The organism is Williamsia muralis (assembly GCF_002735905.1).
GTDB classification, from domain to species: Bacteria; Actinomycetota; Actinomycetes; order Mycobacteriales; family Mycobacteriaceae; genus Williamsia; species Williamsia muralis_A.
On sequence record NZ_PEBD01000012.1, the window covers coordinates 115,344 to 230,686 of the forward strand.

Here is a 115,343-nt window from a genome sequence, read left to right on the forward strand (position 1 = left end):
ATGTCGTCAAACCCGGTATGGCCCAGCGCTTCGAGCAACTCCGGGCGATGGGGATACGGACGGTCATGGTCACCGGTGACAACCCGTTGACCGCACGGGCCATCGCCGACGAGGCAGGTGTGGACGATTTTGTGGCCGAGGCGACCCCGGAAGACAAACTCGCACTGATCCGTCGCGAGCAGGCGGGTGGCCGACTGGTCGCGATGACCGGTGATGGCACGAATGACGCACCGGCACTTGCCCAGGCGGATGTCGGTCTTGCCATGAACACCGGGACGTCTGCGGCGAAGGAGGCAGGCAACATGGTGGATCTGGACTCCGATCCCACCAAGCTGATCGACGTCGTGGCCATCGGCAAGCAGTTGCTCATCACCCGCGGAGCGTTGACCACGTTCTCGCTGGCCAACGATCTCGCCAAGTACTTTGCGATCCTGCCCGCGATGTTCAGTGGCATATACCCGCAGCTCGACACCCTCAACGTGATGGGATTGCACTCGGCCCAGTCGGCCATCACATCCGCCGTGATCTTCAATGCGCTGATCATCGTCGCGCTGATCCCCCTCTCGCTCAAAGGGGTTCGGTACCGGCCCTCGTCGGCCTCCTCTTTGTTGGGCCGCAATCTGCTGGTCTACGGGCTCGGCGGTGTCATCACACCGTTCGTCGGCATCTGGCTGATCGATCTGGTCGTCCGTTTTCTCCCGGGAATGGGGTAGTTGTCATGAAGCTCGGTACGACATGGATCAGACAGAGCGTGGTTGCAGTGTCTGTACTGGTGATGATGACGGTGATACTCGGTGTGGTGTACCCGGCAGTGGTGTGGGGAGTCTCGCGTATCGACCGGTCGAGCGCCGAGGGTTCGGTGGTCACCGACAGCGCCGGCTGCAGGGTCGGCTCCGCCCTGATCGGGATCGATCCGCAGGCTGAACCCGGGCGGACCGACGGTTACCTGCATGCGCGGGTGCTGGGGGCGGCTGACGATCCGATGGCCCCGGGCGACCCTGCTGCGTCTGCGGCGAGCAACCAGGGGCCCTCCAGCGTCACATTGGCGGGGTGGATCGAGTCACGGCGAGCGATCATCGCCGAACGCGAGGACGTGCGCCCCGATAAGGTGCCGGTCGACGCCGTGACCGGTTCCGGTTCGAGCCTGGACCCGCACATCAGCCCGGCCTATGCCGACATCCAGGTGCCCCGCCTGGCGCGCGTGCACGGAATGCCCCCCGAACAGGTGCGCGAGGTGATCGACAGTCACACCGAGGGCAGGCAGCTCGGTGTCCTCGGGGAACCGCGGGTCAACGTGCTGGAGGTCAACCTCGCGCTGGGGCTGAGCGCACCGAACTGCGGCTAGGGTCGAACGATGGCGTCGACCAGTCGTAGAGGAACCCTGGAGGTGTTCCTGGGATGCGCCCCCGGCGTGGGCAAGACGTACGAGATGCTGGCACAGGCGCACACGCTCGCGGACGAGGGCGTCGATGTGGTTGTGGCAGTTGTCGAATCGCACGGCCGGACCGCAACGGAAGCGATGGTCGACGGTCTCGAGGTGATCGCGCGCACGGAGTACGAATACCGCCAGACCACGTTGTCCGAGATGGATCTGTCCGCGGTCCTCCAGCGCAGGCCCCAGGTGGTGCTCGTCGACGAGCTCGCACACACCAACGCGCCGGGGTCGGTCAACCGCAAACGTTGGCAGGACATCGAGGCTCTGCGGGATGCGGGGATCGATGTGCTCTCCACCATCAACATCCAGCATCTGGAGAGTCTGAACGATGTGGTCGCACAGATCACCGGCGTCGTCCAGCGTGAGACCGTACCCGACGACGTGGTTCGCGGCGCCGACCAGATCGAACTGGTGGACATATCGCCACAGGCTCTGCGACAACGACTTTCGGCCGGCAAGGTGTACCCCAGCGATCGTGCCGGTGGTGCGCTGGCCAGCTACTTCCGCCAGGGGAACCTGACGGCGCTGCGTGAACTCGCGTTGCTGTGGCTGGCCGACCAGGTCGACGACTCACTGGCCGCCTACCGGTCTGCGCACGCGATCACCGACACCTGGGAGGCCCGCGAGCGGGTCGTGGTGGCCATCACGGGCGGCCCCGAATCGGCGACCCTGCTTCGCCGGGCCAGTCGGATCGCGTCGCGGTCCAGTGCCGAACTGCTCGTCGTGCATGTGGTGCGCGGCGACGGGCTGGCTGATCCGGCGTCGGTTGACCTGGCCGGGCTGACCGACCTGGCGAAGGGGTTCGGCGCGCAGGTGCACACCGTTGTCGGAGACGATGTACCGGAAACGCTGCTCGAGTTCGCCCGCGGTGTCAACGCAACCCAGCTGGTCTTGGGTACCTCTCGGAGATCCCGGTGGCAGCGCTTGCTCGACGAGGGCGTCGGCAACACTGTCGTCCGCGAGTCGGGCAAGATCGACGTGCACATGGTGACCCATGAGGTGGCAGGCACTCGCAATTGGCTCGACATCCGCCAGTCCCGCTTCCACCACCCGCTGAGCTGGGTCGCCGCCGTGGTGGTTCCGGCGATGGCTGCCGGGGTGCTCGCGCTGCTCGACCGGTGGTTGGGACTGGCGAGTGATTCGGCGCTGTTCTTCGTGGTGGTGCTGGCAGTCTCGATGCTGGGGGGAATCGGCCCGGCAGCGCTGTCGGCCATCGTCTGCGGCTTGCTGCTGAACTTCCTGTTCACCAGCCCCCGATACAGCTTCACGATCAACGAGACGGACAACCTCATCACCATCGTCGTCATGTTGGTGATCGCGGTTGCCGTTGCCGCTCTTGTCGATTCGTCCACCGTCCGGCGTGCCCAAGCCCGCCGCGCAGGGCGCGAGGCGGAGTTGCTCGCCACCTTCGCCGGTGCGGTGCTCAGCGGCGAAGAGCCAGATGGACTCCTCGAACGCGTCCGCGAGACCTACGACCAGCGGGCCGTCAGTGTGGTCCGAACAGATGGCCGCGGGCCAGGTGTGGTGGAGGCCGCAGTGGGCGACGACCCACCGGCGCACCCCGACGAGGCCGATACCGTCTGCGCTGTGCCCGGGGGAGAGTTCGCCTTGCTCCTACGAGGCCCCACCCTCGGTGGTGGGGACCGTCGGGTACTCGCTGCGGTCGCCATCCAGGCGGCGGGTGTGGTCAGGCAACGCGCGCTGGCCACCGAAGCGGCTGCAGCCAAGGCTCTCTCGGCCACCGACCAGCTCCGGCGTGCGCTCCTGTCGGCAGTCAGCCACGACCTGCGCACACCGCTCGCCGCCGTGAAGGCATCGGCGTCGAGTCTCCGGAGCACCGATGTGGCGTTCAGTGCTGACGACACAGCGGAGCTACTGGCGACCATCGAAGAGTCGACCGACCAGCTCACCGACGTGGTCGACAACCTCCTCGATTCCTCACGGCTGGCGGCAGGTGTGGTCAGCCCCGACATGCGGACGGTGTACGTGACCGAGGCCGTCGAACGTGCGATCGCCGGTATCGCGCGGTCGGATCGGGTGGGTGCCGAGCGGATCACGTTCAGCGACAACGAACTCTCGGCCTACGCCGATCCGGGATTGCTCGAACGAGTACTCGTGAACGTGGTGGACAATGCCTTACGCCACAGTGGGCCCACAGCTCCCGTGTCCATCGAGGCTGCGCTGACGGGAGATGATCCGGCGCGGTGCGAGATCTCTGTGATCGACCACGGGGTGGGCGTCGCTGCGCACGACAGGGAGAAGATGTTCACCGCGTTCGGGCGCCTCGGCGACCGGACCACCGGCGGTGGAGTCGGACTGGGGCTCTCGGTTGCACAGGGATTCGTCCAGGCCATGGACGGGACGATCGAAGCCGTCGACACCCCTGGTGGGGGACTCACGATGGTGATCGGTCTGCAGACCGGACCGCCCGGACAGGTGCGGTCATGAGTGACAAGATCCGGGTGCTCGTGGTCGACGACGAGCCGCAGATATTGCGCGCACTGCGCATCAACCTCAAGGCGAGGGGGTTCGACGTGACCACCGCCGCAAGCGGTACGGGTGCGTTGACCGCTGCGGCACAGACCAATCCGCAGGTGGTGATCCTCGACCTGGGTCTACCGGACATCGACGGTTTCGAGGTGCTCGCCGGCCTACGTGGATGGACCGACGTCCCCGTCATCGTGTTGTCGGCGCGTAGCGATTCCTCCGAGAAGGTGCAGGCATTGGACGCCGGGGCCGACGACTATGTGACCAAACCCTTTGGGATGGAGGAGTTCCTGGCCAGGCTGCGGGCCGCGGTACGCCGAGGCACGTCGCCGGCGCGAGAAGCCGAGCCCCCTGTGGTGGAAGCGGCATCGTTCACGGTGGACCTGCGTACCAAGCAGGTGACCCGCGCAGGGCAGGCCGTACACCTGACCCCGACCGAATGGGGAATCCTGGAAATGCTGGTGCGCAACGAGGGAAAACTCGTCGGACAGCCCGAGATTCTCAACGAGGTGTGGGGCCCGGCATACCGAGGCCAGACCCACTACCTGCGGGTGTATCTGGCGGGGTTGAGGAGAAAACTCGAGCCTGATCCCACCCGTCCACGCCACCTGCTCACCGAAGCGGGGATGGGTTACCGCTTCGTTCGCTGAGCGGGCCTGATCGGTGGGCGGAATTGCACGCGAGCGCTCCGTGTTTAATTCGTACATGACCGTCACCGAACCAGTCACCACGGACCAGCAGACCACCGAGTTGTGGGTGGAGCGCACCGGAACGCGCCGCTACACAGGGCGCAGCAGTCGCGGGGCCGAGGTCTTGATCGGCTCCGCTGATGTCGATGGCGTCTTCACCCCCGGCGAATTGCTCAAGATCGCTCTGGCCGCGTGTACCGGGATGAGCTCGGACAAACCACTGTCCCGCCGCCTCGGCGACGACTACGACGCGACCGTTCGCGTTTCCGGGGACGCCGATCGTGACAACGAGGTGTATCCCCGCCTCGAGGAGGTCCTCGAAGTGGACCTGTCCGAACTGGAACCCGAGGCCGCGGAGCGACTTCTTGTTGTGGTGCGACGCGCGGTCGATGCGGTGTGCACGGTGGGGCGCACCCTCAAGACCGGCGCCGAGGTCGAGCTGCGCATCGATACGGAGTAGCCGATGGCCTCCGATTCACCCGGCGACACCGCCGACACCATCAGGCTCACCGCGTGGGTCCACGGGCACGTCCAGGGTGTCGGATTTCGTTGGTGGACCCGGGCCCGCGCTCTCGAACTGGGGCTGGTGGGTTCGGCGACCAATCACTCCGACGGCCGGGTGCTCATCGTCGCCGAAGGCCCAGAGGCTGCCTGCAGGCAGTTGATCGACCTCATCGAGGCAGGTCAGAGTCCTGGTCGCGTCGACACCGTCGTGGTGGATCGGAGCGCGCCGCGCGGTGGGTTGTCCGGATTCGTCGAACGGTGAACCGGCTCGCGGTCGGGCCTGGACCAGTTGTCGCCGGGTACTGGGTACGCTGAAGCGCTGTGCACCTCAAGAGCCTGACCCTGAAGGGCTTCAAGTCCTTTGCGTCGGCGACCACTCTGCGTTTCGAACCGGGGATCACCTGCGTGGTCGGTCCCAACGGTTCGGGCAAGTCGAACGTCGTCGATGCGCTCACGTGGGTGATGGGGGAACAGGGCGCGAAGGCGCTGCGCGGCGGCAAGATGGAGGACGTCATCTTCGCCGGCACTTCCGGTCGCGCCCCACTCGGGCGGGCCGAGGTGACCCTCACCATCGACAACTCCGATGGTGCACTGCCCATCGACTACTCCGAGGTGTCGGTGACCCGCCGGATGTTCCGCGACGGGGCCGGTGAGTACGAGATCAATGGCAGCTCGTGCCGACTGATGGACGTGCAGGAGCTCCTCAGCGACTCCGGCATCGGCCGCGAGATGCACGTGATCGTGGGGCAGGGACGCCTCGCCGCAATCCTGGAGTCGCGACCGGAGGAACGCCGGGCGTTCATCGAAGAAGCTGCCGGCGTTCTCAAACACCGCAAACGCAAAGAAAAGGCCGTCCGCAAGCTCGACGCGATGCAGGCCAACCTGGCACGGCTCGGTGACCTGACCGCGGAATTGCGCCGCCAACTCAAGCCGCTCGGTCGCCAGGCCGAGGTCGCCCGCCGTGCCCAGACAGTCCAGGCAGACCTGCGCGACGCCCAATTGCGGCTTGCGGCAGACGATCTCGTGACCCGACGCTCCGAACTCGCCGAGCAGAGCACCAGCGAAGCCGAACTGCGCCGTCAGCAGGACGAGTACGCGCACCAACTCGATGAACTGAACGCTCAGGTGAGTGAGAACGAGGAACACCTGGCTCAGATCGTGCCGGCGGCGAACGAGGCAGGTCAGGCGTGGTTTGCTCTGTCGGCGTTGACCGAACGCGTCGGCGCCACATGCCGGATCGCCGACGAGCGCCGCCGGTACCTCAGTGAACCCGTGCAGGCCGACTCCGGTCGCGACCCCGATGAACTCGAGCGCCAGGCAGCTGTCGCAGCGGAAGAAGAGACGGCACTGGCCGACGCGGTCGACGACGCGGCGCTGGTACTCGACGAAGCCAAAGAGACTCTCACCGACCGGGAACAGGCCGCGGCCGCTGCGACGCAGGCCCATCTCGCCGCGGTGCGGGCAGTCGCCGACCGACGCGAAGGGCTGGCCCGACTGGAGGGCCAGGTCGACAATCTGCGCACAAAGGTCGAGTCGATCGATGCCGAGACCACACGCCTCGGTGCGGCTATCGACAACGCGGCCGCCAGAGCCGAAGCGGCACAACAGGAATTCGAGGCCACCCAGGCCACCATCGCCGAACTCGACGCATCCGAACTCGGGCTCGACGAACATCATGAGCGCAGCGTCGCCGCGCTGAACCAGGCCAACGAGCGGGTGGCCGAACTCCAGGCCGCAGAGCGGGCAGCAGAACAGCAGGTCACCTCCCTCAAGGCGCGCATCGATGCCCTTGCCGTGGGACTCGAACGCAAAGACGGCGGAGCCTGGCTACTGGAGAACCGGGGCGGGTCGTTACTCGGCCCCATGTCGTCGCTCCTCAAGGTCGCCGTCGGCTACGAAGCTGCGGTCGCCGCGGCGATGGGTCCGGCCGCCGACGCGGTAGCGACCGCCGACCTGCCGGCTGCCCGCACCGCGTTGTCAGCGTTGCGAGAGAACGAAGGTGGCCGAGCCGCGGTGCTCATCGGCGGGCTGGAGCCGGCAGGCCGGGGAACCGGACCGCTGCCGCCAGGTGCCACATGGGCGCTCGATGTGGTCTCGGCACCCGCCGAACTGCGCGGCGCACTGGAACTGCTCCTCGGATACACAGTCATCGCCGACACCATCGACACCGCTGAGCTCGTGCTCGACGCTGCCAAACCCGCTGTGCCACATCTTGGTTCACTCCGGGTGGTCACCGCCGACGGTGACCTCATCGGCGCCGGCTGGCGCAGTGGCGGCACCGGCGATCGGCCGTCGACCATCGAGGTGCAGTCGGCGATCGATTCTGCCGCCGCCGAACTGCAAAGCGCCCAGCGGCGCAGCGAGGAACTGGTGGCGGCACTGGCCGGCGCCCTGACGCAGCAGACCGACCGTCGTGAAACGGCTGAACAGGCGTTGGCAGCCCTGCATGAATCCGATGCCCAGCTCGGTGCGGTCTACGAGCAACTCGCCCGGCTCGGTCAGACCGCGCGGGCAGCCCAGGAAGAGACGACCCGCCTCGTCGGTCAACGTGCCAAGGCAGAACAGGGCCGAGCCGAGGCCATGGCCAAGCTCGCCGAGTCGGAGGAGAGGCTGAGGCTCGCGCGCGACGACAGTGCTGTCGGCGACGAGGGCGACGACCTCCCTGACAGCGACCGAGACACCACTGCGGCTGCGGTCGCGGCGGCCCGCTCGGTCGAGATGGAGGCTCGACTGGCACTGCGCAGTGCCGAGGAGCGACTGTCGTCGGTGCGAGGCAAAGCAGAGTCGCTGCGCCGCGCCGCCCGAGCCGAACGGGAGGCGCGGGCCAGGGCCGAACGCCAGAATCGTGCCCGGCGCCATGCTGCAGACGTGGCCGAGGTGGTTCTCGAACAGGGGAAACTGATCGCCGCGCGGCTCGACATCGCTGTGGCGCAAGCTCAGTCCCATCGCGACCGGCTGGAAGCCGAACGAGCCTCGCGAACGCAGGCTCTCGATGTCGCCAAGAAGGCTGCGGCAGAGGTCGGGACCCAGCTGGCCGCACTGCGGGACGCGGTGCACCGCGACGAGGTGGCCAAGGCCCAGGTGTCGATGCGAATCGAACAGCTCGAAGAGCAGATCATGTCCGACTTCGCCATCAGTCCCGACGACCTGGTCGCCGAGTACGGTCCCGATGTCGCCCTGCCGCCGACCGATCTCGAGATCGCCGAGTACGAACAGGCCAAGGAACGCGGAGAGATCGTCGTGGCCCCGGCGCCCCTCCCGTACGACCGCGCCACCCAGCAGGCCCGTGCCAAAAAAGCGCAACGGGACCTGAACACGCTGGGCAAGGTCAATCCGCTGGCACTCGAGGAGTTCGCTGCGCTCGAAGAGCGCTACAACTTCCTATCGACCCAACTCGAGGACGTCAAGAAGGCCCGCCAGGATCTGCTAGATGTGGTGCAGGACGTCGACAACCGCATCTTGCAGGTGTTCAGCGAGGCCTACGCCGATGTCGAGCGGGAGTTCGTCGAAGTCTTCAAAACCCTGTTTCCTGGCGGCGACGGGCGACTCGTGCTGACCGATCCGTCCAACATGCTGACCACCGGGATCGAGGTGGAGGCACGTCCACCGGGAAAGAAGGTGAAGCGTCTGTCATTGCTGTCCGGTGGGGAGAAGTCGCTGACGGCGGTGGCGATGCTGGTGGCGATCTTCCGGGCCCGACCGTCGCCCTTCTACGTGATGGACGAAGTCGAAGCCGCACTGGACGACACAAATCTGCGCCGGTTGATCACGCTGTTCGAGCAGCTACGCGAGAAGTCCCAGCTCATCGTGATCACACACCAGAAGCCCACGATGGAAGTCGCTGATGCCCTCTATGGCGTGAGTATGCAGGGAGACGGCATCACGACCGTGATCTCGCAACGCATGCGTGGGCAAGATGTGGGTGCCCCGGCCGGCTGACTTGCGATTGGGGCGGGGTCACCCGACCCTGGCCAGCATCACCGAGAAGTCGCCCGCATGGTCGGTCCAGGTGTGAGTGTGCTCGAGTCCTTGTCTCGCCATCTCCTGGTGCAGCACATCGAGGTCGAACTTGGTGCTGATCTCGGTGAGGATCTCGGCCCCTGCCGGTAACTCCCACGTTCGTTCGATGGCGCCGAAATGGGCCACGACATTCCGACGGGCACGCAACCACATCTCGATGCGATGTTCGGGGGGATTCCACCGGGCGATGTGCTCGAAGTCGTCCGCGTACAGCCCCTGGGCGTCCAACCCGGTGCGCAACACCTCGATGACGTTGCGATTGAAGTCGGCGGTCACCCCGGCCCGGTCGTTGTAGGCGGCGATGAGCCGACCGGTGTCCTTGATGAGGTCGGCGCCCAGGAGGAAGTAGTCACCGGGTTTCAGGGACCGCGCGATCCGACCGAAGAAGCTCGCCCGTTGGGTCTCGTCGAGATTGCCGATGGTCCCGCCGAGGAATATGGCCATTCGCGGCCCGGGGTAGTCGGACAGAGTCAGGTCGGGGTCGTTGAAGTCGCCGTGCAGTGGCTGCACCGAGATGGAGGGGAACTCGGCGGCGATCTGCTGTGCCGACGACGTGAGCATCTCGACGCTGACATCGAGCGGCACGTAGGTGAAACCGTCGTCGGCAGACGCGGCGTCATGCGCACCGGCGAATGATTGCAGAAGTAGCCGCGTCTTCTCGGACGTCCCCGATCCCAGTTCGATCATCGTGCGGGCGCCGGTTGTCGAGACGATCTCCGATCGATGCCGATCGAGGATCTCGGTTTCTCGGCGCGTCGGGTAGTACTCGGGCAGGCGAGTGATCTCGTCGAACAGTTCGCTGCCCCGTTTGTCGTACAACCAGCGCGCAGGCAGCACGGGTGGCTGCTGCCACAGGCCTGCTACGGCATCTTCGACAAGCCGCGGATTGATGGCCTCGCGTGAATCGGACACTGTCATCTCGCCAACCGCAGTCCGCTGAAGGCCCACCGAGACGCGGCCGGGAAGAAGTTTCGGTATGTGGCTCGCTGATGGCCCACGGGTGTAACAGCGCTTGCTCCGCGCAGCACGTGCTGGTCGCTCATGAACTTCCCGTTGTATTCGCCTACGGCCCCGTTCGCCGGAACGAAACCGGGATAGGGGAGATACGCGCTCGCTGTCCATTCCCAGACATCGCCGATCATCGTGGCGCCTGCGGCGCGTGGATGACACCGACCGGCGTCCAACAGCGTGCCCTGCGGGGGAGCCAGCGTCAACGCGGCTGCCTCCCACTCGAACTCGGTGGGCAGGCGTGCTCCTGCCCACCGCGCAAACGCGTCTGCCTCGTAGAAGGAGACGTGCAGAACCGGTTCGGCATCGACCACCGGCCTACGCCCCGACAATGTGAACGTGGTCCACGTGCCGTCGTCGAGACTCCAGTAACCGGGTGCATTCTGTCCGGTGGCCTGGACGTTGGCCCATCCGTCCGACAGCCACAGCTCCGAACGCCGGTAGCCGTCGTCGGCCATGAACTCGCGCCATTCGGCGTTGGTGACAAGCCGGTTGGCGATCTGGAAGTCCTGGAGGAACACGGTGTGTCGTGGACCTTCGTTGTCGTAGGAGAAGCCGGATCCCGAGGCGCCGACGTCGGTGAGACCCCCGGACACCGAATGCCACTGCAGAGCAGTTGCTTCAGCGGGCTGCCCGTCGGGTGCGCGCTCGACGTAGGGCGGCGCGAACGGATGGGTCGAGAACAGATGTTTGATGTCCATCAGCAGGAGTTCCTGATGCTGCTGTTCATGGTTGCAGCCGAGTTCCACCAGGCGGAGGGCTTCCTGATCCAGTCGGCCATCCCTCATCGCCGACACGACTGCGGCGTCGACGTATTCCCGGTATCTGGTCACTTCCTCCACACCGGGGCGGGTCACCAGACCCCGGTGGGGGCGAGGGTGCCGCGCCCCGACGGCCTCGTAGTAGCTGTTGAACAGATATCGGAACGTCTCGTCGTACACCGTGTAGTCCGGGTCGGTTCGCAGAATGAACTCTTCGAAGAACCAGGTGACGTGCGCCCGATGCCATTTCGCCGGACTCGCGTCGGTCATCGACTGCGGTACCTGGTCTTCCGGGGACAACGGATCGGTCAACGCATCGGTGAGGCCTCTGACGTCGAGAAAGTGGGAGGTGAGGGCGGATTGGTCGACCGTGATGCTCATGTTCGTCTCCTGGGAAGGGTCAGGGCGCAATGAGTATGGAGTAGGTGTCTGACAATCACGGTACGCGGTGACCGTGTCGTGCCCGTCGCAATTTCGCCCAGAGACGAAGCGGAGCGGAGCTCGACTCTTGGGCAGAGACGAAGCGGAGCGGAGCTCGACTCTTGGGCAGAGACGAAGCGGAGCGGAGCCGGGTTCTGTGGCAGAGGGGATGTGAGACAACGCGGCCCGTATTGGGGGGTGCTGGTCGAACCACTCGGCGCGGTGGCCTGGCAGACTGAGCGCGTGAACACCACCGCCGTTATCGCGATCGTCGTTGTCGTAGTCGTGCTGCTGCTCGCCTTGGTGGCGACCGGTTTGGTGTTGTCTCGGCGACGGCGAATCTCGCTGCGCGACAGTGCCGATCGCACCCCGTCGGATGGGTCGCGGCAGGTCGACAAGTCCGGTGGGTACAAGGCCGGGGGAGGTTTCTCCTTCACGCAGGGCGGAGCGACCGCGCTGGCCGAACCGCCGAAGGCCGGTGACACGCCGACCATCGAGCGCACCGACACCGACGGTCAGCCCGGTGTCGGCGACGATGCCGCGATTCCCCGTGACGCGCCCAAGCGGGGTTACACCAACGTCCCTCTTCCCGAGCCGAAGGTCGACGAACCTCAGTCGCCGGTCGTCGATGAACAGCCCGCGACAGAGGTGGGGGGCGCAGAACCGACCGTCGTCGAGCCTGACATCGTCGACCCGGCGATCGTCGAACCGGAGGTCGTGGAACCGGCAATCGTCGAGGATTCGGTAGCCGAGACGCCTCTGCGCAAGCCGCTCTCGCCCGCGGAGCCGATCTCGGACACGACCGTCGAACCCGCCCCGCCCGGCCGGGTGCTCGACGACATCGCCCCCACCGCCGGTCGTCTGGGTCACCTGCGGGGCCGGCTCTCACGGTCTCAGAACGCGTTCGGCAAGAGCATGCTGGGCCTGCTCGGTGCGGGCGACCTCGACGAGGACTCCTGGGAGGAGATCGAGGACACGCTGCTACTCGCGGACATCGGGACGTCGGTGACCATGGCCGTCGTAGACGAGCTCAGAACTGCATTGGCCGCCAACCCCGTCCACAACGCTGCCGAGGTCCGTGCGTTGCTCCGCCGAGTGCTGATCGGACAGATCGAGCCCGACCTCGACCGGTCCATCCGTGCGCTTCCCCATGCGGGCACCCCGTCGGTGCTGCTGGTCGTCGGCGTCAACGGCACCGGTAAGACCACCACAACCGGCAAACTCGCGCGGGTTCTCGTCGCAGATGGCCGCCGGGTGCTGCTGGGGGCAGCGGATACGTTCCGCGCCGCCGCGGCCGACCAGCTGCAGACCTGGGCCGAACGAGTCGGCGCCGAGGTCGTCAGAGGTAAAGAAGGAGCGGATCCGGCGGCGGTGGCATTCGATGCCGTTGCCAAGGGCGTGGCCGAGGGCGTCGACGTGGTCATGATCGACACTGCCGGCCGACTGCACACCAAGACCGGCTTGATGGATGAGCTCGGCAAGGTCAAACGGGTCGTGGAGAAAAAGGCCGCCGTCGACGAGGTCTTGCTGGTCCTCGATGCCACCACAGGTCAGAACGGTCTGGCCCAGGCAAAGGTGTTCGCCGACGTCGTGTCCATCACCGGCGTGGTCCTCACGAAGCTGGACGGCACCGCCAAGGGTGGCATCGTCTTCCACGTACAGCGCGAACTGGGTGTCCCGGTCAAGCTCGTCGGACTCGGAGAGGGCGCAGACGATCTCGCGCCGTTCGAGCCTGAAGCGTTCGTGGACGCCCTGCTGGGCTGATTGCCGAATGGTTCCTGCTTCTTAGACGTCGACACAGGGTTACCCGACTTCTCCGGTTTGCGTAGATTGTGGTCGCATCCTTCGGAGAGCCACCTGCGACGACATCTGGACGAAACACGGCTCCCAGCTCCGTTAACACAGCGGCAACGCGGTATCGCCACCACGGAAACATGGAGCAAGCAACCTTCTCGACAGGTCAACGGTGCGGCAAGAATGCCGCGGCGGGAACAGCTCGAGGAGGACTGAAGGTGGCGGATTATCCCGTTATGGATTTGCCGGATACCGGCGATACGGCATGGATGTTGGCGAGCTCCGCGCTCGTATTGCTGATGACGCCTGGTTTGGCGTTCTTCTACGGTGGCATGGTCCGTGCGAAGAGCGTTCTCAACATGCTCATGATGAGCGTGATCTCGATGGGCATCGTCACGGTGCTCTGGTCGTTGTACGGCTTCTCCGTCGCATTCGGCGAGGACAAGGGTAATTTCATCGGCGATCCGACGCAGTACTTCGGACTCGATGGGGTGATCAGCGGAAACGCGGCAGAGGAAGTGCTGGCCGACCCGGCAACCGGCACCGAAGCCGCTGACGCCGTGAACATCCCGATCTTCGGAACCATCCCGCTGGCACTGTTTGTCGCGTTCCAGTTGATGTTCGCCATCCTCACTGTGGCGCTGGTGTCCGGCGCGGTCGCCGACCGCATGAAGTTCAGCGCCTGGGCCGCCTTCACCGCGCTGTGGTCGACCTTCGTCTACTTCCCGGTGGCTCACTGGGTGTTCGCGTTCGACGGATACACCGGTGAGACCGGTGGCTGGATCGCCAACAAGCTCAAGGTGATCGACTTCGCCGGTGGCACCGCGGTCCACATCAACGCCGGCATCGCCGGTCTGGTTCTCGCGGTCATCCTCGGCAGGCGTCAAGGCTGGCCGGGTACCCCGATGCGCCCGCACAACCTACCGTTCGTGATGCTCGGCGCCGGCCTGCTCTGGTTCGGCTGGTACGGATTCAACGCCGGTTCAGCGGTGTCCGCCAACGGAACTGCGGCGAGCACCTTCTTGACCACGACCATCGCCACGGCAGCGGCAATGCTCTGCTGGTTGCTCGTGGAGCGGATCCGTGACGGTCACGCCACCACACTCGGCGCGGCGTCGGGCATCGTCGCCGGCCTCGTCGCCATCACCCCGGCCTGTAGCGCCGTGAACACCTGGGGCGCGTTGATCATCGGCGCGGTCGCCGGCATCCTCTGTGCGCTGGCCGTCGGCCTCAAGTACAAGCTCGGCTACGACGACTCGCTCGACGTCGTCGGTGTCCACCTCGTCGGTGGCCTTGTCGGCACCATCCTGATCGGGTTCGTCGCGGTCGCCGACACCTACTCCGGTGTCGACGGTCTGTTCTTCGGCGGCGGCGTCGACCAGCTCTGGCGTCAGGTCGTCGGTGCGCTCGCAGTGCTCGCCTACTCGGCAGTTGTCACCGCGATCATCGCGCTCATCTTGAAGTTCACCATCGGTCTCAAACTCGACCCCGAAGCCGAGTCCGAGGGTGCCGACGAATCCGAACATGCTGAATCCGCGTACGATTTTGCATCACTGGGCGGGTCCAGCACGCAATTTGGTCACAGCGTTCCAGTGGCCGCAACGGCCAAGGAGGGATGATCTAAGTGAAGCTCATTACCGCAATCGTGAAGCCATTCACGCTTGAAGACGTCAAGGCGGGACTGGAACAAGCCGGTGTCGTAGGAATGACGGTCAGCGAAGTCCAGGGTTATGGACGCCAGAAAGGCCACACCGAGGTGTATCGCGGTGCGGAGTACTCGGTGGACTTCGTCCCCAAGGTTCGCGTGGAGGTCGTCGTCGACGACGCCGCCGTGGACAAGGTGGTCGACGTGATCGTGGAAGCGGCCCGAACCGGCAAGATCGGTGACGGCAAGGTGTGGGTGTCGCCGGTGGAAGCGGTTGTCCGGGTTCGTACCGGAGAACGCGGCGGCGACGCGCTGTAAGAGACAGTGCCATTCGTACGTGGCGGTCGCGGTCCTGCCTCCGAGGATCCCTCGGGTGCAGGACCGCAGTCGTCTCATCTGACACCTGCTGCGGCGACCGATCTGGTGACGGCCCGCAAGCAACTGCTCAGCCGGGTGGACGGGCACAAACGCGTCGACGCCCCGGCTATGCGCCGGGTCCTGGTGGACCTCCACGACTTCTGGCTCGCCACGAAGGCGGCCGAGATCGGGATCAAACCGGGCAGCGGCTTCGCCATCGTCGCGGTCGGGGGACTGGGCAGACAAGAGCTACTCCCGCACTCGGACCTGGATCTGATCCTGCTCCACGACGAGATGGATCCGGCGCTGGTCGCCGAGACCGCGGATCAGATCTGGTATCCGCTCTGGGACGCCCACATCAAGCTCGATCACAGTGTGCGCACCGTCCCGCAGGCATTACAGGTGGCTGCGAGTGACATGACCGCGGCCCTGGGCCTCCTGGAGGCCCGGCACATCGCCGGCGACGAGGAGCTCTCGAAGCTGTTGATCGGCGGGGTGCGGCAGCAGTGGCGCACCGACATCCGCTCGCGATTTCCTGCGCTGGTCGACCAGGCGCGGGAACGGTGGCGGCGCAGTGGCGACATCGCGCACCGCGCCGAGCCCGACCTCAAGTACGGCCGCGGCGGTCTACGTGATGTGCACATGCTCGACGCATTGGCGATTGCCCAGCTCACCGACGGTATGGCGACGTTGCGCCCGGACTCGCCCGGTGGAGGGCTGCGACAGGCGTACACCCGATTGCTCGACGTGCGCACCGAACTCCACCGGATCACGGGGCGACCCCGTGAACAGCTCCGTGCCCAAGATGCCGACGAGATCGGTGCCGCGCTGCGCATCGGGGACCGGTTCGATCTCGCCCGAACCATCAGCGACAGTGCGCGCACGATCAGTTACGCCGTGGACGTCGGCTTGCGCACGTCTTCGAACTCACTTCCGCGCAAAGGGCTCTCGAAACTCCGCCGATCTCCGATCCGCCGTCCGCTGGACGAGGGGGTGGTCGAGCACAACGGCGAGGTGGTCCTCGCGCGCAGCGCACTGCCCAGCAAGGACCCTGGCCTGATCTTGCGGGTTGCCGCAGCATCCGCTCGGACCGGGCTGCCGATGGCTGCGTCCACGCTCGCCCGGCTTGCTGATTTCGCGCCCGAGCTGCGGGAACCGTGGCCCGCCGATGCCCTCTCGGACCTGCTCGTCCTGCTCGGCACGGGGCCGCACATGATCGCTCCCATCGAAGCGCTCGACCGAACGGGCCTGTGGGGCAGACTGATTCCCGAATGGGGAGCAGTGAGAGATCTTCCGCCTCGCGACCCCATCCACACCTGGACAGTGGATCGGCATCTCGTCGAGACCGCCGCCAACGCGGGTTCCATGACGACGCGGGTGTCGCGGCCTGATCTGCTTGTCCTCGGCGCGCTCATCCACGACCTCGGCAAGGGACGCGGTGCCGACCACAGCGTTGTCGGCGCCGAGTTGGCGAACCAGGTGGGCAACCGTATCGGCCTGTGGCCCGACGACGTCATGATCCTGTCGAAGATGGTCCGGTATCACCTGTTGCTGCCGGAGGTGGCCACCCGTCGAGACCTTGATGACCCGGCGACGGTGCAGGGTGTGGTCGACACCCTCGGCGGGTCGAAGGTGCTGCTGGAACTGCTCGCCGCCCTCGCCGAGGCCGATTCGCTGGCCACCGGACCCGGCGTCTGGGGTGACTGGAAGTCCTCGCTCATCGGGGAACTCGTGCGCCGATGCCTGCGCCTGCTCGACCGTGGAGAGCTGCCGGCTCCCGAACCGCTCACCGCCGAGTTGACCGAGCTCGCCGAGTCAGGCGGCGTCAGTGTCGAACTGGTGTCCACCGACAATCCGCACACGTTCTCGGTCACGATGATCGCACCCGAGCAGCCGGGATTGCTGTCGCGGATGTCCGGCGTGCTGGCGTTGCGGGGTCTTCGTCTGCTCAGTGCCTCGGTCCAGACCCATGCAGGCAGTGCCGTCAACACCTTCCTGGTGTCGCCGTTGTTCGGTGAGCCTCCCGAGGTCGGTCTGCTGCGACAGCAACTCATTCAGGCGGTCGACGGTGGCATCGACGTGATCGCCCGGCTCGATGTGCGTGAGCGTGAGACACCCGTACCGACCCCACCCGAGCAGGTGGGCGGGTCCGATGACGCATCCGTTCCAGCGGTGCCCGCGCTCTTCGCCCAAGCTCCTCCGAAGGTGCTCTGGTTCGACGGGTACGACGACAACACCGTGATCCTGGAACTGCGGGCCAGCGACCGGCTCGGTCTGCTGGCACGGGTGAGCGCGGTGCTCGAACACCACGGTGCGAACATCACCTGGGCCAAGGTCGCCACCCTCGGCGGTTCGGTGGTCGATTCGTTCTGCATACGTCTGCCCGGCGACGGACCCTCCACACGGGATCGCCTCGAAGAGTCGATCTTGGCGGTGGTACCGCCGCCGGCGCCGCCACGCGAACCAGAGGAGGACTCCGGTAAATCCGGGGTGCCGATAGGCTAGGGGGATGTTCGACTCCCTCTCCGGCCGGTTGGCCGATGTACTGACCGATCTGCGCGGCAAGGGCAAGCTGTCCGACGCGGACATCGACCGTACTTGTCGCGAGATCCGTCTCGCCCTGCTCGAAGCAGACGTCTCGCTCCCTGTTGTCCGCGGGTTCATCAGCCGCATCAAGGAACGCGCGAAGGGCGCCGAGGTGTCGGGTGCTCTGAACCCGGCCCAGCAGGTCGTCAAGATCGTCAACGAGGAACTCGTCACCATCCTGGGCGGCGAGACCCGTCGGATCCGGTTCGCGAAGACACCGCCGACGGTGATCATGTTGGCAGGTCTGCAGGGTGCCGGTAAGACGACGCTCGCGGGCAAACTGGCGTCCTGGCTCAAAAAGCAAGGGCACACGCCCATGCTCGTGGCCTGCGACCTGCAACGTCCTGGCGCCGTCACCCAGCTGCAGATCGTCGGTGAACGGGCCGGGGTACCGGTGTTCGCGCCCCACCCCGGCACGAGTGTCGGCGGCACCGGCGAGCTGGGTGTGTCTTCGGGCGACACCTTGTCCGAGCCGGTCGAGGTGGCCCGCGCGGGCGTTGCCGAGGCCAAGACCAAACTTCACGACATCGTGATCGTCGACACCGCGGGCCGGCTCGGTATCGACGAAGAGTTGATGCGTCAGGCCAAAGGCATCCGGGACGCCGTGCAGCCCGACGAGGTGCTATTCGTCCTCGACGCGATGATCGGTCAGGACGCGGTGGCGACCGCAGAGGCGTTTGCCGAAGGTGTCGACTTCACCGGCGTGGTGCTGACCAAACTCGACGGTGATGCGCGCGGCGGTGCCGCGCTGTCGGTCCGGGAGATGACCGGCCGTCCCATCATGTTCGCGTCGTCCGGCGAGAAACTCGAGGACTTCGACGTCTTCCATCCCGACCGCATGTCCAGTCGGATCCTCGGCATGGGCGACGTGCTCAGTCTCATCGAACAGGCCGAAGAGCACTGGGATGCGCAGCAGGCCGAGGCCGCGGCCACCAAGATCACGCAGGGCGAGCTCACCCTCGAGGACTTCCTCGAGCAGATGCTGATGATCCGGAAGATGGGGCCGATCGGCAACCTGCTCGGCATGTTGCCCGGCGCCGGTCAGATGAAAGACGTGCTATCGCAGGTCGATGACAAACAGCTCGACAAGGTGCAGGCCATCATCCGGGGCATGACGCCCGCCGAGCGCGAGAACCCCAAGATCATCAACGGCTCCCGGCGCGCCCGGATCGCCAACGGTTCGGGTGTCACCGTCAGTGACGTGAACCAACTGGTCGACCGTTTCTTCGATGCGCGAAAGATGATGTCGCAGATGGCGGGCCGGATGGGCGGGATGCCCGGCGGGAACCGGAAGGTCAACCGGAAGAAGGGCAAGAAAGGCAAGAAGGGCGGACGGGGCCCGACACCTCCCAAGGTGCGCGGCGGTATGCCCGGGATGGGAGGCATGCCGGGCATGCCGGCCGGGTTCCCGGACCTGTCGAACATGCCCGCCGGTCTTGATCAGTTGCCGCCAGGACTCGAGGGGATCGACGTCAGCCAGTTCCAGCGGCCGAAGAAGAAGTAGCGGTAGCGGGCGCGATGTCGTTGCCGCAGTTACACTTTCGCGGACGTAGCGTCGGCTCGGGCGAACCCGTCGAGTTCTGGGTCGATGGCGGGGTCATCACGAGGACTCCCGTCGCCGGGGCCACCACGGTCACCGATGGCGGCTGGATCATGCCGGGACTTGTGGACGCGCACAACCACGTGGGGATCGCGCCCGGTCTCGGCGTCACCATCGAACAGGCGCGGTCATTTGCTCATCAGGATCTGCGGGCGGGAGCAACGCTGATCCGGGAGGTCGGCTCACCGCTCGACACCCATCCACTCGATGACGACCCGACCTGCCCTCGATTCATCCGCGCCGGGAAGCACATCGCGCGACCGAAACGGTATCTGCGCGACTACGGCGTCGACCTCGATGACGTGACAGACCTGCCGGCGGAGGTCGCTCGTCAGGCCCGCGCCGGCGATGGGTGGGTCAAACTCGTCGGCGATTGGATCGACCGGGACCTCGGCGACCTCGCGCCGCTGTGGCCCGATGAAGTGCTTGTCGAAGCCGTCTCGGTTGCTCACGACCTCGGCGCAAAGGTCACCGCCCACGTCTTCGGCGCACAGGCGTTGCACGGTCTGGTCGATGCCGGGATCGACTGCATCGAACACGGCACAGGACTCGACGACGACCTCATCGCACGCATGGCCGAACGCAAGATCGCCTTGGTGCCGACCATGATCCAGGTGGAGAACTTCCCGGCCATCGCCGACGGGGCAGATCGTTTCCCCGCCTATCAGAAGCACATGCGAAAGCTGTATGCCGACGCCCCGGCGACCTTCGCCAAGGCCATCGAGGCCGGGGTTGCCGTGTACGCCGGCACCGATGCGGGCGGGTTCGTCGAACACGGCCGCATCGTCGACGAGATCGTGGCTCTGTCGAGGGTGGGCCTGAGCCCGGCGCAGGCCGTCGACGCTGCGTGCTCGGCGGCGCGCACCTGGCTCGATGCCGGCACACTCGCCGATGGCGATTGCGCAGATGTCCTTGTGCTAGAAGCGGATCCGCTCGACGATCTCGCCGCGCTGCGTGCGCCTGCGGCCATCGTCTGCGGTGGGCACGTGGTCTGATCTGAAGGCTTGCGAACGGGTCACGACGTGGCGCGAACGTGCGCTCGCTCGCCTTGTGTGCCGAAGAGGCACAGCATCTCGGCCGCCTCGGTCCCGGCGGCTCCCATCCAGTGCGGAACGTGGGTGTCGAACTCGGCTGCCTCACCGGCCTTGAGCTCGAGGTCCTGCTCTCCCAGGATCAGCCGGACCCGTCCGGACAGTACATAGAGCCACTCGTAACCCTCATGCGTTTGCGGAGTGGGGACCTGAGGGCCGTGCGTGGGCGGGATGATCTGTTTGAAGGCCTGGATACCGCCGGCCCGCCGGGTCAGCGGAATGAAGGTGCGGCCATGCCGCTTGATCGGCCGCAGATGGATGCGGGGATCACCGGTCGCCGGCGCCCCGACGAGTTCGTCCAGGGGGATGCCGTGCACTTTCGCCAACGGAAGCAACAATTCGAGTGTGGGCTTGCGGCCGCCGGATTCGAGCCGTGACAGGGTGCTCTCCGAGATGCCGGTGGCCTCGGACAGATCGGCGAGGGTGATGTCACGTTCCTTGCGCAGTGCTCGCAACCGTGGGCCGACCGTCGTGAGGGCTTGTTGGAGTTCGTCTTCCATGCCTCGACATCGTCGTCCTCGTTTGCCGATTCGGCAAGGATTATTGCCGGGCGATTCGGGGTAGTCACGGAGCATGAGTACTGGAGAGCAGCTTCTCGACGAATACGAGGTTGTCGTCGTGGGCGGCGGAGCGGCCGGACTGAGTGCTGCCCTGGTGCTGGGTCGGTCCCGGCGGTCGGTCCTTGTCCTCGACTCGGGCCAACCCAGGAATGCTCCCGCTGCCGGGGTGCACGGGTTGCTGACCCGAGACGGGATCTCGCCGGAAGAATATGTGGCGATCGGGCGTGAAGAGGTCCAGAGCTACGGCGGACACGTCGTGGACGCGGAGGCACGGGCCGTCAGAGGCGACGTCGATCAAGGCTTCGTGGTCGTTCTGGGCGACGGTCGAGAGGTACGAGCCCGTCGGGTGCTCGTCACCACGGGCCTCACCGACGAACTGCCCAACATTCCCGGTGTGTCCGAACAATGGGGGCGAGGCGTTCTGCACTGTCCCTACTGCCACGGCTGGGAGGTTCGTGACCAGGCGATCGGCGTGCTGGCAGTCACCGAGCAGGCAGCGCACCAAGCGTTGTTGTTCCGGCAGTGGAGTGCCGACGTCATCCTGTTCGTCAACGACTCCGTGCGAGCCACCGATGAGGAATCGGCGCAGCTCGCGGCGCGGGGCGTCCAGGTCGTCGAGGGCCGAGTTGCGGCAGTCGAGTCGTCTGACGGGCGGTTGACCGGGGTGCGGATGGCGGACGGGACGGTCTGGGAGCGGGAGGTCATCGTGGTGATGCCCCGGTTCATCGCACGGGCCGACTTTCTCGTCGATCTGGGTCTGACTCTGACCGACCACCCCAAGGGGGCAGGGCAATTCATCGAGGCGGATGAGACCGGTCTGACCAACGTCCCCGGGGTGTATGTCGCGGGCAACGTGGCGAACCTGATGGCTCAGGTCGGTGGTGCGGCGGCCGACGGTGCGGTTGCGGCGTCCGCGATCAACATGGAACTGGTCACCGAGGACGCTCGCGCAGCCGTCGCGGCTGCGGGCTGATAAAGACCCATCGTCGGGTCGTGCCCCTACTCGTTGTCAGCGTGGTGTGCCCGACGGATTTCTTTTCGGGACCATACCTCTGGCAGAATGGGACGCTGGTTCGCCGGACCCGGCTAGACACCGACCGGCGGTCACACCACCGAACAGCAAAACCGGGCGCCCCAACGATGGGACGTCGCCGAATTGCACTGTGACCACAGAAGGAAGTAACTCGTGTCTGTCAAGATCAAGCTCACCCGCCTCGGCAAGATCCGCAATCCCCAGTACCGCATCGTCGTCGCCGACGCCCGCACCCGTCGCAACGGCCGGGCGATCGAGACCATCGGTCGTTACCACCCGAAGGAAGAGCCGAGCCTGATCGAGGTCGACTCCGAGCGTGCGCAGTACTGGCTGGGAGTCGGCGCACAGCCGACCGAGCCCGTTGCAGCACTGCTCAAGATCACCGGTGACTGGCAGAAGCACAAGGGACTGCCGGGCGCCGAGGGCACGCTGCGTGTTGCCGAGCCCAAGCCCAGCAAGCAGGACCTGTTCAACGCCGCACTCGCCGCCGCTGACAACGGACCATCCGCCGAGGCCACCACACCGAAGAAGAAGGCTGCCAAGAAGGCCGACGATTCTTCGAAGGCCGACGCCCCCAAGGCGGAGGCAGCCGCTGCCGACGAGGCCCCAGCCGAGGCCGCTGACAAGTGAGTGTTGTCGTCGCCGACGCCGTCGAACACCTCGTTCGCGGCATCGTTGCCAACCCTGACGACGTCCGCGTCGAACTGGTCACCGGACGGCGAGGACGTTTTGTCGAGGTTCACGTGAACCCCGAGGACCTCGGTAAGGTCATCGGTCGCAATGGCCGCACGGCCACTGCACTGCGTACTCTGGTCACCGGAATCGGTGGCCGGGGCGTTCGTGTCGACATCGTCGACACCGATCGCTGACGCAGGCACCGAAAAGCGACGACGATGGACCTGGTAATCGGCCGCGTCACCAAAACGCACGGCGTGCGCGGTGAACTGGTGGTCGACGTCCGCACCGACGACCCGGAAGAGCGCTTTGCCATCGGGCAAAAGCTGCGAGGCCGTCTGTCCACCGGTAAGAACACCTTCGTCGAGAGCAGCTACACGGTGACAGCCGCCCGGAACCACTCCGGGCGGCTGTTGCTGTCTGTTGCCGAGGTCGGGGACCGCGACTCGGCCATGGCGCTACGCGGATTGCTGTTCTTGATCGACGCCGACGAGGTTTCGTCCGGCGACGATCCGGACGAGTTCTATGACCATGAACTGCAAGGGGTTCCGGTTCGCACGGTCGATGGCGACGACGTCGGTGTGGTCGCCGACGTGGTGCATCTGCCCGCCGGTGATCTGTTGTCGGTGACCACTGACGAAGGCCGCGAGATCCTGATCCCGTTTGTCACGGCGATCGTGCCGACGGTGAGCCGGAGCCTGATTGAAATCGACCCACCCGACGGTCTGCTGGATCCGGAATGACCGACGAGGCGGGGCCTGCCATCCGTATCGGGGTGGTCTCGATCTTCCCCGACTATCTCGAGCCCATGCGAATGGCATTGCTGGGCAGGGCGATCGACAAGGGGATCGTCGCACTCGACACCTACGATCTGCGCGACTGGACGCACGACGTGCACCGCGCCGTCGACGATTCCCCCTATGGGGGCGGGCCTGGAATGGTGATGAAGCCCACGGTGTGGGGGCCCTGTCTCGACGATGTGTGTCCAGACGACGCGCTTCTCGTGGTGCCCACGCCCGCGGGCGTCCCTTTCACGCAGGCGACCGCCCAGGCGTGGAGCCGCGAGAAGCACATCGTCTTCGCCTGTGGCCGGTACGAGGGGATAGATCAGCGGGTGATCGATGACGCCGCCAAACGCGTTCGTGTGCAGGAGGTCTCGATCGGCGACTTCGTCCTCATCGGGGGTGAGGTGGCTGTCATGGCGATGGTGGAGGCCACCGTTCGCCTGATCGATGGCGTACTGGGAAACGCGTCCTCGCATCAGCAGGATTCGTTCTCCGACGGCCTCCTGGAAGGGCCAAGTTACACCAGGCCGCCGGTGTGGCGCGGGCTCGAGGTCCCCGAGGTCCTCCGCGGCGGTGACCACGCGAAACAGCAGCAGTGGCGCCGCGAACAATCCCTCGCCCGGACAAGGGAGCGTCGCCCCGAGCTCCTACCACCTGAGCAGTAGGACCACACGGCGCTGCCGTCGATCGAGCGTGGGCCACCGACTCGGGTTAACATCTGCGACGCGAGGGGGGACGTTGATGGGGATCGAGCCCGGGCAGGTGGATATCGGCAACAGCGCGTTGGCGGCTGTGCTGATCGAGGTGGATGAGCAGCGCGACCGTCTGCGTGCGCTGGCCGAGGAGATGCGCGAGGCAACCGTCGAGGCAACATCGAAAGACCGCCTCATCACGGTGGTGATCAACGCGCGGGGCTTGCTGACCGGCCTGTCGATCGACCCTCTGGCGATGCGACGTTACCGCGCTGGTCAGCTCGCCGATGAGATCGCTCTCCTGGTGCGGCGCGCTGACGACGAGCTCACCGAACGAAGGAACCGGTTGGTCGGGGAACTCGTCCAAAACCAAGGCCCGGGGTATTCGGACCTTTACTGACGACGGCTGGGTTGAGGCGGCAGCGGGGGAGCAGGCCAATGTACGGAACCGAATCCTTTCGGCTCGATGACGCAGCTGCGCGTGCCGGTGCTGATGAGTTCGCTTCGCTGATCGGCGAGATCGACTCCATCCGCGAGGAAATTGCTGCCGTCGACGCCGAGCTGAGCGCATGCTGCTCGTCCCACGTCGGTGGCGCCATCTTCATGGTCGGCGCAGCGCACCTCTTACACGCGACCGCATCGCTTCTGGATCAGCTCCGATTGTCCCTGGCGGACCACGTCGACGACATCGGCCGCGCATGCACCGACCTGCAGTCCGCCGATATCGGCGTGCCCCTTCCTGCTCCTGGAGCCGAGCGGTGCTGACCACGCCGGGCGAGCAGGGTGAACGACTCCTGCGAGATGCCTGGCCGGCGATCGACCCAGACATGATCGGTCGGTCGGTTGAACGGTATCGTGTTGTGGCGCAACGACTTCTCGCCCTGCAGTCCGACATCGAGGTGGCCACCGCAGAGGTCGCCGCCGCACTGGGCGGCCGGACAGGCAGCGCCTTGGCGGCGAAGGCGACAGCTCTGGCGGACCACGCGGCCACGGCAGCGCGTCTGGTCGATGCCGAATCAAACCTCGCAGCCCGATTCTGTGACTTGGTGGTACTGACTCACGAGCGACTCACCGTGGCCGCGGCGATGGCGGATCGAGACCTGCAGGCGGCGCAGGTGGTCAATGTGACGACGGGCGACATCACCGCGGCCGTGGGCGCCGAACATGCCGCTGCCACCGTGTTGGCCGCCGTCGCCGGGGATTTCGAATCCGGTAGTCGCGAACTCGCTGACACCGCTGCGGCCCACGCCGCTGAGGAGGGTGACAGCGAATACGGCCAGCCAACGGGCAACGCCGTCGGCGCACCGATGATGCCCGGCGCCATGATGGGGGCAGGCTCGGCAATGGCCGCGGCAGCCGGGAAGATGCGCGGCGGCGAGCTGCCCTCTGCCACGGATGTCTCGGCCGCAGACGTCTCGATGTTGCAGACCCGGGCCGCGCATCTGTCCGCGATGCAGCCACCCGAGGTGGCGCCATGGATTCGAATTGCCGTAGGACTCGGGCAAGACCACGATGGACGCCGCATCGTTGTAGTGGGTACCAGTGAACCCGGCGGCTACCTTCGGCCGGGAACGGTGCCCGAACCGAACGAGGTCGTCGTCGGTGACGGCAGGTCCCCTGAACTGGTGATTGTCGACTATCTCGCCGCCCGGGACCTCGTCCCGTTGGCGGTCTGCGCCACCACACGTCCCACTCCCGAGGTCCGGTCGCAGCTGGCAGATGCCGGTGTCACCACATCGTCGGGCGACGAGGGGACGGGCCAGGGGGACGGACAATGAGTGCTCACCGCATCGATGTCCTGGCGTCGGGGGTTGCCGGACTCGTCGATCGGGTGAACCCCCGGCACATCAGCCGAACCGGCCTGCTCGCTGCGGTGATGGCCCTTGACGCTGCGTCGGTACGTACCGAGGGTCCGGTCACCGACGCGCTGAGCTGCTGGAGAAACGGCAGACCATTGAGCCCGGCACAGAAGCTGGCCATCGCATCCCTTCGAGGGCGCTCCGATGCGGCAGCCTTCGCAGCGTCTCATGCAGGCCGGTCAGCCGAGTATCGGACAGAGTTCGCACGAGCGCGAGCGCTCGCAGCGGTGGAGTTCGGAACCGCGGGCACGGGGCGGGAAGGGCTCCGCGATGTGGTGTGTGAGGCGGTCGCAGCGATGGGGTCGACGTCTTTGGTCGCAAACCTCCTGCGCGACCACGTCGGCGACTAATCTCAGCGGATGGGCCATTGGTTCCAAGAATCGATCATCGACAACGGCCGATTACCGCTTTTCATGGCGTACATCGGCTTCATCCTCGGGTTCCTCGGCATCCGGATCAGCGTCCGACTGATCCGTGCCGAGGTCAGCTGGTGGTTCAACAACGTCACCCCCGGTGGCATGCACATCCACCACGTCGTCTTCGGGACCGTGTTGACGATGCTGTCGGGGCTCGGGCTGATAGCGCTCGCCATCAACGGGTCACAGACCACCCTGTCCATCTTCGCCGCGCTGTTCGGTGTCGGTGCCGCGCTTGTGCTCGATGAGTTCGCGCTCATCTTCTATCTGCGGGATGTCTACTGGGCCGAAGAGGGCCGCGCGTCGATCGACGCTGTCTTCGTGGCGGTTGCGGTGATGGGACTGGTTCTCCTCGGGTTCCACCCGCTCGACTGGGCGGGTGTCGACACTGCGGACGTGGTGTCGATCGTGGTGGCCGTCGTCTACTCCGCGTTTGTGCTCCTGCTCGCAGGGGTTGTGCTGCTCAAGGGCAAGATCTGGACAGGGCTGATCGGACTGTTCATCTTCCCGCTTCTTCTGGTGGCGTCGATTCGACTCGCACGCCCGACGTCGCCGTGGGCACGTTGGCGTTACACAAAACGCCCGAAAAAGATGAACGCCGCGGTGAAACGCGAGCGGCGGGTGCGCAGGCCCTTGATCCGCGCGAAGATCTTTCTCCAGGACCTCATGGCAGGCAAACCCGACGTTGCGCACGCGAAGTCCGGCGCCGAGGCGGAACTGGACGCCACCGTGCACGCGGCACCCGCCCCGGGCGAATCGGGGGAGCTGGTGCTCGCCGCCGCGATTTCGTCCGTCGGGGGTGGTTCTGGCACAATTGACCAGTTGCCGTTTGACGGTCAGACGCCGGGTTCGCCCGAGTCGGCTGATCCGTCGCGGAGACCACACGAATCGGAGCACGAACCGGTCGAGCCGCACACCTGAATTGTCCAGGACGAAAGCCGCCAGGTTCCTCTACTCACGCCAACAGCAAGATTGGAACCGACATCATGAACACTCTAGATTTCTTGGACAACAAGTCCTTGCGCGACGATATCCCCGACTTCCGCGCCGGAGACACCCTCAACGTCCACGTCAAGGTCATCGAGGGCTCCAAAGAACGTGTTCAGGTGTTCAAGGGCGTTGTGATCCGTCGTCAAGGCGGCGGCGTTCGTGAGACCTTCACCGTTCGCAAGGTGTCGTTCGGTGTCGGCGTGGAGCGCACCTTCCCCGTGCACAGCCCGAACATTGCCAAGGTCGAGGTCGTCACCCGTGGCGATGTCCGCCGGGCGAAGCTGTACTACCTGCGTGACCTCCGCGGCAAGGCAGCCAAGATCAAAGAAAAGCGCTGACCCACTAGGCTTGCGGCGTGGTAAACACCCCCCGCAATCCTGAGGGTTCAGACCCTTACAGCGACGAGCCGTACGACAGCCGGCCTGCAGACCCGGACCGTGCGGCCGACCCCGATCGGCAAGCACGTCCGTGGCGCCGGATAGACGGCACCGGTGATGTCGCACCGAAGAAGAAGGCGTCGCTGCTACGCGAGACCGCGATCATCTTGATCTGTGTGCTCGCGCTCACGTGGGTTCTCCAGACGTTCATCGGGCGGCAGTACGTGATCCCGTCGGAGTCGATGGAGAACACGCTGCACGGCTGCACCGGTTGCACCAATGACCGGATCGTCATCGACAAGTTGGTATATCGGTGGAGCGACCCCGAGGCCGGCGACGTCGTCGTGTTCAAAGCACCCACGTCATCGTGGGATCAGGGCTGGAAGTCGCCGCGGTCGTCCAACACGGTCATCCGCGGCGCCCAGAACGCCATGTCGTGGTTCGGGTTCGCCCCGCCGGACGAGAACAACCTCGTCAAGCGGATCATCGCCACGGGCGGTCAGCGGGTGGAGTGCCGCAACGCAGATCGCACCGGAGTCAAGGTGAACGGTCAGCCCCTCGATGAGCCGTACATCGACCTGAAGCTCCAGGAAGAGAACGCTCAGATGCGTCCCGGCGATCTCAAAGACGATACGGGGCAGCTCAATTCGTGCTTCGGCGCAGACTTCGGCCCGATCGACGTTCCCGAGGGGTTCGTCTGGGTGATGGGCGACAACCGCGGTAATTCGGCCGACTCCCGGTACCACCAGGACGACGAATTGCGGGGCATGGTGCCCGTCGACGACATACGCGGCAAAGTTCGCTACATCATCTACCCGTTCTCGCGCATCGGCGGTGTCGGCTCCGTCGACCCCCAGAAGTAGGCAACCGGTGGCGACCACCTGGCCACCTCGTGTGGTGATACGGCGAGCCGCCGGCTTGCGTACCCTTGAAGCAGCGCTGTACCGCAGCGGGCTCGGGCCAGTCGCCGGCGTGGACGAGGCAGGGCGTGGAGCGTGTGCCGGACCACTGGTGGTTGCTGCGTGCATCCTCAAGCCGACGCAGCTGATCTCTCTCGCCGATCTCGACGACTCGAAGAAGCTGACGGCGCGGACCCGCGACAAGTTGTACAAGTCCGTGACCCGGCACGCTGTTGCCTGGAGTGCAGTGGTCATCGACGCAAACGAAGTCGACCGGCTGGGTATCCATGTCGTCAACATCGAGGGAATGCGGCGAGCCGTCGCCGGGCTCGGTGTCCAACCGGGCTATGTGCTGTCGGATGGTTTCCGGGTTCCAGGGCTCACCGCGCCCTCCCTGCCGGTGATCGGAGGCGACGGCGCAGCCGCGTGTATCGCCGCCGCCAGCATCATCGCCAAGGTCACCAGAGACAGGATCATGGTCGACATGGACACGTCGTTGCCCGGATATGGGTTTGCCGTCCACAAGGGCTACAGCACCGAGATGCACATGCAGTGTCTCGACGAGCTCGGCCCGTCCCCACAACACAGGATGTCGTATCGCAATGTGCGGCTACGGGTGCGCGTGGGCGAGACCGCAGGACGTTAGGCTGAGGGAATGAGCGCCGAAGATCTCGAGAAGTACGAAACCGAGATGGAACTGTCCCTGTACCGCGAGTACAAGGACATCGTCGGTCAATTCACCTACGTGGTCGAGACGGAACGTCGGTTCTATCTGGCGAACGCGGTCGAGATGGTGCCCCGAAATGCGGACGGCGAGGTCTACTTCGAGGTCCGGATGAGTGACGCCTGGGTCTGGGACATGTATCGCCCCGCTCGATTCGTGAAACAGGTACGGGTGATCACGTTCAAGGACGTCAACATCGAGGAACTGGAAAAACAGGACCTGCGTCTACCCGAAGACGGTGTGCTCGGCGACTAGCGGGGCACGGCTTGGGTTCGTCGCAGCAGGAGGCTGATCATCGCGAGAACAAGAGCCGTTGCTGCGATCGCCCACAAGATGATCGACAGTGCAGCGAGAAATGAATGCGCGGCGGCTTCCCGTGCGGCGGTCTTGAGTTCCGGTGCGGCAGCAGCGGCCACCGTTGCTCGAACATCGCCCGGTGTCGCCGGCTTCTGAGCCTCGGTTGCACCGCACCCAGGCGGGGTCTGTTCCGGATGGGCCGACGACAGCTGCAGATTCGCGCACCGAGAGAACTCATCGACGACCACTGGCCGGAACGGGGGAGCCACCGAGGTGGTCTCCAAGCCCCGCGACAGTGAGGAGGCGGCCTGATCCACCGCCGACGGCGATTGTGCGGCAACCTGATTGAAGAACGCGATGCTGATCACGGCGAGCCCGATCGAGCACCCGATCTGCTGGATGGTGGGAATGGAACCGGATGCCGAGCCCACATTGGATTCGGTGGTCCCGGACAAGATGGTCGCCTGCAGTGGCGCGACGAACAAACCGGTGCCCACGCCGCCGATCAACAGGGGCGTCACGAGCACCGCGATGTCCAGTGAGCCGCCGGCAGGATCGATGATCATGGCGGTCCAGCCGAGACACACGGCGAACGCGACCATTCCCAGCGCGAGGGTGCGGGCACCGATGCGGCCGACCAAGATGGGGGAGATCAACGAACCCATAGCGGCGCCGACCGCGAAAGGGAAGGTCAATACGCCTGTTCGAAGCGCCGAGTAGCCGAGACCGAATTGGGCTGCGATGGACACGGTGAAAAAGAATGCGGCGAAGACGCTGAAGAACGCCAGCGACAACACGGCGCCGACCGTGAAGTTCCGGTTCTGGAACAGATCGAGTCGCAGCAGGGGACTGCCGCCGCGGCGCTGGAGTCGGCGCTCGTAGAACACGAATACCGTCAGGAGCACGATCGAGACGACAAGCATCACGAGAAGCCATATCGGCCAGTCTTTCTCGCGCCCGAGCGCCAAGGGGTAGATGAGCAGGAAGAGTCCCGCGCTAGAGAGCACCATCCCCGCCACGTCCAACGGCTCCCGTTCGCCGGGTTTGACGTCCGGCAGATAGCGAAAGGCGAGGACGCAGGCAATCATCCCGAGCGGGAGGTTGACGAGGAAGATCGTCCGCCAGCCCAGGTCGAAGATGTCGGCGGCGATGAGACCGCCCCCGAGCATCGGGCCCAGCATCGCTGCGACCCCCGCGGTGGCGCCGTACATCCCGAACACCACGCCGTGTTTGACCCGCGGGAACAACACGGAGATGATCGCGATCGTCTGCGCTGACGCCGCCGCGGCGCTGACGCCTTGTGCGCCGCGTAGCGCAATCAACTCGGTTGCCCCGGTGGCTGTTCCGCACAGTACCGACGTCACGGTGAAGCCGGCGAGTGCAATCAGGAACACCCGGCGCCTGCCGAACATCTCACCCAGACGTGAACTCGTCATCAGGGTGCAGGCGAACGCAAGCGTGTACACCGTGGCGACGAGGAGCTGCGCCGAATAGGACGCGTCGAGGTCGGTGGCCAGACTCGGCAGTGCGATGTTGACGATGGTGGTGTCCACCATCTGCATGAACACCGCGATCAGGCAGGCTGCAAATGCCAGCCAGGCCCGCCGCGGGGCGATCTCGGGCTGTTGTGGCTGTAGCGCAACAGATTCCGGTAGCGACACTGCTATGTCGCCAGGGCCGCCACCGACGGGCTGTAGTCGCCGTGCGCAGCAATGGTGGTGAAGATCTCCGACAGCCGGTCGACGTACAACTTGATCGAAGCGTGTGCCTCATCGGTGTCCGGGAAGAGCAGACTGATCGTCGTCTCATCGTTGAAGCGGTTGATCCAGAGGAAGACTTCTTCTGAGCTTCCCCGGTTGCCGAACAGCCCGGTGTTGATGGCGTCGAACAGATCGACGCCCGGCAGCTTGCGGACGTCGATGTACGAGACCATCGGCACCGACCATCCAGGGTCGACATTGACCCCGTGGTCTGGTCCGGCGAGTTGCAGCACACGGTGAAACGAGACGTCGGTGAGTTCTTTGCCCGAGTCGTACGAGGCTTGAGCGGCTCCGACGACGGACGTGAAGGTCGAGGATTCGTCCACGGTGACCGGCACGGGGATGAGACTGGTGAACCAGCCGATCGAGCTGAACTCGGCGGGGGTGGAGCGAGTGCTCTTGGGGGTCAGGCCGAAGTAGTTCGACGCTCCGGTGAACTCATAGCTGGCCAGTGCGGCAACCGCGAGCACTCCGGGGGTGAATGCGGCGCCGTGGTCACGGCACACCGTGGCGAACTTTTCGGCATCGGCTTCGCTGAACAACGTCGTCGACAGGTGGGCGGTGCGCGCATAGCTGGCGCTGGCGACGCCCAGGTCGAGAGGGAAGGTCGGGAGCCGACCCGCGTTCGAGTGGACCAGATCGATCCAGCGCTGGACGTGAGGCGACTCCAACGTCAACGAGGCAGAGCCCGCGCGTTCTCTGGCGCAATATTCGACATAACTGCCGACGTCGGCCAGACCGCTCGGTGTTCCCTGGCTCTCACTCGAATACAGCTGCAGGAGTTCGACAACGGTCAGTGCGGACGAGATTCCGTCGGTCACCAAGTGGTCGAAAGCCGCGTACAAAGTGAAACCGGTCTCGTGTTCGATGGTGCCGAATGTGAAGCAATCCCAGTTGAACGGCCCGGGAGTCTCGGTCTCGACGTGCGCGCGAATTGCGTCGGGGGAGTCGAACTCGCCGTGTGGGGTGGGTCGGAAGTCGATGACGCTGGGGTCCACCACATGCCGAACTATTGATCCGTCGGTTTCGCGGGAGAACCAGCTGTGGAAGGTGTCGTGGCGCCCGAGGAACGTGTTGATCGTCCGGGTCATGGCATCGACGTCGAGCGGAGTCTGAAAGTCGAACGCCACCAGGCACAATCGAGAGAACCGGAAACCGACTGTCTCGTTCCGGGCGGCGGTCAGCAGATACTCTTCTTGCTGATGTGAGGCGGGGGTGGGATGCACCGGAGCGCCCTTCGCCTCATCCAGCGAGGCCGGGGACGCAACCCAGCTCGTGAGCCGGCCCGTGGCTGGTTCCCACTCGTTGATCAGACCGAAATTGACCATGTTCAGCTCCTGTCGAAGTAGCGCAAAAGCGCACTGGTGGCCGGGGCGAATGGTGAAACGCTGCACTGACTGCGAGCAGGCGGCTTTCTGTGTTCGGCAATTCGCAACACAAAATGCCAAATGCATTTCAAGTAATTTGTTCGACATCCGCGCTACGACGTCTGAAAGACGCCTCGGCCCGACCCTTTGTCGCGTTGTCGTGCACCCGTGAAACTACAGCGAAGATTAGCGGATGACAACAGCTGTTGAGAAATAAAGATCTAACACAACAAAAAATCTTCCTTAAGATCTGGGCGGGTTGTACCGTCTGCGTCCCGTGGTGCAGTGGCGCCGTGGTTGGATGTGCCAAAGTCGTGGCGGCGCCATGGGTTCTGACGTGCCCAACTGTCGGGTGAACCCTGTGGTGCCGCACCAGAGAGGATTCTCGTGAAGTGGCGCATCGGTGGTACACCTCGTCTCACAAATCGAAATGTAGAAACGACTGTTGTCACATTTGTGGCGACCGTATTGGTCCTGACAGTATTCGGCTCGGGATCGGCAATTGCCGATCCTGACACGCAACCAATTGTCGGTTCCGCGACCGCGGCCGACGGTTCTCGGGTGGTGAACACGGTCGAACAGGTCGACGGGGTCGTGGACGTGACCGTGAGGTCGGCCGAGATGGGCGCGGACCTGATGGTCAAGGTGCTGCCGGCACAGGACCGGTCGAGTCCTGCGCCCACGATGTACCTGCTCAACGGAGCAGCTGGTGGCGACGGTGGAAGCAGCTGGTTCGATCAGACCGACATCGCATCCTTCTTCAAGGGCCGCAACGTGAATGTGGTGGTACCGATGGGTGGGGCGGCGAGTTACTTCGCGGACTGGCGCAATGACGACCCGAAACTCGGTCGCCAGAAGTGGGCCACCTATTTGACCGAGGAGTTGCCGCCGCTGATGGATGCGCTCCTGAACGGCAACGGGCGCAACGCGATCGCGGGCATCTCGATGGCCGGGACCTCGGTGTTCCAGCTGGCCCTGAAGTCCCCTGATCTGTACCGCGCCGTCGGATCGTACAGCGGTTGCGCGATGACCAGCGACCCCGAAGGCCAGGCCTACGTCCGACTGACCGTCGAGATCCGTGGCGGCGGGAACACGGTGAACATGTGGGGCCCACCGACCGATCCCGAGTGGGTCCGCAACGACCCGTATGTGAATGCCGAGAAGTTGCGCGGCAAAGCCATCTACATCTCGAACGGTACGGGTCTGCCCGGCCAGTACGACGTGATCGACGGGCCCGGCATCGACGGAAACGGATCCAAGCTCGCCGAGCAGATCGCGGTCGGCGCGGTCATCGAGACGGCTACCAACCGCTGCACACTCAAGATGCGTGACCGATTGCAGCAGTTGGGGATTCCCGCCACAGTCGATCTGCGATCAACCGGCACTCACAGCTGGGGTTACTGGCAGGACGATCTTCACAAGTCCTGGCCCATGATCAACGCGGCCCTGACCCGATAGCCGGGACTGACTGTGCGGCCGACTGACGGTCGATCTGACGTCGTCCGTGGTTGCGCAGAGCAAGGGTCACACCGGCGAGTGCCGTCGAGATCGCTGCCAGGGTCCACAGAACCGCCGTGAAGGCCGCCAGGAACGTGCGTGAGGCGGCTTGGCGGGCCGCTGCGGTGACGTCCGGTTCGGCTTGGGCTGCGACGGCGGAACGAGGCCCGTCCGCGTACGGCTTGATGGCATCGTCTGCGCCGGGACACCCTGGTCCGGGGGTGTCCGGGTGTGCTGAACCCAACTGGGCAGTGGCGCAGCGACCGAACTCGCGAACGACAAACGGCCGCGCGAGGGGGGCAACCTCGGAAGTGCCGAGACTGTGCGACAGACTGGTCTGCGCTTCCTGCACAGCCTGTTTCGATTGCGCGACAACAGCTGCGAAGAAAAGCAGGCTGATCACGGCCGTCCCCACGGATGCTCCGATCTGCTGGACGGTGGGGATGGTCCCCGAGGCGGAACCGACAGTCCGCTCTGAGGTGTCCGAGAGCATCGTCGCCTGCAACGGCGCGACGAACAGTCCCATGGCCACGCCGCCGACGGCCAACGGAAGGATGATCGACGACACCTCGATACCGGCGGCGGGGTCGATGATCACGGCCGTGTAGACGAGTGACCCGCTGAACAAGACAACTCCCGTCGTCAACGTCAGTGCCCCGATCCTTCTGACGAGCAGCGCCGAGACAACCGAACCGACCGCGGCGCCGATGGCAAAAGGGAGGGTGAGCAGGCCGGTTCGCAACGGTGAGAATCCAAGGCCGAATTGTGCGGTCACCGAGACGGTGAAGAAGAATGCGGCAAACACGCCGAAGAACAGCAGCGACAGGACTGATCCGACGGCGAACGACCTACTGGTGAACAGTTGGAGGTCCAGCAGGGGATAGCCGCCCCGTCTGCCGAGGCGGTGCTGGTGAACGATGAAGAGGCACAGCACCACCACCGACCCCACCAGCATCCACAACTGCCAGGTCGGCCAGCCCCTCTCGCGCCCGGTGGCCAGTGGGAGAACGAGCAGGAACAACCCGGCGGTCGACAGCGCGACTCCCGGAAGATCGAGGCCCGGACGGGTGGTGGCATGAAGGGCCGGAAGACATCGATGGCCCACGACGCAGGCGATCATGCCGAGGGGAAGGTTGACGAGGAAGATCATGCGCCAGCCAAGACCCCACAGGTCTGCTGAGATGAGGAGGCCCCCGAGCGTCGGTCCGAGCATGGCGGCGACTCCGGCCGTCGCGCCATAGATGCCGAACACCGCTGGATGCCGGGACTTGGGGAACGAGGCCGAGATGATGGCGATGGTCTGGGCCGATGCCAGTGCCGCGCAAGCGCCCTGAACAGCTCTCAACACGATGAGTTCTGTTGAGCCGGTGGCGGTCCCGCACAGCACGGATACCACCGTGAACCCCGCGAGAGCGCCGATGAACAATCGTCGACGGCCCCACCGTTCGCCCAGGCGAGAAGCGGTCAGAAGAAAGCACGCGAAAGTCAGTGTGTACGCGGTGAGTACAAGCAATTGCTCGCCAGACGAGGCGTGGAGTCCGGACCCGAGGCTGGGCAGGGCAATGTTCACGATCGTCATGTCGACCATCTGCATGGACACTGCGATGAGACAACAGGCCAGAGCCGGCCACGATGCTCTCCGCGAAGGCGCCCCCTGTGAATCTTTCGTGCAACAAGGAGTGGTGACGGGAGCAGGAAGCGGAGCTCGTGGTCTCAACCTGTCACCTGACGAACACCTGGGCTGGGTGCGTAGTCGCCCTCGGAGATGATCGTCTTGAAGATCTGCCGTACCCGGTCCACATAGATGTCCACCGATGCGCGGGCCTGCGCGGTGTCAGGGAACAGCAGGCTCATGGATGTCTCATCGGCGAATCGATTGACCCACGTGTACACCTCGTCCGATGTACCGCGGTTGCCGTAGAACCTCGCGTTGATGGACTCGAACTCGGAGACGCCCGGTAGTCGACGCGCGTCCATGATCGAGACCATCGGCACCGACCATCCGGGTTCGGTCCTGATGCCGAGGTCGGGTTCATCGGAGACGAGTTCGAGCACTCGGTGGAACGAGACGTCAGACAGTTTGCGTCCGGCAAGGTAGGCGACCTGCGCTTGGCGAACCAGAGTTTTGAACGTCGACGAATCGTCGATGTCGATCGGTACGGGAATCAGACTGGTGAACCAGCCGACCGCGCTGAACTCCGCGGGAGTCGTCCGCGTGCTCTTGGGCGTGATGGCCAGATAACGACGATCGCCTGTGAACTCGTGCGCAGCGAGGCCGGCGACGGTGAGTACCGCCGCGATGAACCCTGCCCGACCGTCCCGGCAGATCCGGACCAGTGTCTTCGCGTCCTGTTCGTCGAACAATGTGACCGTCAGGTGTGCGCTCCGCGCGTTTTCTGTACTTTCGTGGCCGAGGTCCAGCGGAAAGGTCGGGAGGCGGCCACCATTGGCCTGGACGAGTTCGATCCATCGCTGCACAGGCGGGGAGTCCAGCGACAGCTGAGCCGATGCTGTTCGTTCCCGATGGCAATAATCGATGTAGCTGCCGGGCGGAGCGAGATCGTTGTCGCGGCCGAGCCGCGCATTGTCATAGAGAGCAATCGCGTCGACAAGTGAGATCGCCTGTGAAATCGGGTCGGAGTGCAGGTGGTCGATGGCGGCATACATGGTGAACCCGCAGTCGTGTTCGATGGTGCCGAATGTGAAGCAATCCCACTCGAAGGGGCCCGGCGTCTCAAGTTGTACCAGTTCCCTTATCTCGTCAGGGTCCGCGATGACATCGTGGTGATGCGGAATGAAATCGATTGTCGTGGGATCGATGACCCGACGGGCGACGGAGTCATCGGGTTCGATGGAGAACCAACTGAGGTGAGTGTCGTGCCGCCGGAGGAAGGCGTTGACGGCGGTGGTCATGGCGGCGTGATCAAGCGTGTGATCTTGATCGAAGGTGCCGACATACAGCCGCGACGACCTGATCTGCGAGTTCTGCCGACAAGCTGCAGTCCGCAGATACTCTTCCTGTTGGTGTGAGGGTGGCGTGGGGTGGATGGGCGCTTGCTGTGCCTGTGTGATCGATGCCAGTGACGCCGACCAAATGGTCACTCTGCCAGTGGGTGGCTTCCAATCATCGATGAGACCGAAATTGACCATGTCATCTCCTGGACGTCCTGGGCCGAAAACGCGGAGGCAATCAAAATGCGCCGACAAATCTTGCCGACTGTAGTGCTGCGTTTTGGCTCGAGACGTCGTATTGTCCGTAATGTCTACGCCCCCGAAGACAATTCGATGTCATTGTGCTCAGAGTGCCGAACAACGATGCGGCTCTCGTCGATGACGGTACAGATTCCCTGGTGGTCGGGCAACCGGAATGCCAGAAACTATTGCGTGTGAACGATCCTTTTCATAGGGATGCACTTTCTAAAGTGCCGATCTGTTCGCAATTGAACGCGTTGGGATGTCGGGTGCGCCGCCATTCGGTCGGTATTCACGATGCGTAATTGCCTATTTCATTCATGGTTTATCCACAGTGTGTGGTTTGTGCACAGGGTGGTGGTGGTCGGCGGGTTGTGGGGTCTGTGGGTGGGTGTCGGTTTGGGATGTTTTCGGTATGGATCAGTCAGGTGGGGGTGTGCGTCGTTCGCGGCGTGAGGTGGGTCAGTTGGGGGAGGACGCCGCGGCGGAGTATCTCGTGGGGTTGGGGTGGGCCCTGGTGCAGCGGAATTGGCGGTGCCGTTATGGGGAGTTGGATGTGATCGCGGTCGATGGTGATGCGTTGGTGGTGGTGGAGGTCAAGACGCGGACCGGGTCGTTGTACGGCGATGTGGCGGAGGCGGTGACGGTGGCCAAGTATCAGCGGATGCGCCGGCTGGCTGGGGTGTGGCTGCGTGAGCAGGGGCGGCGTTGGCCGGTGGTGCGCTTCGATGTGGTTGCCGTGCAACTCGATTCAAAGGACTGTGTGTCGATTTCGCATTTGCGTGGGGTGTTCTGAGGTGAAGTTGGGGCGGGTGCGGTCGGTGGCGATCAATGGTGTCGAGGGTGTGGTGGTGGAGATCGAGGCGTCGATTGGTCAGGGTCTGCCGGGTGTGCATTTGGTGGGGCTGGGGGATGCGGCGTTGAAGGAGGCGAAAGATCGCGTGCGTGCGGCGATCACCAACACTGCCGCGGTGAGTAAGGGTGCTGACGGGGGCGAGGGCGCTGTTGCGAAGTGGCCGGAGGGTCGTATCACGTTGGCGTTGTCGCCTGCGACGTTGCCCAAGTCGGGGTCGATGTACGACTTGGCACAAAGTCAAGTACTACAGTGTTAAACATGCAGGCAGTGATCTATGCGCGAATTTCCAAAGACCGGACGGGTGCCGGGCTAGGTGTGAATCGCCAGGTCGAAGACTGCGAGCGTCTTGCCGCAACGCTCGGCTGGAATGTGGTCGAAACATACTCCGATAACGATGTGTCGGCCTACTCCGGGCGACGCAGACCGAGCTACGACCGGATGCTCAAGGACTTAGCTTCCGGTAGAGCGTCTGCCATCCTGGCTTGGCATGCAGACCGACTGCACCGTCGACCAGTTGAACTAGAAGACTTCATCACGTTCTGCGAGGAACACCGGATAGAGATCCGCACTGTCAACGCGGGTGACTTCGATCTGTCGACGGCATCGGGCAAGATGGTCGCGCGGATGTTGGGAGCTGCCGCCCGCCACGAGGTCGAGCACTCGATCGAGCGGCAGAAACGCGCGAAGGCCGAAGCAGCTGAACACGGGAAGTACCGCGGGGGCCGTCGACCCTTCGGCTGGGACAGTGACGGAATGACACTGAATCATGTTGAAGCACAATCTATTCAGCGTGCAGCAAATGAACTGCTTGCAGGTCGTTCCTTGCGGTCAATCGTCAAGGAATGGAACGAGTCCGGGTTGCGAACATCGTTCGGCAACAAGGAATTCAACACACTCACGGCGAAGAAGATTCTACTACGGCCGCGTAACGCGGGTTACGCGCTGCACGAAGGTCGCCGGATTCACTCCGGACAGTGGGAACACATCCTTGATGTAGACACCTTCACCGCGCTCGAAGCCTTGATCACCGATCCAGCTCGCGGGAGGTCGATAGCTTTCGAGCGCCGTTGGCAGGGCTCAGGTGTGTACGTGTGTGGTCGGTGCTCTGACACCATGCTTGTGTCACAAACCAAAGGCGTTCACTACTATCGCTGTGCATCTGGGCCGCATCTGACACGTGTCGCTGACCAGCTAGACGCCCTGGTGTCCAGCCTTGCCGTTGAACGGTTGGCAGACGCCAACTTGACCTCCGGAGCAGACGACGGTGTGGACGTCGATGGTCTTCGGACACGGCGCGAAGCCCTCCAGATTCGATTGGACGAACTTGCAACCATGTTCGCGGACGGCACGGTGTCGGGGCAGCAGCTACAAGTGGGTAGTAAGCGGCTTCGCGCCGATCTGGCCGCGGTCGAGGCGGAGATTGCCGCTGCGCAACAAACATCGGTGATGGCCAACATGGCACTCACGGAGGGTGACATTGAGGAACGGTGGGAGGGGCTTTCGCCGGACCTGCGTGGCAAAGTTATTGCCGCGCTGATGACGGTGACGGTTCTCCCCGCTCCGAAGGGTCGCCGTCCTGGTGGCGGCTACTTCGATCCCGACTGCGTTCAGATCGACTGGTTGAGCTAGTGGCCGTCAGAAACTCTCAGGGGTGTGACTGTGCGTGAGGGGAACGAGCTGCCGCCCGTTGCTGTTAGGGCGATTCAAGATGCACTGGAGCTTGTGCGCCTCGATCAGGAAGTTGACCCTCCGATTCCTCCTAACGATGTAAAGCATCGCAGGCAGTAGGGCTCAGGAACGCGCACCTCTGGGAATGTGGCTTAATCGGGGATTCGGCGAGTGGCGGGCACATGACCACAACGAACGTAATAAAAATCTTACCTCTTTGGGTGGATTTGTTTTGCCTCCAGGGCGGCGCTGACCAGCGAGGTCACCCAAAATTCTCACGTGAGGGATCGCGACAAGAGTAAGAAAAATCTTACTTGACCCTTTGGGTTCGGTCCGCGCTCGTCTAGCTTTGCTGTCAGTCCCCGATTTCCTGAATTAGGGCGACAGAGCCCAAGCACCACATCGCACAACTGAATACCGCAGGCACGGACGCAGATACCGCGATCCGTCAACCCGGCAGTGCCGCATTGGATGTGGCCCTTGGACTTGTCCTGCCGCTCGGACAACCACGTCAATCAGGGTGATACGTGAGGGAACAGGACCGTGACTGCGCTCAAGCCCATGGGTTCGATTGCCCCATACACCGAAGAATAGGGCGCATCGAGCGTAAAGGTCGGGCTTCGGATCTAACTAGATTTGTCTATATACATGCGGATCGAAGTTGGTTCGGCTGCATCTCTGCCCGCTCTCGGGCGATCACATCAAGTCCCGGCTGGGGGTGAACTCTGTGGACAAACTGACGTTGAAACAGGCTGCCGAACGAACCGGCTTCTCGGTCGAACATCTGCGCCGACTTGCGAAGTCCGGTGACCTACCGGCTTCCCGTCGCGGCAAGCGGCTGATTGTGGTTGATCAGGCCGATCTAGCCGCCCTCGACAAGCCGTTGTAGGCCGCGAAATTGATTGACTGACAACTTAATAGCGTACTTACGGGAGCGGAGCGCGGGGCTTCGTTGGACAGGACATTTGATATGGATGAGTTGATGATGGGTGTAGGAACTGGGGTTGATGTGCTGGAAGCGCACCCGTTTTGGGATGCGCGAGCGTCGTTGCAACATGTGAGGCAGTTTGCATACGCGCGGCGTGTATCGCCGTGGGCGTTGCTGGGTGTGGTGATCGCCTACCGGTTGGCTGAGTTGCCGCCGAATTTCGTCTTACCGCCGTTGGTTGGTTCGCATGCATCGCTAAACTTCTACGCCGGTCTCGTTGCTGATTCGGGTGGTGGCAAGTCCGCTGCGATGGGTGCGGGGCGTGAACTGGCGTCGTCGGAAGTGTTCTCGCCCGAACCCGGCTCCGGGGAGGCTCTGGCCCATCTGTTCGTCAGTCGAAATAAAGCCGGGGAAGTCGAGTGGCAACGTCGATCAGTGTTGGCGCGATGGGACGAAATCACTACGTTGGCGGGGATTTCGGGCCGTAGCGGGGCGACGATCCTGTCAAAACTGTGCACCGCCTTTGTTGGTGGCGAGATTGGATCTTCCCATGTTGACCGGCAGAAGTCGTTGCCGTTGGGTGAGCACGAGTACCGCTTCTGCGTGCTAGCGGGTGTGCAGCCGTCGCGCTCGAATGTCCTGCTAGGCGAGAAAACGGTTGGGCTACCGCAAAGGTTTTTGTGGCTACCGGCAACAGACGTTTCGATGCCCACGGTGAAACCTCCCGATCCGGGTGCGCTGAACGTCGCAGACCTCGATCCGCTGACCGACAGGCCCGGTGCGCTGTTGACGCAGGTTGTTGTTCCAGTGCCCGATGCTGTCGCGGCTGCCGTCGATGCAGAGCAGTTGCGACGAGCACGTGGCGGTCTGGTAGACCCACTGGACTCTCACGCGCAATTGGTGCGGCTCAAGGTCGCAGTTGGTCTCGACCTTCTTGACCCTGATGTGGATCGCCCAGCGGTGACCGCGGAGGGATGGCGACTGGCGGGTTTGGTTATGGACGAATCAAACCGCACGCGTACGTCGATGACAGACCGGCTCCGAGCTGATCGCATGGCCGACGCGGCAGAGGCCGGTGAACTCGAAGGTGTACGGTCTGCGGCCCGTTCTGATACCTCTCAGGCCATCGAGCGGGTTACCGCGTGGGTAGCTCGAAAGCTACAGGATGCGGCAATGACTTCCGGAGCCCTCAAGAGAGCGGCACCGTCACGAGACCGCCAAATCCTCGAAGAAGTGGTCCGCTCGATGACTTCGACTGGTCGGTGCGTGATGAACGCTGCCGGTGAACTTGAACTTCAGGGTCCAGCTGAGCGCACTGGCATCAACTGGGACGACATTTGATGCTTCGAAATCTGCGGTGTGGACGTGTGGACATGTGGACACGCTTCGTGCGTGGACACCGGACTTGTCCCTATATGAAAGACAAATGTGTATGTATTTAGTTCTCTACCAGCAGTGTTCGGTTTTCGCCGTCGTTTCGACGGGAGTGCGGTTCTGTGCGCAACACATGTCCACATGTCCACATGTCCACATGTCCACATGTCCACATGTTCACGTGCCTTATCGACGTATCAAGGAGTTTGAAAACACAATGCGTATTGCAAAACACAACGTCCGGCCTCATGTCACCTACGCCGACCACTCTGACCGGCCAGTCATCTTTCGTGCGGGGAACGGGCTGGACATGTTCATGGGAGTTGATGAGGCGACCCGAATCAGGGACGAGCTGACTGTTGCTCTTGAGGGTTTAGATGCAGGGCGTGGATGACTCCCCCCTTTTCGACGTCTCAATTACTGGATTCGATGCCCGAAGTGGTCGCGGCACTCCGGAACCCCGACAACCACCGGTCTGGCCGCTTAAACGGGGCCGCGATTGACGCCGCGGACAACGAGTTTCGGACCTTGGCCTACCTCGCGACCGAGCACTGCAACCTGTCGCTCGCGGGGATTCCGACGTATCGGCGGGCCAATGGGGAACTGCTCGGTATCTCTCCGCGGATGAGGCCGGTGCAGCTGGTGTGGCTGCGTGATGACGTGCGGGACCGACTCAATCTGTCTATGCCGTGGTTGTTGCCGTTGCTGATGCGGTCGCGAGGGCAGTCAATCCGGGTCTCGCGTGCCGCGCAGACCATCATGCTCGGGCTCCGAGATTCTGCGATGGAGTACGAGTTCGCGGCGTTCCGGCACAGCTTGGCTGCGTGAATGTTCCTTGATCGTGCAGACGCCGGCAAAAAGTTAGGGCGGAGCCCCTTCACGATCCGGGATTGGCAGTATGCGGGGCTACTGACCCCCGTTGTGCTCGGTGACCCGCCCCGCATCCACTACGAGGCGTCAGAGCTGTTGGCCGCTGCCCGTGAGATGCAGCGGCGGTACCTGGAGCGCCGGTTCGTCGCCGGACCTGGCCGCGGCCACAGATCAGACAAGCGGGCCGAGATTTCAGACGCACTAGGGCTCGGTCTGACGGTGATCGAGACGGCACGCCTCGTGGGTGTGTCTACGGCACTGGTTCGTGCTGTGCGGCGCGAACAACGCGCCAACGAGAACAAGAACCCCAGCGCGAAATGCGCTGTGCTGAAACGAAAGAAGAGGGAATGAAGATGATGAGTGAACGAGAAGTGCAGTACGTGGTGCGTGGCGACATGGCCCCGATCAAGGTGGCGCGGTCACCACGCGGCGATGGGGTCATGCTGCGTCAGGCGTACTCGTGGATTGTCCTGCCGAGTGCGTCCGTCGATGCACTGCTGGACACCATTGACCAGGTGCTTGATGCGGAACCTGTGAAGCCCGCGGGGTCGTTGGGCGAGCTGTCGCGGTTTCCGTCTGAGCAGAAGCCGGGTCACCCCACTTGGGGGCGCGGATAGTTGGCCCGCTACCGAGCTGAGACCCGCGTTCGGGTCAAAGCACACGAAGTCCAGGGCGGGCAGCCCGTCTCAATCTACTGGGCCAAGAACTCACTTGGGCTCTCTGTTCGTGAGGCCGTCGTTGTGGGGACCGGCCTGCTGGGTGCTGCCGCGCAGACGGACCCCGCGAGCGTCATCGACGCCTTGACCGAACTGACGGACACAATAACCAGGCAGATGCACACGTGAAACCCGCTACAGGGAACCGCCCAATGTCCTTGCGGCCAAACGGAATGCACACCTTTTTTGTGTGCATCGGCGGGCAACGGTGGATTGCAGACCGCACAGAACTACAGCTACTCGCGAATGAACTGAACCAATTATTGAAGGATGACAGATGACCTACATTTCGAATGACGCCGTGGTCGAAGCACTCCACGCAACCCGGCTCGCACCGGTACTCCACCGATTGGGAGACGATTTGCTGACGGCCGACGAACTGGCCGAGGTTGAGCGTTACACAGTGCTCGCGGAATCTGCCGAGCAAACCGCCCGCGCATACGAACTGCGGCGTATTGCGAACGCCCAGGAGCTTGCAGCAGACCTAGTTGATTCGGGTACTGCCGTCGATGAGGCGATGCTCACCGGAGCGGCCAAACGCATGGCCGCGATTGACGACGTACACCTGATCGCGAAAAGCGTCTACGCAGAGGCGACTCGAAAGGCGCGGGCGGTGGCGTTCGCCAACGTGAAAGACGTGCCGCGGATCGTTACCTCGCGTTACAACACCATCGCGGCAGAACTGGATCAGATTGGACCGAAGCTAGCGAACGTGAAGACAGCTCAGCAGGCCATCGAATCCGGCAAAACGGAGGAATGGCAGCGAGTCTCAGAACTTCAGGAGACCTACAAAGCGCTGTCACGGTTCATCACAGAGCTGCGCTCACGGGGGTTGATCCCTAAGGCCCGATTGCAGGGGCAGGAAGGGGCTCACTGGAACTTCGTCCTGCCCGTCAACACGTTTGAGTTCCAGAATGCAGCACGGGCAAACGACGATGGCCGAGCATCGTTCCTGTTGAACATGAAGCGGAAACCATGGGTACCTGACAGCGAACACGAGGCCGAGAGCGTGCGGGTCTCGTGGGATAAGGGCAACGTAGAAGAGGTGACCGCGGCATGATCGACGGCACATTGCGACAGGTGCTCGATGAACTCAAAGATGACCAGTCCGATGGCAGCGGCGTGAAGATCGGTACGTCTTACGCGCAACGACTAGCAGCCGAACAGGCCGAGCAGGTGAGAGCGAAGGCAATCGCGGATACAGCGGCAGCCCCGCGGCCGGTCACCAGCAAACCCGAACCCATCGACGCCGGATCAGTGAGCATTGAGCCGCGCGGTGGCGGCAATCCGTATGGCGCGACAGTCAACCCATCAGACGTTGACAGCATCGTGAACCAGGTTGCAGCGGGCAGGCACTCCGAAACCCCGCTCACGCAGCGCACTCCGGGCACCTGGGCTTAACGCCGATCACCAACTATCCGGACCACCGGCCCCGCCACATTTCAATGGCGGGGCCGGTCCTGTTCTGCCGAAGGACCACCAATGTTCTACACCGACATAACCGAAGCGCCCGTCACCCGCGAACGTGCCGCCGAACTCATCGCCTGCTCGCTAGACCTCATCGACCGCCACATTTCCCGCGGCGTACTCAGACCCGTTTCGTACACCGAAGACGGCACACCGCTGTTTTCGTCGGCGGACTGTTGGGACTTGTACAAAGGCACCCCGCGTGGCTGGCAGCTCGTGTCCGGCCCGCGGGGCAAGCCATGACAGAGAGGGTTTGTACCCACTGCAAGATGGCCAAGTCCATTGGCGACTATGGCCCCGACCGGCGCAGACCAGCAGGACTGCGCTCTTGGTGCCGACGGTGCGACCGAGACACCACGCGCGCGTACCGACGCCGCAAGACTTGTTCGAAGTGCGGGCAGGATAAGCGGGAGGCGGAGTTCTACAGCGCTGGTCCGGGCCGCGGGCCCCGCGCCGACTGTAAGGAATGCAACCGCAAGAACTTCCGCGACCGCTATACCGGTGAACTCCGCGAACGCATGAAAGCGCGCACTCTAGCCCGATACCACCAGGTCAGAGGCAACGCCGCCTGACTCACTGGAGTACGCCACTGGGCCTCTCAGCGCCCGTTTTTGGTCGATTCTGCGTGCCATATGAGCTGTGAGTGAAAAGGTCGCTGGGGCGGCAGATATAGACCGTCAGTTCAACCGGGGGGCACCCCCAGGGTCTGCGGCGCTACTCTGTGAGGGCAAAGGTCGCTAGGTGTTCCTGTATCTCACTGATGAGATGGTCGCGGTCCTCCTCAACATGCCGCTGAGCGGTTATTCGTAGTTCCCTGGCGTCGCGAACGGTTCGGTATCCGATATTGAGTTCAATGGCGATTCTCGCGGTCCTCGCGATTACGGCCTCGCTGCCCACGATTCGGATTTTCCCAGAAATTCCGCCAAGTCGGTCGCGCGAACTGTTAAAGGCGTCGTAATGAGCTTGGATTTCCGCGTCGTCCATTGAGGCCCGATTGCGAAAGGTGATGATTAACAAATCATTTACAGCTGCGACCAATTCCGCATAGTCCTCAATGAGTTCTTTTCGTTGGTCACTGTGTCGCTGGGCTCTGCGATCCGCGGCTGCAATCGCGCGCTGGGTGGCGAGTTGCGCGTCCAACGCATCGCGTTGGCCCGCCAATTGGCGCGTGAGGTCGTCGGATTGTTTGTTTCGGTTCTGCCACTGCGCGACGAATGCGAGCAGCGCCGCAACCAAAACAGCGGTTCCAGCTATCAGTGTTGCCCAGGGCTGTGTCATAGAGACCTACGGTAGGCGGACCGTCGACCAGGTCTCGCCAATTCGCTGCAAACATCGCGCCAGCTAGCCTCCCGTCCAGGACTGGAGTAGCACAAACGGACTACGGGCAGAATTGAGCATGCAGAGAGTAGATCGATTGTCCGAATGTGATCGTGGTAACGAATTGGTTCGCAACGGCTCCCCATGGGCCCGGCCGTGTCAGGATCTCGTCACAAGTGTGATGAATCACAGAAGGGGCGCACAGGGGCGTTGTCTATTCCAGAGCTGGGCGGGGCCCACGCGACTCTCCCGGAGGGATGCCACCAGGCAACTCTCGAAGAGATCTACCAGACCTTCGTGGTGGATGCGCCGCACCGCGCTGAACGTGACCTCATGTACCGGGCGCTCGTGCTCTACGTCGATGTGTTGCGGACGGTGTTTCCGACCGGCCGATTGTGGATCGACGGGGGTTTCGTGACCCATAAGCTTTGGCGTGCGCCCGAAGACATTGACGTGGTCGCTGTCGTACCTATGACGGACTATTCGAACGTGTGTACGAATGCTGCTGCTATGTTGCCCCTGATGACCCTGCAACACGTTTCGTCGCGAGAGTTCGCGGGCACGGTGCCGAGGTTGCAGGCGATGGGCGGTCTGGTGGACGGGTTCATTGTTCCGGACGTCGAGGTGCAAACTGACTATTGGGCAGACTTGTGGTCACGGATCAAAGACCGGCATGGGAACCCGCTCCCCGAAACCGAGCGGAAGGGCTTCTTGGAGGTGACGCTGTGAGTACAGCCCGTGATGACCGACGGCTTGAAGACAAACTGCGTGACGCTCTGAGGAGCGCAGGCGGGAACAGCGTTGTCGAACAGCATATACGCGCCACGATTCGCGCAAGCCTGAGCGATGACGACACCACGCTCGTCAACGTATACGAGCAAGAGGCTGGACCAGAGCAAGCTGAAGTAGATCTACACCTTGAAGGACCGGGAGCCGAGGGTCATTCAACTAATGCTCTACAGTTTTCACGTTTCGTTAGTGGGATGAGTGAAGCTGTCAAACAAACTGCCAAGGCACGTGCTGGACGTTCGAGATATAGTGACAATTTGCTAATCGAGGGCGCGACACCAGGTTCAGTGCGTGTGGTCTTTCGGATCGCAGACCAGGAGATGCCAGCCGGGCAGACATCCGACCCATCATCCGTCGCTTCGTCCGTGGACTCGGATGCGCTGCGTACGGTAGCGAGCATTCTGGGCCATGCAAATGACCCGGATCCTGAAAGCCCTCTTGCTGCTGAAGTGTCGGAACTACCCGGTAGCGCGCGGCAGGCGCTGAAGCGTGTTGTAAATGCGTCTGTTAAGGGCGGCTGGGGTATTAGCGGTTCGATTCGACAACGCCACGTGGGTCTCAGTAGCCTGCGGTTTACAGTTGAAGGTGCTGTTCGATTGCGTCTCGAGTTAGAGTCGAGTCACGAGAAACAACGGGAGGCTCGCGAAGTTGGTCGAATAGATGGCTTCCGCTGGTCCTTGGGCGCTTTCTACTTCATTCCGCTTGAAGGGCGTCCATTCGCGGCCGGCGTGACCGACGCCAGGGTCGCGCACGAAGTTACTGAGTTGATGTCGCAACCGGACCAGTTGGTTGTCGGAGTTTTTGACGTCATCGAATCTTTCGCACCCGGCGCTGCGGATTCACGACCCCGCGTCAGTCGCGTATTAAAGCGAGTCGACAGACTGGGCGAACAGCAAGCTATACCGATGCCGCCGACCCGTCCAATTTTGATGTCTGCCCTCGAAACTATCTCTGACGACGATGATCCGCCCCCGGCGCTCCCGCCCGGATCGACTGACGACCAATAATTTCGGAGCAGGTAGTTAGGGGCAAACCGCGTTCGGCGAGTTCGCGGCGCTGTCTGCTCCGCAACCTATGCTGAATGGCATGGTGGAATGGGGCGATCCCGAAGAGCGAGAGGTCACTACTGAGCTGTCCGCGGGCATCTCGAAGTGGATGCCTCTTGACCTGTCGTGGAGCCGGAAAATCACACAGCGATGGACGGCCCGCTCTCAGGAGTTTGCGGACGACGTGTCCGGGCTGTCGGGTCTCAGCTCCGAAGAGATTGGCCAACGTGTTGACGAGAGCGAAGAGTTGGGCGAAGCCCTATTCGATGCTGGTGAGAAGGCCGTGAGGACGCCGGACCGCACCTTCAGGTCCGGCCTGGCGCGCCTTGTCGTTGCTGGGCTGAGGGATAATGCCTTGGTTGATGAGGCCGTTTACCTAACATCGATATTGAAGCAATTAGAACCGGTTCATCTTCGCGTACTAAGGCATGCCGCGCACGCACCCTTCGTAGACAAAGATCATAAAATAGTTGGGTTCGGCAAATGGGTTCGACCTGCATACATCGAACAAGTCGCTAATTTAGAACCACTAATTGTTCGATCGTCCGCAATGCGATTGGAATCTTTGGGCCTATTTTCGCAGCGGAATGACGATGGTGATGTTCTGAGGTGGTCGAAGTCGCCAGGTGGTTATTGGTGGGTGACCGACGTGGGCAGAAAATTGCTTGATTACTGTGTAATCATCGATCGGGAGAGTGACGAATCGTAAGCGCTGGGATCGCGCATGCGACTCTCCGTCTAAGGTTTCCGCTATGGGATTAAGTGATCTGACGGCGGATGCGGTATCGGCCGCGATGTCGGAGTACGACAGAATCGGTCGTGAAGCCTTCAGGGAGAAGTACGGGTTCGGTGCCGCGAGCACGTATTTCGTCGTCCGTGATGGCAAGCGCTACGACTCGAAGGCGGTCGCGGGCGTGGCGCACGGGTACCTGCCGGGTCGAAAGCCGATGCAGTCGTCGGAGTTCACGGGCGGCGAGCAGTCGGTCGCACGAAGGCTTCGTGCGCTTGGGTACCGCGTCCCGAACGAGCGCCTCGATTGGGTTCGCGACGAAGTGATCCTTGCCTGCGACATTCTGGTGGACAACAACTGGGTGTACATGGGCGCAAACGATCCTCGCGTAATCGAGCTGTCCGCGTTGCTTCAGAAGTTGCCGTTCTACCCTCCGGAGATTCGCGGCGACAAATTCAGGAACCCGAACGGGGTTGGACGTAAGACCGCGGACATCGCGACCCATCATCCCGATTACCGAGGTAAGCCGACGAAGGGTGGCGCAACAGACAGAGAGGTGCTGGCCGAGTTCCTAGAGCATCCTCAAGAAATGCGTGCTATTGCCGCAGCGATCCGGAAGACGCTGGCCGCGAATGCGTTTGAACAACTGCCGCAAGCGCCCGTGGATGACGAGGATGAATCAGCGCCGGAAGGCCGCCTCCTGCAGCGTCAGCACTTCGTTCGGGAGCGCGATCGGAAGCTGCGGCGAAAAAAGATCGCTGACTATCTCCGAACGCACGATCGCGTCGCTTGTGAGGTCTGTGAGTTTGATTTCGAGGCGACCTACGGTGAGCGTGGGCGCGAGTACACCGAGGTTCACCACATTCTTCCGCTCCATGCTTCAGGCGAGACCAAGACGAAGCTTGAAGACCTCATACTTTTGTGCGCAAACTGCCACAGAATGATCCATCGCTCATCGCCTTGGCTGACCCCGGATCAGTTGCGTTTTCTAATCACCTAGTTTTCGGTGTGCGTTTGTGGAACTCGGACAGACTCAGCAGTTGCTGGAGTTCGGCGCGACGGTCAGGCGTCAAGCAAGGAGACTCGGCGACCTCGCCGCGAATGTACTCGCGCAACCAGACGTCGTAACCGGGCTCGGTTGAGTACATTCGTGGCCACCTTAAGTTGGTCGTGTCCTAGTAGGGAACCACTCGATTCGATTGTTGTGCAACTGTTTCGGATAGGAGGAACAAATACTTGTCGTTGCGTTGAAACCGTGTTCCGTCGTGTGAAAATCATGTCGTGAGATTTGGGCCCACGGGCTGCCTTGCTTGATGACCCCCCATGGCCCTGGCCCATTTTCCGCCGACGCTCGTCATCCCCAGCACTCCTAGCCCCACAGCACCGAGACGGTGCGGGGTATCGGAATATGACCACCGTCGAAATTGATCAGACTTCGGGATGGTGCACTGAGCCGGTTCTCAGAGACTTACTGTCGGCACGAAACCGGGGCGCGCTGGTTTGGGGGCGGGCACGCCGAGAAGAACGCCCAGCGATCAATTCAGAGGCATCACCGGCCCTTGCCCGATACCGTTGTCCCGGTGATGAACTACGACGTAGAGACGTATCGTGACGGGCCCTGGTGGATGGTGCGGATTCCTGCGCTTGATGGTCTGACGCAAGCGCGCTCCGAAGATGAGATTGCCTTGGTGGCGCGGGAGTACATCGCGGTCACAACGAATGTGGAACTCGAAGAGGTTGCGGTCCGCGTGCGAAACGAGGCCTGAGGCGGTCAGCCTCACGCCGCGAAACCAAGAACAACCATGAACGCGGCAGTGCCCAGAAACAGGCCGTAGGCGGCGCACAGGGCCAGCACGACGGTAACGGTTGCAGCAATGGCGCGGCGACGAGAGTAGTTGGGGGAGTGCGCAGATACACTGCGGTCGCGGTTCATGGCGGCTAGTTCCCGTCGTGAGTCGAAGGCTCGCTCGGTGGCTGCAACCACCGTGTGAGCCGCCCTGTCATCTAGGACAGGGGCAACTTAACCTTTGCGTTGGCGTTGGCTTTGGCGGTGCTGACCGCGGGGAATGATTATGCGCCTGCATATTTGGAGAAGTCTGTGTTCTTGGGTGAGTTGGCGCTCGACGGGCGGGTTCGGCCGGTGCGTGGGGTGTTGCCTGCGGTGGTGGCGGCTCGGCAGGCGGGTTTCACTCATGCGGTGGTGCCGTTGGGCAATGTTGCCGAGGCGGCATTGGTGTCGGGGATCGAGGTGGGTGGGGCGAGTCATCTGCGGGAGGTGCTCGCCTGGCTCAAGGGAACGTTCGTGCTGGACACGGTGGGTCCGCGGGAGCCGGTCCGGTCGATGGTGGCGGGGCCGGATCTGTGTGATGTGGTGGGTCAGGACGAGGCGCGGTATGCGATGGAGGTTGCTGCTGCGGGGGCGCATCATCTGTTGTTGACGGGGCCGCCGGGGATCGGGAAGACGATGTTGGCGCGGCGGTTGCCGGGGATCTTGCCGCCGTTGAACGAGGCCGAGGCGTTGGAGGTCACGGCGATTCATTCGATTGCCGGTGGGTTGCCGGCTGATCATCCGTTGATTCGTGATGCGCCGTTCATCGCTCCGCATCACTCGACGACGGTGACTGCGATGATCGGCGGGGGTACTGGGATGGCCAAACCCGGTGCGGTGTCGCGGGCGCACCGCGGCGTCCTGTTCCTCGACGAGTGCGCGGAGCTCGGTGTCAAGGTGCTCGAGACATTGCGAACTCCGTTGGAGGACGGTGAGGTTCGAGTGGCACGCCGAGACGGGGTCGCTCGATTTCCTGCCCGCTTCCAGCTGATATTGGCGGCCAACCCGTGCCCGTGCGCTCCGGCGAACGATGTGGACTGTGTGTGCTCGCCCACTGCCCGTCGTCGTTATCTTGGCAAGCTGTCGGGGCCGCTCATGGATCGGGTCGACATCCGGGTTCGGATGGATCCTCCCGGGACAGCGGCGCTGGCGGGCGGGCCCGCGGAATCGAGTGCTGTTGTCCGCGAGCGTGTGATGGCGGCACGGGCCGCTGCTCGCGACCGCTGGCTCGCCCACGGGTGGCAGACGAATGCCGAGGTGCCGGGGTCGGTACTGCGGCGCGGCGATTTTCGCCTGCCGGGTTCGGTGGTCAGGCCGATCGAACTGTTTCTGCGAGATGGACGGGTGACGGCACGCGGAGCGGACCGGGCACTTCGCCTGGCGTGGACGCTTGCCGATCTCTCCGGAGCCGACCAGCCGACCGAAAACCATGTGGCGCAAGCGTTGATGTTCCGCGATCGCGGATACAACTGAGGGGACGACATGCTCGACGACAAGACACGACTCGACTGGGCCTACCTCGCCGGAGTGGCCGAGCCACCGAACGCCGCTCTGCACAAGCTGATTGCGGAGGTGGGGGTGACCGAGGCGGCGCGCGCGGTGTCGCGGCAGTCGGTGCCGCCCGGCCACGAAGAAGTGCTGCGGGCGACGGTGGCTCGCCACCAGGTCAACACCGCCGAGGACGACTTGTCCGCGATCGCCCGACTCGGTGGCAGGCTGGTGACGCCCTCTGACGACGAATGGCCCGGCTGGCAGCTTCTCGCGCTGGGCCGGGCGGACACGGCCGCCAAAGGCGGTGAGCCCTTGGCGCTGTGGGTCCGTGGCCCGGCAAGGCTCGACGGCGCCGTCGACCGATCGGTGGCGTTGGTCGGTTCTCGCGCGGCGTCGGGCTATGGCGAGCACGTCACGTCGTCGCTCACCGGCGGTCTCGTCGGCGAAGGGTGGTCGGTGATCTCCGGAGGTGCCTACGGCATCGATGGCGTGGCGCACCGGTGTGCGTTGGCCGCGGACGGGACCACGGTGGCCGTGCTCGCATGCGGACTCGACCGTGACTACCCGGCCGGTCACGCCAGGTTGATTGCCGAGATCGCTCGCACCGGAGCGGTGGTCAGTGAATACCGCCCGGGCACATCGGCGGCCAAGCATCGCTTCTTGACCCGGAACCGACTGGTGGCGGCATTGTCGCGGGCAGTCGTCGTGGTGGAGGCAGGCGGGCGCAGCGGCGCGGCCAACACAGCGGCGTGGACTCGGAAGCTGGGGCTACCTCTGGGTGCGGTCCCAGGGCCGATCACGTCCGCGACGTCGATCGGATGCCACCGGATGATTGCCGACGGTGTGGCGCAACTGGTGACCAGCTCAGACGACATCATCCGGCTATCCGAGCCCGACGGTGTGACCGGTCCGGAGACCCGCACGCCAGCGATGCGCCCAACCGACGGCCTCGACGACACCCAGCAACGAACCTATGACGCCGTGCCGGCGCGTGGATCACTGACCATCGGTGAGATCGCTTTCGCGAGTGGACTCGACGTACGCGAGGTGCGCTCTGCGCTGGCCGTCCTGGAAACGCGAGGCTTGCTGAGCACCAACGGATCCGGGTGGCGACTGGCCGGATCGCGGTGAGTCCCTCAGGGTCGCCGAGGGACGCCGATGACAGTTCGTAGGAGCAGATCGGTGACCGCGGTCGGTAGAGCGCCCACCATCGTCGCCTGAACCTTGTTCGCGGCACCGACGACGTAACGGGCCCGCGGCCGCCGCGCCGTCAAGGCGGATTCGATGGTGGCGGCGACAGTGTCTGCAGGTACCGCGACCTTCTGCGAGAGGGGAATCGACTTGCGGTATCCGGCAATGTGTTTGGCGTAGAGAGCGCGGTGTTCGCGCGACATGTCACTCACCAAGTCTTCGAGAGTGGATTCGGCGTCGCGCCAGATGTCGGTGTCGGTCTGGCCTGGTTCGATCAGCACGACGGGGATCTTCCACGGCCGCACCTCCATTCGCAGCGCGTCCGCCATGCCTTCGAGAGCGAACTTCGACGCGTTGTAGGCGCCCGTCATCGGGGTGGCGATCCGGCCGCTGACCGACGACACGAACAGCACTCGTCCACGGGAGGCCCGGAGCCGGGGCAGCAACGCGCGGGTGACGGCATGCTGACCGATGACGTTGACATCGAGTTGGTGTCGGAGTTGTTCGGGTGACACGGCTTCCACCGGACCGCCGACGACGATGCCGGCATTGTTGACAACCGCGTCCAGCTCGGCAGGCAACACGCGGTCCAGGTCCGCCACGTGGTCAGCGTCGGTGATGTCGAGGACGACGGGTGTGATCAGTCCGGGTGCCAGTGCGCGCAACTCGGCGCCGGCGGCGTCGTCACGCACTCCCGCGAATACGTTCCAGCCCGCATTCGCGAGGCGCTGCGTGGTCGCGCGTCCGATACCGCGGGAGGCGCCGGTGATCAATATGGTGGGCATGGCAGCGACGGTATACGGATCGGCCAACTTAGGGTCACCTACCTTTCCGGTACCGTGGGTTCGAATGCGATGAGAGGAACCAGCGCGTGGCCAAGAAGCTCAACACCATGACGGTGCAACGGACCGAACAACTCACCCCTCACATGGTGAGGGTGTATCTCGGCGGTCCCGGGTTCGAAGAGTTCACACCGGTGGACGACACCGACATGTACGTCAAGTTCCTGTTCCCGCCTGAGGGCGTCCGGTATCCCGAACCGTTCGACCTCGACCGGATCCGGGAGGAGTTCGAGCCAGGTCAACAACCGGTCCTGCGGACGTACACGGTGCGAAGGGTCGACACGGTGGCGCGCGAAGTGGCGATCGATTTCGTGGTGCACGGCACCGAAGGGCTCGCGGGGCCATGGGCGGCATCCACACAGCCAGGCGATGTGGTGCGGTTCTTGGGCCCTGGCAGTGGATACCGCCCCAGAACCGACGTCGACTGGCATCTGCTCGCTTCCGATGAAGCGGGATTGCCGGCGCTCGCCGCAGCCCTGGAATCGATGCCCGATGGCGCGGTCGTGAAGGCCTTCATCGAGGTCGCCGGGCCGGACGATCACGTCGACATCGCAGCCCCCGACACAGCGGAGATCACCTGGTTGCACCGGGGTGGCTCGTCGGATGAGGTGGGGGACGACAAAGCCGGCGCCAACGCTCCCATCGTCGCGGCCGTCAAACAGGCAGAGTGGCTGCCGGGCACGGTTCAGGTCTTCATCCACGGCGAAGCAGAGGCGGTCATGCACAATCTGCGCGCCTATGTCAGGAAAGAGCGCGGCGTCCCGGCATCGCACGCTTCCATCTCTGGGTATTGGCGCCGTGGACGGACAGAAGAAGGTTTCCGGCAATGGAAAGCCGAACTCAAAAAGAAGGAAGAGGCCACCGGCAGCGCAGTCTGACCCGTTGATGACCGCGCACGGGTGCGATCGGGACACAAAAGCTGCACGGTCGGGTGTGGCGTCTTGCAGTAGAGGTTCGAGATCGCTTGGCTGAGTCGGTGAGTGCCGCGATCATCGACGAGTACGAGAGCTATCTGCGCCTTGAATGTGGGCACAGCGACCACACCGTGCGCGCCTACCTCGGTGACATCCGGTCGCTGATCAGTTTCGCGGGTGCCCGTGGCATCGCTCCGACGGCAATCGATCTGGGTCTGCTGCGTGCCTGGCTCGCGGCACACAGCAAGGCGGGGGCAGCCCGCACCACCATCGCGCGCCAGGCATCATCGGCAAAACGCTTCACGGCCTGGGCAACCCGCGAGGGCATCCTGGCCGCAGATCCGGGCATCCGACTCCAGGCCCCCCGGGCTCATCGCACCCTTCCGGGGGTGTTGAGCGCGGAGCAGGCGGAAGCGGCCATGCAACCGGAGCGCGCCGACGATCCGCAGAACCCGTCCGACCCGGCTGACCCCATCGGCCAGCGGAACCGACTGATCGTCGAATTGTTGTACGCCACGGGCATTCGGGTGGGGGAGCTGTGCGGCCTGGATGTCGGGGACGTCGACACGGGACGCAACGTCGTCAGGGTCATCGGTAAGGGCAACAAGGAACGGACGGTGCCGTTCGGCGCCCCCGCAGCCGCCGCTTTGGACACGTGGCTGAGGTCAGGGCGGCCGGCGCTGGCGAAACCCAAGGCTGGCAACGCGTTGCTTGTCGGGACCAAGGGCGGACGACTCGATCAGCGGATGGCCCGCACGGTGGTCCACCAGATACTGCGGAGCCTGCCCGACACCCCTGACCTCGGCCCTCACGGATTGCGCCACAGTGCGGCGACCCATCTCCTCGAAGGAGGCGCCGACCTTCGCGTGGTGCAGGAACTGCTTGGCCACGCGAGCCTTGCGACAACGCAGCTGTACACCCACGTCAGTGTCGAACGTCTTCGTAAGGTCCACGATCAGGCACACCCCAGGGCTTGAGGGCCGCCGCCCGCCTCACGCGTCGCCTGGCTCTAGTGGCTTCAGGCGCACTCGCACAACGCCCAGCAAGGCCAGCGGATCGAGGTATGTCGCCGAAGCTCCGGCTCCGCGACGGGCGCCCCAATGCAGGCACGGACGAGCGCAGCCCTCATGGCCGGGCTCGAGCACACCGATCGGCGAGCCGCGGGCCACCGGCGTACCGGCGCGCACCGAGGACTTCACGGGTTCATACGTGGTCAACAACCCGTCCGGGTGCCGAATCGACACCACCGACTTTCCTGCGACGGGGCCCGCGAAGTGCACCACGCCGTCGCCTGCCGAATAGACGGTGGCGCCTGACGGCGCGGCAAGGTCGACACCGCGGTGGCCGGGCAGCCAGCGTTGCGTGGGCGGCTCGAAGGTGCGTAGCACTTGTGGGGTCGGAATCAGCGGCCAGGTGAACCCGCGCGAGGGGGCCGAGGCGGGCGCGGCGCGGGCTGTCGGCTGTGACTGCAGCGCGAGCAGCGGTACGGCGGCCACGATCACGCCCAACAGCGCTGCCGCGCGGCACAGTGCCCACCAGAAAGCCATGGATCCGAGCCTGCGGGATCTGTCAGCCGATCGCGCGATGACCTGCGAAGATGTGCACGAAAGATCTTTCTGTCCACAACGCTCGCCGAGGCCTTGACATCGGGCCCGCTTCGGTGCGGGTAGCGATTTCGTGTCGGGCCCCTACGCGCGTAGACTCATGTGGCGCTCTCGCTGCGGCGGGAGTGACTTCGCGCGTCTGCAGTCGGTCAGCGTCATGCCGGCCGAGACAGCGTGTGGGCAGTCCTCGTCAGTGATCGTTGTTCACCGCGGGTTCCACACGTGCCAGGCGCCAGGGCCGACGACCAACCGGGCGTCGGCATGAACTGCAATGAAAGTGAATTATGGCTGTCGTAACCATGAAGCAGCTGCTGGACAGCGGCGCTCATTTCGGGCATCAGACCCGTCGTTGGAATCCGAAGATGAAGCGATTCATCTTCACCGATCGCAACGGCATCTACATCATCGACCTGCAGCAGACGCTGACGTACATCGACAAGGCGTACGAGTTCGTCAAGGAGACGGTTGCCCACGGTGGCACCATCCTCTTTGTCGGAACCAAGAAGCAGGCTCAGGAATCCATCGCCTCCGAATCGCTGCGCGTGGGCATGCCCTACGTGAACCAGCGCTGGCTCGGCGGCATGCTCACCAACTTCTCCACCGTGCACAAGCGTCTCCAGCGCCTCAAGGAACTCGAGGCCATGGAACAGACCGGCGGTTTCGAAGGTCGCACCAAGAAGGAAATCCTCATGCTCACGCGTGAGATGACCAAGCTGGATCGCACCCTCGGTGGTATCCGGGACATGTCGAAGGTCCCTTCGGCCATCTGGGTTGTCGACACCAACAAGGAGCACCTCGCGGTCTCCGAGGCTCGCAAGCTGAACATCCCGGTGATCGCCATCCTCGACACGAACTGCGATCCGGATCTCGTCGACTACCCGATCCCGGGTAACGATGACGCCATCCGCAGCGCCGCACTCCTCACCCGCGTCGTCGCTTCGGCGGTTGCCGAGGGCCTCCAGGCTCGCGCCGGTCAGAGTGCCGACGCCGACGCCAAGCCCGAAGGTGGCGCCACCGAGCCGCTGGCCGAATGGGAGCAGGAATTGCTCACCCAGGCGACCACCCCGGCCGCAGGCACCGAGGAAGCTGCCCCGGCGCAGGCCGAAACCCCCGCGCAGGCCTGATCCCTCCGGCTTTCGCATCACCCCCGACACAATCGACAGGAGGCTCGCCCACCCATGGCGAATTACACCGCCGCTGACGTCAAGCGGCTCCGTGACCTCACCGGCGCGGGCATGCTCGACTGCAAGAACGCGCTGGCCAACAACGACGGCGATTTCGACAAGGCTGTCGAAGAACTGCGGATCAAAGGCGCCAAGGACGTCGGCAAGCGTGCCGAGCGGTCCACCGCCGAAGGTCTGATCGCCGCCAAAGACGGCGCGATGATCGAGATCAACTCCGAGACGGACTTCGTGGCCAAGAACGACGAGTTCCAGGCGCTGGCCGCTCGGGTTCTCGACGCCGCGGTCGCCGCCAAGACGTCGGACGTGGAGGCCCTCAAGGCCACCAGCGTCGGCGACAAGACGGTCGACGAGCTGATCCAGGAGCTCTCCGCCAAGATCGGCGAGAAGCTGGTCTTGAACCGGGTCTCGTATCACGAGGGCAATGTGGCGTCCTACCTGCACAAGCGGGCTTCGGATCTGCCGCCTGCCGTCGGCGTCCTGGTGGAGTACACCGGCGACACCCCCGAGGCTGCTGAAGCTGCTCGTGGAGCAGCAATGCAGGTTGCTGCGTTGCGGGCCAAGTACGCCTCGCGCGACGAGGTGCCCGAGGACGTGGTCGCTTCCGAGCGTCGCATCGCCGAGCAGACCGCTCGCGAGGAGGGCAAGCCCGAACAGGCACTGCCCAAGATCGTCGAAGGCCGGCTCAATGGATTCTTCAAGGACGTCGTGCTGGTCGACCAGCCGTCGGTCCAGGAATCCAAGAAGACGGTCAAGGCCGTCCTCGACGAGGCAGGGGCGCAGGTTGTGTCCTTCACTCGTTTCGAGGTCGGACAGGCCTGAGTTTTCATGAGAGAACCCCGTGCGAATCAATCGATTCGCCGGGGTTCTTTTGTGCTCGTTTAGGATTGGGCCGGACCCGGGACTTATCCCGGAACTGCCGGCACCAGCAGCCCGCCGCGCCCACAATCGCTCCATGGAGGAACGCCACATGACCGACGACGCCACGGCTCAACGCGCCGGGTTCAAACGGGTTGTCCTGAAGCTGGGCGGCGAGATGTTCGGCGGCGGCAAGGTCGGTCTCGACCCTGACGTCGTGTCCACCGTCGCCGACCAGATCGCCGAGGTGGTCGACACCGGCGTACAGGTGGCCGTGGTGATCGGCGGCGGAAACTTCTTCCGTGGCGCCGAACTTCAGCAGCGGGGCCTCGAGCGCGCGCGGTCCGACTACATGGGCATGCTCGGCACCGTTATGAATTGCCTTGCGCTACAAGACTTCCTGGAGAAGCGCGGCGTCGTCACCCGAGTGCAGACAGCCATCACGATGGGGCAGGTCGCCGAACCGTACATTCCGTTGCGTGCCCAGCGGCACCTGGAGAAGGGCCGTGTCGTCATCTTCGGCGCCGGCATGGGAATGCCGTACTTCTCCACTGACACCACCGCTGCCCAACGCGCCCTCGAGATCAAGGCCGAGGTTGTTCTGATGGCCAAGGGCGTCGAGGGGGTGTACTCCGCCGATCCCAGGATCGACCCGGATGCCACTCTGTACCGCGAGATCACGCACCGCGAGGTGCTCGAACAGGGCCTCAAGGTCGCCGACGCGACCGCATTCAGTCTCTGTATGGACAACCAGATGCCCATCCTGGTCTTCAACCTGCTCGAGCAGGGCAACATCGCCCGTGCGGTCGCAGGTGAGAAGATCGGAACACTGGTCAGCACCTGACCCGCGACTCGGCCCGCCCGTCGTCGCGGAAACGGGCCGGCCGCGGCATCACCACCACACGACAACGGAGGACACCATGATCGACGACGCGCTGCTCGACGCCGAGGAAAAAATGGAGAAGGCCGTCATCGTCGCCCGCGACGACATGGGTTCGGTCCGAACCGGTCGGGCGAACCCGGCGATGTTCAACCGCGTCACCATCGACTACTACGGTGCGCCCACCCCGATCACACAGGTGTCGTCCATCAACACCCCGGAGCCGCGCATGGTGGTGATCAAGCCGTACGAGCAGTCCTCACTGGGGCTGATCGAAACAGCTATCCGCAACTCCGATCTCGGCGTCAACCCGACCAACGACGGCAACATCATCCGGGTCGCCATTCCCCAGCTGACCGAGGAACGACGCCGTGAACTGGTCAAACAGGTCAAATCCAAGGGCGAGGACGCCAAGGTGTCCATCCGTAACGTGCGTCGCAAAGCGGTCGATGAACTCAAACGCATCCAGAAAGACGGCGAAGCCGGTGAGGATGAGGTGACCCGGGCAGAAAAGGACCTGGACAAGACCACCTCGACGTACGTCGCGCAGGTCGACGAATTGGTCAAACACAAGGAAAGCGAACTGCTCGAGGTCTAGTCATCCGATGACGACTACACGCAGTTCCAGGGGAGCAGGCAGACGGTGACCGACACAGATCGGCCGCAGGACACACCAGGACCGCAGCTTAAGGGCTCCACCTCGCGGGCCGGGCGGAACCTCCCGGCCGCAATCGGGGTCGGAGGCGCTCTGGGTGTGTCGCTGATCCTGATCCTCACCTTTGTCCCCGAGGTCTGGTTCCCGGTCGTGGCGGTGGCCATCGCGGTCGCCAGCTGGGAGGTCACCAAACGATTCCGAGATGCCGGTATCAAGGTCGCGCTGATCCCGATCCTCGTGGGAGGACAGGCGATCATCTGGGTGAGCTGGCCCTGGGGGATCACCGGGTCAGTGGTGGCCTTCGCCGCGACGGTCCTGGTCTCGATGATCTGGAAATTGCTCTCGCAAGGGTTGCAGGCGGCGCCTCAGAACTACCTTCAGGACCTCGCCGGCACCACACTGGTGCTCGCCTGGCTGCCGCTGATGGGCGCCTTCGGCGCCTCGATGGTGCTCGAAGAGCACGGTGCGGCGAGAGTCTTCACGCTGATGATCGTCGTCGCCTGTTCCGACATCGGCGGGTACATCGCGGGAGTCACCTTCGGCCGGCACGCCATGGTTCCCGCGATCAGCCCGAAGAAGTCGTGGGAGGGCATGGCCGGATCCATGCTGTTCGGCATCGTCGGCGCCGTCCTCACCGTCACCTACCTCGTCGACTCCCATTGGTGGATCGGACTGATCCTGGGGCCGGTGCTGGTTGTTTGCGCCACACTCGGTGATCTCGTGGAGTCACAGGTGAAGCGTGATCTCGGTATCAAGGACATGGGCACGCTGCTGCCAGGACACGGCGGGATCATGGACCGGCTCGACTCGGTGCTGCCGTCGGCCTTCGTGGTGTGGGCCGTGCTGGGCGCGCTGCTCTGATCGCGCACCGACCGCGGACTCAACCGCGGTCGGTGAAAGCCGGGTTCAGGGCCGGGCCTTTTTCACCGCCCGCCGAACCTGCAACATCCGAAGACTCCCGATGATCGCGGTGATGACGGCGCCGAGGATCGCCGCGACGAGCAGGCTCACGCCGAGCGGCAGGTTCACACTCCAGAAGAAGAGATCGACCTGCTGCTTGTCGAGGTTCTGCAAGATGAAGATCAGCAGCACGAGGGTCACCAGGACACCGATGATGAGCCCGACCCAGGCTGCTCGGGTGCGGGTGTGCTTCACGTCGTCGAGCGCTTTGCGTCGCTCTTCCTCGCGGTGGTCGGCGGCGGGGACATCGCTGCCGGTGTAGTCCGGGGGAGGCGCGCTGCCGGTGGTGGCCGGGTCGTACGCGGGTTCCTGCGGGTAACCCTCGGGCTGTTGGTAAGTCATGTGTTCCATGGTGCGTCAGCGCGCACCGAACGACAATGACGGTGATCGAATTGGCATCATCACCGGGCCGAATTGGCTTCTGTGGCCCCAGTCCGTCACCCTTGTGTTATGACAAGTCCGCTGCCGCTGGTGTTCGACGCGCCCAAACGGGGCAAGCCGCCGCAGCATCTGGCCGACCTCGACGCCGCCGGCCGGGTCGCGGCAGTGACAAAACTCGGCTTACCCAAGTTTCGGGCCGATCAGTTGGCCCGCCAGTACTACGCCCGCCTCAACGCCGACCCGGCCGAGATGACGGACCTCCCTGCGGCGATGCGTGAATCCGTCGGTCAGGCTCTGTTCCCGCAGCTGATGACGGTGGTTCGCCATATCGGCTGCGACGACAACACCACCCGCAAGACCCTGTGGCGACTACACGACGGCACGCTGCTCGAGTCGGTGTTGATGCGGTACTCCGATCGCACCACGCTGTGCATCTCGAGTCAGGCCGGCTGTGGCATGGCCTGCCCGTTCTGCGCGACCGGTCAGGGCGGCCTCGACCGCAATCTCTCGACCGCAGAGATCGTCGACCAGGTGCGGGCTGCCGCACGGTCGATGCGCGACGGGGAACTCGGTGACCCAGGGCGTCTCTCCAACGTCGTCTTCATGGGAATGGGCGAACCGCTCGCGAACTACAAGCGGGTCATCGACGCCGTCCGGCGAATAACCTCACCGGCTCCCGAAGGCCTCGGGATCTCGCAGCGGTCGGTCACGGTGTCGACCGTGGGTCTGGCGCCCGCCATCCGGCGGATGGCCGACGAAGGACTGACCGTGACCCTCGCGGTGTCACTGCACACTCCCGACGACGAACTGCGCGACACCCTGGTTCCGGTGAACAACCGGTGGTCGGTGCGCGAGGTACTCGACGCCGCCCGCTACTACGCGGACTCCACCGGTCGGCGGGTCTCGATCGAATACGCCCTCATCCGTGACATCAACGACCAGCCGTGGCGTGCCGACCTGCTCGGGGAGAAGCTGCGCAAGGCACTCGGACCCCTGGTGCACGTGAATCTGATCCCCCTCAACCCGACGCCGGGCTCGAAGTGGGACGCGAGCCCCAAGCCCGTTGAGCGCGAGTTCGTGAGACGCGTTATCGCACAGGGTGTTTCGTGTACCGTTCGCGACACCCGTGGTCAGGAGATCGCCGCGGCCTGCGGGCAACTCGCTGCCGAAGAGCGCTGAGGCACCTTCACCTGGGACGGCCCTCGGCTGATGCCACGCAACATGTGTGCGGCATTCGCATGACAAGTGGCCCGCCGTACATCGATCAGATGCTGTACTCGTCACACACGCCCGAACAGATGAGACGAGACCATGACTTCCCAGGCGCCCATGACCACGGATCAATTCGCCGACCACGTGTTCGGTGCTCTGCTCGGCGCCCAGCAGGTCCAGGCGCTGTACCTGGGTGACCGGCTCGGCTGGTACGAACTGCTCGCGAAGGAAGGCCCGCTGTCACCAACGGAATTGGCAGAGCGATCCGGGACAGCGGAACGCTATGCCCGCGAGTGGCTCGAGCATCAGGCGGTCTCGGGTTACGTGACCGCCGACATCGGCCCCGAGGTCACCCGATTCGCGCTGCCCGCAGAGTACTCCGAGGTTCTGGTGAACGGCGACAGCCTGTCATACCTCGCTCCGCTGGCACGATTGTCGGTCGCCACGGGGAGTCAGATGTCGGAACTGCTGCAGGCCTATCGCAGCGGCGGCGGTGTGTCGTGGCAGCAACTCGGCACTGATGCCCGCGAGGCGCAGTCGTACGCCAACCGGCCGATGTACATGGGACAGTTGACTTCTGAGTTCCTGCCGCAAATCCCTGATCTGCACGCGTTGTTGACCTCGGGTGCGCGGATCGCCGACCTGGGATGCGGTGAGGGATGGTCGTCGATCGCCCTCGCTGTGGGATATCCGAACGTCTCAGTCGACGGTTACGACATCGACACGGACTCCGTGGCCGCCGCGCAGCGGAACGCTGTCGAGTACGGCGTGTCGGACCGGGTCACGGTGACCGTGGCCGATGCACAGTCAGAACTGGATTCCGGCAGCCACGATGCGGTCTTCGCCTTCGAGTGCGTGCACGACCTCTCGGATCCGGTGTCGTTCCTCGCGACGATGCGTCGAATAGCGAAACCTGGCGCACCGATCATCGTGATGGATGAACGAACGGCTGATTCCTTCACCCCTGATGCCGGGCCGGTGGAACAATTGCTGTACGGATTCTCGATCGGGTGTTGCCTGCCCGACAGCATGTCCGGCGGGGACAGCGCCGCCACCGGAACTGTCATGCGAACGTCCACGCTTGATGCCTACGCCCGATCGGCAGGACTGGACGGGGCCTCCGTGCTCGACATCGAGCACGAGATCTTCCGGTTCTACCGGCTCCAGTGACGACAGTCGGGTGACGCCGCGGGACTACACCGGCCGCGGTCAACCACCCAGGAGCCGCACGATGCCGGTCTGACCGAGGTTGCGTGCATTGTCCAGGGCAGTTCGTCCCTGCGCGTCCCGGATATCGCGGTCCGCGCCCGCCGCGAGCAGGCGCGCCACGATGTCCTGGTACGGCGCCGAACCATCCCCGTAGACAACGGCTTCGAGAAGTGCGGTCCAGCCGGAGTGATTGATGTGGTCCAGCGGAACCCCGGCGTCGATCAGCAACTGCACGGTGGTCGGGTGCCCCTTCTCCGCTGCCGGAATCAGGGCGGTGCCCCCGAATCGGTTGAGCGACCGCACATCTGCGCCGTGGTCGAGGGAGAGGACGAGTATCTCGTCGAGGCCTTCGGCGCCCGCGTAGAGGTACGCGGAGTCGTCGAGATGATCCTTGGCATTGACATCGGCGCCGGCGAGGATCAGCCGTCGTGCGGTCTCGACGTCACCAGCCTTGGTGGCCGCGACCAAGGGCGTGCGTCCGTCGGCATCTCTCACCTCGAGTGCGGGATCAGGCATGGGTGTCGACGCCGGCGGTGCCGGCGGGCGCGTTGTGGAAATGACCGATGGACGGGTGGTCGACGGCTCGGTGCTGTCGGCGCGAGGGGGCTCGGACGTGGCGGTGCACGCAGCGCAAAGAAGGATCAGGCATCCCGCTGTGGCGGACAGCGCCCGTCGCAGGCGGGACGGCAAGGACGCGACGGCGCCTACTTCTTGATCGCCCATTTTCTGCGGCTGAGGATCTCGCCGCGGATCAAGATGAAGGCGAGGAGCAGGGCGAAGCCGAGCAGGAAGAGGTCTTCGACGTGACCTTCGTGGTTTCCGATCATCATGACCAGCAGCGCCACGATCGAGACCCATCCGGCGATCTTGAAAGTCTTGAGACCTTCGCCGTGCCAGCCGAATCGGGCCGACGGCGCATCCGCGGGCTCGCGCTTGTACTCGACCTCAGTGCTGGCCACGGCTACTCCTGATGGTTGGGACCGACGATTCTTCCGCGTCAGCATATCGTGGGCGGTCGGTCCTCGGCCGACGTGGGGTTGGTCGCGTCGCGCCCTTCCCGGCGCTGTCTCCGCTGCGGCTTCGGTTACCCGGTGCCAGAATGAACGCCGTGCCGCCGGAAAATCATGTAAGCGCCGACTATCCGCGTGATCTGGTCGGATACGGCCGCACCCCACCGCATCCGCAGTGGCCAGGTGAGGCCAACATCGCCGTGCAATTCGTCCTCAATTATGAGGAGGGTTCGGAGAACAACGTCCTCGAAGGCGACCGTGGGAGTGAAACGTTCCTGTCGGAAATGGTTGGCGCCGAATCATTTCCCAACCGGCACATGAGCATGGAGTCGTTGTACGAGTACGGTTCGCGGGCCGGCCTGTGGCGGCTACTCCGCGTTTTCGACCGCCGCGAACTGCCTCTGACCATTTTCGCCGTCGCACAAGCCATGGCGCGCAATCCCGAGGCCGTCGCTGCTTTTGTCGAACGGGGCGACGAGATCGCTTCACACGGCTTGCGCTGGCTCAGCTATCAATTGGTCGACCCCGACATCGAACGTGCCCACATGGCCGAAGCCGTCGAGATCCTCACGGAACTGACCGGGACCGCGCCGCTCGGCTGGTACACCGGCCGGGATTCGCCCAACACCCGTCGGCTGGTCGTCGAGCACGGCGGCTTCCTGTACGACTCCGACAGTTATGCCGATGACCTGCCGTACTGGGACAAGGTGACCGTTCCGGGTCGGGGCCCCGGTAACCCAGACCGCACCGTTGATCATCTAGTTGTCCCGTACACCCTCGACACCAACGACATGAAGTTCTCCTCACCCGCGGGCTTCCCCTCGGGCGACCAGTTCTTCGCCCACCTGCGCGATGCGTTCGACGTTCTCTACGCCGAAGGTGAGGCCGGGACCCCGAAGATGTTGTCGATCGGGTTGCACTGCCGGTTGGCGGGACGTCCCGCTCGCACGGCAGCCCTGGAGCGCTTTCTCGACCACGTGCAGTCACATGACAAGGTGTGGATCGCCCGCCGGGTCGACATCGCTCGCCACTGGGCCGAGCGACATCCGGCACCGGGCACCGGCGGGTGACAGGTCGCCGCTGGGCCGAGGTGGTCGGCGCGGGTAGTACGGGATCGATCACACTGGGTGGGTGACCACACGCGTTCTCATCCTCGGTAGCACCGGATCGATCGGTACCCAGGCGCTGGAGGTGATCTCAGCCAACCGTGACCGATTCGCGGTGGCCGGCCTCGGCGCCGGTGGCGGCAACGTCGAGCTGCTCGCGAAGCAGATCAGTCAGTGGCAGCTCCCCGGCTCGGCGGTCGCCGTCGCCGATCCCGATGCTGCCGCGCGCGTCGAGTCCGTCACCGGGACGACCGGCGTCCTGTCGGGGCCGGGTGCCATGAGCGACCTGATCGAGGCGACCGGCGCAGACGTGGTACTCAACGCTGTGGTCGGATCACTCGGCCTGCGGCCCACGCTGACGGCGCTGCGATCCGGTGCCCGGTTGGCGCTGGCCAACAAGGAGTCGCTCGTCGCCGGGGGAGCGTTGGTGCTGGCCGCGGCCGGGCCGGATCAGATCGTGCCTGTCGACAGCGAACACTCGGCCATCGCGCAATGCCTACGGGCCGGTACGGCTGCCGAGGTCGACCGGCTGGTGCTCACCGCGTCCGGCGGGCCGTTCTTCGGCTGGGACGCCGCAGCCCTGGAGGACGTGACCCCAGAGCAGGCCGGTAAGCATCCGACCTGGTCGATGGGACCGATGATCACCCTCAACTCGGCGACCCTGGTGAACAAGGCGCTGGAGGTGATCGAGGCCCATCTGCTATTCGGGGTTCCATACGAACGCATCGACGTGACGGTTCACCGCCAGTCGATCGTGCATTCCATGGTCACGTTCATCGACGGCGCCACGGTCGCCAAGGCGTCGCCTCCGTCGATGAAGCTGCCGATCGCCCTCGCGCTGGGCTGGCCGGACCGCATCGCTGGGGCGTCGACGCCGTGCGACTTCTCATCCGCCGCGACGTGGACCTTCGAACCGGTCGACAACGAGGTGTTCCCGGCCATCGATCTCGCCCGTCACGCCGGAACGCGTGGGGGATCGCTGACGGCGGTGTTCAACGCCGCCAATGAAGCAGCTGCCGACGGGTTCTTTGCAGGTGCCATCACCTTCCCCCGGATAGTCGGGATCATCGAGGAGGTGCTTGCAGCTGCGGATCAGTGGACCGGGGACCCAGGTACGGTGGATGACGTCCTGGCGGCCGATGCCTGGGCGCGTGAACGCGCTCGTGTGCTCGTCGCCGGTGTGCACCGTTAGCAGGTTCTCAGAAGGGTAAGAAGCGGCCGATGATGTTTGCTCTGGGCGTGGTGCTCTTTGCACTCGGGTTGCTGGCGTCGATCGCCTGGCACGAGTGCGGTCACATGTGGGCTGCACAGCGCACCGGAATGTATGTGCGGCGCTACTTCGTCGGTTTCGGCCCGACCCTCTGGTCGACGCGACGAGGCGAGACCGAGTACGGGATCAAGGCGATACCCCTCGGCGGCTTCTGCGACATCGCGGGCATGACCACCCACGATGAACTCGCACCCAAGGACGAACCCCGTGCGATGTACCGCCAGAAGTCGTGGAAGCGGGTTGTGGTGCTGCTCGCCGGTCCGGTGCAGAACCTGATCCTGGGGTTCGTGTTGATCGTGATCATGGGGCTTGCCTGGGGACTGCCCAACCTCTCCGGATCGATTCCCGCGAAGGTGGGCGCAATTTCATGCGTCGGGCCCACCATCACTGATGGCGAGATGGCGCCGTGCACCGGCGATGGTCCCGCGGCGGAGGCGGGCCTGCGGCCTGGTGACACAGTCATCTCAGCGAATGGCCAGCGAATCACCGATACAGCGGAGCTGAGCAAGGTTTTGCGCGCGGGCACAGCCCCGGTCGCCCTGACGGTTGAGCGTGAGGGTGAGCAGCTCGATCTGACTGTGATACCGCAGCAGGTCACCGCCACCGCGGTTGACGACAAGGGCGTGACCACCACCGAGACAGTCGGCATGGTCGGCATCTCCTACGATCTCGACGCCGGAACCGAACATCCCTCGGCGTTGGGCGCAGTCCCGGCAGCGGCGGGGTTCACCGGCGACCTGATGGTGGAGACCTGGCACTCTCTGTTGTCTTTGCCCTCGAAGATCGGGGCGTTGTGGACGTCGGTTACCGGCGGTGAGCGCGCCGCCGATACGCCGGTGAGCGTTTATGGCGCGTCGGTGATCGGTGGCGGGGCCGCCGAAGCGGGCGTTTGGTCCTTCTTCATTTTTCTGTTGGCCAGCATCAATTTCTTCCTGGCACTCTTCAATTTGGTTCCGCTACTACCCTTGGATGGTGGACACATCGCCATCGTCGTTTATGAGAAGGTGCGCGACTGGATGCGACGGCTACGTGGTCTCGGCGCCGGCGCGCCCGTCGACTACCTGAAATTGATGCCGGCGACGTACGTGGTCCTCGCGATCATGGGCGGATACATGGCACTGACGCTGACCGCTGACATCATCAATCCGATCAAGGTGTTCTAGACCATCCGAAAACAGTTACAGATCAGGAAGTGACCCCGATGAGTGCAGATGCAACCGCGATCGGTCTGGGAATGCCCGCCGCACCGCCGCCGGTTCTCGCACCGCGCCGCAAGACGCGGCAGCTACAGGTGGGCACGGTCCCCGTCGGCAGCGACCATCCCGTGTCGGTGCAGTCGATGACCACCACCAAGACCCACGACATCAACGCGACTCTGCAGCAGATCGCCGAACTGACCGCGTCGGGATGTGACATCGTCCGGGTGGCGTGCCCGCGTCCCGAAGACGCCGAGGCGCTGCCGGCCATCGCCAGGAAGTCGCAGATCCCGGTGATCGCCGACATCCACTTCCAGCCCAAATACATCTTCGCCGCGATCGACGCCGGGTGTGCTGCCGTCCGGGTCAACCCAGGCAACATCAAGGAGTTCGACGGCCGGGTCAAGGAGGTTGCGAAGGCTGCCGGTGATGCCGGGATCCCGATCCGTATCGGCGTCAACGCCGGATCGCTCGACCCGCGGCTGCTCCAGAAGTACGGCAAGGCGACGCCGGAGGCGCTGGTGGAATCAGCGCTGTGGGAGGCGAGTCTCTTCGAAGAGCACGGCTTCGGTGACATCAAGATATCGGTCAAGCACAACGACCCGGTGATCATGGTGGAGGCCTACCGCCAGCTGGCCGCTGCCTGCGACTACCCCCTCCATCTCGGTGTCACCGAGGCTGGACCGGCTTTCCAGGGCACGATCAAGTCGGCCGTGGCGTTCGGCGCCCTGCTCGCCGAAGGGATCGGGGACACGATCCGGGTGTCGCTGTCGGCGCCGCCGGTCGAGGAGATCAAGGTCGGCAACCAGATCCTGCAATCGCTCAACCTGCGCCCTCGTAAGCTCGAGATCGTCTCCTGCCCGTCGTGTGGCCGCGCGCAGGTTGACGTGTACAAGCTCGCCGACGAGGTGAGTGCCGGACTCGAGGGTATGGAGATCCCACTGCGGGTGGCCGTCATGGGCTGCGTGGTGAACGGTCCGGGAGAAGCGCGCGAGGCGGATCTCGGCGTCGCCTCCGGAAACGGTCGCGGCCAGATCTTCGTCAAGGGTGAGGTCATCAAGACCGTTCCCGAAGCTCAGATCGTGGAAACACTCATCGAAGAAGCGATGCGAATCGCCGAAGCGGCAGGCGAATCCGGTGACGCGGCAGGGGCCGGCGCACCGATTGTCACGGTGAGCTGACTTGGCACCGAGCGGGCTGGCAGAATGGCGACGTACGCTCTCGTACGCCCGTTACTAACCTGGGAGCCGCGGTGCTGAAGCTGTTGGGTGACCGTCCGCTCGGCGAGCGGGACTTCGACGCGGTCAGCCAGGCTCTCGCCCTCGATCCGGTGTCGTCATGCATGGTTGCGGCTCGGGTGGAAGACCACGGCATCAATCCGCGAGCGCTGGGCGGGGAGCTGTGGAGCAACGGACAGCCGGTCGACTCGCTGTGTTTCTCCGGGGCCAATCTCGTTCCGCTGCTCGGTACCGCTGACGATGTGCGCACCTTCGCCGAGCGGGCCATCCGTAATCCGCGGGCCTGTTCGTCGATCGTCGGGCCGGCCGAGCTCGTGATGCCCTTCTGGGAACACACCCGTGAACACTGGGGTCCCGCCCGCGAAATCCGTTGCAGCCAGCCCTTGTTGGCTCTTGGTACTGAGCCTGCCATCCGTGCGGACCCCTTCGTGCGACGGGTGCGACTGGATGAGATCGACGCATACCTACCCGCCGCGGTCGAGATGTTCGTGGGAGAGGTGGGGATCGACCCCTGCGCGGGAGACGGTGGACGGTCCTACCGCCGCCGTATCGCAGGCCTGATCAACGCAGGTCGTGCATACGCGAAGTTCGAACGCGGCGAAGTCGTCTTCAAGGCCGAGGTCGGTGCGATGTCGCGGCGGGTCGGACAGATCCAAGGTGTGTGGGTTGCCCCGCACCGTCGGGGCACTGGCCTCGGTTCTGCGGGTACCGCGGCCGTTGTCGAAGCCATCGTGGCTGCCGGTCGTACCGCCAGCCTGTACGTCAACTCGTTCAACACGCCTGCGCGCGAGGCATACCGGAGAGTCGGCATGCACGAGGTGGGTACGTTCGCGACCGTGTTGGTGGACTGATTGACCGCAATCGGGTGGGATCGCTCCTGCTTCGCCTGCGTGGCAACCGGGTTGCAGTGCCGCGCGCAAATACGATGACCGGTGATGATCCGATCAATTCACCTGTGGCCCGTTCGACTCCTCGGGATCGCCCTCGTGGTGGTCATCGGGGTCGCGTCGGCAGGTTGTGCCGGTGATGACAACGGACCGGGCGCTGCAGCGCAACGATTCCTGAATGCTTTCGCCGATCACGACGGCAGTCGCGCCGGAGCCCTGACCGATGATCCCGTGTCGGCGACGTCTGCGATCGACGCGACCTGGAAGGGCCTGTCCGCCACCGAGATGTCGGCCGACACAGGGCAGGTGAAGGTCACCGGGGACACGGCCACGGTCGCAACCGACTACACGTGGGAACTGCCGGGCGGGCGCACCTGGGAGTACCGGGCCACCGTGCAGATGTCCCGCAGTGACGCGGGCTGGCAGGTTCGCTGGGTGCCGTCGAACGTTCATCCGAAACTCGGTGGGAACCAGACGATGCAGCTGCGGACGCTCGAGGCCCAGCGTGCGGCGGTCCGCGAGAGCGACGGCACCAACGTGCTGGTACCGGGCACTGTGTACGACGTCCGGTTCGATGCCGCGGTGGCCGCGGATTCCGGCGCGGTCGTGTCCACCGCGACGGCACTGGCGACTGTTTTAGGTCGGTTTGCTCCGATGTCCGCGCAGGCCATCGCCGAGCAGGCGACTGGACTGGGTGGCGAGTACTCGGTGATCACGCTCGGTCAGCGTGACTTTGACCAGGTCCGTGACCAGCTCGCAGGTCTGCCCGGGGTGTCGACGGTCGACCAGGCGGATCTCGTCCCCTCTGATCCGAAGTTCGCCCCGGCGCTGCTCACCCAGGTGAAGAAAGAAGTGTCCAAGGATCTCGAGGGCAAGGCCGGCTGGCGCGTGGTGTCGGTCAACCCGAACGGACTCGATGCCGATGTGCTGGCCGAGACCGCCCCTGCCCCGGCTCCGTCGGTGCAGATCAGCTTGTCCCGCGAAGTGCAGGAAGCGGCGCAGCGCGCGGTGGACCAACGCACAGATTTCCAGGTGGCCATGGTCGCCATCCAGCCGTCCACCGGGCGCATTCTTGCGATCGCCCAGAACGATCTGGCCGACCGAGACGGCCAGATCGCGACCATCGGCCTCTATCCGCCCGGCTCGACCTTCAAGGTGGTCACCTCCGCAGCTGCGATCAGCACCGGGCTGGCCCAGCCATCGACCATGGTCGGGTGCCCCAGTGAGGTCACCATCGGCGAACGCAGCGTCCCGAACTACAACGGTTTCGGACTCGGCACGGTCCCGATGCAAACCGCTTTCGCCCGGTCGTGCAACACCACCTTCGCCAAACTGGCGAGCGAGATGGGCCCCTCCGATCTGACGCGGACCGCCGCATCTCTCGGTATCGGTCCCGAGTATCACGTGGTCGGCCTGCCGACGGAGAGCGGGTCGGTCCCGATCGCACCCGAACTGGTGCAGCGCACGGAAGACGGGTTCGGCCAGGGCAAGGTGCTGACCAGCCCGTTCGGCCTGGCGATGGTGGCGGCCACGGTGGCACGCGGGTCGACACCTGTCCCGTCGCTGATCGTCGGTCGGGACACCACCATTTCAGGGCCTCACCCGGACATGGACCCGGCCGTGGTCACGAAGTTGCGCCCGATGATGCGCGAGGTGATCTCGTCCGGCACCGCGTTGCGCATGCAGGATCTCGGTGAGGTGTTCGGCAAGACCGGTGAAGCCGAGGTCGCGGCGGGTTCGCACGCCTGGTTCGCCGGCTACCGCGGTGACCTGGCCTGGGCGACGTTGGTGGTGCTCGGCGGCAGCTCGGACAACGCGGTGGCCGTCACGCACGAGTTCCTGGCGGCACTGCAGCCGCGCTGACGGGCTCGAGCTGGTCGGGGGCGGTAGTGAGCTTTGTAAAAGACATCCTGCCAATATTTTTTGCCGATTCCGGCACGGGGTGGAACCAAAACTGAGAAGCTCTCGTCAGATTCTTAATCGGATCGGCGGGGCACTGGAGGGGGGTACCCCGCCGATCCGTTTGTGGGATCCGAGATGGTTCGATCTGGGGCAGTTCTGTCCGGGACCACGAGGAACTGGCCGGTGTCCGGGTGGATCCATGTCAGCACCGGATGTTCGTAGACGTCGCTGAGCAGCTCGGCCGTCATCACCTCGCGTGTCGGCCCGGCGGCCACCATCGTGCCGCCCTTCATCACCAGCGCCCGGTCAGCATATGCCGCCGCAAGTGACAGATCGTGCACCACGATCAGGACCGCGCCGCCGTCATCGCGCCGTTCGCTCAGTATCGTCAGCAAACGTTCCTGGTGATGGATGTCCAAGGCCGCGGTCGGTTCGTCGAGCATCAAGATCGGTGTCTGCTGAGCCAGTGCGCGAGCCAACGCAACCCGGGCCTGCTGCCCACCGGACAGTTGGCTGAATGGCCGATGACGCACCTGCAGCAGGTCGCATTGCGTCAGGGCCGCTTCCACCACTGCCGCGGACTGTGCCGCCCGTTCGGTCCTGGACCACGGAAAACGGCCCATCTCCACCACTTCGTGCACCAGGAATGGGTTGTCTTCCCGGTGCGACTGCGTCACCAGGGCTCGCCGTCGCGCCAGCTCGACGGGGGACAGTGACCCGAGGTCAGCCCCCGCAACGGTGACCGACCCTGCGGCAAGGGGACGCAGACCCGCCAGGCCCGACAGCAGTGTCGACTTCCCGCAGCCGTTCGGGCCCACCAGCGCAACGATCTCGGCCGTGCCGAGTTCGAGGTTCACATCGGTCACGATGGGGCGGCCTCCGATGGCGACGTGCACGTCGCGTGCGACGAGAGCTTGCCCGGGCGTCGACTCCGTCACCAGCCGACTCCGGTGTGACGGCTGCGACGCAGCAGGAGGAAGAACACAGGGCCACCGATCAGGGACGTGAGCATCCCCAGCGGAAGGTCGGCGCCGGTCATCAGTGTCCGGGCGCCCAGATCAGCGGCGCACACGACGATCGCCCCGCCGATGACGCTTGCGGGAAGCAGGATCACGTGCCGCGGCCCGACGACCAACCGCATCAGGTGGGGGACAACCAATCCGACGAACATGACGATGCCGGTGAAAGCGACGGCAGCAGCGGTGAGCACCGCGACCAGCAGGATGGCAATGCGCCGAACCGTCTCCACCCTGACGCCCAGGGCGGCAGCCTGAATCTCGCCCAGCGACAACAGGTCCAGCCGTCGGACCAGCAGCAGGCTCACGGCGATGGCCGCAGTCGCCACCGGCAGCACCACCCACACCGGACTCCAACCGACACCTTGGAGCGACCCCAGCTGCCAGAAGACGATCTGTTCGCGGTCGTTGGTGTCCGCGAGGAAGGTCAGGAAGGCAATGATGCCCGAGGCGAACGCGTTGACGGCAATGCCGATGAGTATCAACATGATCGGCGACGACGATCCATCTCGCATCGACAGGGTGTAGACCACGGCCACCGTGATCAGTGCGCTGATGAAGGCGGCGCCGGCCAGCCCCCACACACTCGCCCAGATCCCGCCCGACACGATGGCCAGGCAGGCGCCGACCGCGGCCCCGGCCGACACCCCGATGACACCGGGCTCGGCGAGTGGGTTGGCCAGGACGCCCTGGAGCAGACAGCCTGCGCAAGCGAGTGTCGCCCCGACGAGCAGACCCATCACGATGCGGGGAAACCGTACGGTCCACAAGGTTTCTTCCCCATTGGGGGAGCTCGGCATCGGCCCGATGTCCAGGCCCAGGTGATGCATCACCGAGCCGAACACCTCGGCAGGCGGGATGTACACCTGGCCACTGGCAGCCGACCACCCGACCAAGACGACAAGCACCGCCAGCATGAGGGCGATCACGAGGGCATTGCGGGAGAGAGCAACCCGTCTTGCGCTGCCGACTGTCGGGATCTGCTCGCGAAGTGCCTTCACACGTAGATCGCTTCGGCCAGTGCCGCGAGCACCCGCCCGGTGTCGGGGCCGAAGGTGAGGATCTCGGCCTGGTCCATCTGCACCACACGCCGATTGCGCCCCGCGTCGGTCTGGGCCAGGCCTGGCAACTGCAGCACCTTGTCGATTCCGCCGACCGATTCCGCTCCTTGCGTCATCACCAGGATGACCGCGGGATCGGCGTTGATCATCGCCTCCGCGTCGACGGTGGTGAACGAGGAGGTCAACCCGGCCGCGGTTCCGGCGTCGACACCACCGATCGCCTCGATCAGATCGTCGGCGCCCGAGCCGGGTCCTGCCAGGAGCTTGAACCTCTCACCGCGCAGGTACAGAAACGCCATCTTCGACCCACGCGCCCGTTCGGGCACCGATGCCCGTGCCGCCTCGATCTCCGCGTCGGTGCGGGCGGCGAGGGCCCGGCCCTGATCGGGCACGCCCAGCGCTCCGGCGACCGCCGTGATGAGCGGGCCGGTCGAGGCGATGGTGCGGTCCTTGGCGAACACCACGACCGTGATCCCCGCAGAGCGCAGTTGATCGATGGTCCCCGGCGGATTCACCGACTCGTCGATGAGCACCACGCTGGGATCGGCGGCCAGGACCGCTTCGATGTTCACCGAGTGCCCACTGTCGGTGATCAGAGGAAGCTGTCCCGCCTCGGGGATCACGGTGGACCGGTCACGTGCGACCACACGTTCACCCAGCCCGAGGGAGAACACGATGTTCGCCAGGGTGCCCGAGCGATCGATAGCGATGATGCGGCTAGCGTCGGCGACCGTGACCCGTCCGCCGCCCACCGAATTCACGGTCACCGGCAACACCGGGACGGGATTGTCGGCAATCGGCTCGACGTCCGGGCCCTCCAACGCGGCGGTCTGCGGACCGGACCGCAAGATGTTGTCCTGCGCCGTCGAACTGTTCGCCGAGTCGGTGATCGGCGCGGTGGAACAAGCTCCCATCAGCACGCCGACGACCATGATCAGCGCGGCGACGACCGGCACAGTTCTTCCACCGGAAGACCGGTTGTTCACCATCGTCGCACTCCATCCCAGCACAGTGTGAGCCTTACCTTACTTAGGGCGACACGGCTGTAATCGTGCGGGGGACAGCCTCGGGCTAGGCTGGATACATGCCAGTTCGTGCCGCCCTGACCCCCGGCGAGATCTCGCCCACCCTGTCCGTACCATCGTTCATCCCGCGCCCCGAGTACGTGTGGAAGTCGACGGTGAACGAAGGTCACGAGCCGTGGGTTCAGACACCCGAGACGATCGAAAAGATGCGGGTCGCGAGCAAGATCGCGGCCAACGCTCTGGCCGAGGCGGGTAAAGCGGTGGCACCCGGGGTCACCACGGATGAGCTGGACCGGATCGCCCACGCGTACATGATCGACCACGGTGCGTACCCTTCGACGCTGGGATACAAGGGTTTTCCCAAGTCGTGCTGCACCTCGCTCAACGAGGTGATCTGCCATGGGATCCCGGACTCGACCGTCATCGAGGACGGCGACATCGTCAACATCGACGTCACGGCATACATCGACGGGGTGCACGGCGACACCAATGCCACCTTCTTCGCCGGCGATGTCGCTCCAGAGGTGGTCGATCTCGTCGACCGCACCCGCGAGGCGACGAACAGGGCGATCAAGGCAGTGCGTCCGGGCCGGGAACTGAACGTGATCGGGCGGGTCATCGAATCGTACGCAAACCGCTTCGGCTACAACGTGGTCCGCGACTTCACCGGCCACGGGATCGGTGAGACGTTCCACAACGGTCTGGTGATCCTGCATTACGACCAGCCCAACGTCGAGACGCTGATCGAACCAGGCATGGTGTTCACCATCGAGCCGATGATCAATCTCGGCACCCTCGAATACGAGATCTGGGACGACGGCTGGACCGTCGCCACGGCAGACCGCAAATGGACCGCGCAGTTCGAGCACACCCTGGTGGTCACCGACACCGGCGCGGAGATCTTGACCCTGCCGGACGCCTGACCTGTGGCGCACCCAGACCTTCGTCGATGAAAGGCGCCCTGCTGGTCGCGGGCACCAGTTCCGACGCCGGTAAGAGTCTGATCGTCGCCGGGCTGTGTCGTGCGCTTCATCGTTCGGGTGTGTCGGTGGCGCCGTTCAAGGCGCAGAACATGTCGAACAACTCGGTCGTCACACTCGACGGGGGTGAGATCGGGCGAGCACAGGCAATGCAGGCCGCGGCCTGCGGGCTGGCGCCGTCGGTGCGTTTCAACCCGGTCCTGCTCAAGCCCGGAAGCGACCGGCGCTCGCAGGTTGTGGTCCGTGGACAGGCAGACGGGTTCGTCGGTGCCGTGGACTACCACAGTCGCAGAGCGGCTCTGGCCGGTGTCGTGGGGGACGAATTGCGTTCACTGCGCGACGATTTCGATGTCGTGATCTGTGAGGGTGCGGGGTCGCCCGCCGAAATCAACCTCCGTGCGTCCGACATCGCGAACATGGGTCTCGCGGAGATGGGCGATTTGCCGGTGATCGTGGTCGGCGACATCGATCGCGGTGGTGTGCTGGCTCATCTGCTCGGAACGCTGGCGTCGCTCGGGGCAGCCGACCAGGCGCGCATCGCAGGGTTTGTGGTCAACAAGTTCCGCGGCGACCGATCGATATTGGAGCCGGGTCTCGAGCAACTCCACGCCCTCACTGGCCGGCCGACCATCGGCGTGATCCCGTTCGCGGAGGGTCTGTGGCTCGACGCCGAGGACTCGCTTGCCAGCGTGGTCGGGCACCCCGTGGGGCGATCTGCTCCGGCTGTGGGTACGGACCGGTTGTCGGTGGCGGCGATACGCCTGCCCCGGATATCCAACTCCACCGACGTCGAGGCGCTGGCGTGCGAGCCGGGAGTCGACGTGCGCTGGGTGGACGACGCTGCGAGCGTAGCCGTGGCCGATCTGGTGGTGATCCCCGGCAGCAAGGCAACGGTGTCTGATCTGAAGTGGTTGCGTGCCAAAGGAATCGACTCGGCGTTGATCGCCCGCGCCAGAACCGGACGGCCCGTCCTGGGGATCTGCGGCGGCTATCAGATGCTCGGCAGATCGATCACCGACGACGTGGAAGGTCACGTGGGAGAAGTCGCGGGCCTGGGGATCCTCGCCCTCGACGTCGTCTTCGGCGAGCACAAGGTGCTCCGGCAGGTGAACGGCACGGCATGGGGACATCCGGTGACCGGGTATGAGATCCACCACGGGCGGGTGGTCGCTTCCGGAGATGACGGACTGCTGATCGATGCGGAGGCGGGCGGCGAGGGCAGTGTGCGCGGAGCTGTTGTGGGCACCCACTGGCACGGGTTGCTGGCATCGGACGGATTCCGTCGTGACTATCTCCGCCAGGTCGCCGGCCACGTCGGACGCTCCGGGTTCGTGGCCGGGGAGGTGTCGTTCGAACAGGCGAGGATGTCGCAGCTCGATCTGATCGCCGACCTGGTGGAAACCGAACTGGACATGGACTTCATCGCCGACGTGGTCACCGCTGGGCCCAAGCCGGGGCTGCCGACGCTCACGGCCACACTGAGTTGACCCGATCGTCGTACCCGGACACGTAGGCTGACCGGGTGAGTATCGAACACCGCACCCTCACCGTGGGCGACCTGCAGTTCGACGTCAGAATCGGTGGGCCGGACAAGGCGCCGTCAGTACTGTTGCTGCACGGATTTCCCACCACCGGAGCCTGTTTCGACGGCGTCGTCGGACGGCTGCACGATTCGGGCCTGCGCACCATCGTTCCGGACCAGCGCGGCTACAGCCCCCGAGCCCGGCCCGCCGATGTCGCAGCATACGAACTGCGGCACCTGGCCGCCGACGCCATCGGCATCCTCGACGCCCTGGGCATCGGGTACACGATGGTGGTGGGACACGACTTCGGGTCGCTCGTGGCGTGGCATCTGGCCGGACACCACCCGGATCGGGTGACCGGGCTCGTCGCGGTCAGCGTGGGCCATCCATCGGCGATCTCGACGTCCCTGGCCGCGAGCGATCAGCGTGAACGGTCGTCGTACATCCTCGACTTCGTCAAGCCCGACGCCGAGGAGACCATGCTCGCCGACGATGCGAAAATGCTGCGAGAGCTGGTTCCCGACGACAGCGTGCTGCCGCTCACCGAGCGTCCGGCACTGACAGCGGCGCTGAACTGGTACCGCGCGAACTTCACCGGCGACATCAAGGCGCACCTGTCGTGCCCGCCGATCGAAGCCCCCACGACGATGCTCTGGGGCGACCAGGATTTCGCGCTGGGGCGCGAGCAGGCAGAGGGGAGTGGACGATACGTCTACTCCGACTACCGGTTCGCTGCCCTCGAAGGCGTCGATCACTGGGTGCCCCAGAACGCGGCGGCTGCGCTCGCGAGCGAGGTCGCGTTGCGTTCAGCCGTGTGGTGATCTTCCCTGTGCGGTGACCGGCCCAGGCCCGGTCCCCTCAGACCTCGAGGCCGAGGAGTGCGTTCTCGAGGACTTCCGGCATGGCGGGGTGGATCCAGTACTGACCGCGGGCCATGTTCTTGACATCGAGACCGAACGACATGGCCTGGATGACGGGTTGGATGACCGACGGCGCCTGCGGGCCGATGATGTGTGCGCCCAGGATGCGCCCGGTGCCCTTCTCGGCGATCACCTTGCACAGACCGGTGAGGTCCTCCATCGCCCAGCCGTACGCCACATCGCCGTAGTTCTGCACCTTGACGGTGATGTCGAGGCCGGCCTGCACCGCCTCGTCCTCGGTCAATCCGACCGACGCGATCTGCGGGTGGGTGAACACCGCAGCCGGTACGAACCGGTGGTCGAAGGATTCCAGTTCGGTGCCGTCCCAATCGCGCAGGAGGTTGGCCTGCACCACCCGACCTTCGTGGTTGGCGACGTGCTTGAGCTGGTACTTCGAGGTGACGTCGCCCACAGCCCACACGTTCCGGGCTGCGGTGCGCCCGTAGGCGTCTCGGCAGACGCGGCCCTCGGAGTCGATGTCGACGCCGATCGTGTCCAGCGCCAGCCTGTCGCCGTTGGGGATCCGGCCGACAGCGACCAAGAGGGCATCTCCGGCGATGACGGTGTCGTCGGCGAGCTGCACCCGGACGTCGCCAGAATCCTCCTGCTCGACACTGTGGATCGCGGACTCGAAGTGCACATCCCATGCGGCCGAAGCGATTTCGGTGAACCTGCGGGAGATGTCGGCGTCCTGCGCACGCAGGAGCGCATTGCTGCGGGCGATGATCGACACCTTCGAACCCAATGCGCCGAACACGTGGGCGAACTCGGCCGCGATGTAGCCGCTGCCGATGATGATCAGGTGCCTGGGGAGCTCGGGTAGACGCATCACGTCTTCGTTGGTGTGGAAGTTGACCCCGCTCTCGGCGACCACGTCCGGGATGGCCGGCCTCGATCCGGCGGCCAGCACCACCTTGGTGGCGACGACCTCGTCTCCGGCAGCGGTGCGCAGCCGATACCGGCCGTCGTCGGTGACCCCGTCGAACTCGACGTGAGTGGTGTAGACGGTGATGTTGGTGCAGTCCTCCACGCGGTAGCGCTTACCGCCCGCCGAGATCGGATCGATCCGCCCGAAGACGCGGTTGACGATACCCGGCCAGTCGACCTTCTCCACCGACCCCGTGACACCGAGACGTTCGCCCTCCCGAATGGTCTGGGCGATCTCCGCGGCGTACACGAACATCTTGGTGGGGATGCAGCCGACATTCAGGCAGGTGCCGCCGTAGATGCTCTCCTCGAAGATCGCGATCTCCTGATCGGCAAACCTCTCGTCGGGGATCGAGTTGCCGGTTCCCGAACCGATGATCGCCAGGTCCACCTCGTGCACGTGTGGACGGCCGTCGGTCGTTGTCGATTCAGCCATGGATGACACCTCGTATCCGGTCGTTGTTGCTCGAAAGCCAGTGGTCGAGTTCGGAGTAGGCGGTGTCGCGTACCCCGGTGCGCGAGAGGAAGACGTCGTGGCGTGCGCCCTCGACGGGGACGACGCTCACCCGGCCACCGAGGCAACCCGACCACTTGGCGATCTGGCGAACGTCGAGGACTCCGTCTGCCGAGTCGATGTCTGCGACACTGCCGTCGGCCTCGGGACCGCTGAGGGTCGTCTCGGTCGAGTGCAGCACCAGCGAGGGAACGCCGATGTCGAGTCCGCGGTGCAATCTGGCCTGTCCCTGACGTACCGCGCTGAGGAAACCGAACGTGACAGGATAACCCTGTAAGGGTTTGTAATTGAGGTCGTACTCCCACTCGCCGTGCACGCTGTGGTGCAGACTCTCGCCGTAGGCGCCGGAGATGTTGCGGGGTATGGCGGCCAAGGGGCGTACCCGGGCGACGCCGTTGATCAGCGCGGTCCCGGCCGTGCGCAGGGTCGGTGCGCCTTGCAGGTCGAACCAGGGTGAGTTCAGCACGAGCCCGCGTGGTCGTGCCGAAACCAGGGGATCAAGCGCCCGCGGCCTGTCGAGTGCCCGCAGCCGATCGAGCCACAGCGCGGTGATCAGGCCGCCGGTGGAGTGTGCGGCCACCAGGAGCGGAACCCCGTCGGTGCCGGCGTTGATCTCCGCGACGGCGAGGTCGAGCTCGAAGTCGTAGGCGGAGAGGTCGGTGATGTGATGAGGGGTCTGCCCCGGTCGCTGCGATCGTCCGCACTTGCGCAGATCCAACGCATAGAAGGCAAACCCGCGCTGAGCGAAGAACTCGGCGAGCGGTCGTTGGAAGAAGTAGTCGGTGAAGCCGTGCACGTACAGCACCGCACCGGTCACCGGACCGGCCGGTTCGTGGCGGACGAGGGTGGCGGTTATCTCACCTTCACCGTCGGGGTCCATGCCGAGGTCGAAGGTCGACGCCGAGAAGTCGGGGCCGAGTACATCGGGCTGCCAGCGGGAAGGGGCCACAATCGTTCACTGTAGATGTGCGCGCGGCCATGGGGAGTGTGCCCGAGGCAACTGCCGACCGCGTTGCAATGACCGCACCCGCATGAGCGACAATGGAACACATCCGAAAGTTCGCCGAATCAGGAAGTTGAGCCGGAGTGTCTGAGTCAGCAAACCCGCGCGACGGCGGAGTCATCACAACCGACATCGTGCTGGTGGGCGCCGGAATCATGAGCGCCACGCTGGGCGCGTTGATCCACCGGCTGCAGCCGGACTGGTCGATCAGTGTGTTCGAGCGCCTCGACGCCGCGGCCGCCGAGAGCAGCGATCCCTGGAACAACGCCGGTACCGGGCACTCCGCGCTCTGTGAATTGAATTACACGCCGCAGACAGCTGACGGCGACGTCGACATCACCAAGGCTCTGCACATCAACGAGCAGTTCCAGGTCTCGCGCCAATTCTGGGCGAACTCGGTGGAATCAGGTGTCCTGCGGCGTCCCGAGGAGTTCATCAACCCGATCCCGCACGTGAGCTTCGTGCACGGTGAATCGAACATCGACTACTTGCGTAAGCGGTACGACAAGCTGGCGGGCGAGACCCTGTTCAAGGGGATGGAGTACATCACCGACCCCGTGGAGTTCACCAAGCGTCTGCCGCTGATGTCGGCAGGCCGCGATTTCACGGATCCGGTAGCACTCAACTGGTTCGACGGCGGAACCGACGTGGATTTCGGCGCCCTCACCCAGCAGTTGCTCGGCTACATCGGCCACGCCGGCACGGTGAACTTCGGGCACGCGGTCACCAACCTGAAGAAGCAATCCGACGGCACCTGGATCCTGAAGGTCAAGAACCTCCGGACCAAGGAAACCAGCACGGTCAAAGCAGGTTTCGTCTTCATCGGGGCGGGCGGCGGCGCCCTGCATCTGCTGCAGAAGTCGGGAATCAAGGAAGCCAAGGGATTCGGCGGCTTCCCCGTGAGCGGCGCGTTCTTCCGCTGCACCAACCCCGATCTGATCGACGATCACGGCGCGAAGGTGTACGGCAAGGCAGCTGTCGGTGCGCCACCGATGTCGGTGCCTCACCTCGACACCCGCGTGATCAACGGCAAGGCAGGACTGCTCTTCGGACCGTATGCCGGGTGGTCGCCCAAGTTCCTCAAGGAGGGCAAGATCACCGATCTGCCCGCCTCGATCAAACCGGGCAACCTCCTGCCGATGATGTCGATCGCGCCGAAGGAGTTCGGCTTGCTGAAGTACCTGATCAGCGAACTCGCCGCCGGACCGGCGGATCGGGTCGAGACGTTGGCCGAGTTCGTGCCGAGGGCGCAGGGCGAAGACTGGGAGCTCATCGTCGCCGGCCAGCGCGTGCAGGTCATCCGCAAGCAGGGGCGCGGCGGTGTGCTCGAGTTCGGGACCGCGGTCATCGCCGCGGAGGACGGCAGCATCGCAGGCTTGCTGGGCGCGTCGCCCGGTGCCTCCACCGCCGTCCCGGCGATGCTCGATGTCTTGCAGCGTTGCTTCCCGAAGCACTACGAGGCGTGGCAGCCGCAGCTGTCCGACATGATCCCGTCGCTGGGCCACAAACTGAACGACAATCCCCGTCTCTTCGAGCAGATCTGGGACCACACGTCCAAGGTTCTCGGACTGCAGAACACTGTCGAGACGACGCCGAATGAGCGTGGCGCTCATCTGGCGACGCCGAGCACCGTGTGATAGGCACTTGCATATGACCGCCACCGCGAGCCTGCACCGCAGCTGGGCCCAAGACATCGAGATGTCGACCCTCTACAAGATCCTGCAGCTGCGAGTGGAGGTGTTCGTCGTCGAGCAGTCGTGCCCGTATCTCGACCTCGACGGGCGCGACCTCGATCCGGACACGAGGCATCTGTGGCTCGAAGAAGACGGCGAGATCATCAGCACCTTGCGACTGCTCGAAGAGCACGAAGGCGGCAAGTCCTACCGGATCGGCCGCCTGTGCACCGACCGCGCGCACCGAGGTCAGGGTCACACAACCCGGCTGCTGCAGACGGCTCTGGCAGACGTCGGTTCGGACCTCTGCCGTATTCATGCGCAGACCTACCTCATCGACATGTACGCCAAGCATGGTTTCGTCGTCGACGGCGAGGAGCATCTGCTCGACGGCGTCCCACATGTGCCGATGGTTCGCGGCGGCGGACATCGCTGACGGTGTGAAGGATCCCCTCTCCCGAGAGACAGCCTCAGCCCGGGGCCCTGGGCACGACAGCAATGCCGTGCTGGACCTCCCTTTTCCGTTCAGTGCTGTTGTCGGACAAGAACAGCTCAAGCTGGCGCTCATCCTCGCCGCCATCGCGCCGTCGATTGGTGGCGTGCTGATCCGGGGCGAAAAGGGCACGGCCAAGACCACCGTGGTGAGGGCGCTCGGTCCGCTGCTGCCTGCTCGCGACGACACCCGGGCATCAGTGGTGGAATTGCCGATCGGTGCCACCGAGGATCGGGTGGTCGGTTCACTCGATCTGCAAAAAATTCTGTCCGAGGGTGAAAAAGCTTTCACGCCAGGACTGTTGGCAAACGCCGACGGCGGAGTGCTCTACATCGACGAGGTCAACCTGCTCGCCGACCACCTCGTCGACGTGCTGCTGGACGCAGCGGCGACGGGCCGGGTGGTCATCGAGCGTGACGGCGTCTCGCACACGCAGGCGGCCCGTTTTGTCCTCGTGGGAACGATGAACCCCGAAGAGGGTGAGCTTCGCCCGCAGTTGCTGGATCGATTCGGACTGGCGGTGGATGTCGCCGCGCCGCAGGAGATCGCGACGCGCGTCCAGGTGATGGAACGCCGACTCGCGTATGAAGACGACCCGGCAGGTTTCGCGGCACGGTTCACCGACCAGGACGCCGAGGTGGCCGTAGCCATCGCGCGGGCACGCTCGATGGTCGGATCGGTACGGCTGCCGCCGGCCCAACTCCGGCGTATCGCGGCGATCTGCATGGAACTCCAGGTGGACGGTCTGCGCGGTGATCTCGTGGTCGCCCGTGCGGCCCGGGCCCACGCCGCATGGCGTGGCTCGGAGCTTGTCGAGGACATCGACGTGCGGCGTGCGGTGGAACTCGCGTTACCGCACCGACGTCGCCGCGACCCCTTTGATGAGCCCGGTCTCACCGAGGACCAACTCGACGACGCCCTGCAGAAGGCGGACGAGCAGTCGCACGAGCCGGACAGTCAGAACTCGGAAGAACAAACGCCCGGGCCAGAACCCGAATCGCCGCCGCCCGGCGATCCGGCGGACACCGACCCCGATCCCGACCCCGACGACCCCGGTCCGGACGGCCCGACGGGTGGGGGAGCAACCCCGCCGAGCGGCGGATTCTCGCCGACCCGCGCGTCCGGCAAGGTCAAACCCATCAGTGCCGTGGGTGTTGGCGCCGGGGAGCCGGGTCGACGTTCGCAATCGCTGAGCGTACGGGGGCAGGCAGTTCGAGCGGTCACCGAAGGCGGAAGTGGCGTACACCTGATCGGCACGGTTCTGGCCGCCGCGGAAGGCCACCTCGAGCGGGGCAACACGCGACTGCAGGTACTACCGCAAGACGTCCGGGGTGCGCTGCGCCGCGGCAAAGAAGGCAACTTGGTGGTCTTCGTGCTCGACCTGTCGGGATCGATGGCGGCACGTAAGCGCCTGGACGCAGTGTCTGGCGCAGTGGTGTCCATGCTGCGCGATTCGTACCAGCGACGTGATCGTGTCGCCGTGGTGACGGTGCGCGGTGACGGAGCAGAGGTCGCGGTTCCGCCGACCCGGTCCGTGGACGCTGCGGTACGGAGGCTGACCGGTCTGCGCACCGGCGGACGCACCCCGCTGGCCGAAGGCCTGCTCACCGCTCGCGAGGTGATCCGCCGGAACGCGTACAAAGAGCCTCATCGACGCCCGCTGGTGGTGGTGCTCACCGACGGCCGGGCGACCGCCGGAGCGGGCGCCTTGCCCAGGGCCGCCGTGGCGGCCGACCGGCTCCGTCGCGACGGGACCACATCCATCGTGATCGACTGTGAGCACGGCATGATCCGTCTCGGGCTTGCGGCAACGCTCGCCAACGGCCTCGGTGGTCAGTGCGTGCAACTCGCCGACCTCACCGCCAGTGGTGTCGCGGGCGTCATCCGCGCGGCGGCTTGAGCACGGATGTAGACGCCGGGCATTCACAGACCACCACATCGAGAGAGGAAGAGCTGTGCCACAGGGAGTTCCATCGGTCATCCCCGACGACGGTCTGACCACCCGGGCGCGCCGCAACCTGCCGGTGCTGGCTGTTCACACCGGTGACGGCAAGGGCAAGTCAACGGCAGCTTTCGGGATGGCCATGCGTGCCTGGAATGCCGGCCTCGACATCGGCGTGTTCCAGTTCGTCAAGAGTGCCAAGTGGAAGGTCGGCGAAGAGTCCGCACTCACCGCGCTCGGTGAACTCCACGCCCAGACAGGCCAGGGTGGTCCGGTGCAGTGGCACAAGATGGGTGAGGGCTGGTCGTGGATCCGCCACTCGGGCAACGAATCGGACCACGCCGAGCAGGCTGCCCAGGGGTGGCTGGAGATCCGGCGCCGCATCCTCGAGAGGACCCACGAGTTCTATGTCCTCGACGAGTTCACCTATCCACTCAACTGGGGGTGGGTGGACGTCGACGACGTCATCGAGGTGCTGAGGTCTCGGGAAGGCAAACAGCACGTGGTGATCACCGGTCGTCGCGCTCCGGCCGCGCTGGTCGACGCCGCCGACCTCGTCACGGAGATGGTCAAGACCCGGCACCCGATGGATGCCGGTCGCAAGGGTCAGAAGGGGATCGAGTGGTGACGGCTCCGCCGGCACTCGTCATCGCGGCTCCGGCGTCCGGGAGCGGTAAGACCACTGTCACAACGGGTTTGATCGGCGCTCTGGCCCGGGCCGGGCACCGTGTCGCGCCCTTCAAGGTTGGCCCCGACTACATCGACCCCGGCTACCACGGACTGGCGGCGGGCCGGCCGGGCCGCAATATCGACCCCGTGCTCGTCGGCGAGGACCGCATCGGTCCGCTGTATCGAGCCGGATCCGCCGGCTGCGACATCGCCGTCGTCGAAGGCGTCATGGGGTTGTTCGACGGCCGCATCACCGAAGACCACATGCCGGCGATCGCGCCCGGATCCACCGCTCAGGTCGCATCTTTACTCGGTGCGCCGGTGGTACTGGTGATCGACGCATCCGGACACAGTCAGAGCCTCGCCGCGATCCTGCACGGGTTCGTCAGCTTCGATCCCGGCATCGACATCCGGGGTGTGATCCTCAACCGGGTCGGTTCCCCCCGTCACGAGTTCGTGCTTCGCCAGGCCTGTGCCCGCGCCGGGCTGGAAGTGTTCGGCGCCGTTCCCCGCAACGCCACAATGGCCGTGCCCTCGCGCCACCTGGGCTTGATACCCGCTGCCGAACGTGGGCCCGAAGCGGTCGCCGCAATCGACGCCATGACCGAACTGATCGGCGGCGCAGTCGATCTGGCGGCCCTGGTCGCCGCCGCCGACATCGGTGCTGGTGCCGTCGGCCCGATGTGGTCACCGGAACTGGAGGTCGGGGTCGACGAATCTGTGGCGGCCCACACCAGGCCGGTCATCGCACTGGCGTCCGGTGCGGCCTTCACATTCGGGTACGCCGAACACTCCGAACTCCTGGCCGCCGCCGGCGCTTCGGTGGTGCCGTTCGACCCCCTCACCGACCTGTTACCCGATGGGTGTTCCGGTGTCGTCATCGGTGGCGGATTCCCCGAGGAACATGCCGCCGCGCTTGCCGCCAACCGGCGGCTGCTGACCCAGCTGCGCACAGTCGCACATTCCGGGATCCCCATCCACGCCGAATGCGCGGGACTGCTGTACCTGGCTCAGAGCCTCGATGATCATGTGATGGCCGGAGTGCTCCCGTTGCGTGGAACCTTCGGCAAGACACTGACACTCGGCTACCGGGACGCCGTCGCCCTGACGGATTCGGTGCTGTTCGATGCCGGCTCCCGGATGCGGGGGCACGAGTTCCACCGCACCACGATCACGGCTCTCGACGGCTCGAAGCCGAGCGCCTGGGGGTGGCGGCGCGATGGGGTGGCCCACATCGAGGGTTGGGTGAAGGGCAACGTGCACGCGTCGTATCTGCACACTCATCCGGCAGGCAGGCCGGAGGTCGTCGCGCGCCTGGTGCGGGCGGCGAGAACCGCGTTCGACAGCGTTTCGCAGTACTGACGAGCGCGACGCCCTAGGTGCCGACCGCGCACACGAAGTGCGCTGGGTACGGTTTATCGCATGTCGGACAAGGAACTCGAAGGCCAGCAGGCCGATCACTACCTGGTGGGGCTCAGTTTGTCCGGACGTCGGGTGGTGATCATCGGTGCGGGTTCGGTGGTGCAGAGACGATTGGGCACCCTCGCCGACAGCGGCGCGGACATCCACGTCATCGCCCCCGAGGCGACCCCGACAGTCGAATCGTTCCCGGGCATCACGTTGTCGCTGAGGCAATACCGCGACGGCGATCTCGCAGATGCCTGGTATGCGCTCGCGTGCACCGACGATCCCGAGGTCAACGCCGCGGTGGTGGCCGAGGCCGAATCGCGGCGCATCTTCTGTGTTCGCGCCGACGATGCGCGGCACGGTACCGCCGTGACCCCTGCGTCGTTACGGCACGACCACCTGAGCATCGGTGTGCTGGCCGGTGGTGACCATCGACGGTCTGCCGCGGTCCGGACCGCGATCGGCCAGGCGCTCGGCGGCGGGGAGCTGGGCGCTGCCGGTCTGGAGGCGGCTGCACACGGTTCACAGCCACCCGGGGTCGCGCTCGTCGGAGGTGGTCCGGGTGACCCGGACCTGATCACGGTGCGTGGTCGGCGGTTGCTCGCCGCTGCCGATGTGGTCGTCGCCGATCGTCTCGCGCCGCCGGCGCTGCTCGCCGAGCTGGGCCCGCACGTGGAGATCATCGATGCCGCGAAGGTCCCCTACGGACGGGCGATGAAACAGGAGTCGATCAACGAGGTCCTCATCGACCGCGCCAAGGCAGGCAAGTTCGTGGTCCGCTTCAAGGGTGGGGATCCGTACGTGTACGGCCGCGGGTTCGAGGAGCTCGCGGCATGTGTGGCCGCGGGTGTGCCGGTGACGGTGGTCCCCGGGATCACCAGCGCCATCGCCGGCCCTTCGGCCGCCGGCATCCCGGTGACGCACCGGGGGATGACCCACGAGGTGGTGGTGGTCTCCGGGCACATCCCGCCCGATCATCCCGACTCCCTCGTCGAATGGCCTGCACTGGCGAAGATGCGCGGCACCATCGTGTTGATGATGGCCGTCGAGCGGCTCGACGTGTTCACCGCTGCTCTGCTCACAGGCGGCCGGGACGAGGCGACGCCCGTCGCGATCATCGAGAACGCCACCCTCAACAGCCAGCGGGTCGTGCGCTCGACGCTTGCTGCGGCGGCCGCGGACGCACGCGCGCAGAACGTTCGACCGCCCGCGATCGTGGTGATCGGCCCGGTCGCCGGGTTCGACGCGGAAACCGGCAGCACCGGGACTCCCGCGACCGGACCGTGACAAGCTTGATTGTGAAATGGCGACCAGGCGGCGGTACCGTCGATGTCCATGACCTCATCGACACGCATGTCTGCTGACGTCGGACAGACCCGCGTGTGGGGTCCGCAGATCGTCGTGCTGGGCGGTATGCAGCTGCTCGTGGTGCTCGACGGCACGGTCGCCGCCCTGGCTCTGCCACGGATACAGACAGCGTTGGAGCTCTCCGACAGCGCCGGAGCGTGGATCATCACTGCGTACGTGCTCGCGTTCGGTGGTCTGATGCTGCTCGGCGGAAGGCTCGGCGACACCTTCGGACGCAAGAGGATGTTCGTCGGGGGTGTCGCGGCCTTCACCGTCACTTCTCTGCTCTGCGGACTCGCCTGGGATCCGTTCAGCCTGATCATCGGGCGCGGGTTGCAAGGCGCTTCGGCAGCGGTGGCCGCGCCCACCGCAATGGCCCTGGTGGCGACCACATTCGCGCCGGGCAAACCCCGCAACCAGGCATTTGCGGTCTACGCCGCGATGACCGGGATCGGTTCGGTGGCGGGTCTGATCGCGGGAGGCGTCCTCACCGAACTGTCCTGGCGGCTGGTGTTCCTGATCAACGTCCCGATCGGGCTGCTGGTCGCGATAGGCGCCATCTTCGTCCTCCAGGAGTCACAGGGTGAGCGACTGCCGCTCGACGTCCGGGGTGCCGTACTCGGCACCGCCGGCTGTTCCCTGGTGGTGCTGGCGGTGAACGAAGGACCCGGAGGCTGGTTACGGCCGATCGTCGTGGCCCCGCTCATCTTGGGGATCTGTGCGCTGATCGCATTTGTGATGGTCGAGCGTCATGCCGACAACCCCATCCTGCCGTTCAGTCTGTTCGCCAACCACAGCCGCGTCGCAGCGCTGGTCGCGATCCTGCTGGCGGGCGCCATCATCATGTGCATGGCGGTCTTCATCTCGCTGTACCTGCAGGGTATTCTCAAGTACTCGCCGATCCAGAGCGGCATGGCCGTGGTTCCGTTCGCGTTCGGTCTAGGGATCGCGGCGGCCGTCGCATCCAAGCTGTCGTTGCGTTTCCAGCCGCGATGGCTGGTGATCGCCGGCGGTTCGGTGGTGGTCGCGGGCTGCGCCTATGCTGCCGCGATCGCCCGCGACGCTCCCGCTTACATGCCGCACATCTTCATTCCGGTGATCGTGATCGGCGCCGGCGTGGGTATGGCGGTGATCCCGCTGACGCTGTCTGTGGTCGCCGGGGTGGGGCCCACCGAGATCGGACCGCTGACCGCGCTCGCGCAGGTGGCCCAGAACCTCGGTGGAGCGATTGCCCTGGTCGCGGTCGGGGCGATGGTGACCTCGCGGACACTGTCCGAGGGCGGGGTGACCGGGCCGGTGGAAGAGATGGACGCAGGCCAGCTCGATGCGCTCGCCAGCGGTTATGGGCTGGCGTTCGTCTGTTGCGCGGCGATCGCCGTCCTCGCCGGTGTGGTGGTGTTGTTCATGCGTTTCACCCCCGAGGACGTCGCAGAGGGGCAAGCGGCCCAGGAGGCCGCTCACACCGACATCGACCCGAACGAACTGACTGCCTGACCCTGAGCCTTTCGCTCAGTCGGTGAGGACGATCAGCTCCCGCTCAGAGGCCACCTCGGCTCGCTGACCCCCGTCGGCGACGATTGCCGCCAGCGAGTTGATGTCGCGCACCTGTTTGCGAGACCGGATCAGCGAGCGGGCCACCACACCCTTGTGGTGCTTGTTGAAGTGGCTGACAACGGTGCGTGTGCCGTCGGGTCCCTCGGTCAGCACGGTCACCGTGATGGCGTCGGGGACCGGACCCAGTTGCTGGTAACCACCCGACCGCAGGTCGATGACCACATCCTCGCCCAGAGCTGCGAGGGCCTCGGGGAGCGCGGGTTTCCATTCGGCTGCCAGCGTTCTGAACCCGGGAATCTTCGACCCGGCGGACAGTCGGTACGCGGGGATCAGGTCACCCGCTCGCACGACGCCGAACAGTGCCGAGCCGACAGCGAGACGGTCGATCGCCTTGTTCTTGCCTGCCCGGCTCAGCGACGGGTAGTCGAGTGCGTCGAACAACACACCGGTGTACCGCTCGATCGCCGGTCGCGTCGGACTCGTCCACAGCAGGGCGTTCCGCTCGATCTCGGGCGTTGCCGAAGCCCCCAGGCCCAGAGCCTTGCGGCTCGCGTCGTGGTCGTCGGCGAGGGACACGATGGCCTCGGCCAGCTTGCGGCGGATGGGCGTCAGGGTGGGCAACGACAACGCGTCCAGGTCCAGTGGGGCGCCGCGGCCGCCTCCGGCCTTGGTCTCCGAGGGGGGTAACACGATCAGCACAGTGCAACACCGTATCGCCGACGGCTCAGCCGTGACCGGGCACCGCCGGGAAGGCGTCCAGACCCCGTTAAGGTGACACCGTGATCACACGCATGTCGACCCTGTTCCTGCGCACGCTGCGCGACGACCCAGCCGACGCCGAGGTACCCAGCCACCGGCTGCTGGTCCGCGGCGGTTATGTCCGTCGGGTTGCCCCAGGCGTCTACAGCTGGCTGCCCCTGGGCCTGAAGGTGTTGCGCAAGGTGGAGACCGTGGTGCGCGAAGAGATGGACAACATCGGAGGCCAGGAGATCTCTCTGCCTGCGCTGCTCCCGCGCGACCCGTACGAGGTCACCGGCCGCTGGACCGAATACGGCGATGCCCTCTTCCGGCTCAAGGACCGCAAGGGCGCCGACATGTTGCTCGGACCGACACACGAGGAGCTGTTCGCGCAGCTGGTGAAGGGGGAGTACTCCTCCTACAAAGACCTCCCGGTCACGCTGTACCAGATCCAGACCAAGTATCGCGATGAAGAACGCCCGCGTGCGGGCATCCTGCGCGGCCGTGAGTTCATCATGAAGGACTCGTATTCTTTCGACCTGGACACCGACGGATCGAAGGCGTCCTACGACGCCCACCGAGAGGCGTATCAGGCGATCTTCCGCAGGCTCCAGGTCAAGTACGTCATCGTGGCCGCCACGTCCGGCGCGATGGGGGGCAGCGCGTCCGAGGAGTTCCTCGCCGAGAGCGAGGTGGGCGAGGACACCTATGTCCGCAGTCCCGAATCCGGGTATGCCGCCAACGTCGAGGCGGTCATCACCCCGGCACCGCCGGCGCGCCCCATCGAGGGCCTGCCCGAGGCGACCGTGCACGACACCGGCAGCACCCCCACCATCGACACGCTCGTGGCGTGGGCACAGGAGACCTTCCCTGATCGCGCCTTCACTGCGGCGGACACGCTCAAGAACGTGGTCGTGAAGCTGCGCCATCCCGACGGCACGACCGAATTGCTCGCGGTGGGTGTACCCGGGGATCGCGAAGTCGACATGAAGCGGCTCGAAGCAGCTGTGGAACCTGCTGCGCCCGAACTCATCACAGACCCCGACTTTGCGGACAACCCTTTTCTGGTCCGCGGCTACATCGGCCCGAAGGCCCTGCAGGACAATGGTGTGCGCTATCTGGTCGACCCCAGGATCGTCGACGGCACCGCGTGGATCACCGGCGCGAACGAGCCGGGCAAGCATGTGGTGGACCTGGTGGTCGGGCGCGACTTCGTGCCCGACGGCACGATCGAGGCCGCCGAGGTGCGCGACGGGGATCCGTCGCCCGATGGCCTGGGCACCCTCGTGACCGCCCGGGGGATCGAGATCGGCCACATCTTCCAGCTGGGTACCAAGTACACCGACGCATTCGATGTGGACGTCCTCGGCGAAAACGGCAAGCCCGTCCGGCTCATCCAGGGTTCCTACGGGGTCGGCGTGTCCCGGATGGTCGCCGTGATCGCCGAGCAACACCACGACGAGAAGGGGCTGCGGTGGCCGAAGTCGGTGGCGCCCTTCGACATCCACCTCGTGATAGCGAACAAGGACGAGCAGGCGTGGGCCGGCGCGCAGAGTCTGGCCGCCGACCTCGACGCAGCCGGTATGTCCGTGTTGATCGACGACCGCAAGGCCTCGCCCGGAGTGAAGTTCAAGGACGCCGAACTGTTAGGCATGCCCGTGGTGGTGGTGGTCGGTCGTGGCTGGGCGAACGGCACGGTGGAGATCCGGGATCGCTTCACCGGCGAGGCCACCGAGGTCGCTTCCGACGTGGCGGTCGAGACGTTGCTTGCGGGCCGCTGACTCAGATCGTGCTGCCGGGCAACGCGACGGTCGACGGCGAGATCCGTAGCGCCAGACGCCATGTCGCAGCCCGGCGGGCGCTGTCGGTCAATCCGCCCAGCGCCAGGCCGCGTGCGGCGGCGTCCTCGGCGCGTTCCAGCAGGGCGCGGTAAGCGATCGTGCAGTCCTCTTCGGTGGACAGCGCGACGGTGAGGGCAGAAACCGGGTCGGTGATCGGTTGCGGCAGATCGTAACCGGGTGCGGCCTCGGGCACCTCGGCCGCGGCGGTGGTGAGAGCCGCGGTCAACTCTTCTCGGCGTGATCGATGTTCGGCGGTGAACTCGGCGATGGTCTGTGCGCGGGACGCGGCCGCGTAGGCCGCCACCACCCCGTAGGTGAAGATCGTCGCGTTCTCCGCATCCAGTGTCGCCGCGAGGGCGTCGGTGGTGACGGTCACGAGAGTTGCACCGCCACAGCTGTTGTGGTGCCGGCGCTGATCGACCCGAGGAGGCCGGCGACGTACCCCTGCGTCTGCACCGCCAGGTCACCGGCCGACCGGGCGGAGGCGGTGAGCTGTGCACGTAACTGATCGATTGTCGGTGGGGCCGGCGGGCTCGGACTCGGCGCCGCAGAACTCGATGCGGTTTTCGCGCGTCCGCTGTCGAGACGGGTGATCTCGTCGGTCAGCGCCCGTGCATGCGTGCTGCGCTCCTGCGCGATCACGGTCAGTGCGGCCGCCCGGTCGGGATTGGTCGTCACCGCTACCGTCGCGGCAATTGCGTCGGCGTTCGCGGAAGCGACCTGGGGGAGTAGCTGGTCGGCGAGCTTTTGTTTCGCGGTGACCTCCGCGCTGTCGCCGCATGAAGCCACCGTCGCCACCGCGGCCGCACCCGCCGACAACACAACCGTCGATCGCAGGAAAACCCGCCGCGTCGGACTCCAGCTGGTGGAGCCCGAGGGTTCCACGGACCTCACCAGGTCCATCGAGTTTCGTACGTCACTGACCGTCACAGGTTCACATAGTGCCAGTCGCGCTCGGCAACGGAAGACTCTGGCGGTGCGCGGTGGGTCGCGTGCCCTGCCGACCGAGCAGGTGGGCGAAACGGTGTCCGCGGGGCGTTAAGCTGATGGCCACACGCCGCATCGCCGATGCGAAGGCATGCGGTCGACGATCGACCGCTCGACATGCTGGGAACCGACAACTGCACATGGAGGAGACGCCGATGCCCGGGGCAATCGACCAGGACCGGATCAGCGCACTGCTCGAGCCGATCGCCGCTCAGAACGGCTACGACGTCGAGGAACTGACGGTGTCCGCCTCCGGTGCGGAGAACGTGGTCAAGGTGGTCGTCGACCGCGACGGTGGCGCCACACTCGACGAACTGGCAGCCCTGAGCAGATCCATCTCCGAAGTGCTCGACGCTCCGGCCGAATCCGACGACTCCGTCGGCGACACGACGGCGGCCGACCCGGTTGCCGCATTCGACACCTATGTGTTGGAAGTGACATCGCCGGGCGTGGACCGCCCGCTCACGGCAGCACGTCATTGGCGACGCGCCGCCGGGCGCAAGGTTGTCGTCGACCTCGTCGGTGAGCCGCCGGAGCGGGTAGCCGGGCGGGTGGGGCGACTGGCCGGGGACGAGAACAGCGTGTCGGTGGTCATCAAGTCCGGCCGGGGGCTGACCATCCGGGAGGTTGAGTTGGCGGCGGTACGCAAGGCGTTCGTACAGGTGGACTTCGGTGAACCGTCCCCTGCGGAACTAGAGAAGTGCGGCCTCGATCCCGAACAGATCGAGGCAAGACGGAAAGGGAACAAATGAATATCGATATCGCAGCGTTGAGAATGATCGAGGCCGAGAAGGGCATCTCGATCGACACCGTCATCGAGACCATCCAGTCGGCTCTGCTGACCGCGTACCGCCACACCGACGGATTTGCGCCCCACGCGTACATCGACGTGGACCGCAAGTCGGGTCAGGTCCGGGTGATGGCGCAGGAACGTGACGAGGACGGCAACGTCATCTCCGAATGGGACGACACACCAGAGGGATTCGGGCGGATCGCGGCGACCACCGCACGCCAGGTCATCCTGCAGCGTCTCCGAGATGCCGAGCACGACAAGAACTTCGGCGAGTTCTCCACCCACGAGGGTGAGATCGTCGGCGGTGTGGTCCAGCAGGACGCCCGGGCGAACGCACGCGGCATGGTGGTCGTGCGGATCGGCAGCGAGGCAACGGGTCAAGAAGGTGTGCTGCCGCCGGCGGAACAGGTGCCGGGAGAGAAGTACGTGCACGGCGAGCGGATCAAGTGCTACGTGGTGGGGGTCACCCGCGGAGCGCGTGGACTGCAGATCACGCTGTCGCGAACCCATCCGAACCTGGTCCGCAAACTCTTCTCGCTCGAGGTCCCGGAGATCGAAGACGGGTCGGTGGAGATCGTGGCCGTGGCCCGCGAGGCCGGGCATCGGTCGAAGATCGCGGTGCACACCGGGGTCGCCGGGCTCAACGCCAAGGGTGCCTGCATCGGGCCGATGGGGCAGCGGGTCCGCAACGTGATGAGCGAACTGGCCGGAGAGAAGATCGACATCATCGACTACGACACCGATCCCGCGGTGTTCGTCGGTAACGCGCTCTCGCCGTCGAAGGTCATCTCGGTCACGGTGGTCGATCTGGCTGCCAAGGCGGCGCGTGTCGTGGTTCCCGATTACCAGTTGTCGCTGGCCATCGGCAAGGAAGGGCAGAATGCGCGGCTCGCGGCGAGGCTCACCGGATGGCGTATCGACATCCGCAGCGACGCCCAGCCCGATGCCGACCAGGTCGAGTCTGCGGCGGGTGCGAGCTGACCGAAAACTCGCCGGAAAGGGTGGCATTGGCATCTGCAGCGCCCAGGACGGTAGACTTTGCGGTGGTCCACAGTGATCCTTCGCCCCACCGCGAGAAGATTCCGATGCGTACCTGCGTCGGATGTCGACAGTGTCGCCCGGCCACCGAACTCGTTCGGCTGGTCGTCTGCACCGACGACGGTCTCCCGGCTGTTGTGATCGACCATCGAAAGACCATGCCAGGGCGAGGAGCCTGGCTGCATCCCGAACCGGCATGTCTGGTGATGGCGGTGCAGCGCAGAGCTTTCGCAAGGGCATTTCGGCTCGGCGGGTTGACCGTCGACGCCGATCTACTGACCCGAGAGATCGAGTCGGTAGCCACACAGAGAGGCCGGCAGCAGTCGGCCACTAAGGACAGGTAGCAGAAGACATGAGCACACCGTGAAGTTCTTGCGATGAGCACGTTTCGGACGTAGACCGAGGTCGTAGCGGGCAATGCCGCTCGACCTCCAAGTGAGGAGAGCAGTGGCAGGCAAGGCCCGCGTGCACGAATTGGCCAAAGAACTGGGCGTGACGAGTAAAGAAGTACTCGCCCGGCTCAGCGAACAAGGCGAGTTCGTCAAATCAGCGTCGTCGACCGTAGAGGCCCCGGTGGCCCGGCGACTTCGCCAGTCCTTCCCCGGGAAGGACGCTCCCGCCGCCAACGGTGGGGCACCGTCATCAAACGCCGGAGGCAGCGCCCCGGCAAAACCCTCAGCAGCCAAGCCGGGTGCCGCGCGCACCCCGGCTCCTTCGGCGCCGGCACCGAGCGGTTCGGCTCCGGCCGCGCCGTCGACCGGCGCAAAGCCCGGCGCCCCGCGCCCGGCGGCTCCCGCAGCCAAGGCGACACCGGCAGCACCCCCGGCGCCCCCGGCAGCGACACCGGCCCCGCAGAACCGGCCCGCTCCCCAGCGTCCGGCACCGGCGGCTCCTCAAGCTCCCGCAGCATCGGCAGCCTCCGCGACCCCGCCTGCGGCTCCTTCGCGTCCGGCTCCGGCCGCACGGCCGGCCGCTCCGGGCCCCAAGCCCGGTCCGCGTGCGCCGCGGGTCGGTAACAACCCTTATTCGACGGCCGCTCCGGTCGAGCGTCCGGCACCACGTCCGGCACCCGGCACGGGCGGCCCCCGTCCCGGCGGCGGCCAGCGCCCCGCACCCGGCGGCGCGACCGGCGGACGCCCGGCACCGGGTCAGGGCGGTCCCCGTCCCAGCCCCGGCAGCATGCCTCCTCGACCCAATCCCGGTGCCATGCCGGCTCGTTCGGCCCGCCCAGGCGGTCCGGGTGGACCCGGCGGAGCACGCGGTGGCCCCGGTGGCGCACGTGGCGGACCCGGCGGCGCCGGTGGTGCCCGCGGCGGTCCCGGTGGCGGCGGTGGATACCGTGGCGGTCCCGGTGGCGGCGGCGGCGGAGCCCCGACAGGTGCTCCCGGTGGTCCCCCCGGTGGGTTCCGCGGACGCCCCGGTGGTGGCGGTCGTGGACGAGGTGGCGGCGCAGCCGGTGCCTTCGGTCGCCCCGGCGGTGCAGTCCGTCGTGGTCGCAAGTCGAAGCGGGCGAAACGCGCCGAGTACGAGAGCATGCAGGCTCCCGCAGTCGGCGGCGTGCGGTTGCCACGTGGCAACGGCGAGACCATTCGTCTTGCTCGCGGTGCATCGCTGTCCGACTTCGCCGACAAGATCGACGCGAACCCGGCAGCACTGGTGCAGGCGCTCTTCAATCTCGGTGAGATGGTCACGGCCACCGAATCGGTGAACGACGAGACGCTCGAGCTGCTCGGCGGCGAGATGAACTACGTCGTGCAGGTCGTCAGTCCTGAAGACGAAGATCGCGAGCTGCTGGACTCCTTCGACCTCACCTACGGCGAAGATGCCGGTGGCGAGGAAGATCTCGAGCAACGTCCGCCGGTGGTGACCGTCATGGGTCACGTCGACCACGGTAAGACGCGACTGCTCGACACGATCCGTAACGAGAAGGTCCGCGAAGGCGAGGCCGGTGGCATCACCCAGCACATCGGTGCCTACCAGGTCCTCACCGAACTGGACGGCAACGAGCGTCTGGTCACCTTCATCGACACCCCGGGTCACGAGGCGTTCACCGCCATGCGTGCCCGTGGTGCCAAGGCCACCGACATCGCGATCCTCGTGGTCGCGGCCGACGACGGTGTCATGCCGCAGACGGTCGAGGCGATCAACCACGCACAGGCGGCCGACGTGCCGATCGTCGTGGCGGTCAACAAGATCGACAAGGAAGGTGCTGATCCGCAGAAGATCCGCGCTCAGCTCACCGAATACGGTCTGGTTGCCGAGGACTTCGGCGGCGACACCATGTTCGTCGACATCTCCGCCAAGCAGGGCACCAACATCGACGCGCTCCTCGAAGCAGTTCTGTTGACCGCGGATGCCTCACTCGACCTACGGGCGAACCCGGACATGGACGCGCAGGGTGTGGCCATCGAGGCCCACCTCGACCGCGGCCGCGGCCCGGTGGCAACTGTGCTCGTGCAGCGCGGAACGCTCAAGGTCGGCGACTCGATCGTCGCCGGAGACGCCTACGGACGTGTCCGACGGATGGTCGACGAGCACGGCGCCGATGTCACGGCGGCTCTGCCGTCGCGCCCCGTCCAGGTCATCGGTTTCACCTCGGTGCCCGGTGCAGGCGACAACCTGCTGGTCGTCGACGAGGACCGCATCGCCCGCCAGATCGCCGATCGCCGCAACGCGCGCAAGCGCAATGCGCTGGCCGCACGCAGCCGCAAGCGGATCAGCCTCGAAGATCTCGATTCGGCTCTGAAGGAGACTTCGCAGCTGAACCTGATCCTCAAGGGCGACAACTCGGGAACCGTGGAAGCGCTCGAAGAAGCGCTGCTCGGTATCGAGATCGACGACGAGGTGCAGTTGCGGGTCATCGACCGCGGTGTCGGTGGCGTCACCGAGACCAACGTGAACCTGGCGTCGGCATCGAACGCGATCATCATCGGGTTCAACGTCCGTGCCGAGGGCAAGGCAACCGAACTCGCGAACCGCGAGGGTGTCGACATCCGGTACTACTCGGTGATCTACCAGGCCATCGACGAGATCCAGAGCGCGCTCAAGGGCATGCTCAAGCCGATCTACGAAGAGGTCGAACTGGGTCGGGCCGACATCCGTGCGATCTTCCGTTCGTCGAAGGTCGGCAACATCGCGGGTTGTCTGGTCACATCGGGCATCATGCGCCGGAACGCCAAGGCCCGTCTGCTGCGCGACAACGTCGTGATCGCCGAGAACCTCACCATCTCCTCACTCAAGCGCGAGAAGGACGATGTCACCGAGGTCCGCGACGGCTACGAATGCGGTCTCACGATCACGTACAACGACATCAAGGTCGACGACGTCATCGAGACCTACGAGTTGCGGGAGAAGGCGCGCGAATGACGTCGGCGACGGACATCAAGGTCGACGACGTCATCGAGGCCTACGAGTTGCGGGAGAAGGCGCGCGAGTGACGTCGGCGACGGACATCAAGGTCGACGACGTCATCGAGACCTACGAGTTGCGGGAGAAGGCCCGGGAGTAATCCCGGACCAGGACGTGATGTTTGTCGGCTCCCTGGAGATCGACCTACTGCTCGGAGATGTCCGATCCCTGAAGCAGAAGCGCTCAGTGGTGCGGCCCATCGTCGCATCACTGGCGCGTCTGCGCGTTTCGGTCGCCGAGGTCGACGACCACGATCTGCACCGCAGGGCGCGGATCGGGGTCGCGGCAGTTGCCACCGATTCCCGGCACGTCGGTGAAATACTCGATGCCAGTGAGGATCTGGTCATGCAGCGGCCTGAGGTCGAAGTGTTGTCCGTCCGGCGCAGAATTCGCAGCAGCGACGACGACTGAGCTCACTGCAGCACAATTACTCGAGAAGAATTCGGCTCACGGGCCGGTCTGAGAACAGAAGGAGTGAGGTCCCATGGCAGACCCCGCACGGGCACAGCGGTTGGCGAAGCGGATCTCATCGATTGTCGCCACGGCCATCGCCAAGGAGATCAAGGACCCTCGGCTGGCCTACGTCACCGTCACGGATGCAAAGGTGACCGGTGATCTACACGATGCAACGGTTTTTTACACGGTGATGGGTCCGTCGCTCGACGAAGAACCCGATTACGCGGCGGCAGCGGCCGGTCTGGCCAAGGCGACCGGCATCCTGCGGTCGAAGGTCGGAGCCGGAACCGGCGTCCGCTTCACCCCGACACTGAGCTTTGTGTTGGACAAGGTGCCCGACACCGCACGTGATCTCGAAGAACTACTCGAGCGCGCCCGCCAGCAGGACGAGGAAGTCGCCCGGCTGGCTCGCAATGCCGCCCCGGCCGGCGACCCGGACCCATACAAGGAACCGGCCCGTGCCGATGGTGATCCCGGCGACGAAGGCGCGGGTACTGCGGGTGCCGGCGAAAGGTGAACACCACCGAAACCGCCGCCACCTCCGCACTGCGGTCGATCGTCGACGTGCTGGCATCTGCCGAGCACGTCACCGTCCTCTGTCATACGCGGCCTGACGCCGACACCATCGGTAGCGGCCTTGCCATAGCCGGAGCACTGCGGCGCCGAGGCACCGTGGTGGAGGTGAGCTTCCCCGATTCTGCGACGCTACCTGCGGCGCTGGCCGAATTGCCCGGCGCGGACACGCTTGTCGAGCCGGGCGAGGTGGTCGGTCATCCCGTCGTGGTGACCGTGGACTGCGCCAGCATCCATCGTCTGGAATCACTGGCCGCGGTCGTGGAGGCGGCGCAGTCATCGGTGGTGATCGACCACCACGCGTCCAACGACGGCTTCGGGACGATCAACTTCGTCGATCCCACTGCCGACTGCACGGCCGAACTCGTTCTCGAGATCATCGATGCGCTCGAGGTGCCGCTCGACGTCGAGGTCGCCACCTGTCTCTATGCAGGCGTGGTCACCGACACCGGGTCATTCAAGTGGGCGAGCCCCCGATCACACAGGATCGCCGCTCGGTTGCTCGAACTGGGCGTCGACGGCCGGAGATGGACTCGGCGACTTCTCGACACCCACCGATTCGCGTGGCTGACGATGGTTGCCGCCGCCCTCGGCTCGGCGGAGCTTGTTCCCCACGCCTTTGCCGGACGTGGTCTGGTGTACGCCGTGGTCGACCACGAGTCCACCGCAGCGCTCGGCTGGGAAGAGAGCGAGAGTGTGGTGGACATCGTGCGCACCACCTCCGAAGCCGAGGTCGCGGTTGTCTTCAAGGAGGCCTCGCCGGGCCAGTGGACGGTGTCGATGCGCGCCAAGTCGGACGTCGACCTCGTCCCGCTGGCCCGGACACACGGCGGCGGCGGTCATCGGCTCGCGGCGGGATACGGCGCCACCGGGACGGCCACGGAGGTCGTCGGGCAGTTGTTGCGCTCGGTGTGACCGCAGCACCCGCCGGGGAGCTCGCTCCCACCAACAGCCGAATCCTGCGGTTGTCGGCCTCGGCCTTGGTTGTCCTCGTGGCCGAGCCGTTGTACCTGATGCTCGATCTGGCCGTTGTCGGCAGACTCGGTGGTCTCGACCTCGCAGCGCTCGGTGTCGGGGTGCTGGTGTTGTCGGTCGTCAGTACCCAGCTCACGTTCCTGTCGTACGGCACGACGGCCCGGGCCGCCCAGAAGTTCGGCGCCGGCGACCGGGCAGGCGCGGTGGGCGAGGGGCTGCAGGCCACGTGGATAGCGCTGGCAGTGGGTGCGATCATCGTGGCGGTCATGCAGGTGGCCGCCCCCTGGATCCTCGAGGTGCTCACCGGGGGCGGTGACGTGGCCACCGAGGCGGTCCACTGGCTGCGCATCGCGGTCTGTGGGGTGCCGTTGATCCTGCTGTCGATGGCCGGTAACGGCTGGATGCGCGGCGTGCAGGACACCCGGCGTCCCATTCTGTACGTGGTTGCGGGACTGGGTCTTTCGGCAATTCTGTGCCCGATCCTGGTGCACGGACTGCTTGGTGCGCCGCACCTGGGGCTCGTGGGCAGCGCCATCGCCAACGTCATCGGCCAGAGTCTGGCCGGCTTCCTGTTCGCGGTCCGCGTCCTCCGCGAGTTCAGTACGGTCACGCGCCGGGCGCCGGTGGGCGCCGGGCCCGCTGATCGATCGACGGTGTCCAGGCGTCCTCAATGGACGGTCATCGCAGCGCAGCTCACCCTCGGCCGCGACCTCATCATGCGCAGTCTCGCCTTTCAGGTGTGTTTCCTGTCCGCAGCTGCCGTGGCGAGCCGGTTCGGCGTCGCAGCGGTCGCGTCCCACCAGCTCGTCCTGCAGCTCTGGAACTTCGTTGCCCTCGTCCTCGACTCGTTCGCCATAGCGGCCCAGGCCCTGGTCGGCGCGGCCCTGGGGGCCGGTGCGGTTCCGGCAGCATGGAGAGTCGCCCGCCGCGTGATCGCTTTGTCCCTGGGTGTCTCGGTCCTCCTGGCCGCGATGTTCGCCGCGGGCAACGCCGTCTTCCCGCGAGTGTTCACCTCCGACGCCGCGGTACTCGACGAACTGTCCACTCCGTGGTGGTTCTTCGTCGCGATGCTCCCGATCGCGGGCATCGTGTTCGCCCTCGACGGCATCCTCCTCGGAAGCGCAGACGCGGCCTTCCTGCGCACCTCGACCTTGCTGTCGGCAATCATCGGATTCCTGCCGCTCATCTGGTTGTCGCTCGCGTTCGACTGGGGTCTGGCCGGTATCTGGACCGGCCTTGTCGTGTTCATGGTGCTGCGGCTGATCACCGGTGCATGGCGAGTGCGCAGTGGCCGGTGGACCGAGGTGGCATCCGGGCGACCCCAACGCCCTGAACCGGGTCCACCCGAACCTTCGACTACCCTCGCGTGACGGGGCGGAAGACGAGACGGGCAGATCTGTGAACAACGGCGAAAGGACGCGACATGGCGACACTGTGGGCGATCAGTGACCTGCATGTCGCGCACCGCGGGAACGAATCGATCATCGACCGGATCCGCCCCGAGGACGACGGCGACTGGTTGATCGTCGCCGGTGACGTCAGCGAACGTACCGACGACATCTCCGACACCCTGCGCCGCCTCAAAGCGCGGTTCGAGACCGTGATCTGGACCCCGGGCAACCACGAGCTGTACACCACCGCCAAGGATCCCATGCAGATCTTCGGCGTCGCACGCTACGACTACCTGGTGCAGATGTGCCGCGATCTGGGCGTCGTCACACCCGAGGACATCTACCCCCTGTTCGACCCCGGTAACGGGACCGCACCGGTTCGCGTGGTGCCGATGTTCCTGTTGTACGACTACACCTTTCGACCGAAAGGCACCGTCAACAAGCTGCAGGCCCTGGCTGTCGCCCGGGAGAACAACGTGGTGGCCACGGACGAGTTCTTGTTGTCGCCCGAGCCATTTCAGACGCGCGACGCCTGGAGTCGGGCCCGCATCGAACAGACTCGCCGTCGGCTCGACCGACTCGACCCCGCCGAGCGCACAGTGCTGATCAACCACTGGCCGCTGCGAAGAGAGCCCACCGACGCACTGATGTACCCCGAGTTCGCCCTGTGGTGCGGCAGTGAACTCACCGACGACTGGCATCTGCGGTACAACGCGATGTGCAGCGTGTACGGGCACCTGCACATTCCCCGCACCACCTGGTACGACGGGGTGCGGTTCGAAGAGGTGTCGGTCGGCTACCCGCGTGAGTGGGGCCGCCGCGGCCTGCCGGATCCTTTGCTGCGCAAGATCGTTCCCGATGACGGTTTGCTGCCCGAGCACCTGCCCGAACACGGCGCCCGGTTCGAGCTGCCTCCGGACTACAAGGAACGTGCCGAGGAGTTCGCCCAGAAGCTGGCCAAGAAACGTGAGGACGTGAAGGTGCGCCGCGCCGAGCGTGAACAGAAGCGAGACGAGACACCATGATCGAGAAGCTGTTTCCCTCAGGGGTCGCAGTGGCCGAGTCGTTCGGCGAGATGGTCGACGCCGAGCCGATGGCTGCCGAGGCCTCGTTGATCGCCCGTGCCGTGGACAAACGCCGCCGCGAGTTCGTGACCACCCGCAACTGCGCACGAGAGGCGCTGAGCCGGCTCGGTGTCGAACCGGTGCCCATCCTGCGTGGCGACAACGGTGAACCGCTGTGGCCCCGTCAGATCGTGGGCAGCCTGACCCACTGCGACGGGTACCGGGCGGCGGTTGCGGGCTATGCGATGCAGGTCCGTTCGTTGGGCATCGATGCCGAACCGCATGAGCCACTGCCCGAGGGAGTTCTCGAGCACGTCAGCATCGAGCCCGAGCGAGAAGTACTGGCGGCCCGGAATTCGGACGTGCACTGGGACCGCCTGTTGTTCTGCGCAAAGGAAGCCACCTACAAGGCGTGGTTCCCGCTGGCCAGACGTTGGCTCGGTTTCGAGGATGCGCACATCACGTTCGAGCAGACCGCAGAGGGCACGGGCACTTTCCGAACCGAACTCCTCGTGGACGGTGCCACCGTGGACGGGGGCCGGCCCTTGCTCGGGTTCGATGGGCGCTGGTTGGTCCAGGACGGTCTCATCGTCACCGCGATCGTGCATTGAGGAGTCGACCGTGAGTTCTCGACCACCACATTCAGGCCTCGACGGCGCGGGCCTGATGATCATCGACAAGGCGGCCGGCGTCACGAGCCATGACGTCGTCGCCTCGTGCCGCAAGCTGCTCAAGACGCGGCGCGTCGGGCACGCCGGGACACTCGATCCCATGGCCACAGGCGTACTGGTCATCGGGGTGGAGCGGGCAACCAAGATGCTCGGCCTCCTGTCGCTGACCACCAAGGCGTACGACGCGACGATCCGGCTCGGGGCGACCACCGACACCGACGACGCCGAGGGCAGCGTTCTCACCCGCACCGACACGAGCGACCTCGACCACGCGCGCATCCACACCGAGGTCAAACCGCTGACGGGGGAGATCAGCCAGATCCCGGCCCGCGTCAGTGCCATCAAGGTGGACGGTCAGCGCGCGCACGCCCTGGTCCGTGAAGGCGCCGACTTCGAACTCAAGGCCAGGCAGGTGACGGTGTCGCGATTCGACGTCGTCGACATCGACACCGTCCAGGACGGCGACGCGGTCTACACCGATGTGCGTGTACAGGTCGAGTGCTCGGCGGGGACCTATATCCGGTCGCTGGCACGGGACCTCGGGGCCGAACTCGGCGTGGGTGGCCACCTGACGGCACTGCGGCGCACGAGGGTCGGTCCGTTCGGGCTCGACGTGGCGCGCACGATCACCGAGTTGGCCGACGACCCGACGGTGTCGCTCGACATCGATGCAGCAGCGCAGTTCGCTTTTGCCCATCGCAACATCACCGCGGAGGAAGCCGAGTCGATCAGTCAGGGGCGCTGGCTGGAGCCGATCGGGATGGCGGGGGTCTACGCGGCCATCGACCCTGAGGGCCACACCATCGCGCTGCTGCAGGAAAAGGGCCGCAGAGCCAGCTCGGTGATGGTGGTCCGGCCGGCGACGTTGCGCTGAGAAGCGTCTCGGCCGAGTTCAGCCCGGCTCACTTCAGTCGGCGAGCCAAATAGCCCGTGTGGCAATGTCTCCGAGATCGATCGGGGTTCCGCCGTCGATACAGATCTCGATGGTGCCGGCAAACGGGCGGCGTTCTCGGACGGCGATGGTGCGGTCGAGCGCGATGCCCACCGAGTCGAAGTAGCGCAGCATCTCAGGGTCGGTGTCGGCGATGCGAGCGATCCGTCCTGCGGTGCCCACGTCCACATCGGCGAGCACCCGGGCCGATGGTGACGGCACCGACCCGTCCACCTGCGGTATCGGGTCACCGTGGGGATCCCGGGTGGGGAAATCGAGTTTCGCGTCCAGCCTCGACAGGAAGCGATCGGACACGGCGTGCTCGAGCACCTCGGCCTCGTCGTGCACCTCGTCCCATCCGTAGCCGAGCTCGCGGACGAGGAATGTCTCCAGCAGGCGATGCCGCCGGACCATCAGCACCGCGGCCGTTCTGCCGGCCTCGGTGAGCGTGATCGATCCGTAGCGCTCGTGAACCACGAGATCCTGATCGGCGAGCTTGCGGATCGCCTCGGACGCGGTGGACGGTGACACGCCGAGACGTTCGGCCAACATCTTGGTGGTGATCTTCTCCGGCCGCCATTCTTGGCCGGTCCAGATCACTTTCAGGTAGTCCTGCGTCACCGAGGACAGCTCGGACACGCCCCGCTGGTCGGCGGAGTCGGTGAGATCCTTCCCTGTTTCTTCGGGAGCATCAGATGGAGGCACCTGTCGAGCTTAGGACGCGACACCAACTGACGTCAGATCGCCATGGGGAGTTCGGTGTCGCGGTCCCGCGGGCGGGGTCGTAGGCTTGTGCCGTGTTGCGCTGGCGAGGGCTTGAGGATATCCCCGCGGACTGGGGCAGATGTGTGGTCACGATCGGCGTCTTCGACGGCGTGCACCGAGGTCACGCGCAGTTGATCACGACCGCGACCAAGGCCGCCGAGGAGCGTGGTGTGCCCGCGGTACTGATGACTTTTGATCCCCATCCCGCCGAGGTGGTGCGCCCGGGAAGTCATCCTCCCCAGTTGTCCACCCTCACCAGGAGGGCCGAGCTCGCCGAAGAGCTGGGCATAGACGTGTTCTGCGTCATGCCGTTCACTCCCGTGCTCGCCGCCCAGTCCCCGAAGGACTTCGCGCACGAAGTGTTGGTCGAACGCCTGCACGCGCAAGAGGTGGTGGTCGGCGACAACTTCACGTTCGGGAAGAAGGCCGCGGGCAACGTCGAGGTGCTCAGAACTTTCGGCGAGAAGTTCGGGTTCGGTGTGCAAGCGGTGTCACTGCTGGGTGAGCATGCCGTGACGTTCTCCTCGACGTACATCCGTTCGTGTGTCGACGCAGGTGACGTCGCGGCGGCGGCCGAGGCCCTCGGCCGACCACATCGGGTGGAAGGCGTTGTCGTCCGTGGCGACGGACGTGGCCGCGAATTGGGTTTCCCCACAGCCAATGTGGCACCGCCGATGTACTCGGCCATCCCTGCCGATGGCGTGTATGCCGCATGGTTCACCGTTCTCGGAGCGGGTCCGGTCGTCGGGCAGGTGGAACCGGGGGAGAGTTACCAGGCGGCCGTGTCGGTCGGGACCAACCCGACGTTCTCCGGACGTACGCGCACCGTCGAGGCGTTTGTTCTCGACACCAAGGCCGACCTGTACGGCCAGCACGTCGCAGTCGACTTCGTCGGCCGTATCCGCGGGCAGGTCAAGTACGAGTCGGTGCAGTCGTTGATCGACCAGATCGCAGCCGATGTCGAAGAGACCCGTGTGGTGCTGGCATCCGGGCCCAATCCAGGGGACTGACTCGCACATCGGCCCACCCGAGGGTCCGGGCCTCGATTTGGCCTGGTGACCGCCGCGCCGGTACAGTGGCCAGTCGGTGTGTGCTGCGGTTCGCGGTGGCTGCACCAAGATCTTCGAGGGTGGTGGGTCAAAACCACCGGAGTTCTCCCATCAACGCGCGGACGGCATTTTCAGGAGTTTCTAGTGGCTTTGACCGTTGAACAGAAGAAGACCATTCTCGCCGAGTACGGCTTGCACGAGACCGACACCGGTTCTCCCGAGGCTCAGGTCGCGATGCTGACCAAGCGCATCACCGATCTCACCGAGCACCTCAAAGAGCACAAGCACGACCACCACAGCCGCCGCGGCCTCCTGCTGCTCGTCGGCCGTCGCCGTCGTCTGCTCAAGTACGTCGCCAAGGTCGACGTGCAGCGCTACCGCTCGCTCATCGAGCGTCTGGGCCTGCGCCGCTAGTACGGCCCAACCTGGCCTGCGCCGGAGGCGTCCAATGGCCCCCGGTAGGCCACTGCACCACCGAGAGTGCGAACGCCGAGGATATCGAGTGATATCCTCGGCGTTGGCTTTTGTACCAAGAAGATCACGGCCGTTTGCGCGGCAGTACCCGGTCGGCATCTGCGGCCCGGACACACTGCAGTAGGTGAGCGGTCCTCGGTAGTGGCTCCCGGAGACACGATTCTCCGGCGGCTTCGATCGATGGCCGTCACGCGACGTGCAATTGCCTCCTCTTGGTTCAGGGCCTACTCGCGTGTGTTCGCCCGCGAGTCGACCGACCGTAAGCAGGTCGTCATCTCTGACGCCTGACGAGAGGAACCATCAACACATGACTGACGTCACCACCACAGACACCGTCGACTACGACGACGAGATCACCGAAGCCACCGCTGTCATCGACAACGGCACCTTCGGCACCCGCACCATCCGTTTCGAGACCGGCAGGCTCGCGCAGCAGGCCGCAGGCGCGGTTGTTGCCTACCTCGATGAGGAGACGATGCTGCTGTCGGCCACCAGTGCCGGCAAGCACCCCAAGGACCATTTCGACTTCTTCCCGCTGACGGTCGATGTCGAAGAGCGCATGTATGCGGCCGGCCGCATCCCGGGGTCGTTCTTCCGCCGCGAGGGCCGTCCGTCCACCGACGCGATCCTGACCTGCCGCCTGATCGACCGGCCACTGCGCCCGTCGTTCGTCGATGGTCTCCGTAACGAGATCCAGGTCGTCGTCACCATCCTGAGCCTTGATCCCAAGGACCTGTACGACGTGGTGGCCATCAACGCGGCCTCGGCGTCCACCCAGATCGCGGGTCTCCCGTTCTCCGGACCGGTCGGTGGCGTGCGGGTTGCGCTCATCCCGACCGACGAGAACAAGGCCGGCCAGTGGGTCGCCTTCCCGACCGTCGAGCAGCTCGAAGGCGCCGTCTTCGACATGGTCGTCGCCGGCCGAATCGTCTCCGGCGAGGGTGACTCCGCCGATGTCGCGATCATGATGGTCGAGGCCGAGGCCACCGACAACGTGATCGAACTCATCGAGGGTGGCGCGCAGGCGCCCACCGAAGCCATCGTGGCCGAGGGACTCGAGGCCGCCAAGCCGTTCATCGCCCGTCTGTGTGAGGCACAGCAGAAGCTCGCCGCCGAGGCAGCCAAGCCCACCGGCGACTTCCCGCTGTTCCCGCCGTACGGTGACGACGTCTTCGCCGCTGTCGAGGCTGCAGGTTCGGCCAAGCTCTCCGAGATCCTGACCATCGCGGCCAAGGCCGAGCGCGACGACAAGACCGACGAACTCAAGAGTGAGATCCTCGAGCAGCTCGCCGGGCAGTTCGAAGGCCGCGAGAAGGAAATCGGCGGCGCATACCGGTCGCTGACCAAGAAGCTGGTACGCGGGCGCATCCTCACCGACCACTTCCGGATCGACGGTCGCGGTGTCACCGACATCCGCTCGCTGTCTGCCGAGGTCGCCATCATTCCTCGCGCACACGGCAGTGCCCTGTTCGAGCGCGGCGAAACCCAGATCATGGGCGTCACCACTCTCGACATGGTGAAGATGGCGCAGCAGGTCGACTCCCTCGGGCCCGAGACCAGCAAGCGGTACATGCACCACTACAACTTCCCGCCGTACTCGACCGGTGAGACCGGTCGGGTGGGTTCACCCAAGCGTCGCGAGATCGGCCACGGCGCACTCGCCGAGCGTGCCCTGATGCCGGTACTGCCGAGCGTCGCCGAGTTCCCGTACGCGATCCGTCAGGTGTCCGAGGCATTGAGCTCCAACGGCTCTACGTCGATGGGCTCGGTGTGCGCCTCCACGATGTCGCTGCTCAACGCCGGCGTGCCCCTGCGGGCTCCGGTTGCCGGCATCGCGATGGGCCTGGTGTCCGACGAGATCGACGGCCAGACCCGCTACGTCGCCCTGACCGACATCCTCGGAGCCGAGGACGCCTTCGGCGACATGGACTTCAAAGTTGCAGGCACCAAGGACTTCGTGACCGCACTGCAGCTCGACACCAAGCTCGACGGCATCCCGTCGAAGGTTCTGGCATCAGCGCTCGCCCAGGCCAAGGACGCCCGCATCACCATCCTCGACGTGATGGCCGAGGCCATCGACGAGCCGGATGAGATGAGCCCGTACGCGCCTCGCGTGACCACGGTCAAGGTGCCGGTCGACAAGATCGGTGAGGTCATCGGGCCCAAGGGCAAGATGATCAACTCGATCACCGAGCAGACCGGTGCGAACATCTCCATCGAGGACGACGGCACCGTGTTCGTCGGCGCCACCGATGGTCCGTCTGCGCAGGCCGCGATCGACATGATCAACGCCATCGCCAACCCGCAGCTGCCCAAGGTGGGCGAGCGGTTCCTCGGAACCGTCGTCAAGACCACCACGTTCGGTGCCTTTGTGTCACTGCTCCCGGGCCGCGACGGTCTGGTGCACATCTCGAAGCTGGGTAAGGGCAAGCGCATCGGCAAGGTCGAGGACGTGGTCAACGTCGGCGAGAAGCTCCGCGTGGAGATCGCCGACATCGATGACCGCGGCAAGATCAGCCTCGTCCCCGTCGACGACGACGCGGCTTCGGCCCCGGCCGAGGCGGAGCCCGTCTCGGAGGCGAACGCCTGAGCAACGCAACAGGTTTGACCTCGTCGCGGCCGAAGTCCGCGTCGACCGCAAGCCACCGGGCAGTACGGAGATCCGTGCTGCCCGGCGGGCTGCGGGTGGTCACCGAACACATCCCGGGGGTCAGGTCCGCATCGGTCGGCCTCTGGGTGGCGGTCGGTTCGCGTGATGAGAAGCCGTCGGTTGCCGGCGCGGCACACTTTCTCGAGCATCTGCTGTTCAAGTCGACGCCCACACGAACGGCAGCGAGTACGGCGCAGCAGATCGATGCCATCGGCGGTGAACTCAACGCCTTCACCGGCAAAGAGCACACCTGCTACTACGCGCACGTACTCGACGAGCACCTGGCCACGGCCATCGACATCGTCGGTGACGTGGTGCTGCGCGGTCGTTGCCGCGCCGAGGACGTCGAGGTGGAGAGAACCGTTGTGCTCGAGGAGATCTCGATGCGCGACGACGACCCCGAAGACCTGCTCGCGGATCTGTTCATGACGGCGATGTACGGGGACCATCCGATCGGACGGCCGGTCATCGGGTCGGCAGAATCGATCACCGACATGACCCGAACGCAGATCAAGTCGTTTCACGGTCGTCGGTACACACCCGACAAGATGGTGCTGTCGGTCGCCGGAAACGTCTCACACGCTGACGTTCTCGCAGCAGTTCGGTCCACCTTCGCCGGTCATCTCGACGGCGGCGCCGCGCCCGCCCCGATTCGTGTGGGAAGCAAGACGATCGGTGGCCTGCCATCACTCGAGTTGTCCTATCGCGACACCGAACAGGTACACATCCTCCTCGGTGTTCGCGCGCCCGGCAGGGGCAATCCGGATCGATGGGCACTGTCGGTGCTCAACACCGCGCTCGGGGGCGGGCTGAGTTCTCGGCTGTTTCAGGAGATCCGCGAGTCGCGAGGTCTGGCCTACTCGGTCTACTCGTCGGTTGATTCGTTTGCCGACATCGGAGCGTTCTCCGTCTATGCCGGTTGTTCGCCCGACCATCTGGCCGAGGTCGTCACCGTCACCGGAGAGATCCTGTCCCAGGTTGCCCGCGAGGGCATCACCGAGGAAGAACTGGTGCGCGCCAAGGGTTCGTTGATCGGCGGCATGGTGCTGGGGCTCGAGGACTCTCAGTCCCGGATGCATCGCAACGGACGCGGCGAGATCAACTACGGCAAGCAGCTCTCCGTCGAACAGACGCTTCGCAAGATCGAACGGGTCACCGTGTCCGACACGAGCCGGGTGGCAGGCGAGTTGCTGAGCCGGCCCATGGGGGCCGCGGTGGTCGGCCCATACCGCTCCCGTCGGCAGTTGCCGAAGTCACTGACCGGTCTGATCTGCTGATCGGGTCCCGGCCTGGCACGATGAGTCAATGGTCCAGATAGCGGAGTTCCTTGCCGCCTACCCGCCGTTCGACTCGCTCGACGAGTCGGAGATCGCACGGATCGCTGCGTCGTCGCGGCTCGAGCACCACGAGTCCGGAAGCCAGATCATGGACGGATTCAGTCGACCCGTCGAGGAACTCGCCGTTGTCGTAGCCGGCCAGGTGGAACTGTGGAACTCGCCCGATCACAAACCCGATGGTCCGGACGAGATCCTCGGGCCGGGCGGGGTGTTCGGCTACTCGGCGATGTTGACCGGATCGTCGATCGGGCCACTCGCCATCGCGGCTGGCCCGGTCCAGGTCTGTCGTGTCCCCAATCACGCTGTGCGGGCGGTCTTCTCGTCCCTTGCGGGCGCCGAGTTCCTCGCCCGCAAGCTCACCGTCGCGCAACGCACCGACTCGTTGTCAATCAACGACTACGGCACCGTGGACGAGCTGATCCGCACGGCCCCGGTGGTCGGCTCCGGATCGATGACGGTGCGAGAGGCCGCATCGGCCATCACCGAGCATCGCAGCGGCTACATCGTGATCCCCTGTGACGACGGGCGTTTCGGTGTGCTGACCGACCGCGACATCCGAGCCCGGGTGGTCGCCACCGGAGCAGATCTGCGGACCCCGGTGCACGAGGTCATGACCTTCCCCGCGATCACCGCGGTGACCAATGCGCCCGCTTCCGACGTACTCGTCAACATTCTGGAGCACGATCTGACCTGCGTCCCGGTGGTCGATCCGGGCGGCACGCTGCGGGGAGTTGTTCTGCCCGGTGACTTCGTCAATGCCCCTGCGGGTATCAGTGTTGCTCTGCGAGAACAGATCACGCGTGCCGACTCGATCGACACCCTGCAGGACCGTGGCAAGCGGATGCGATACCTGGTGGCTGATCTGCTGCGACGTGGTCGACCGTCCTTCGAGGTCACCGCCGTTCTGTCGGTGGTCACCGATGCCGTGGTGCGCCGTGCCCTCGAGATCGTCTTGGGTGGGCACCCAGAATTGGACCCCGCCGCCCTCACCTGGCTGTCGCTCGGCAGCAACGCGCGCCGGGAACCAGTTCTCAGTTCTGATGTGGACAGTGCGGTCTCGTTCGCCGAATCGGTGAACGACCCGGAGTCGATAGCGGCGTATCGCGCAGCGTTCGCCGAGGTCGGCGAGGTCTTACGCGGCTGCGGGCTGAGCATCGACAGCAACGGCGCATCGGCAGCGATGCCACTGTTCTCCCGCACCCACAGTCAGTGGCAGGAAGCGGCCAAGCAGTGGCTGATTTCGCCCCTGGACAACAAAGGCATGATCTTGGCCTCCCTACTGCTCGATGGCCGGCCCATCTGGGGTGATCCCGGTGTCACCGCCGTGTCCGAGGTGTTCGGCAACGTGCGGTCGCATCCTGGCACCATGCGACTGCTGCTTGCCGAATCGCTGTCGTACCGAGCGAAACTCCGCTCGATGCGCGACGTGTTGTCGCGGCGCGGTGGAACATTCGACATCAAGTCCCACGCGTTGATTCCCGTGATCAACATTGCCCGGTGGGCTGCGTTGAGCGTGCAGAGTCCGGAGTTGGGTACGCGCGCACGGTTGGGCGCTGCCGCAGGTAGTCCGATGCTCACCGAGGACAACGCCAACACCCTCATCGAGGTGTTCGAGGTACTGCAGAAGATTCGGTTGACCTACCAGGTAGCCCAACTCGACAGAGGTGAGAGGGCCACGGACGTGCTCACCATGTCCAGACTGTCACCGCTGGACCGCAGTCTTGTCGGACAGGCCGTGCGAGAGGTGTCGGCGGTCCAGCGGCGGATGGAGAACATGTCGCACTACTTGTCTGTTCGGGAGTTCGTCGACCCACCCGCGTGAGCGGAGTCGTCGAAGGGCGATGCGCCCATCGGGATCTCGAGATCGGCTGCCACGTGCGGGCACAGCATCTCACCTCGGTGGGTGCTCAAGCCCTTGGCGAGTGCGGTGTCGCGACGCAGCGCCTCGGCCCATCCGAGATCGGCCAGCTTCAGTACGTACGGCAAGGTTGCGCCTGTGAGCGCCATCGTCGAGGTCCGGGCGACCGAGCCCGGCATGTTGGCCACGCAGTAGAACACCGAGCCGTGCACCATGAACGTCGGGTCGTCGTGTGTGGTCGGTCGCGAGTCCTCGAAGCATCCACCCTGGTCGATGGCGATGTCGACAAGGACCGATCCTTCTCTCATCTCCGACACCAGCGTATTGGAGACCAGCACAGGGGCTTTCGCGCCTGGGACCAGAACCGCGCCGATCACGAGATCGGCGTTCTTGACCGCCTCGCCGAGCGCGAGCGCGGTGCTGTACCGGGTGTGTATCCGACCGGAGAAGCGGGCGTCGATCGCACGGAGCTTGGCGATGTCGAGGTCGAAAACGGTCACCGTCGCCCCCATGCCCATTGCGATGGTTGCGGCGTTCACACCACTGACCCCGCCCCCGATCACCACGACGTCGGCGGGGGCGGTACCCGGGACCCCGCCCATCAACACACCACGTCCACCGGCCGACCGCATCAGGTGATAGGCCCCGACCTGCGGGGCCAGCCGACCGGCGACCTCGCTCATCGGTGCCAGTAGCGGAAGCGAACCGTCCGCGGCCTGCACGGTCTCGTAGGCGATGGCAGTGGTACCGGACTGGAGCAGGGCGTCGGTGCACGCCCTGCTCGCCGCGAGGTGCAGGTAGGTGAAGAGCACCTGACCTTCTCGCATCAGCTCGTACTCGGGTGCGATGGGTTCTTTCACCTTGAGCAGGAGTTCGGCTTGCTCCCATACGGCCTGGGCGGTGCCCAATATCTGCGCGCCGGCTTCTTTGAAATCGGTGTCGGAGATGGCAGATCCGGCGCCGGCGTTCTGCTCGATGATGACCTCGTGGCCCCGCCGAGTCAGTTCGGCCACTCCTGCCGGGGTCACCGCGACCCGGTATTCGTTGTTCTTGATCTCGCGTGGGATTCCGACACGCATGACGTACTCCTTGTGATTTGAGGTAGGTCCAAGCGTGAAACTTGTTCGATTCCTGCGCAATATGTGTGACGATAATTCTCGATAGTCGTGTCTGTTCCGATAATTCTTCGATCTC

112 protein-coding genes and 2 pseudogenes (1 of these 114 only partly in view) are annotated in these 115,343 nt (G+C 65.0%); 89 read left to right on the forward strand and 25 right to left on the reverse strand.

Going from position 1 to position 115,343, the window contains the following annotated elements; all coding sequences use genetic code 11:
- The 7 genes in view from kdpB to smc are tightly spaced (at most 59 nt apart) and all read left to right on the forward strand, a layout consistent with a single transcriptional unit that may run on beyond the window.
- Window positions 1-713, forward strand: partial view of a potassium-transporting ATPase subunit KdpB gene (kdpB, locus tag CSW57_RS22610; RefSeq protein ID WP_099384877.1) — the 3' portion only. 1,396 nt of this gene lie to the left of the window's left edge; 713 of the gene's 2,109 nt are visible here — the last part of the coding sequence; its start codon lies off the left edge, out of view; its stop codon occupies window positions 711-713.
- 5 nt (window positions 714-718) lie between these two features.
- Window positions 719-1,345 carry a potassium-transporting ATPase subunit C gene (locus tag CSW57_RS22615; RefSeq protein ID WP_099384878.1) on the forward strand — a complete coding sequence of 209 codons (627 nt, stop codon included), beginning with the start codon at window positions 719-721 and terminating at the stop codon, window positions 1,343-1,345.
- A gap of 9 nt (window positions 1,346-1,354) precedes the next feature.
- Entirely contained in the window at window positions 1,355-3,883 is a 2,529-nt protein-coding gene (locus CSW57_RS22620) for a sensor histidine kinase (protein WP_099384879.1), read from the forward strand.
- A complete protein-coding gene (locus CSW57_RS22625) occupies window positions 3,880-4,572 on the forward strand; it encodes a response regulator (protein ID WP_099384880.1) in 693 nt (230 codons plus the stop codon). The genes CSW57_RS22620 and CSW57_RS22625 overlap by 4 nt, the downstream gene beginning before the upstream one ends.
- Before the next feature lie 55 nt (window positions 4,573-4,627).
- Window positions 4,628-5,071, forward strand: a complete 444-nt coding sequence (locus CSW57_RS22630) for an OsmC family protein (protein WP_099384881.1) — start codon at window positions 4,628-4,630, stop codon at window positions 5,069-5,071.
- Window positions 5,072-5,074: 3 nt separating this feature from the next.
- The gene (locus tag CSW57_RS22635) at window positions 5,075-5,377 is read left to right on the forward strand and encodes an acylphosphatase (protein WP_099384882.1); all 303 of its coding nucleotides are present in this window, start codon (window positions 5,075-5,077) and stop codon (window positions 5,375-5,377) included.
- A 59-nt stretch (window positions 5,378-5,436) separates the two neighbouring features.
- Complete coding sequence (gene smc, locus CSW57_RS22640) at window positions 5,437-9,054, forward strand: chromosome segregation protein SMC (protein ID WP_099384883.1); 3,618 nt, start codon at window positions 5,437-5,439, stop codon at window positions 9,052-9,054.
- A gap of 18 nt (window positions 9,055-9,072) precedes the next feature.
- Here smc and egtD read toward each other — a convergent pair whose 3' ends face one another.
- The gene (egtD, locus tag CSW57_RS22645; RefSeq protein ID WP_099385048.1) at window positions 9,073-10,053 is read right to left on the reverse strand and encodes an L-histidine N(alpha)-methyltransferase; all 981 of its coding nucleotides are present in this window, start codon (window positions 10,051-10,053) and stop codon (window positions 9,073-9,075) included.
- Window positions 10,050-11,285: an ergothioneine biosynthesis protein EgtB gene (egtB, locus tag CSW57_RS22650; RefSeq protein ID WP_099384884.1), complete on the reverse strand. Its 1,236-nt coding sequence runs from the start codon at window positions 11,283-11,285 to the stop codon at window positions 10,050-10,052. Before egtB ends, egtD begins: the two co-directional genes overlap by 4 nt.
- A 282-nt stretch (window positions 11,286-11,567) precedes the next feature.
- Between egtB and ftsY the strand changes: the two genes are divergently transcribed.
- From ftsY to CSW57_RS22680, 6 genes are all read left to right on the forward strand, one after another.
- Window positions 11,568-13,088 carry a signal recognition particle-docking protein FtsY gene (gene ftsY / locus CSW57_RS22655; RefSeq protein WP_099385049.1) on the forward strand — a complete coding sequence of 507 codons (1,521 nt, stop codon included), beginning with the start codon at window positions 11,568-11,570 and terminating at the stop codon, window positions 13,086-13,088.
- Window positions 13,089-13,354: 266 nt separating this feature from the next.
- The gene (locus tag CSW57_RS22660; protein WP_099384885.1) at window positions 13,355-14,737 is read left to right on the forward strand and encodes an ammonium transporter; all 1,383 of its coding nucleotides are present in this window, start codon (window positions 13,355-13,357) and stop codon (window positions 14,735-14,737) included.
- Between the two features lie 5 nt (window positions 14,738-14,742).
- The gene (locus tag CSW57_RS22665) at window positions 14,743-15,081 is read left to right on the forward strand and encodes a P-II family nitrogen regulator (protein WP_023960328.1); all 339 of its coding nucleotides are present in this window, start codon (window positions 14,743-14,745) and stop codon (window positions 15,079-15,081) included.
- Window positions 15,082-15,087: 6 nt separating this feature from the next.
- Entirely contained in the window at window positions 15,088-17,625 is a 2,538-nt protein-coding gene (locus CSW57_RS22670) for a [protein-PII] uridylyltransferase (RefSeq protein WP_099384886.1), read from the forward strand.
- A 4-nt stretch (window positions 17,626-17,629) separates the two neighbouring features.
- Window positions 17,630-19,210, forward strand: a complete 1,581-nt coding sequence (ffh, locus tag CSW57_RS22675; protein WP_099384887.1) for a signal recognition particle protein — start codon at window positions 17,630-17,632, stop codon at window positions 19,208-19,210.
- A 14-nt stretch (window positions 19,211-19,224) separates the two neighbouring features.
- Window positions 19,225-20,301, forward strand: a complete 1,077-nt coding sequence (locus tag CSW57_RS22680; protein ID WP_099384888.1) for an amidohydrolase family protein — start codon at window positions 19,225-19,227, stop codon at window positions 20,299-20,301.
- Window positions 20,302-20,321: 20 nt separating this feature from the next.
- Here the strand turns inward: CSW57_RS22680 and CSW57_RS22685 are convergent, their stop codons facing one another.
- Window positions 20,322-20,897, reverse strand: coding sequence for a helix-turn-helix domain-containing protein (locus CSW57_RS22685; protein WP_099384889.1), 576 nt, complete (start codon window positions 20,895-20,897; stop codon window positions 20,322-20,324).
- Window positions 20,898-20,970: 73 nt separating this feature from the next.
- On the opposite strand from CSW57_RS22685, the gene CSW57_RS22690 reads away from it, so the two are divergent.
- The 14 genes from CSW57_RS22690 (at window position 20,971) to CSW57_RS22755 (ending at window position 29,662) form a co-directional block, all read left to right on the forward strand.
- On the forward strand, window positions 20,971-21,930 hold the full coding sequence (locus CSW57_RS22690) for an NAD(P)/FAD-dependent oxidoreductase (protein WP_099384890.1): 960 nt from the start codon (window positions 20,971-20,973) through the stop codon (window positions 21,928-21,930).
- A 213-nt stretch (window positions 21,931-22,143) separates the two neighbouring features.
- On the forward strand, window positions 22,144-22,620 hold the full coding sequence (gene rpsP, locus CSW57_RS22695; RefSeq protein ID WP_023960319.1) for a 30S ribosomal protein S16: 477 nt from the start codon (window positions 22,144-22,146) through the stop codon (window positions 22,618-22,620).
- Window positions 22,617-22,859: an RNA-binding protein gene (locus tag CSW57_RS22700; RefSeq protein ID WP_020107279.1), complete on the forward strand. Its 243-nt coding sequence runs from the start codon at window positions 22,617-22,619 to the stop codon at window positions 22,857-22,859. The genes rpsP and CSW57_RS22700 overlap by 4 nt, the downstream gene beginning before the upstream one ends.
- Window positions 22,860-22,883: 24 nt before the next feature.
- Complete coding sequence (gene rimM, locus CSW57_RS22705; protein WP_099384891.1) at window positions 22,884-23,408, forward strand: ribosome maturation factor RimM; 525 nt, start codon at window positions 22,884-22,886, stop codon at window positions 23,406-23,408.
- Window positions 23,409-23,428: 20 nt separating this feature from the next.
- The gene (gene trmD, locus CSW57_RS22710) at window positions 23,429-24,115 is read left to right on the forward strand and encodes a tRNA (guanosine(37)-N1)-methyltransferase TrmD (RefSeq protein ID WP_099385050.1); all 687 of its coding nucleotides are present in this window, start codon (window positions 23,429-23,431) and stop codon (window positions 24,113-24,115) included.
- Window positions 24,116-24,191: 76 nt separating this feature from the next.
- Window positions 24,192-24,542: a YbaB/EbfC family nucleoid-associated protein gene (locus tag CSW57_RS22715; RefSeq protein ID WP_143696597.1), complete on the forward strand. Its 351-nt coding sequence runs from the start codon at window positions 24,192-24,194 to the stop codon at window positions 24,540-24,542.
- Window positions 24,543-24,580: 38 nt separating this feature from the next.
- Window positions 24,581-24,907, forward strand: a complete 327-nt coding sequence (locus CSW57_RS22720) for a hypothetical protein (RefSeq protein ID WP_099384893.1) — start codon at window positions 24,581-24,583, stop codon at window positions 24,905-24,907.
- The gene (locus CSW57_RS22725) at window positions 24,901-25,920 is read left to right on the forward strand and encodes a hypothetical protein (RefSeq protein ID WP_099384894.1); all 1,020 of its coding nucleotides are present in this window, start codon (window positions 24,901-24,903) and stop codon (window positions 25,918-25,920) included. Before CSW57_RS22720 ends, CSW57_RS22725 begins: the two co-directional genes overlap by 7 nt.
- Window positions 25,917-26,351 (forward strand): hypothetical protein, encoded by a 435-nt coding sequence (locus tag CSW57_RS22730; protein ID WP_099384895.1) that lies wholly within the window; start codon window positions 25,917-25,919, stop codon window positions 26,349-26,351. The genes CSW57_RS22725 and CSW57_RS22730 overlap by 4 nt, the downstream gene beginning before the upstream one ends.
- Window positions 26,352-26,360: 9 nt before the next feature.
- A complete protein-coding gene (locus CSW57_RS22735) occupies window positions 26,361-27,338 on the forward strand; it encodes a hypothetical protein (RefSeq protein WP_099384896.1) in 978 nt (325 codons plus the stop codon).
- A 65-nt stretch (window positions 27,339-27,403) separates the two neighbouring features.
- Window positions 27,404-27,745, forward strand: a complete 342-nt coding sequence (gene rplS, locus CSW57_RS22740) for a 50S ribosomal protein L19 (protein ID WP_030163641.1) — start codon at window positions 27,404-27,406, stop codon at window positions 27,743-27,745.
- A 17-nt stretch (window positions 27,746-27,762) separates the two neighbouring features.
- Window positions 27,763-28,647, forward strand: a complete 885-nt coding sequence (gene lepB / locus CSW57_RS22745) for a signal peptidase I (RefSeq protein ID WP_099384897.1) — start codon at window positions 27,763-27,765, stop codon at window positions 28,645-28,647.
- A gap of 7 nt (window positions 28,648-28,654) precedes the next feature.
- Window positions 28,655-29,329: a ribonuclease HII gene (locus CSW57_RS22750; protein WP_099384898.1), complete on the forward strand. Its 675-nt coding sequence runs from the start codon at window positions 28,655-28,657 to the stop codon at window positions 29,327-29,329.
- 9 nt (window positions 29,330-29,338) lie between these two features.
- Window positions 29,339-29,662 carry a DUF2469 domain-containing protein gene (locus tag CSW57_RS22755; RefSeq protein WP_023960295.1) on the forward strand — a complete coding sequence of 108 codons (324 nt, stop codon included), beginning with the start codon at window positions 29,339-29,341 and terminating at the stop codon, window positions 29,660-29,662.
- On the opposite strand, the gene CSW57_RS22760 is transcribed toward CSW57_RS22755, so the two are convergent.
- Entirely contained in the window at window positions 29,659-31,365 is a 1,707-nt protein-coding gene (locus CSW57_RS22760; RefSeq protein WP_223249446.1) for a DHA2 family efflux MFS transporter permease subunit, read from the reverse strand. The two genes, CSW57_RS22755 and CSW57_RS22760, sit on opposite strands and share 4 nt — an antisense overlap.
- A 2-nt stretch (window positions 31,366-31,367) precedes the next feature.
- The gene (locus tag CSW57_RS22765) at window positions 31,368-32,792 is read right to left on the reverse strand and encodes a condensation domain-containing protein (protein ID WP_099384899.1); all 1,425 of its coding nucleotides are present in this window, start codon (window positions 32,790-32,792) and stop codon (window positions 31,368-31,370) included.
- A gap of 495 nt (window positions 32,793-33,287) precedes the next feature.
- Here CSW57_RS22765 and CSW57_RS22770 point away from each other — a divergent pair, with 495 nt between their 5' ends.
- Entirely contained in the window at window positions 33,288-34,289 is a 1,002-nt protein-coding gene (locus CSW57_RS22770; RefSeq protein WP_370624021.1) for an alpha/beta hydrolase, read from the forward strand.
- On the opposite strand, the gene CSW57_RS22775 is transcribed toward CSW57_RS22770, so the two are convergent.
- Together CSW57_RS22775 and CSW57_RS22780 are read right to left on the reverse strand one after the other, a co-directional pair.
- Window positions 34,267-36,045, reverse strand: coding sequence for an MFS transporter (locus CSW57_RS22775; protein ID WP_262982259.1), 1,779 nt, complete (start codon window positions 36,043-36,045; stop codon window positions 34,267-34,269). The genes CSW57_RS22770 and CSW57_RS22775 overlap by 23 nt on opposite strands.
- The gene (locus CSW57_RS22780; protein WP_099384901.1) at window positions 36,042-37,478 is read right to left on the reverse strand and encodes a condensation domain-containing protein; all 1,437 of its coding nucleotides are present in this window, start codon (window positions 37,476-37,478) and stop codon (window positions 36,042-36,044) included. The genes CSW57_RS22775 and CSW57_RS22780 overlap by 4 nt, the downstream gene beginning before the upstream one ends.
- A 457-nt stretch (window positions 37,479-37,935) precedes the next feature.
- Here CSW57_RS22780 and CSW57_RS22785 point away from each other — a divergent pair, with 457 nt between their 5' ends.
- The 11 genes and pseudogenes from CSW57_RS22785 (at window position 37,936) to CSW57_RS22840 (ending at window position 45,642) form a co-directional block, all read left to right on the forward strand.
- Window positions 37,936-38,316: a YraN family protein gene (locus CSW57_RS22785; RefSeq protein ID WP_099384902.1), complete on the forward strand. Its 381-nt coding sequence runs from the start codon at window positions 37,936-37,938 to the stop codon at window positions 38,314-38,316.
- Window position 38,317: 1 nt separating this feature from the next.
- Window positions 38,318-38,608 (forward strand): annotated as a pseudogene (locus tag CSW57_RS22790) (magnesium chelatase domain-containing protein); the annotation flags it as partial.
- A gap of 26 nt (window positions 38,609-38,634) precedes the next feature.
- The gene (locus CSW57_RS22795; protein WP_099384903.1) at window positions 38,635-40,005 is read left to right on the forward strand and encodes a recombinase family protein; all 1,371 of its coding nucleotides are present in this window, start codon (window positions 38,635-38,637) and stop codon (window positions 40,003-40,005) included.
- Window positions 40,006-40,771: 766 nt separating this feature from the next.
- Entirely contained in the window at window positions 40,772-40,933 is a 162-nt protein-coding gene (locus CSW57_RS24560; RefSeq protein WP_189339410.1) for a helix-turn-helix domain-containing protein, read from the forward strand.
- An 81-nt stretch (window positions 40,934-41,014) separates the two neighbouring features.
- Entirely contained in the window at window positions 41,015-42,313 is a 1,299-nt protein-coding gene (locus tag CSW57_RS22805) for a hypothetical protein (protein ID WP_099384905.1), read from the forward strand.
- Window positions 42,314-42,736: 423 nt separating this feature from the next.
- Window positions 42,737-43,174, forward strand: coding sequence for a hypothetical protein (locus CSW57_RS22810; RefSeq protein WP_143696598.1), 438 nt, complete (start codon window positions 42,737-42,739; stop codon window positions 43,172-43,174).
- On the forward strand, window positions 43,175-43,567 hold the full coding sequence (locus CSW57_RS22815) for a hypothetical protein (protein WP_143696599.1): 393 nt from the start codon (window positions 43,175-43,177) through the stop codon (window positions 43,565-43,567).
- A 2-nt stretch (window positions 43,568-43,569) separates the two neighbouring features.
- Window positions 43,570-43,833 (forward strand): hypothetical protein, encoded by a 264-nt coding sequence (locus CSW57_RS22820; RefSeq protein ID WP_143696600.1) that lies wholly within the window; start codon window positions 43,570-43,572, stop codon window positions 43,831-43,833.
- Between the two features lie 376 nt (window positions 43,834-44,209).
- On the forward strand, window positions 44,210-44,992 hold the full coding sequence (locus tag CSW57_RS22830; RefSeq protein ID WP_099384910.1) for a hypothetical protein: 783 nt from the start codon (window positions 44,210-44,212) through the stop codon (window positions 44,990-44,992).
- Window positions 44,989-45,333 (forward strand): hypothetical protein, encoded by a 345-nt coding sequence (locus tag CSW57_RS22835; RefSeq protein WP_099384911.1) that lies wholly within the window; start codon window positions 44,989-44,991, stop codon window positions 45,331-45,333. Before CSW57_RS22830 ends, CSW57_RS22835 begins: the two co-directional genes overlap by 4 nt.
- A gap of 81 nt (window positions 45,334-45,414) precedes the next feature.
- Window positions 45,415-45,642 (forward strand): hypothetical protein, encoded by a 228-nt coding sequence (locus tag CSW57_RS22840; RefSeq protein WP_099384912.1) that lies wholly within the window; start codon window positions 45,415-45,417, stop codon window positions 45,640-45,642.
- A 471-nt stretch (window positions 45,643-46,113) separates the two neighbouring features.
- Here the strand turns inward: CSW57_RS22840 and CSW57_RS22845 are convergent, their stop codons facing one another.
- A complete protein-coding gene (locus tag CSW57_RS22845; protein ID WP_099384913.1) occupies window positions 46,114-46,677 on the reverse strand; it encodes a hypothetical protein in 564 nt (187 codons plus the stop codon).
- A 183-nt stretch (window positions 46,678-46,860) separates the two neighbouring features.
- On the opposite strand from CSW57_RS22845, the gene CSW57_RS22850 reads away from it, so the two are divergent.
- The 4 genes from CSW57_RS22850 to CSW57_RS22865 all read left to right on the forward strand — a co-directional run bounded on the left by CSW57_RS22850 (window position 46,861) and on the right by CSW57_RS22865 (window position 50,281).
- Window positions 46,861-47,445, forward strand: coding sequence for a DUF6932 family protein (locus CSW57_RS22850; RefSeq protein WP_099384914.1), 585 nt, complete (start codon window positions 46,861-46,863; stop codon window positions 47,443-47,445).
- Window positions 47,442-48,512, forward strand: a complete 1,071-nt coding sequence (locus CSW57_RS24335) for a hypothetical protein (RefSeq protein WP_143696602.1) — start codon at window positions 47,442-47,444, stop codon at window positions 48,510-48,512. The genes CSW57_RS22850 and CSW57_RS24335 overlap by 4 nt, the downstream gene beginning before the upstream one ends.
- A 79-nt stretch (window positions 48,513-48,591) precedes the next feature.
- Window positions 48,592-49,260 carry a hypothetical protein gene (locus CSW57_RS22860; protein WP_143696603.1) on the forward strand — a complete coding sequence of 223 codons (669 nt, stop codon included), beginning with the start codon at window positions 48,592-48,594 and terminating at the stop codon, window positions 49,258-49,260.
- Window positions 49,261-49,303: 43 nt separating this feature from the next.
- A complete protein-coding gene (locus tag CSW57_RS22865) occupies window positions 49,304-50,281 on the forward strand; it encodes an HNH endonuclease (RefSeq protein ID WP_099384917.1) in 978 nt (325 codons plus the stop codon).
- Here the strand turns inward: CSW57_RS22865 and CSW57_RS24565 are convergent.
- Window positions 50,274-50,429 (reverse strand): hypothetical protein, encoded by a 156-nt coding sequence (locus tag CSW57_RS24565; RefSeq protein WP_189339412.1) that lies wholly within the window; start codon window positions 50,427-50,429, stop codon window positions 50,274-50,276. The two genes, CSW57_RS22865 and CSW57_RS24565, sit on opposite strands and share 8 nt — an antisense overlap.
- Before the next feature lie 435 nt (window positions 50,430-50,864).
- Here CSW57_RS24565 and CSW57_RS22870 point away from each other — a divergent pair, with 435 nt between their 5' ends.
- Window positions 50,865-51,047 carry a hypothetical protein gene (locus CSW57_RS22870; protein ID WP_223249447.1) on the forward strand — a complete coding sequence of 61 codons (183 nt, stop codon included), beginning with the start codon at window positions 50,865-50,867 and terminating at the stop codon, window positions 51,045-51,047.
- Between the two features lie 11 nt (window positions 51,048-51,058).
- On the opposite strand, the gene CSW57_RS24570 is transcribed toward CSW57_RS22870, so the two are convergent.
- A complete protein-coding gene (locus tag CSW57_RS24570; RefSeq protein WP_189339413.1) occupies window positions 51,059-51,214 on the reverse strand; it encodes a hypothetical protein in 156 nt (51 codons plus the stop codon).
- A gap of 93 nt (window positions 51,215-51,307) precedes the next feature.
- On the opposite strand from CSW57_RS24570, the pseudogene CSW57_RS22875 reads away from it, so the two are divergent.
- Together CSW57_RS22875 and dprA are read left to right on the forward strand one after the other, a co-directional pair.
- A pseudogene (locus CSW57_RS22875) lies at window positions 51,308-52,582 on the forward strand (YifB family Mg chelatase-like AAA ATPase); the annotation flags it as partial.
- A gap of 9 nt (window positions 52,583-52,591) precedes the next feature.
- Window positions 52,592-53,731, forward strand: coding sequence for a DNA-processing protein DprA (gene dprA / locus CSW57_RS22880; RefSeq protein WP_099384919.1), 1,140 nt, complete (start codon window positions 52,592-52,594; stop codon window positions 53,729-53,731).
- 5 nt (window positions 53,732-53,736) lie between these two features.
- On the opposite strand, the gene CSW57_RS22885 is transcribed toward dprA, so the two are convergent.
- A complete protein-coding gene (locus tag CSW57_RS22885; RefSeq protein WP_099385053.1) occupies window positions 53,737-54,576 on the reverse strand; it encodes an SDR family oxidoreductase in 840 nt (279 codons plus the stop codon).
- Between the two features lie 86 nt (window positions 54,577-54,662).
- Here CSW57_RS22885 and CSW57_RS22890 point away from each other — a divergent pair, with 86 nt between their 5' ends.
- Complete coding sequence (locus CSW57_RS22890; protein WP_099384920.1) at window positions 54,663-55,511, forward strand: siderophore-interacting protein; 849 nt, start codon at window positions 54,663-54,665, stop codon at window positions 55,509-55,511.
- An 86-nt stretch (window positions 55,512-55,597) separates the two neighbouring features.
- Window positions 55,598-56,524 (forward strand): tyrosine recombinase XerC, encoded by a 927-nt coding sequence (locus CSW57_RS22895; RefSeq protein WP_223249448.1) that lies wholly within the window; start codon window positions 55,598-55,600, stop codon window positions 56,522-56,524.
- Window positions 56,525-56,539: 15 nt separating this feature from the next.
- Here CSW57_RS22895 and CSW57_RS22900 read toward each other — a convergent pair whose 3' ends face one another.
- Complete coding sequence (locus CSW57_RS22900) at window positions 56,540-57,094, reverse strand: M23 family metallopeptidase (RefSeq protein WP_099384921.1); 555 nt, start codon at window positions 57,092-57,094, stop codon at window positions 56,540-56,542.
- Window positions 57,095-57,435: 341 nt separating this feature from the next.
- Here CSW57_RS22900 and rpsB point away from each other — a divergent pair, with 341 nt between their 5' ends.
- The 5 genes from rpsB (at window position 57,436) to CSW57_RS22925 (ending at window position 61,586) form a co-directional block, all read left to right on the forward strand.
- Window positions 57,436-58,275 (forward strand): 30S ribosomal protein S2, encoded by an 840-nt coding sequence (rpsB, locus tag CSW57_RS22905; protein ID WP_030163598.1) that lies wholly within the window; start codon window positions 57,436-57,438, stop codon window positions 58,273-58,275.
- Between the two features lie 54 nt (window positions 58,276-58,329).
- Complete coding sequence (gene tsf / locus CSW57_RS22910; RefSeq protein WP_099384922.1) at window positions 58,330-59,154, forward strand: translation elongation factor Ts; 825 nt, start codon at window positions 58,330-58,332, stop codon at window positions 59,152-59,154.
- Between the two features lie 133 nt (window positions 59,155-59,287).
- Window positions 59,288-60,034 carry a UMP kinase gene (pyrH, locus tag CSW57_RS22915; RefSeq protein WP_232232762.1) on the forward strand — a complete coding sequence of 249 codons (747 nt, stop codon included), beginning with the start codon at window positions 59,288-59,290 and terminating at the stop codon, window positions 60,032-60,034.
- Between the two features lie 76 nt (window positions 60,035-60,110).
- Complete coding sequence (gene frr, locus CSW57_RS22920; RefSeq protein ID WP_023963949.1) at window positions 60,111-60,668, forward strand: ribosome recycling factor; 558 nt, start codon at window positions 60,111-60,113, stop codon at window positions 60,666-60,668.
- 45 nt (window positions 60,669-60,713) lie between these two features.
- A complete protein-coding gene (locus CSW57_RS22925; RefSeq protein WP_099384923.1) occupies window positions 60,714-61,586 on the forward strand; it encodes a phosphatidate cytidylyltransferase in 873 nt (290 codons plus the stop codon).
- Window positions 61,587-61,631: 45 nt separating this feature from the next.
- On the opposite strand, the gene CSW57_RS22930 is transcribed toward CSW57_RS22925, so the two are convergent.
- On the reverse strand, window positions 61,632-62,027 hold the full coding sequence (locus CSW57_RS22930) for a LapA family protein (RefSeq protein ID WP_223249449.1): 396 nt from the start codon (window positions 62,025-62,027) through the stop codon (window positions 61,632-61,634).
- Window positions 62,028-62,135: 108 nt separating this feature from the next.
- Between CSW57_RS22930 and rlmN the strand changes: the two genes are divergently transcribed.
- On the forward strand, window positions 62,136-63,245 hold the full coding sequence (gene rlmN, locus CSW57_RS22935) for a 23S rRNA (adenine(2503)-C(2))-methyltransferase RlmN (protein WP_099384924.1): 1,110 nt from the start codon (window positions 62,136-62,138) through the stop codon (window positions 63,243-63,245).
- A 150-nt stretch (window positions 63,246-63,395) separates the two neighbouring features.
- Entirely contained in the window at window positions 63,396-64,448 is a 1,053-nt protein-coding gene (locus CSW57_RS22940; RefSeq protein WP_223249450.1) for a class I SAM-dependent methyltransferase, read from the forward strand.
- Window positions 64,449-64,487: 39 nt separating this feature from the next.
- Here CSW57_RS22940 and CSW57_RS22945 read toward each other — a convergent pair whose 3' ends face one another.
- On the reverse strand, window positions 64,488-65,003 hold the full coding sequence (locus tag CSW57_RS22945; protein ID WP_223249451.1) for an ankyrin repeat domain-containing protein: 516 nt from the start codon (window positions 65,001-65,003) through the stop codon (window positions 64,488-64,490).
- Between CSW57_RS22945 and CSW57_RS24745 the strand changes: the two genes are divergently transcribed.
- Window positions 65,002-65,202 carry a hypothetical protein gene (locus CSW57_RS24745; RefSeq protein ID WP_223249452.1) on the forward strand — a complete coding sequence of 67 codons (201 nt, stop codon included), beginning with the start codon at window positions 65,002-65,004 and terminating at the stop codon, window positions 65,200-65,202. The two genes, CSW57_RS22945 and CSW57_RS24745, sit on opposite strands and share 2 nt — an antisense overlap.
- On the opposite strand, the gene CSW57_RS22950 is transcribed toward CSW57_RS24745, so the two are convergent.
- Window positions 65,192-65,446, reverse strand: coding sequence for a DUF2631 domain-containing protein (locus tag CSW57_RS22950; RefSeq protein ID WP_023963937.1), 255 nt, complete (start codon window positions 65,444-65,446; stop codon window positions 65,192-65,194). The two genes, CSW57_RS24745 and CSW57_RS22950, sit on opposite strands and share 11 nt — an antisense overlap.
- A gap of 140 nt (window positions 65,447-65,586) precedes the next feature.
- Between CSW57_RS22950 and puuE the strand changes: the two genes are divergently transcribed.
- The 6 genes from puuE to CSW57_RS22980 all read left to right on the forward strand — a co-directional run bounded on the left by puuE (window position 65,587) and on the right by CSW57_RS22980 (window position 73,057).
- A complete protein-coding gene (puuE, locus tag CSW57_RS22955) occupies window positions 65,587-66,567 on the forward strand; it encodes an allantoinase PuuE (protein ID WP_099384928.1) in 981 nt (326 codons plus the stop codon).
- A gap of 61 nt (window positions 66,568-66,628) precedes the next feature.
- Window positions 66,629-67,795, forward strand: coding sequence for a 1-deoxy-D-xylulose-5-phosphate reductoisomerase (gene dxr / locus CSW57_RS22960; protein WP_099384929.1), 1,167 nt, complete (start codon window positions 66,629-66,631; stop codon window positions 67,793-67,795).
- A 29-nt stretch (window positions 67,796-67,824) separates the two neighbouring features.
- Window positions 67,825-69,036, forward strand: coding sequence for a M50 family metallopeptidase (locus CSW57_RS22965; RefSeq protein WP_099384930.1), 1,212 nt, complete (start codon window positions 67,825-67,827; stop codon window positions 69,034-69,036).
- A gap of 38 nt (window positions 69,037-69,074) precedes the next feature.
- Window positions 69,075-70,250, forward strand: a complete 1,176-nt coding sequence (ispG, locus tag CSW57_RS22970; protein WP_023963929.1) for a flavodoxin-dependent (E)-4-hydroxy-3-methylbut-2-enyl-diphosphate synthase — start codon at window positions 69,075-69,077, stop codon at window positions 70,248-70,250.
- A 71-nt stretch (window positions 70,251-70,321) separates the two neighbouring features.
- The gene (locus tag CSW57_RS22975) at window positions 70,322-71,158 is read left to right on the forward strand and encodes a GNAT family N-acetyltransferase (protein WP_023963927.1); all 837 of its coding nucleotides are present in this window, start codon (window positions 70,322-70,324) and stop codon (window positions 71,156-71,158) included.
- Window positions 71,159-71,242: 84 nt separating this feature from the next.
- Window positions 71,243-73,057, forward strand: coding sequence for a penicillin-binding transpeptidase domain-containing protein (locus CSW57_RS22980; protein WP_099384931.1), 1,815 nt, complete (start codon window positions 71,243-71,245; stop codon window positions 73,055-73,057).
- A gap of 113 nt (window positions 73,058-73,170) precedes the next feature.
- Here CSW57_RS22980 and CSW57_RS22985 read toward each other — a convergent pair whose 3' ends face one another.
- From CSW57_RS22985 to CSW57_RS22995, 3 genes are all read right to left on the reverse strand, one after another.
- Window positions 73,171-74,034, reverse strand: coding sequence for a heme ABC transporter ATP-binding protein (locus CSW57_RS22985; protein WP_099384932.1), 864 nt, complete (start codon window positions 74,032-74,034; stop codon window positions 73,171-73,173).
- Window positions 74,031-75,029 carry a FecCD family ABC transporter permease gene (locus CSW57_RS22990; RefSeq protein ID WP_099385055.1) on the reverse strand — a complete coding sequence of 333 codons (999 nt, stop codon included), beginning with the start codon at window positions 75,027-75,029 and terminating at the stop codon, window positions 74,031-74,033. The genes CSW57_RS22985 and CSW57_RS22990 overlap by 4 nt, the downstream gene beginning before the upstream one ends.
- An 80-nt stretch (window positions 75,030-75,109) precedes the next feature.
- Complete coding sequence (locus CSW57_RS22995) at window positions 75,110-76,162, reverse strand: heme/hemin ABC transporter substrate-binding protein (RefSeq protein WP_223249454.1); 1,053 nt, start codon at window positions 76,160-76,162, stop codon at window positions 75,110-75,112.
- Between the two features lie 95 nt (window positions 76,163-76,257).
- On the opposite strand from CSW57_RS22995, the gene map reads away from it, so the two are divergent.
- Genes map through CSW57_RS23010 form a run of 3 tightly spaced genes read left to right on the forward strand, consistent with a single transcriptional unit; the run spans window position 76,258 to window position 79,522 of the window.
- Window positions 76,258-77,121, forward strand: coding sequence for a type I methionyl aminopeptidase (gene map / locus CSW57_RS23000; RefSeq protein WP_099384933.1), 864 nt, complete (start codon window positions 76,258-76,260; stop codon window positions 77,119-77,121).
- Window positions 77,122-77,147: 26 nt separating this feature from the next.
- A complete protein-coding gene (locus tag CSW57_RS23005) occupies window positions 77,148-78,665 on the forward strand; it encodes a cobyric acid synthase (protein ID WP_099384934.1) in 1,518 nt (505 codons plus the stop codon).
- A 35-nt stretch (window positions 78,666-78,700) separates the two neighbouring features.
- Entirely contained in the window at window positions 78,701-79,522 is an 822-nt protein-coding gene (locus CSW57_RS23010) for an alpha/beta fold hydrolase (RefSeq protein ID WP_099384935.1), read from the forward strand.
- Between the two features lie 37 nt (window positions 79,523-79,559).
- Here CSW57_RS23010 and mtr read toward each other — a convergent pair whose 3' ends face one another.
- Window positions 79,560-80,984 carry a mycothione reductase gene (gene mtr / locus CSW57_RS23015; protein ID WP_099384936.1) on the reverse strand — a complete coding sequence of 475 codons (1,425 nt, stop codon included), beginning with the start codon at window positions 80,982-80,984 and terminating at the stop codon, window positions 79,560-79,562.
- Window positions 80,977-82,011, reverse strand: a complete 1,035-nt coding sequence (locus CSW57_RS23020) for an alpha/beta hydrolase (protein ID WP_223249455.1) — start codon at window positions 82,009-82,011, stop codon at window positions 80,977-80,979. Before CSW57_RS23020 ends, mtr begins: the two co-directional genes overlap by 8 nt.
- Before the next feature lie 137 nt (window positions 82,012-82,148).
- Here CSW57_RS23020 and mqo point away from each other — a divergent pair, with 137 nt between their 5' ends.
- The 7 genes from mqo to CSW57_RS23055 are packed head-to-tail and all read left to right on the forward strand — an operon-like array spanning window position 82,149 to window position 91,090.
- Entirely contained in the window at window positions 82,149-83,702 is a 1,554-nt protein-coding gene (mqo, locus tag CSW57_RS23025) for a malate dehydrogenase (quinone) (protein WP_223249456.1), read from the forward strand.
- 13 nt (window positions 83,703-83,715) lie between these two features.
- On the forward strand, window positions 83,716-84,174 hold the full coding sequence (locus CSW57_RS23030) for a GNAT family N-acetyltransferase (protein ID WP_023963909.1): 459 nt from the start codon (window positions 83,716-83,718) through the stop codon (window positions 84,172-84,174).
- Window positions 84,140-86,131 (forward strand): VWA domain-containing protein, encoded by a 1,992-nt coding sequence (locus CSW57_RS23035; RefSeq protein WP_099384937.1) that lies wholly within the window; start codon window positions 84,140-84,142, stop codon window positions 86,129-86,131. The genes CSW57_RS23030 and CSW57_RS23035 overlap by 35 nt, the downstream gene beginning before the upstream one ends.
- A 55-nt stretch (window positions 86,132-86,186) precedes the next feature.
- Window positions 86,187-86,801, forward strand: a complete 615-nt coding sequence (cobO, locus tag CSW57_RS23040; RefSeq protein WP_099384938.1) for a cob(I)yrinic acid a,c-diamide adenosyltransferase — start codon at window positions 86,187-86,189, stop codon at window positions 86,799-86,801.
- On the forward strand, window positions 86,795-88,204 hold the full coding sequence (locus tag CSW57_RS23045) for a cobyrinate a,c-diamide synthase (RefSeq protein ID WP_099384939.1): 1,410 nt from the start codon (window positions 86,795-86,797) through the stop codon (window positions 88,202-88,204). Before cobO ends, CSW57_RS23045 begins: the two co-directional genes overlap by 7 nt.
- Before the next feature lie 60 nt (window positions 88,205-88,264).
- Window positions 88,265-89,536 (forward strand): uroporphyrinogen-III C-methyltransferase, encoded by a 1,272-nt coding sequence (gene cobA, locus CSW57_RS23050; RefSeq protein ID WP_099384940.1) that lies wholly within the window; start codon window positions 88,265-88,267, stop codon window positions 89,534-89,536.
- Window positions 89,537-89,584: 48 nt separating this feature from the next.
- Window positions 89,585-91,090 (forward strand): MFS transporter, encoded by a 1,506-nt coding sequence (locus tag CSW57_RS23055; RefSeq protein WP_223249458.1) that lies wholly within the window; start codon window positions 89,585-89,587, stop codon window positions 91,088-91,090.
- A gap of 15 nt (window positions 91,091-91,105) precedes the next feature.
- On the opposite strand, the gene yaaA is transcribed toward CSW57_RS23055, so the two are convergent.
- Window positions 91,106-91,849, reverse strand: a complete 744-nt coding sequence (gene yaaA, locus CSW57_RS23060; protein ID WP_099384942.1) for a peroxide stress protein YaaA — start codon at window positions 91,847-91,849, stop codon at window positions 91,106-91,108.
- A gap of 80 nt (window positions 91,850-91,929) precedes the next feature.
- Between yaaA and CSW57_RS23065 the strand changes: the two genes are divergently transcribed.
- Window positions 91,930-93,669, forward strand: a complete 1,740-nt coding sequence (locus tag CSW57_RS23065) for a proline--tRNA ligase (protein ID WP_189339414.1) — start codon at window positions 91,930-91,932, stop codon at window positions 93,667-93,669.
- A 1-nt stretch (window position 93,670) separates the two neighbouring features.
- Here CSW57_RS23065 and CSW57_RS23070 read toward each other — a convergent pair whose 3' ends face one another.
- Window positions 93,671-94,105: a ferritin-like domain-containing protein gene (locus CSW57_RS23070; RefSeq protein ID WP_099384943.1), complete on the reverse strand. Its 435-nt coding sequence runs from the start codon at window positions 94,103-94,105 to the stop codon at window positions 93,671-93,673.
- A complete protein-coding gene (locus CSW57_RS23075) occupies window positions 94,102-94,659 on the reverse strand; it encodes a hypothetical protein (RefSeq protein ID WP_143696604.1) in 558 nt (185 codons plus the stop codon). Before CSW57_RS23075 ends, CSW57_RS23070 begins: the two co-directional genes overlap by 4 nt.
- A gap of 212 nt (window positions 94,660-94,871) precedes the next feature.
- On the opposite strand from CSW57_RS23075, the gene rimP reads away from it, so the two are divergent.
- The 11 genes from rimP to truB all read left to right on the forward strand — a co-directional run bounded on the left by rimP (window position 94,872) and on the right by truB (window position 105,959).
- The gene (gene rimP / locus CSW57_RS23080; protein WP_099385060.1) at window positions 94,872-95,468 is read left to right on the forward strand and encodes a ribosome maturation factor RimP; all 597 of its coding nucleotides are present in this window, start codon (window positions 94,872-94,874) and stop codon (window positions 95,466-95,468) included.
- Entirely contained in the window at window positions 95,465-96,490 is a 1,026-nt protein-coding gene (nusA, locus tag CSW57_RS23085; RefSeq protein ID WP_099384945.1) for a transcription termination factor NusA, read from the forward strand. Before rimP ends, nusA begins: the two co-directional genes overlap by 4 nt.
- Before the next feature lie 104 nt (window positions 96,491-96,594).
- Window positions 96,595-96,891, forward strand: coding sequence for a YlxR family protein (locus tag CSW57_RS23090; RefSeq protein ID WP_099385061.1), 297 nt, complete (start codon window positions 96,595-96,597; stop codon window positions 96,889-96,891).
- 103 nt (window positions 96,892-96,994) lie between these two features.
- A complete protein-coding gene (gene infB / locus CSW57_RS23095; RefSeq protein ID WP_099384946.1) occupies window positions 96,995-99,913 on the forward strand; it encodes a translation initiation factor IF-2 in 2,919 nt (972 codons plus the stop codon).
- Window positions 99,914-100,072: 159 nt separating this feature from the next.
- Window positions 100,073-100,366 carry a DUF503 domain-containing protein gene (locus tag CSW57_RS23100; protein WP_099384947.1) on the forward strand — a complete coding sequence of 98 codons (294 nt, stop codon included), beginning with the start codon at window positions 100,073-100,075 and terminating at the stop codon, window positions 100,364-100,366.
- Window positions 100,367-100,439: 73 nt separating this feature from the next.
- The gene (gene rbfA, locus CSW57_RS23105) at window positions 100,440-100,928 is read left to right on the forward strand and encodes a 30S ribosome-binding factor RbfA (RefSeq protein ID WP_099384948.1); all 489 of its coding nucleotides are present in this window, start codon (window positions 100,440-100,442) and stop codon (window positions 100,926-100,928) included.
- Complete coding sequence (locus tag CSW57_RS24750) at window positions 100,925-101,899, forward strand: DHH family phosphoesterase (RefSeq protein WP_099384949.1); 975 nt, start codon at window positions 100,925-100,927, stop codon at window positions 101,897-101,899. Before rbfA ends, CSW57_RS24750 begins: the two co-directional genes overlap by 4 nt.
- Before the next feature lie 41 nt (window positions 101,900-101,940).
- A complete protein-coding gene (locus CSW57_RS23115; RefSeq protein ID WP_370624027.1) occupies window positions 101,941-103,329 on the forward strand; it encodes an MATE family efflux transporter in 1,389 nt (462 codons plus the stop codon).
- A 53-nt stretch (window positions 103,330-103,382) separates the two neighbouring features.
- Window positions 103,383-104,375: a metallophosphoesterase family protein gene (locus CSW57_RS23120; protein WP_099384950.1), complete on the forward strand. Its 993-nt coding sequence runs from the start codon at window positions 103,383-103,385 to the stop codon at window positions 104,373-104,375.
- Complete coding sequence (locus CSW57_RS23125) at window positions 104,372-105,025, forward strand: 4'-phosphopantetheinyl transferase family protein (RefSeq protein WP_099384951.1); 654 nt, start codon at window positions 104,372-104,374, stop codon at window positions 105,023-105,025. Before CSW57_RS23120 ends, CSW57_RS23125 begins: the two co-directional genes overlap by 4 nt.
- 10 nt (window positions 105,026-105,035) lie before the next feature.
- Entirely contained in the window at window positions 105,036-105,959 is a 924-nt protein-coding gene (gene truB, locus CSW57_RS23130; RefSeq protein WP_099384952.1) for a tRNA pseudouridine(55) synthase TruB, read from the forward strand.
- Window positions 105,960-105,992: 33 nt separating this feature from the next.
- Here the strand turns inward: truB and CSW57_RS23135 are convergent, their stop codons facing one another.
- A complete protein-coding gene (locus tag CSW57_RS23135; protein WP_370624025.1) occupies window positions 105,993-106,721 on the reverse strand; it encodes a metal-dependent transcriptional regulator in 729 nt (242 codons plus the stop codon).
- A 92-nt stretch (window positions 106,722-106,813) separates the two neighbouring features.
- Between CSW57_RS23135 and CSW57_RS23140 the strand changes: the two genes are divergently transcribed.
- The 5 genes from CSW57_RS23140 (at window position 106,814) to CSW57_RS23160 (ending at window position 114,113) form a co-directional block, all read left to right on the forward strand.
- Window positions 106,814-107,791 carry a bifunctional riboflavin kinase/FAD synthetase gene (locus CSW57_RS23140; protein WP_099384953.1) on the forward strand — a complete coding sequence of 326 codons (978 nt, stop codon included), beginning with the start codon at window positions 106,814-106,816 and terminating at the stop codon, window positions 107,789-107,791.
- A gap of 183 nt (window positions 107,792-107,974) precedes the next feature.
- Window positions 107,975-108,244 carry a 30S ribosomal protein S15 gene (gene rpsO / locus CSW57_RS23145; protein WP_023959738.1) on the forward strand — a complete coding sequence of 90 codons (270 nt, stop codon included), beginning with the start codon at window positions 107,975-107,977 and terminating at the stop codon, window positions 108,242-108,244.
- Window positions 108,245-108,611: 367 nt separating this feature from the next.
- On the forward strand, window positions 108,612-110,894 hold the full coding sequence (locus CSW57_RS23150; RefSeq protein ID WP_099384954.1) for a polyribonucleotide nucleotidyltransferase: 2,283 nt from the start codon (window positions 108,612-108,614) through the stop codon (window positions 110,892-110,894).
- A gap of 14 nt (window positions 110,895-110,908) precedes the next feature.
- Window positions 110,909-112,231, forward strand: a complete 1,323-nt coding sequence (locus CSW57_RS23155) for a M16 family metallopeptidase (protein WP_223249460.1) — start codon at window positions 110,909-110,911, stop codon at window positions 112,229-112,231.
- A 28-nt stretch (window positions 112,232-112,259) separates the two neighbouring features.
- Window positions 112,260-114,113, forward strand: coding sequence for a putative nucleotidyltransferase substrate binding domain-containing protein (locus tag CSW57_RS23160; protein ID WP_099384956.1), 1,854 nt, complete (start codon window positions 112,260-112,262; stop codon window positions 114,111-114,113).
- On the opposite strand, the gene ald is transcribed toward CSW57_RS23160, so the two are convergent.
- A complete protein-coding gene (gene ald / locus CSW57_RS23165; RefSeq protein ID WP_099384957.1) occupies window positions 114,074-115,228 on the reverse strand; it encodes an alanine dehydrogenase in 1,155 nt (384 codons plus the stop codon). The two genes, CSW57_RS23160 and ald, sit on opposite strands and share 40 nt — an antisense overlap.
- Window positions 115,229-115,343: the final 115 nt, after the last annotated feature.

Coding starts and splice junctions, on each gene's coding strand:
- CSW57_RS22840 (WP_099384912.1), top strand. CDS start 45,415: ATGTTCTACACCGACATAACCGAAGCGCCCGTCACCCGCGAACGTGCC.
- CSW57_RS22680 (WP_099384888.1), top strand. CDS start 19,225: ATGTCGTTGCCGCAGTTACACTTTCGCGGACGTAGCGTCGGCTCGGGC.
- CSW57_RS22945 (WP_223249451.1), bottom strand. CDS start 65,003: ATGCCTGATCCCGCACTCGAGGTGAGAGATGCCGACGGACGCACGCCC.
- egtB (WP_099384884.1), bottom strand. CDS start 11,285: ATGAGCATCACGGTCGACCAATCCGCCCTCACCTCCCACTTTCTCGAC.
- CSW57_RS22965 (WP_099384930.1), top strand. CDS start 67,825: ATGATGTTTGCTCTGGGCGTGGTGCTCTTTGCACTCGGGTTGCTGGCG.
- CSW57_RS22630 (WP_099384881.1), top strand. CDS start 4,628: ATGACCGTCACCGAACCAGTCACCACGGACCAGCAGACCACCGAGTTG.
- CSW57_RS23035 (WP_099384937.1), top strand. CDS start 84,140: ATGTGCCGATGGTTCGCGGCGGCGGACATCGCTGACGGTGTGAAGGAT.
- CSW57_RS24745 (WP_223249452.1), top strand. CDS start 65,002: ATGGGTGTCGACGCCGGCGGTGCCGGCGGGCGCGTTGTGGAAATGACC.
- CSW57_RS22850 (WP_099384914.1), top strand. CDS start 46,861: ATGGGCCCGGCCGTGTCAGGATCTCGTCACAAGTGTGATGAATCACAG.
- CSW57_RS22755 (WP_023960295.1), top strand. CDS start 29,339: ATGAGCGCCGAAGATCTCGAGAAGTACGAAACCGAGATGGAACTGTCC.
- CSW57_RS22990 (WP_099385055.1), bottom strand. CDS start 75,029: ATGCTGGCGGTGCTTGTCGTCTTGGTCGGGTGGTCGGCTGCCAGTGGC.
- CSW57_RS22635 (WP_099384882.1), top strand. CDS start 5,075: ATGGCCTCCGATTCACCCGGCGACACCGCCGACACCATCAGGCTCACC.
- puuE (WP_099384928.1), top strand. CDS start 65,587: ATGAACGCCGTGCCGCCGGAAAATCATGTAAGCGCCGACTATCCGCGT.
- ald (WP_099384957.1), bottom strand. CDS start 115,228: ATGCGTGTCGGAATCCCACGCGAGATCAAGAACAACGAATACCGGGTC.
- CSW57_RS22830 (WP_099384910.1), top strand. CDS start 44,210: ATGACCTACATTTCGAATGACGCCGTGGTCGAAGCACTCCACGCAACC.
- rimP (WP_099385060.1), top strand. CDS start 94,872: ATGCCCGGGGCAATCGACCAGGACCGGATCAGCGCACTGCTCGAGCCG.
- CSW57_RS22780 (WP_099384901.1), bottom strand. CDS start 37,478: ATGGTCAATTTCGGTCTCATCGATGATTGGAAGCCACCCACTGGCAGA.
- CSW57_RS22660 (WP_099384885.1), top strand. CDS start 13,355: ATGGATTTGCCGGATACCGGCGATACGGCATGGATGTTGGCGAGCTCC.
- frr (WP_023963949.1), top strand. CDS start 60,111: ATGATCGACGACGCGCTGCTCGACGCCGAGGAAAAAATGGAGAAGGCC.
- rbfA (WP_099384948.1), top strand. CDS start 100,440: ATGGCAGACCCCGCACGGGCACAGCGGTTGGCGAAGCGGATCTCATCG.
- CSW57_RS23160 (WP_099384956.1), top strand. CDS start 112,260: ATGGTCCAGATAGCGGAGTTCCTTGCCGCCTACCCGCCGTTCGACTCG.
- CSW57_RS23090 (WP_099385061.1), top strand. CDS start 96,595: ATGCGTACCTGCGTCGGATGTCGACAGTGTCGCCCGGCCACCGAACTC.
- CSW57_RS22690 (WP_099384890.1), top strand. CDS start 20,971: ATGAGTACTGGAGAGCAGCTTCTCGACGAATACGAGGTTGTCGTCGTG.
- CSW57_RS24565 (WP_189339412.1), bottom strand. CDS start 50,429: ATGTACTCAACCGAGCCCGGTTACGACGTCTGGTTGCGCGAGTACATT.
- CSW57_RS22795 (WP_099384903.1), top strand. CDS start 38,635: ATGCAGGCAGTGATCTATGCGCGAATTTCCAAAGACCGGACGGGTGCC.
- tsf (WP_099384922.1), top strand. CDS start 58,330: ATGGCGAATTACACCGCCGCTGACGTCAAGCGGCTCCGTGACCTCACC.
- egtD (WP_099385048.1), bottom strand. CDS start 10,053: ATGACAGTGTCCGATTCACGCGAGGCCATCAATCCGCGGCTTGTCGAA.
- CSW57_RS22625 (WP_099384880.1), top strand. CDS start 3,880: ATGAGTGACAAGATCCGGGTGCTCGTGGTCGACGACGAGCCGCAGATA.
- CSW57_RS22835 (WP_099384911.1), top strand. CDS start 44,989: ATGATCGACGGCACATTGCGACAGGTGCTCGATGAACTCAAAGATGAC.
- CSW57_RS22930 (WP_223249449.1), bottom strand. CDS start 62,027: ATGACTTACCAACAGCCCGAGGGTTACCCGCAGGAACCCGCGTACGAC.
- CSW57_RS22620 (WP_099384879.1), top strand. CDS start 1,355: ATGGCGTCGACCAGTCGTAGAGGAACCCTGGAGGTGTTCCTGGGATGC.
- CSW57_RS22715 (WP_143696597.1), top strand. CDS start 24,192: ATGGGGATCGAGCCCGGGCAGGTGGATATCGGCAACAGCGCGTTGGCG.
- CSW57_RS22815 (WP_143696599.1), top strand. CDS start 43,175: ATGTTCCTTGATCGTGCAGACGCCGGCAAAAAGTTAGGGCGGAGCCCC.
- pyrH (WP_232232762.1), top strand. CDS start 59,288: ATGGAGGAACGCCACATGACCGACGACGCCACGGCTCAACGCGCCGGG.
- cobA (WP_099384940.1), top strand. CDS start 88,265: ATGTCGGACAAGGAACTCGAAGGCCAGCAGGCCGATCACTACCTGGTG.
- CSW57_RS22615 (WP_099384878.1), top strand. CDS start 719: ATGAAGCTCGGTACGACATGGATCAGACAGAGCGTGGTTGCAGTGTCT.
- ffh (WP_099384887.1), top strand. CDS start 17,630: ATGTTCGACTCCCTCTCCGGCCGGTTGGCCGATGTACTGACCGATCTG.
- CSW57_RS23125 (WP_099384951.1), top strand. CDS start 104,372: ATGATCGAGAAGCTGTTTCCCTCAGGGGTCGCAGTGGCCGAGTCGTTC.
- CSW57_RS22805 (WP_099384905.1), top strand. CDS start 41,015: ATGGATGAGTTGATGATGGGTGTAGGAACTGGGGTTGATGTGCTGGAA.
- CSW57_RS22845 (WP_099384913.1), bottom strand. CDS start 46,677: ATGACACAGCCCTGGGCAACACTGATAGCTGGAACCGCTGTTTTGGTT.
- map (WP_099384933.1), top strand. CDS start 76,258: ATGCCAGTTCGTGCCGCCCTGACCCCCGGCGAGATCTCGCCCACCCTG.
- CSW57_RS22995 (WP_223249454.1), bottom strand. CDS start 76,162: ATGGTGAACAACCGGTCTTCCGGTGGAAGAACTGTGCCGGTCGTCGCC.
- CSW57_RS23100 (WP_099384947.1), top strand. CDS start 100,073: ATGTTTGTCGGCTCCCTGGAGATCGACCTACTGCTCGGAGATGTCCGA.
- rplS (WP_030163641.1), top strand. CDS start 27,404: ATGAACACTCTAGATTTCTTGGACAACAAGTCCTTGCGCGACGATATC.
- rpsB (WP_030163598.1), top strand. CDS start 57,436: ATGGCTGTCGTAACCATGAAGCAGCTGCTGGACAGCGGCGCTCATTTC.
- CSW57_RS22820 (WP_143696600.1), top strand. CDS start 43,570: ATGATGAGTGAACGAGAAGTGCAGTACGTGGTGCGTGGCGACATGGCC.
- CSW57_RS22865 (WP_099384917.1), top strand. CDS start 49,304: ATGGGATTAAGTGATCTGACGGCGGATGCGGTATCGGCCGCGATGTCG.
- rlmN (WP_099384924.1), top strand. CDS start 62,136: ATGACAAGTCCGCTGCCGCTGGTGTTCGACGCGCCCAAACGGGGCAAG.
- CSW57_RS24570 (WP_189339413.1), bottom strand. CDS start 51,214: ATGAACCGCGACCGCAGTGTATCTGCGCACTCCCCCAACTACTCTCGT.
- dprA (WP_099384919.1), top strand. CDS start 52,592: ATGCTCGACGACAAGACACGACTCGACTGGGCCTACCTCGCCGGAGTG.
- CSW57_RS22860 (WP_143696603.1), top strand. CDS start 48,592: ATGGTGGAATGGGGCGATCCCGAAGAGCGAGAGGTCACTACTGAGCTG.
- ispG (WP_023963929.1), top strand. CDS start 69,075: ATGAGTGCAGATGCAACCGCGATCGGTCTGGGAATGCCCGCCGCACCG.
- CSW57_RS22785 (WP_099384902.1), top strand. CDS start 37,936: ATGGATCAGTCAGGTGGGGGTGTGCGTCGTTCGCGGCGTGAGGTGGGT.
- CSW57_RS22885 (WP_099385053.1), bottom strand. CDS start 54,576: ATGCCCACCATATTGATCACCGGCGCCTCCCGCGGTATCGGACGCGCG.
- CSW57_RS23055 (WP_223249458.1), top strand. CDS start 89,585: ATGACCTCATCGACACGCATGTCTGCTGACGTCGGACAGACCCGCGTG.
- CSW57_RS23120 (WP_099384950.1), top strand. CDS start 103,383: ATGGCGACACTGTGGGCGATCAGTGACCTGCATGTCGCGCACCGCGGG.
- CSW57_RS23150 (WP_099384954.1), top strand. CDS start 108,612: ATGACTGACGTCACCACCACAGACACCGTCGACTACGACGACGAGATC.
- rimM (WP_099384891.1), top strand. CDS start 22,884: ATGGACCTGGTAATCGGCCGCGTCACCAAAACGCACGGCGTGCGCGGT.
- CSW57_RS22900 (WP_099384921.1), bottom strand. CDS start 57,094: ATGGCTTTCTGGTGGGCACTGTGCCGCGCGGCAGCGCTGTTGGGCGTG.
- CSW57_RS22940 (WP_223249450.1), top strand. CDS start 63,396: ATGACCACGGATCAATTCGCCGACCACGTGTTCGGTGCTCTGCTCGGC.
- CSW57_RS22735 (WP_099384896.1), top strand. CDS start 26,361: ATGGGCCATTGGTTCCAAGAATCGATCATCGACAACGGCCGATTACCG.
- CSW57_RS22870 (WP_223249447.1), top strand. CDS start 50,865: ATGAACTACGACGTAGAGACGTATCGTGACGGGCCCTGGTGGATGGTG.
- CSW57_RS22730 (WP_099384895.1), top strand. CDS start 25,917: ATGAGTGCTCACCGCATCGATGTCCTGGCGTCGGGGGTTGCCGGACTC.
- CSW57_RS22720 (WP_099384893.1), top strand. CDS start 24,581: ATGTACGGAACCGAATCCTTTCGGCTCGATGACGCAGCTGCGCGTGCC.
- mtr (WP_099384936.1), bottom strand. CDS start 80,984: ATGGCTGAATCGACAACGACCGACGGCCGTCCACACGTGCACGAGGTG.
- CSW57_RS22765 (WP_099384899.1), bottom strand. CDS start 32,792: ATGGTCAATTTCGGTCTGATCAACGAGTGGGAACCAGCCACGGGCCGG.
- nusA (WP_099384945.1), top strand. CDS start 95,465: ATGAATATCGATATCGCAGCGTTGAGAATGATCGAGGCCGAGAAGGGC.
- CSW57_RS23030 (WP_023963909.1), top strand. CDS start 83,716: ATGACCGCCACCGCGAGCCTGCACCGCAGCTGGGCCCAAGACATCGAG.
- CSW57_RS22980 (WP_099384931.1), top strand. CDS start 71,243: ATGATCCGATCAATTCACCTGTGGCCCGTTCGACTCCTCGGGATCGCC.
- CSW57_RS23005 (WP_099384934.1), top strand. CDS start 77,148: ATGAAAGGCGCCCTGCTGGTCGCGGGCACCAGTTCCGACGCCGGTAAG.
- CSW57_RS22685 (WP_099384889.1), bottom strand. CDS start 20,897: ATGGAAGACGAACTCCAACAAGCCCTCACGACGGTCGGCCCACGGTTG.
- CSW57_RS22810 (WP_143696598.1), top strand. CDS start 42,737: ATGACTCCCCCCTTTTCGACGTCTCAATTACTGGATTCGATGCCCGAA.